The organism is Arenibacter sp. F26102 (genome assembly GCF_023015865.1).
Taxonomy (GTDB): Bacteria; Bacteroidota; Bacteroidia; order Flavobacteriales; family Flavobacteriaceae; genus Arenibacter.
The window spans coordinates 346,029-461,371 of sequence record NZ_JALKBC010000005.1 but is presented as its reverse complement, the minus strand read 5'-3'; the positions used below and the strand labels follow the sequence as shown (position 1 = coordinate 461,371).

Genomic DNA, 115,343 nt, shown 5'->3' with positions numbered 1-115,343 from the left:
AAAAAGGTCAACTTTTAGACGAACTGCAACTTTTTAGATGAACTACCGCCTTTTTAAACCACTTGTTCTGTAAAATTCAAATATGCTTTCCCATTTTGTAATATCCATATATATTTACATATTCGCTATTACAAACCAAAACAATGTATTCAAGACCAATACTGAAAACAATAGGTGTAACTTTTTTAGTTATTTTCATACTCATGGGCTGTAAGGACCAGCAAAAGACAGCACCAAAAAAAGATATCTCCCAGGCCGTTCCCGAACTTAGTTTTAATGAAGCCAACCGTTTGGCGCGTTTACCTTTGGAATGCCTACAGACAGAATATCCCAATAAACTGAACCAGTCCCTTCAGGATTCCACACATTTAGGAGCCCCCCAAGAACTGCACCCGGCATTTTATGGCTGTTTTGACTGGCATTCATCGGTTCACGGGCATTGGTCCTTAGTTTCACTATTAAAACAGTTCCCTAGTTTAAATCAGGCTGCCACAATCCGCAATAAATTGGTTGAAAATATTTCCAAGGAAAATATAGAAGGGGAGATGGCCTATTTTAATATGGAAGGTAATAAATCCTATGAACGTACTTATGGTTGGGCCTGGATCCTTAAATTGGCAGAAGAGCTTCACACTTGGAACGACCCCTTGGCCCGTGATCTAGAGATAAACTTGCAACCATTGACCGATTATATAGTGGCTGCGTACGTGGATTTTTTGCCTAAATTAAATTATCCCATTAGGGTAGGAGAACATTCCAATACCGCATTTGGACTATCCATGGCCTGGGATTATGCCGTTGTAATGGAGGATGATACTTTAAAAAACGCCATTATTGTAAGTGTGGCACGTTTTTATGAAAGTGATAATGGCTGCCCTATAACTTGGGAACCTAGTGGATTTGATTTTTTATCGCCTTGCTTGGAGGAAGCCAATCTGGTCAGAAAAATTTACGGCCCCGAAAAGTTTAAACAATGGCTGGACAAATTTCTTCCGCAATTGAAAAATGTTCAATTTACTCTGGAACCGGGAAGGGTTTCGGACAGAAAGGATGGAAAATTGGTGCATTTAGATGGACTTAATTTTAGTAGGGCCTGGTGTTTGTACGGAATTGCGGAAACACTTCCAGAATACGCCCATTTAAAACAAATTGCCACCGAGCATATAAATTATTCACTTCCCAATATTGTGGACGACAATTATAGTGGCACCCATTGGTTGGGAAGTTTTGCATTATACGCATTAAATAAGGCCAAATAGTATGTTTAGGAAAATGGGGCCAGGTGTTTTGGTAGCTGCAGCCTTTATTGGGCCAGGTACTGTTACGGTGTGCTCCTTTGCCGGGGTACAATTTGGATATTCCCTTCTATGGGCCATGTTACTCTCCATAGTGGCCACCATAGTCTTACAACAAATGGCGGCAAGGCTGGGCATTGTTACCCAAAAAGGTCTGGCACATGTCATAAAAGAGGAAATAGGCGTTGGTTGGATAAAGATTTTAGTGCTAGGTTTGATCTTATCCGCAATAGTTATTGGTAATGCCGCCTATGAAGGAGGCAATATTGGAGGTGCTTCTCTGGGGCTGGTGGCCATATTTGGCCAAGAATATCTTAGTTTCTACCCCTTCACCGTAGGCCTTTTTGCATTTTTACTTTTGTTTTTTGGCAGTTATAATACATTGGAAAAGGTATTTGTAACCTTGGTAGTGGTCATGAGCTTATCCTTTATAGTGACGGCCATAATTACAAAACCCAATATTTTAGCCATATTACAAGGTCTTTTTACACCTAAAGTTCCAGAAGGCAGTATTTTGACCATTATTGCTTTGGTAGGCACTACCGTGGTACCCTATAATTTATTTTTGCATACTTCCCTAGTAGGTGAAAAATGGAAATCCACAGCTAATTTAAAGGAGGCGGAAAGAGATACCATTGTATCCATCGTTTTGGGCGGCATGGTATCTATGGCAGTAATGGTTACCGCAACTGCAATACCTTCCAAAGAAATTACCAATATAATGGATATGGCCCAAGGCTTGGAACCACTTTATGGGAACAGCGCCAGATATTTTATGGGCATTGGATTATTCGCTGCCGGAACAACCTCTGCAATAACAGCACCATTGGCCGCCGCTTATGTCGCCAATAGTTGCTTTGGATGGAATACTACTATGAAGGACATACGATTCAAGTTGGTTTGGATGGTAATCATATTGGTGGGCGTCCTGTTTATGTCCACAGGAATAAAACCCTTGGAAATCATTAAATTTGCACAAGTTGCGAATGGTATGTTATTACCTATTATTGCTGTTTTTTTACTATGGATCGTAAACCGGAAAACGGTGATGATGGAATATCGAAATACCCGAATTCAAAATATATTGGGAATTATTATTATTCTTTTATCCGTAATATTGGGAGTAAAGAGTATACTAACTGTTTTTGAACTATTTTGAGCAGTATGATCAATATCGATATAAATTGCGACCTAGGGGAAGGCGTAGGTAATGAAGCCCTAATAATGCCCCTTATCTCTTCATGTAATATTGCCTGCGGTGGCCATGCCGGTGATAATGATACCATGATGCAGGTTGCCCTTCTGGCCAAAGAACACCATGTCTTGGTTGGCGCACATCCATCCTATCCTGATCGTGAAAATTTTGGAAGAGCTACGATCAATATTTCTGAAAAAGAATTGAAAAAAAGTATCCATGCCCAAATAGGGAATTTAAGTTTAGTCCTAAAATCCTTGGGAGTGAGGTTGAACCATATAAAACCACATGGTGCCTTGTACAACGATATTGCAAAGGACAGGAAATTAGCCGCTGTCTTTTTAAATAGTATTGAGGAGTACAGAAAAGACGTTTATTTATATGTTCCATACCGATCTAAAATAGAGGAGGAAGCTTTGAGATTGGGATTCCGGGTAAAATATGAGGCCTTCGCCGATCGAAATTATAATCCAGACCTCTCCCTTGTTTCCAGAGAGGAATCTGCTGCTTTGATTCAAGATCCCAAAGCGGTTATGAACCATATTCTCCACATGGTGCAAAAGGGTACCGTTTTAACATTGTCCGGAAAGGAAGTAAAAATCAAGGCGGACACCTATTGTATTCACGGAGATTCTCCAGCAACATTACAAATATTAATGTATCTTTCACAACATTTACCAAAGAACCAAATCTTAATAAAGAAGTGAGCAATTTCAAAATATCGGTCAGGCAATTTGGAGTCCATGCCATATTAATAGAATGGCCCAATAAGGTGGATGAGTCCATATTGGATGAGATTCTTCAGTTTATTCAATATTTAAAGAAAAATCAATTAAATGAAAAGGAGTGGGAATTTGTTCCTGCTTATAATTCACTGACTTTGATTTGCAAAGATACCGTCCTGGATTTCGATTATTTTAAACCCAAAATAAAGGAATGGTATGGTTTAATAAAAAAGGTACCACATGCAACCAGGTATCTCTGGAGATTACCGGTAAGTTATGATTTGGAATTTGGCTTGGATCTCCAGGAAATTTCAAGTCTCTTAGGATTGGAAGTAGATCGCATAATTGAACTGCATTCCAGGAGTATTTATACCGTCTATGGAATAGGTTTTTTACCAGGATTTATGTATTTGGGTGGTGTGCCGGAAGCTTTGGAAGTCCCACGAAAATCTACTCCGAGATCAAAGGTACTCAAAGGTTCTGTAGGTCTTGCTGGCAAACAAACTGGGATTTATCCCCAAGATTCACCGGGAGGATGGAATATTATTGGTAAATGTCCCGTACCCATGTTCAACGTGAAGAACGAAAACCCTTGTTTCGTTAGCGTTGGTGATCAAATTCAATTTTATCCGATTTCGATGGCCGAATACCAATTACACAAAATAGAAGCTGAGGTAGGGATATATAACATAGAAAAAATAGTGCTGGATGCTTAACATATTAAAATCGGGCTTTTTCACTACAGTACAGGATACTGGCAGATTTGGATATAGGGATAAAGGCGTTCCCGTGGCAGGGGTAATGGATTCCTTTTCTACATCCAAGGTAAATACTTTGTTGGAAAACGATGAGAAATGCGCGGTTTTGGAAATTACCATGACGGGCCCCAAATTGGAATTTGAACATGATACCTATATTGTTTTGGGCGGTGCGGAAATGACGGTCACCCTGAACGATATTGCCTTGGAGAACTATAAGGTCTATAAAGTTAATAGTGGTGATATTTTGAGCTATGGAAAATTGGAAAAAGGTTTCCGGGCTTATTTGGGGATAAAGGATGGATTCAAAACTGAACTGGTTTTGGGAAGCAGGTCCTTTTTTAAACCAATTACCGAAAAAGATTCCATTAAAAAAATAGCCGATCTTCCATATATCGCTTGCAAACTATTCAATCCGAAAATTTCCCAAATTAAGGTAGATTCCGTATTGGACAAATCCGTTTTGGAAGTATACAAGGGGCCGGAATATAAACTTTTAACGGATAACCAATTGGGTAAATTGTTCTATCGGGAATTTTCCGTGGCCAACGAAAATAACCGTATGGCATATCAGCTCAATGAGACAATAGAAGAAAACAAAGTGTCCATGTTAACCTCGGCCACACTCCCAGGAACGGTACAATTGACCCCTTCGGGAAAATTAATTGTGCTAATGAAAGACGGACAAACTACAGGTGGCTATCCCAGAATTTTGCAGTTATCGGATATGGCCATGTCCATTTTAGCCCAAAAAAGATCCGGAGACCACATTAAATTTAAATTAAAATAGACACTGCATATTTATTTTTTGTGAAATGAATAATAATAACTAATTTTACTGCAATGAAATTAAATGTAAACTTAATCAATGTAGTCATTATTGTCCCATAAGGGGGATGATACGGATTTCTATTGATTAAAAGAGCCTGTATCAGATATATTTGATACAGGCTCTTTTTTATGTTTTCAAGGAATGAAATCGGGAATAGTGTTGTTTTTGAGTAAAAAACCATAGGTTTTTACCTGAATAAAACCTACTGAATATGATATGGTTTATGTGTTTAAATACCTAATTATCAGCAAGTTAAAATTAAATCAATATCATTGAATTTAAATCAAATTTTTATGTTAAAAACTTAAGGGTTTTTAAACTTTTATCTTTGAAAGTCGTAGTATATATAGTTTAGTATTAAAATTGAAAGAATAGAGATTAATGGAATTAAATAAATTTAGCAAAAACGTTACCCAGGACCCTACGCAACCGGCTGCTCAAGCCATGTTATATGCCATTGGTTTGGATGAGGAGGATTTAAAAAAACCTTTGATCGGAATAGGAAGTACAGGTTATGAGGGTAACCCTTGTAATATGCACTTAAATGATTTGGCCCAAGAAGTAAAACTTGGGACAGAAAAAGGGGGCTTGGTTGGGCTTGTGTTTAATACTATCGGGGTAAGTGATGGTATTTCCATGGGGACTTACGGTATGAGATATTCATTACCCTCTAGAGACATAATTGCAGATTCCATGGAAACAGTGGTACAAGCCATGAACTACGATGGTTTGGTTACAGTTGTAGGATGTGATAAGAATATGCCGGGGGCGCTTATGGCCATGATTAGATTAAACAGACCTTCTGTCTTGGTATATGGTGGTACCATCGCCTCCGGGTGTTTTAAAGATAAGAAGTTGGATATCGTTTCTGCCTTTGAAGCCTGGGGTGAAAAGGTTGCCGGGACCATGAACGAGGCGGATTTTAAAGGTGTAATTCAAAATGCCTGCCCAGGAGCTGGGGCATGTGGTGGTATGTACACTGCGAATACCATGGCTTCGGCAATAGAAGCGTTGGGTATGGCTTTGCCTTACAATTCTTCCAACCCTGCCATTGGCAAGGAAAAGAAACAGGATGCGATAAGTGCTGGTTTCGCTTTAAGACGTCTACTGGAAAACGATATTAAGCCTAGCGACATTATAACAAGAAAGTCCTTCGAGAATGCTGTGCGTTTACTAACCCTTTTAGGAGGGTCCACCAACGCAGTCCTTCACTTCTTGGCTATAGCCAAAGCTGCGGATGTTGAATTTACATTGGACGATTTTCAAAGAATTAGTGATACAACTCCTTTTTTAGCAGATTTAAAACCTAGCGGTAAATACTTAATGGAGGACTTACATCGCGTAGGTGGTACTCCAGCTGTTATGAAGTTTATGCTGGAAAACGGAATGTTGCATGGTGATTGTTTAACCATAACAGGAAAGACCGTTGCCGAAAATCTTGCGGACGTTCCAAGTTTAAAGGAAGGACAGGAAATAATTAAGCCTTTGAACGCTCCTATCAAGGCATCCGGACACTTAAGAATATTGTACGGAAATCTTGCGGAAGAAGGAGCCGTTGCGAAGATTACAGGTAAAGAAGGATTACATTTTAGCGGTCCTGCCAAAGTTTTTGATGATGAGTTTTTGGCCAACGCAGGTATCGGAAAAGGATTGGTTACAAAGGGAGATGTAGTGGTTATACGCTATGAAGGCCCCAAAGGTGGTCCAGGGATGCCAGAAATGTTGAAGCCAACTGCTGCCATAATGGGCGCAGGTCTTGGTAAGGACGTTGCCTTGATTACAGATGGTCGTTTTTCAGGCGGTACACACGGTTTTGTTGTGGGACATGTATGCCCAGAAGCTCAGGATGGAGGAACGATTGCCTTGTTAGAAGATGGGGATATAATTACCATAGATGCAGAAAAAAATAGTATTTCGGTGGCCTTGTCCGAGGAAGAGATCGAGGCTCGTAGGGCTAATTGGGTACAACCCCCTTTAAAAGTTAAAAAAGGTAGTTTATATAAATACGCAAGAACCGTTTCCTCGGCCTCACAAGGTTGTGTTACCGATGAAATTTAAGATTAGGGTTAAGAGTCCTAGAAATATAATAAGAGTTTTATACCAAGTATGTTAACCGATTAGGTCTACGATTATGGAAACATTGAATAAGGAAAAAGCAGCGTCAACAAAGCAGAACACTATGAGGATCAGTGGTGCAGAGGCTATCATCCATTGCCTATTGGCCGAGGGTGTAGATTTAATTTATGGTTATCCTGGAGGGGCAATTATGCCACTGTATGATGAATTATATAAATTTCAACATAAACTTACGCATATATTAACTAGACATGAGCAAGGAGCTACACATGCAGCACAAGGGTACGCCAGGGTAACCGGAAAAGTAGGTGTTGCCGTGGCCACTTCAGGGCCAGGAGCCACCAACTTGATTACCGGTATCGCCGATGCCCAAATAGATTCAACTCCAATGGTCTGTATTACAGGTCAGGTAGCGAGACATTTGTTGGGGTCCGACGCTTTTCAGGAAACCGATATTATAGGAATTTCCACTCCGGTAACCAAATGGAACTGTCAAGTGACCAAGGCCTCTGAAATTCCAGAGGTATTGGCAAAGGCTTTCTATATTGCGAAATCCGGTAGACCAGGACCTGTATTGGTGGATATTACCAAAAATGCACAAATTGATGAGTTCGATTTTTCATACGAACATTGCAAAGGGGTTCGTAGTTACAACCCTTACCCAAAACCAAATGCAAAAGCTATTGAGGAGGCAGCCAATTTAATCAATGCCGCCAAAAAGCCTTTTATCGTTTTTGGACAAGGCGTAATTTTAGGGGAAGCCGAGAAACAGCTAAAAACCTTGGTTGAGAAAGCAGGTATTCCTGCTGCCTGGACAGTACTTGGGCTTTCGGCCATGGATACAGATCACCCCTTAAATGTAGGAATGGTTGGAATGCACGGTAATTACGGACCTAATTTATTGACGAACGAATGCGATGTACTTATTGCCATTGGCATGCGTTTTGACGATAGGGTAACCGGAAGTTTGGACACCTATGCCAAACAGGCAAAAATTATTCATTTCGACATAGACCCAGCTGAAATAAACAAAAACGTGAAGGCCGATGTTGCAGTCTTGGGCGATTCCAAGGTAACCTTGGATTTGTTATTGCCTTTGATCAAAACCAACAAGCATGAATCCTGGCACAATGAGTTTAAGGAAAAATATAAGATAGAATTTGACCAGATCATTAAAAATGAAGTTTATCCTACCAAGGATAAACTCACAATGGCAGAAGTTATTGAGGAAATCAATATAGCCAGTGGTCATAAGGCAATTATTGTATCGGATGTTGGTCAGCACCAAATGATAACATGTAGATATGCCAAATTTAAACAGACCAAAAGTAATGTTACCTCCGGTGGATTGGGAACTATGGGGTTTGCTTTACCGGCGGCTATAGGAGCCAAAATGGGGGCCATGGATAGGGAAGTAGTTGCCATTATTGGTGATGGTGGATATCAGATGACGATTCAGGAGTTGGGAACTATTTTTCAAAACAAGACCCCTGTTAAGATCGTGGTACTAAATAATGATCATCTGGGAATGGTACGCCAATGGCAGGAGCTGTTCTTTGAAAGTAGATATGCATCAACGGTAATGGTAAATCCAGACTTTGTGAAAATTGCTGAAGGTTATCACATAGAATCAAAGCGCATTAGCGAGAGAAAGGATTTAAAGTCGACCATTAAGGAAATGTTGGCTTCCAAAGATGCTTACTTTTTGGAAGTTAAAGTAGAAAAGGAAGATAATGTTTTTCCAATGATTCCTTCAGGGGCATCGGTATCGGATATACGTCTAAAATAAAATAAATATTAATTAAAATTGCCCATAACCTTATATTTAGATAAAGGATTGGGATGAGGAGATGGAAAAAAAATGGTTTACAATTTCAGTATACTCCGAGAATAGCGTAGGGTTACTGAACAGAATATCAGGGATATTTTTAAAGCGACATATAAACATAGAGAGTTTAAATGTTTCAAAATCGGAAATAGAACACGTGTCCAAATTCACGATTGTGGTGTACACCACTGAAGATTGGGTACGCAATATTGTGGGACAGGTTGAAAAACAAATAGAGGTCATTAAAGCTTTCTACCATACCGATGAAGAGACCATTTATCAGGAATCGGCATTATTTAAAGTGGCTTCCACTTTATTGTTCGATGAACGAAATATTCAAAATATCATTAAGGAGAGCAACTCCCAAATTGTAACTGTGTCCAGAGATTTCTTTGTTTTGGCCAAAAGTGGCAGAAGAAATGAGATCGATGATATGTACCAACAATTAAAGCCCTATGGAATTATGCAATTCGTTCGCTCTGGGCGGATAGCAGTTACTAAATCGGAAATGAAAATTTCATCATTATTAAAAGAGTTTAATCAATAAATAATCAACCCCGAAGCTAATCGGGAATTAAAATCCAGTTTAAAAAATGGCAAATTACTTTAATACACTATCGTTAAGAGAACAACTTACCCAATTGGGAAAATGTAGGTTTATGGAATCTACTGAATTTTCTGATGGTGTATCCGCTTTAAAAGGGAAAAAAATTGTAATCGTAGGATGTGGAGCCCAAGGTCTTAACCAAGGTCTTAATATGCGCGATTCCGGATTGGATATTTCATATGCCCTTAGGGCCGCAGCTATAAAAGAAAAAAGACAGTCTTTTGTAAACGCCAGTGAAAATGGTTTTAAGGTAGGCACTTATGAGGAACTTATTCCTTCTGCAGATGTAGTTATCAATTTAACTCCGGACAAGCAACATACAAGTGTTGTTTCTGCCGTTATGCCATTAATGAAAAAAGGAGCCACATTGTCTTACTCCCACGGTTTTAACATTGTTGAGGAAGGAATGCAGATCCGTGAGGATTTAACGGTTATTATGGTGGCACCAAAATGCCCAGGTTCTGAAGTACGTGAAGAATACAAAAGAGGTTTCGGAGTACCTACATTAATAGCTGTACATCCAAACAACGACCCGGAGGATAAAGGATTGGCCCAAGCTAAGGCATATGCCGTGGCCACTGGAGGACATAAGGCTGGTGTTTTGGAGTCTTCTTTCGTTGCGGAAGTAAAATCCGACCTAATGGGAGAACAGACCATTCTTTGTGGTTTGTTGCAAACAGGTTCGATTCTTTGTTTTGATAAAATGATTGAAAAAGGAATAGATAAAGGATATGCTTCCAAGCTAATTCAGTACGGATGGGAAACAGTTACAGAAGGTCTAAAATATGGAGGTATTACCCATATGATGGATCGTTTATCCAATCCTGCAAAAATTAAGGCTTTTGAACTTTCAGAAGAATTAAAGGATATTATGCGTCCACTTTTCCACAAGCATATGGACGATATCATGAGCGGTCATTTCTCCAAAACTATGATGGAAGACTGGGCCAATGATGACAAAAACCTATTGACTTGGAGAGCAGCAACAGGAGAAACAGCATTCGAAAAAACTCCTGCTGGATCTGATAAAATTTCGGAACAAGAATTTTATGACCATGGCGTATTAATGGTGGCAATGGTTAGAGCAGGTGTTGAATTGGCTTTTGAAGCCATGACAGAATCTGGAATTATCGCCGAGTCTGCCTACTACGAATCACTTCATGAAACTCCGTTGATAGCAAACACCATTGCTAGGAAAAAATTGTTCGAAATGAACAGGGTAATATCTGATACAGCGGAATACGGCTGTTATTTGTTTGATCACGCTTGTAAGCCATTATTGGCCGATTTCATGAAAAACATAGACACCGATGTAATTGGAAAACATTTTGCCGATCAAAAACATTTAAGTGTTGATAACGCAAAACTAATTGCTGTTAATAAGGCATTAAGAGAACATCCTGTAGAGATAGTAGGTTCAAGATTGCGTGCTTCCATGACCGCGATGAAACCTATAGTATAATTAAGCATTACTAATTTGAAGACCTGCCAAGTTTAATTAACTCGGCAGGTCTTTGTTTATAAATACCTATGAAACCATATTTTCCCAAATTGGAGGACATCAAAAAGGCTGCCGAAACTATTAGGCAAGTGGCGGATATTACACCTTTAATGCAGAGCATTAGATATTCCAAGGCCTATGATGCCAATATTCTACTGAAAAGGGAAGATTTACATAGGGTAAGAAGCTACAAGATTAGAGGTGCCTTTAATAAAATTAACTCCCTTACCAAGGATGAAACCGTAAATGGAGTTGTTTGTGCCAGTGCTGGAAACCACGCCCAAGGTGTTGCATTCGCCTGTAATCATTTAGGAATACACGGTACCATATATATGCCTTCCGTTACCCCAAAACAAAAGGTAGAACAGACAAAATTATTTGGAGGGGACTGGGTAACCGTAGTTCTCGAGGGAGATACCTTTGATGATTCCTCGGATGCAGCCAAAAAATTCTGTGCAGCTCAAAATAAGACCTATGTCCATCCTTTTGATGATCCCAAAATAATTGAAGGACAGGCTACCGTTGCTTTGGAAATATTGGAACAGACCAAAAAACCCATAGATTATGTCTTTGTAGCTGTTGGAGGTGGTGGTTTGGCATCTGGTCTCTGTGCCGTATTCAAAACTTTGTCGCCCCATACAAAAATTATAGGCGTGGAGCCTGAAGGAGCCCCATCCATGAAAAATTCAATAGAAAAGGGCATTAATACCGAATTGGAACATATAGATAAATTTATCGATGGTGCTGCAGTAAAACGAGTTGGCAATCTTACTTTTGATATTTGCAAGGAATGTCTTTTTGATATGGTCACCGTTCCCGAAGGGAAGGTTTGCCAGACCATATTGGATCTTTACAACAGGGATGCCATTGTAGTGGAACCGGCCGGAGCCCTTACCATAACTGTTTTGGATGATTTTAAGGATGCAATCAAAGGCAAGAACGTGGTTTGTATTGTGAGCGGTAGTAATAACGATATTACGCGTACTGCAGAAATAAAGGAACGCGCTTTGCTTTACGGAAAATTAAAGCATTATTTTATCATACGCTTTCCTCAAAGACCGGGTGCGCTAAAGGAATTCGTTGTTGATATTTTGGGTCCAACTGATGATATTACCCATTTTGAATATTCAAAAAAATCGAGTCGGGAGAATGCACCGGCGGTAGTGGGAATTGAATTAAAAAGTCCGGAAGATTTGGCTCCCCTCATAAAGAGGATGAAGGACAACAACTTTTTTGGCGAATACATTAACGATAAGCCGGATTTGTTTCAGTATTTAATTTAGCGAGCAATTTTAAAATGTAAAGTGCCATTCCTAGATTAAGGAACGGCACTTTCAACAAATATTATCCTTTAAATTGATAATCGCATAAATAACTCATGGCTACTGGCCTTGTTCTGATTAAAAACATTCCCTGTAGTTACTTCATAAGCATATCCAAGATTAAAATTATCGCTGACTTTAAATAAAAACAAGCCACTTACACTTTCGCCATATCTATAAGATGTCCCTAGATTGAATTTATATCCGAAATCTAGTATGGATGTAATTTCAACGGATAAAGGAGCGGCCTGAACATATCGGAACATGACCGAATTCTGCAATTTTGAAAATGCCCCCAATCTCAGGTCATAACCACCCGCTAAATACAAATGCATTTTACTTTCCCCTAAGTAAGCAGTGCCATCTTTTTCCTGTAAACGCTCCGGAGTCAACAATCTTGGAATGGAAAATGAAATAAAATAATCTTGATGCATTAAAAGGATACCGGCACCAATATTGGGCATAAACCTACTTTCATAATCCGCAAGTGTAGCATCCTGACCAATTCCGTATGTTACTAATCCAGAAGTATTTGCGCTATAAGAATTCGCACTTGCTTTAAGTCCAAAATAAAGTTTATAAGTGTCACTCAATTGAACGTGATAGGAAAAATCAACGGCTACGGAAGTATGATTTTCTATAAACGTTTTATCATTTAAAATAGATACTCCTAATCCAGCCTTCTTATTTAAAGGTGTGCTAAAAATAGCGCTCTGACCTTCTGGAGCACCCTCAATTCCCGCCCATTGACTGCGAATACCTAAAGTAATGTCTGAACTTTCTGAACTACCTGCAAATGCCGGATTATAAATATTCATGTTATAGCGGTAAAATATTGTATTTGGATCCTGCTGTGCTTGAATTGTAGAATAGGCAAGCATGAACAGGATAAATAGGCCTTTATATGATTTCATTGTATTGTTTTAAAATTATAGTGTTGATTTAATAATTGATGAAGATCCAGCCTTGAAGGGACTTTTGGCCATTTCCAAATTCAATGACATAAAAATAAGATCCCGCCGGAAGTTTACCATTATTATTGTTATAGGCTCCGTTCCAGTTATTTTGATAATTTCTGGTTTCAAACACAGCATTACCGGATCTATTGTAAACCTTAACATTATTATTGGGATAATTGTCTATGCCCGGCACTATCCAGTAGTCATTAACACCATCACCGTTTGGCGTAAAGGCTTGTGCAGGTATCACCTTCGGAGAACTATCTTCTGGGAAGGTATCTTGAAGGTCAGGTATCCCGTCATTGTCATCATCGTTATCCGCATTATTGCCAATGCCATCCCCATCAGTATCTGTATCTTCTGATTCATCATAAGGAAAAGCATCTGCGCTGTCCACCACGCCATCATTGTCATGATCCTCATCTGCATTATTCCCAATTCCATCACCATCCGTGTCAGTATCTTCTGATCCATCCAAAGGAAAAGCATCTTCCGTGTCAAGAACACCATCATTGTCATCATCCGTATCTGCATTGTTACCTATTCCATCGCCATCTGTATCGGTATCCTCTGATTCATCATATGGGAAGGCATCTTCCGTGTCTACAACACCATCATTGTCATTATCCAAATCTTCGGTATCCATAATGCCGTCCTCATCATAATCATCTACATCATCCAGGATAGTAATGCTAATATCCTGAAGAGTTTTTGCTCCATAAGAATCTTGTACCTTAACTTGAATTTGATAAATATTATCATGATTTGTATCGCTAGGATTTTCAAAATTTGGCTTGGTCAGGAACTGGATAATACCTAAATCCGCATTTATAGAGAAAAATGAATTGTCTTCCCCTCCGTTATTTTCGGCAGTGAAGGCATAAGTTATTCCATTCATTTCCATATCCCCCTCCATATCCGATACTTCCATATCAATAACTTCAATAGAGTTTTCGGTACTGGTAATTGAAGCGGGTGTAAGAATTGTTGGAGATGAATTGGATTCAATGGTAACTGGCAAATCAATTGTGCAACCGTTGACATCCTCAACAGTAACGTAGTATACTCCCTTCCCAAGACCTGAAATAGTGCTTGTGGTTCCATTGTTTGACCAATTGAAATTATAAGGAGGCATACCCCCGGAAACCGTTAGCTCAATAATTCCGTCTTTGGCTCCAACATAACTTTCCAAGGTGGTGTTTGCTGTTGCCCGAAGTACCTCCGGTTGATCTATTACAAAATCCTTGGTCACCTTATGGCCTTCATTGTCTGTAACTCTTACGGAATAGTTTCCTACAACTAAACCATTAAAAGAATAATTTTGATTTTGGGTGCTTATGGTTTCTCCAATACTATTTTCATTCAAAAATAATTCAAAGTTATAGCCTTGGTTGCCTTGATTTACGATTATGTTTGCCAAACCGGAATTACCTTCAAAACAGAGTACATCCGTTGTACTAATATCCAACACCATATCATTTACATTAGTAACACTTACTAAAATATTCTGTGTTGCTGTTCCCCCTTTAAAATCGGTAACACTTAGCTGTACCTTATAGCCATTGTCATTTCCTTCGTCCAATGGAGATTCAAAATCCGGGGCTTCCTTAAAACTAAGTTCCCCTGTAGTGGGCTCTAAATTGAAGAAATCATTGTCCACGCCTCCATTGTCATCATTGGACAATGAATAGGACAAACCATTGCCTTCGCTATCCCCATCATTATCCGTTGCATTAACATTGATCACCGCGGTTTCATTTTCTGCCACACTTACTTCATTAGTCGTGGTGATAATAGGCAGTGAATTATCACTGAATTTTTTTGCAAAAATTTTATCATAATTGCTATAATATACACAATACACGGTTCCGTCATTCGCAACTTTTATGGATGGCCACTCTATACTAGATGCCGAAAAACCAGCTAGACCTACAATTTCCCATGTATTATTTTTAAATTGATGAACAGAGATTTTACCATTGTTGCCATAGTCTTTATAAGCAACATAAGGAATATCATCCGGAGATATGGCTAAGGTGGTATACACAGTAGAACCTGAAGTAAATCCGTCAACGCCCACCAATTCCCATGCATTATTAATAAATTTTTTAACTGCGGCCTTGGTGCCATTACCTTGGTCACGGTAAGCTATATAGGGTATGTCATTTGAATCAAATTCCATATTTATACCATAAGCGGCACCAGATGAAGTACCTATATTGCCAACTCGTTCCCAAGATCCGTTTACGTAGCGCCGTACGGCTTCTTTGTATCCGTTATTACCTTCGGTATATGCTAAATAAGGTGTGCCATCTTTACTAAAATCAAGATCCATATCGGAGGTAGGTCCAGTAAAATTAGGGTCACCGACCATTTCCCAACTGGATCCATTATACTTCATGACTTCCAATTTGTAACCACCCGAGTAATAACTGTAAACCACATAGGGAACATTGTTGGGGTCTAACGCAATAGATATGCTCTGCCCATTTGCTGTTGTGAATCCTATGGAGCCCAGCACTTCCCAATTATTATTGATATAGCGTTGTACCGTTCCTCTTCCCTCAACCGAAGAATCCATATAAAATATATAGGGGACATCGTTGGAGTCCAAATCCATAGTTACCGGAGTAGCCGAAGCTGCCGAAATACCTTTATTACCTACAGGAATCCACTCATTATTTTGAAAACCTAGAACTGAAATCTTATAGTCATTATCATAGTCTACAAAAGCTACTAAAGGCATTCCATTGCTGTCTATGGCCAAAGCGTCCTTTTGAAAGTTTCCTTTCGCAATACCTGTATTTTCCCCTGTAGAAGACCATACTCCATCTAAAAATTGATATACGGCACTTATAGAACCCATGCCCATCATTTCATCTCCCGGTTGGGATACAAATATTTTATCGTTTGTGGCAGTAATACTCGGTTGGTTAAATACCCGATCAAATGCCGAACTATCCGAGCCTACGGTTTCCCAGCTGCCGTTATTGAGTTGTTTTACGATCAGATTACTAGCTTGTCCATGATACAACACAACGGGAGTATTGTTTTCTGTAATTGTCATGGCCAGATAACCTGACATGTCTTCTGAAATTACATTTGAACCTACTGGTCCCCATGTTCCGTTACTAAATTTTGAAATAATGGGGACATAGCCGTTTGAGGCATCATTGGTTAAAACATAAGGCACGTTATCATTATCAATAGCAAAGGATAAATAAGAAGTTGCACCAGTAAAAGACTGGTTACCAACATATTCCCACACTCCATTTATATACCTTTGGACAGAACCATATCGCTTATAGTTTGCCAGCTCTTCGGCGTAAGCTACATAGGGAATGGAGTTACTGTCCACTGCTATATTGATCGAGCTTGCGTAAGAATCCGAGATAGGCGATGAACCTAGAATATCCCAAGCACCGTTAACAAATTGATAAACTACAAGCCTTGAAGAATTGGCCGAGTCTGTAACTGCGGCATAAATAGTTCCGTCCGGGGCAATAGCTAGTGAATTGCCATAGGAAGCACTGGCACTAAAACCTGGATCACCTACCAACTCCCAAGTTCCGTTATTAAAACGCATTACCGTTGACCTGTTATCATAACCACCATCGGAAAAAATCACATATGGCTGGTAATTGGTATCCGTAGCCATAAATAAAGAATTAAAATAGGTACTTGAAAAACCAGGTATGCCTACATAGACCCATTCATTGTTGATAAATTGTTTAACACTTACCTTAGAGGAATTATCCTTGTCCTGAAAAGCGCTATAAACACTATTATTGGGACCATTCGCTATGCATAAATACCTTGCTGAATTCGAAGAAGGGGCGTTAAAATCGTTTGCACCCAATGGCTCCCATTGTTGGGCATGATTTAACAATGATAATAGGAGAGCAAGTAGTAAACTAATAAGATGTTTTTTCATTGGAATTGTATGGGATTGGTTGTAGGAATAATATTATAAAATAGAAAGTTAATTCTGTGAGGCTAAATAATGTAGAAATAAGTAGACCATAAAACAATTGTTGTGTAATCTGTGTTTAATGTGGGCCAAACTCTGGAAATAGGTAGTGCTTCAATAAAAACATTTATTTTTTAATGAATAACTATGCTGGGTTCTAAATAGGTATTATTTTTATAACAACTGAAAAATTTACCAAACAACATGAGTGATATAACAATACCGGAAGAATTTCAAATAAGAAATACAATTGACCAACGACACTTCTTGGTGGACGGCCAATTAAAAGAGTGGACAGGGAATACAACGGAGGTATACTCCACCATATCCAGTACGGACAAATATGAACCCACCTTATTGGGAAGTATTCCGGACATGGAGGAAAAAGAAGCCTTGGAAGCTTTGGACGCAGCTTTGGTAGCTTTTGACAAGGGTAAGGGCATATGGCCAACCATGCGTGTTAAGGAGCGTATAGATTGTATGGAGATTTTTGTGAAGAAAATGCAGACTAAAAGGGATGAAATTGTAAAACTTCTGATGTGGGAAATTGGAAAATCGCTCCCAGACTCACAAAAGGAGTTCGACAGAACGGTAGAGTATATTAACGATACCATAGAAGATTACAAGCAGCTTGATCGGGATAACGCCAAATTTGAAAAAAACGATGGTGTTTATGCGCATATTAGAAGGGGACCGCTTGGAGTAGTATTGTGTTTAGGGCCATATAACTATCCCTTAAACGAAACCTTTGCATTGCTTATTCCTGCCATAATCATGGGGAATACCACAATTTTTAAACCTGCAAAACACGGTGTCCTATTGATTACGCCACTTTTGGAGGCCTTTCAAAGCAGTTTCCCTAAAGGTGTAGTGAATATTGTATTTGGTAGGGGTAGGGCAGTGGCCGCACCAATAATGCAAACTGGAAAAGTTGATGTTTTGGCTTTAATTGGCAATAGTAAATCTGCGAATGCCTTACAAAACCAACATCCAAAAAGCAACAGACTTCGTTTAGTACTTGGTTTGGAAGCCAAAAATCCTGCCATTATACTTCCAGATGCGGATTTGGACTTAACTATTAATGAATGTATTGCCGGGACATTGTCCTTTAACGGACAGCGTTGTACCGCTCTTAAAATAATTTATGTCCATGAGGATATTGCCAGTGAATTTAACAAGAGATTTGCAGAGAAGGTAGATGCCCTTAAATTTGGAAATCCTTGGGAAGATGGCGTTAAATTAACTCCGTTGCCGGAACCCGGAAAACCAGCCTATATCCAGGAATTAATAGATGATGCTAGGGAAAAAGGTGCTAAAATATTAAACAAAAAAGGAGGTACACATTCCGATAATTACATTTGGCCTGCAATTCTGTATCCGGTAAACAAAGAGATGAGAGTTTATAAGGAAGAGCAGTTTGGGCCGGTAATCCCAATCGTAACCTTTAAGGATATTGAAGAACCCTTGGATGATATGGCCGAGTCCAATTATGGCCAGCAAGTAAGTTTGTTCGGCAAGGATGTATATGCCCTTGCCCCGTTAATTGACACCTTGGTAAACTTGGTCTGCCGGGTAAACCTTAACAGTTCTTGCCAACGAGGCCCTGATGTTTATCCATTTACAGGGCGTAAAGATTCAGCACAGGCTACCTTAAGTGTATATGATGCCCTTCGCTCATTTTCCATCCGAACCTTTGTAGCCTTTAAAGACAACGAACTTAACAATGAAACCGTGGAGCAATTATTGGAATCAAGATTGTCTAACTTCATCAGTACCGACTATATCTTGTAACGCGAGTGCTTGTTTGCAGGATTCTTTATTTCCAGAAGTTCCATAAAAATTAAAGGCCCCACTTGACACTAGTTAAGTGGGGCCTTTTCTATGCTTTTTAGTACCCTGTTTAAATATTCGAAACCTTAGTGAATTTGGGTTTAGGGGCAAGAATTATTTGTTCCCTGATTACAACTTAGTGAATATATTTTTGCTGAAGTATTGTTGTCAATGTTTTAAACAATTCGGTAGGATTGAAAGGTTTACATATAAGACCATTTATTCCGTATTCTCCCAATTGGTTTTTTATATCCATTCCTGTGGAAGCGGATAAGGCGTAGATGGGCATAACCTTATTAAGGGGGTTGCCGGATTCCCTTATGGCCTTACTTGCTTCAAAACCGTTCATAACAGGCATTTGAAGATCCATCAAAATCATATCGTAGGTATTTTCCATGGCCATATTGATGGCTATTAATCCATTTTCAGCAATATCAAAATCGACCTGCCATTTGGATAGAAACTTCTCAATGACCATAATGTTTACCTTATTATCCTCAGCGACCAGAATTCTGGCCCCTTTCAGATTTTCTTGCTGATGAATGGATTTAGCATCAAAATTATAGATGTCTTCCTGATAATCTGCCATTGCACTCTTGTGCAGTTTCAACTTAAAACTAAAAGTAGATCCTTTGCCCACCTCACTTTCTAATTCCAAGTCGCTATCCATTAATTCCAACAAGCGTTTACATATGGCAAGTCCCAGTCCCGTTCCGCCATATTTTCTAGTGGTATCCGAATTGGCTTGGGCAAACGAAAGAAATATTTTATCCCGTTTATCTTCAGGAATTCCAATTCCCGTATCGGAAATTATAAATTCCAAAACGCAGTAATCCTTAGCTATCTCCACGGCTTCAATATCCACGGTAACCTTACCTTCCTCTGTAAACTTAATGGCATTACTGACCAGGTTGGTCAGTATTTGGGATAATCTGGTACTGTCGCCAATAAATGTTTTGGGGAGCGCTGTGTCCGTTTTGACAAGAAGCCTTAAGTCCTTTTCTTTTGCCGTATTGTGGAATATACTCTGTAAACCATTGAGGACCTGATTTAGACTAAAATCCCTTTCCTCCAATTCCAATAGACCAGAGGCAATTTTATTAAAATCCAAAATATCATTAACCAAACACAAAAGATGTTCCGAGGAATGCTTTAGGGTACTTAAGTTTTCCAACTGTTCTTTTTTCGGATTTTCCAAAAGTAACAAATGGCTAATACCAATAACAGCATTGAGCGGTGTTCTTATCTCGTGGGACATGGTTGTGAGAAACTCATCCTTTGCCTTATTGGCCATAGATTCCTTTTCCTTGGCTTCTATTAAGGCCAATTCCGTTTCCTTTATTTTGCTAATATCAACAATAGCGCCAATATAGCCTTCAATATTTCCATCTTCAGATTTAATAACCTTCAAGGAAAAATCCAACCATTTATGTTCACCACCAATAGTTTGGGATTTGAAAATTTTACTAATAGTTTTAAAATTAGGTTTCTTTAAATCTATTAGATTCGTGTAATCCTTTCCTTGGTCATCCTTCAAAAATTGGTGAAATGGTTTTCCCAAACAATCCCTGACCTTAAGTCCTGTCAATTTTTGCCAGGCAGGATTAAGATATGACCAATTGCCTTTCAGGTCCATTTCGAAAATAACATCCTTTATATTCCCTGCTACTTTTGATAATTGACCACTGATGGATTCTATATTGTTTTTTAACTGCTGATTGGTTTGAAATAATTCTTGGGAACTTTTTTCCAAGACATTCTCTACATGCTCCAAATCACTATCAAACGCCTTATATGCTTCGTCAACTTGATGCAATAGGGGAGCGATAAGATCTAAGGTTCCGTCGTCCAGATCTATCTTTTTGAGCTGTCTATTAAGTAATCTGTGGTAATTGTTGCTCATTCAGAAAACGTTGTTATAGTCATGGTTTGATTATGTAGGGTACATGGCGAAAATTTATCAAATGGAGCAATCTCTCCATAAGAATAAAACCCTGTTGTATATATATCATTATCAAATACATCGTTTACAGCTTCCACTTCTTCCTCCACCAATTGTTTCATGACTAGACGGCGACCTACACAGCTTATTAAAAATGCCAATTGATGTTGATTTTCAGTACTGCCCTTGGTTGTTATTGCAGATTGTTCCGCACCGCCAATAATCCTATCGATATTGGCTTTCATTAATCTCACATAGGAACCTTGGGGGATGTTTCCCGCAAAAGTGAGGCTTCCACTTTTTTCATCGACCGCCAAAATAGTTCTTACAACTGGTATTTGATTATCCTCATCCCTCATGCTCAAAGGAAATAAAAGACCCGAACCGGGCAAATCCTTTGCCATGTCTCCCAAAAATGATTTATAGAGCTCCAATGCCGGTTGACCATCCAATTCATAAAGTACATTATTTTTGGATTTCGTCACTAATCTTTCAATTCCGAAACTGTCCCAACCTCCCTTAGATCCAAACCCAATATTTAATTCAGAACCATATAAACCTAGGGCAACTATCTTTTGGGAAGCAATTTTTGCGCCTGCTATTACAAAGGTATTTTCAAAGTTGGAACAATCGCCTGCCAATCCACCTGTGATGCTTACAGATTTATCAAGATCGGTATGCAAGCCCTTTACCAGTTCGGCACCATTTACGATAAGCCCATCACTCAGAACAAAAATATGCCTCAGATCAGTTCCTTTAAATTTATTGCTTAAAGCCTTGCCAGCAGTAAAACTATTTAGATCATAGGAGACCAGATCAACCTCTTCAATTTGAAGCTTTGTTTTCTCAAACCTAACTGCCGTTAAGGCAATTGTGGAATCCAGCACCTCATTTCCTAAAATCTCCCCTGCAGTGGAACATCCAATCAAAATGGCATTTTCAAATTTTTGCGCCAATTTGCTCACAAATTCTTCTGTACCCACAAATGACGGAGATGCAAAAAGAAAAAATACTTCAGGAATAAAATCGATATCTAAATGATCAAGGTCTTCAAGGTGAAGTATTTTGTGCTGATATATTTTCATGTCATTATAATTTTGTAAGAAAAATACTATATTGTATGTAAGTTAAATTGTTTACTTACCCAAAGTATCAACGTTTAATTTTTACAAATCGTATAGTTTTTAGAATATTGAGGACAATTAGGCCGCAATGTGGCACCTTAATAAATTATATGTCTTAATATCCTTACTATTTTCTTTCACACTTCCATTTCGTATATAGGCCGATCATAAACAAAACTCTCTAATCACTGATACTCCCAATTATTTGGCTTGGTAAATACTAAATATTTCCCAACAGAATTCAATAACCATAATAAAAGCGCGCCATTTAAAGAAAGAGTATTACTTTTGCGGCTTTTTTTACAGGATAGAAATGCATATAAATAGGATAATTCTCCATAGCGAAAGGAAAATGCCTTGTAGTAATATTGTACCTGTAATAATTCATTAAATAATAATATTATGAGTATGGACAAATCAAACAAAAAAGCGCTTATTGCCCTAGGGGTAGGAGGCTTTGGTATAGGTATGACCGAATTTGTAATTATGGGTATTTTACCGGACGTGGCCAGTTCCCTCCAAATAAGTATTCCACAAGCTGGACATTTTATTGCAGCCTATGCCCTGGGCGTTGTAGTTGGAGCACCAACCTTGACGGCCATAAGTGGAAAATGGCCAGCACATAAGGTATTGCTATATCTTATGATATGGTTTACGTTGTTCAATACACTTTCAGCTTTCTCTACAAGCTATACCTCTTTAATTATTTCGAGGTTCCTGTCCGGATTGCCACATGGGGCATTTTTTGGAATCGGAGCCGTAGTAGCAGGAAAGCTGGCAAAAGAAGGGAAAGCGGCCCAGGCCATTGCCACCATGTTTGCCGGACTAACTATAGCCAATGTAATAGGAGTACCTATTGGAACCTATTTAGGACATCATTATAATTGGAACCTTTCCTTTCTATTGGTGGGATTTGTTGGTATTATAGCGATGCTAAGTATATACTTTTGGATTCCAAAAATGGAAAAATCCTCCTCAGAGGGATTTATTAAAGATTTGAAGGTTTTTAAGAGATTGGAAATATGGCTGCTCATTTTACTTACTACCATTGGTACAGGAGGATTCTTTGCTTGGTACAGTTATATTGCCCCATTATTGACCAATGTGTCAGGGCATTCCGAAAGCATGGTAAGCTATGCCATGATATTGGCCGGTTTAGGAATGGTGTTCGGTAATTTTATTGGCGCTAAAATGGCTGAGATATTTAGCCCCTTGAAAGCAGTTATCATCAGCTTATCCCTAATGGTGATGGTGCTTCTGATCAACTTCTTGGTTGCCGCTAATCCAGTAGCCATATTAATCTTAACCTTCATAATCGGAATCGTTTCCTTTATGGTAGGTACACCAATTCAATTAGCGATAATAAGGGCATCCAAAGGATCTGAAATGCTGGGGTCTTCCATGAATCAGAGTGCCTTTAACATGGGCAATGCCTCTGGAGCGTACTTTGCAGGATTACCCATAGCCATGGGATTTGGATTTACCTCCGCAAGCTTGGTAGGAGCCCTAATGGCCGGTACCGGGATAACCATTGCAGTTTTAATCTTGGTGTTTTCTAAAAACAGAGCCGTCAATACCAAACGAAAAATGGCATTCAATTCATAGTTGTAGGCCTAAAATAACATAATATCGTATCTAAAAATCTTCAATAATGACAATCATTATTGGGGATTTTTTTATGCGAGTACCTAATGTCCTTTACATAAATATCCAGTCGCAAGTTGATAATTAAATCTTCCAGACCGGGCATTTCACCCGTTTCTTTTTTTTGAACATCTACCAAAATTATGTCCGACCAGCTTGGATGTCCATATTCGAAATAAATTCTCAGAGACCTGTTAACCTCTTATTGTTTTAGACATTAAATCATAAACAAAAGTATTAACAACTAAATATTTTGATTATGAAAGCAAAACTTATTTTTGGAATGTTGATCCTTGGGCTATTCGTTGTAGGCTGTGACAAGGATAATGTCTTAGAGGTCATAGATAAACCCACCACTATAGACCCAATTGAAGAGACCGAACCTGGGTTTCTATCCCTTAAGACATCTGTAAAAGAGATTGTCCAAATTACTACTGGAAAGCCCCCTCTGGAAGATGTATTGGCAGAAATGAGGATATATATTAGTAATGGATCTGAACAAGTATATAACCGCCCATACAATGAATCCCCTGAAACTATTGAATTGCCTGCCGGTTTTTATAATCTCCTAATAGGTAGTTTCAGTAATTACTCCGCATTGGAAGCCCTATTTAATACTGGAAGATATGGCTATTATAATTCCAGTGTACTTATTAACAGAGGTGCTATTACTACGATAAACGCCAATCTGGCCTTGTTGGATATGGCAACTACCATTACTATTTCGCCCGAGGTAAGCTCTTCCTTTCCTGATATTGAAGTCGATGTCCGGAAATGGACCAATATCTATGGAAATCATGAAAAATCTGAATTGACCTGGACTACAGCTCAGAGCGGTCAAACTGGCTATTTTACGACCTATGATGGAGATTGGGCTAGAGGAACTCTAGGAGACCAAAGTGGGGATTTGGAAATTTCCATAACAGCCACAAATAATTCAGGTTTGCCTGTCACTGCCTCAAAATGGTACATGGGCATTCGCGCGAACGAGCATTACAACATTTCCATAGAGCAGAATGAAATTAAGACCGGATTAAATTTATTAGTCACTTTGGCGGATGAAGTAATCATCGACGACATCATTATTTTTCCAAATTAAGACGTACCATTTCAATAGATACTAGAAGCAATAAAGCCCCTCAAATAAGGGGCTTTATAATTATTATGTAAAATATTCTAGATGTTTTTAGCCAACCAATCTCCAATTTCGCTGGTCTTATAGGCTTTTCCGCCTTCCGCCAAATCTTCTGAAACCACACCTTCCGCCAAGGATTTGTTTACAACATCACGAATGGCTTGAGCTTCTTCCTTCAAATCAAAATCTTCGAACATCATGGCAGCAGAAAGTACGGTAGCCAATGGATTGGCAATATCCTTACCTGCGGCTTGTGGATATGATCCGTGAATTGGTTCATACAATCTTGTTTTGGTTCCCACGGAAGCCGATGGCATTAAGCCCATTGATCCCGATATTACAGAAGCCTCATCCGTTAAAATATCTCCAAAAAGGTTTTCGGTGATTATTACGTCATAGGTACTTGGCCATTGTACCAACCTCATGGCAACTGCATCCACAAATTCATAGGAAACAGTAACTTCAGGATAATCCTTTTCCATAGCTTGCACCGTTTCTCTCCATAACCTGGAAGATTCCAAAACGTTGGCCTTATCTACGCAACAAAGCTTTTTAGATCTGGTCATGGCCATTTCAAAACCTTTTTTGGCCAAACGTTGTATTTCGGCACGGGTATAGGTCATAGTGTCAAAGGCGGTATTCCCATTATCCTTTCGTCCACGTTCCCCAAAATATACTCCGCCCGTTAATTCCCTTAGAATGATTAAATCTGTCCCTTCAATTCGCTCACGCTTCAGGGGAGACTTATCTATTAGTGACGGAAAAGTAAAAGTTGGCCTAACATTGGCGAATAAACCTAATTTTTGACGCATTTTTAACAATCCTTGTTCCGGACGTACTTGGGCGGAAGGGTCATTGTCAAACCTAGGATGTCCTATAGCACCAAATAAAACGGCATCTGCGGCTTCACAAATGGCATGGGTCTCATCAGGGTAAGGTTCACCTACCGCATCAATGGCCGCTGCTCCGGTTAGCGCCGGGGTCCAATTAATCTCGTGATTGTATTTCTTGGCTATTGCATTGGATACTTTTACCGCCTGATCAATTACTTCAGGTCCTATTCCATCTCCTGCTAAAAGGGCAATTTTTAATTTCATTTATTTTTGCTTTTTGCCAAACGCTTTTCGACTGGCATGGTTAAAATTGTTTGTGTTTTTATTAGATAATATTCAACATTTTCTCGGTTGCCTTAATGGCCGAGACGGTTTGATCGGAGTCCAACCCCCTAGAAATAAATTCCTTATCACCGCTTTTCCATGTAATAATAGTTTCACACAGGGCGTCGGAATTACTACCAGGTGGAATACGCACTGCGTAATCTATCAAAATAGGCAACTCCATTTTTTTGGATTTATATACTTTTCTCAATGCATTCATAAAGGCATCATATTGCCCATCACCCTGGGCGTGTTCCTCTATGAGTTCGCCATTAATTTCCAGGGCCAGGGTAGTGGATGGTTTTAATCCCTTGGAATGGGTAAGCACATATGATTTTACAAAAACTTTTTGTTGGTAAGTATCACTATCCAAAACATCGGAAATAATATAAGGCAAGTCTTCCTTGGTAACCTTTTCCTTTTTATCTCCCAATTCAATTATACGGGCAGTGACCTTTCTTAATTCATCATCGTTAAGCGTTAATCCAAGTTCCTGTAAATTCTTTTGAATATTGGCTTTTCCTGATGTTTTACCTAAGGCATATTTACGCTTTCTGCCAAAACGTTCCGGCATTAAATCGTTAAAGTATAGGTTCTTTTTACTGTCCCCATCCGCATGAATTCCAGCAGTTTGAGTAAAAACATTATCTCCCACTATAGGCTTATTCGCCGGTATTCCAAAACCAGTGAATGCCGACACCAACTTACTAACCTTATACAGGGAAGATTCATTTACGGCCACCTCTATTTCGGGCATAAAATCATTTATTACCGCTATGGCACTGGCCATTGGAGCATTACCTGCTCTTTCGCCCATACCGTTAACGGTTAAATGAAGTCCATGACAACCTGCTTTTATAGCTTCCATAACATTGGAAACACTTAGGTCATAATCATTATGACCATGGAAATCAAAATGCATCTTGGGGTAACGTTCTACTATTTCCGATATATAACTATAAGTTTCGTTATATGTCAATATTCCCAGAGTATCCGGCAACAACACTCTTTTAATGGGTTGTGAAGATAAAAAATCCAAAAATTGAAATACGTATTCCTTGGAATTCCGCATACCATTGCTCCAGTCTTCCAGGTACACATTGGTCACAATTCCCTCCTTGGCTGCCGATGCTATGGTATTTTCTATTTCCTTAAAATGTTGTTCGGGAGTTTTTTTAAGTTGATGCATTAAATGGTTCATAGAACCTTTCGTCAAAAGATTCTGGACCTTGGCACCGGATTTTTTCATCCAATCAAGAGAAACACCACCATCTACAAAGGTTAATACCTCAACACGGTCTATGCACCCTTTTACATTGGCCCATTCAGTAATCTGTTGTACAGCGGAAAGTTCTCCCTCCGATACTCGGGCAGAAGCTATTTCAATTCTATCAACGTTCAACTCATCCAACAATAACTTCGCCAAAGTAAGCTTTTCGGATGCTGAAAAGGACACCCCAGAGGTTTGTTCTCCATCCCTCAGGGTGGTGTCCATTATTTCAATTTTTCTTCTTTTCATTTATGCTGAACTAGTAACAGTATCTCTATTGTCCAATAACCTAATAAGTAATGAATTCGCACCGTGGCATATCAGGAAGAAGGGTGCGCTCCATGAAACACTTCGCGAGTTTAACGGTAACCCGATGTTTTACAAAGGGGTATCTTTGGCAAATTCCCTAATGTTTTCTTTTATGTTCAATAGATAATCAATGTCATCAAAGCCATTAAGCATATTATCTTTCTTATAATGGTTAATGTCAAAACTTTCCGACTCACCTGTAGACGACAAGGTAATCGTCTGTTCCGGCAAGTTGACCACTAATTCAGTTTTTGGGTCTGCTTCGATAGAAGCGTATATTTTTTCCAAAAATGGGGCGCTCACCTGCACCGGCAATACTCCTATATTTAAACAGTTGTTTTTAAAGATATCTGCAAAAAAACTGGATACCACACACCTAAATCCATAGTCATAGACTGCCCAAGCAGCGTGTTCCCTGGAAGAACCTGACCCAAAGTTCTTAGCACCCACCAAGATCTGACCACTATAGGTAGGGTCGTTTAAAACGAAATCCTTCTTTGGACTGTTATCTGGGTTATAACGCCAATCCCGGAACAAATTATCCCCAAAACCTTTACGCTCCGTAGCCTTAAGGAATCGAGCTGGAATAATTTGATCGGTATCCACATTTTCTATTGGAAGTGGAACGGCTGTTGATTTAAGTATATTAAATTTATCGTATGCCATGTTATTTAAACTTATGTGCTTAGCGCTTAGCGCAAAACGAAAATTAAACTTTATTTTATATTTCTAGATTCATTCGGACTTTCTTAACCTCGTACAGCTTAAATCTCTTAGGAGCATCTTTAAAAGTCCTATAAACTCTGCTTAACGGATAAGAAAAGTGCAAAAAGTACTTTACGCTTTAAACCAATTCCTGCATCAACTCTCTTGGATCCGTCACCTTTCCTGTAACTGCAGCTGCCGCAGCAACAAGTGGACTTGCCAATAGTGTTCTTGACCCAGGACCTTGTCTTCCTTCAAAGTTACGGTTCGAGGTACTAACTGCATATTTCCCAGCAGGCACCTTATCATCGTTCATGGCCAAACATGCAGAACAGCCAGGTTCGCGCAATTCAAAACCTGCCTCGTGCAAAATGTCCAAAATTCCCTCTTCTTTGATTGCCGATTCCACCTTATGTGACCCGGGCACCAACCAAGCGGTTACATTATCTGCTTTTTTTCTACCTTTTACAATAGATGCAAAGGCTCTGAAGTCTTCAATTCGTCCATTGGTACAACTTCCCAAGAACACAAAATCGATTGGTTTGCCAATCATATTATCACCCTCGTTGTACGCCATATATTGAAGGGACTTCTTGTAGGTTGAAACACCACCTTCTACAGCTTCTGCCATTGGAATGCCATTGGAAATTCCGATACCCATCCCTGGATTGGTCCCATAAGTGATCATAGGTTCTATATCTGCGGCATCAAAAGTTATTTCCTTATCAAAAGTTGCTCCCTCATCCGTTTTAAGTGTTTCCCAGTATTCCATGGCCGTATCCCAAGCTGCACCAACCGGAGTAAATTCGCGTCCTTTAATATACTCAAAAGTCTTTTCATCAGGAGCGATCATACCTCCACGAGCACCCATCTCAATGCTTAGATTACAAACGGTCATCCTACCTTCCATAGTCATATTCCTGAACACATCCCCTGCATATTCCACAAAGTATCCTGTAGCACCAGAGGTGGACAGTTTGGAAATTACATATAAGGCTACATCCTTTGAAGTTACACCTCTACCAAGTTTTCCATTTACATTGATACGCATAGATTTGGCTTTCTGCTGCATAATACACTGTGTAGCCAAAACCATCTCTACCTCGGAAGTACCGATACCAAATGCTATGGCTCCAAATGCTCCATGGGTAGAGGTATGCGAATCACCACATACTATGGTTGCTCCTGGTTGTGTAATTCCGTATTCAGGACCTACAACGTGAACAATACCATTTTTTTCATGCCCAAGTCCCCAATAGGATATGCCATGAGCCTTGGAATTCTCTTCTAATGCTTTCAACTGATTGGCCGAAAGTGGATCCTTAACCGGTAAATGCTGGTTAATTGTAGGTGTATTGTGGTCTGCCGTGGCAAAAGTACGCTCTGGATACATTACTGGAATACCCCTACTTTTTATACCTAGAAATGCTACCGGACTGGTAACCTCATGAACCATGTGACGGTCAATGAACAATACATCCGGCCCATTTTCGATTTTATGAACAACGTGGGAATCCCACACTTTATCAAATAACGTTTTTTTCATTTTATAGGGTTATGATTTATGATCTTAGATTTCTTTTTTTACTAAAAGGCCCATTGCCTACTTTTTCACTAGCACGCAAAATTAAGACTATCTTATAAATCATTGAAATTATTATAGGAATAATTACGATGTTCAACATAAAAGTTGACGATTGTTTGGAATATAACCCTTAATATTCCACTTGTAGGTTATAAGCGGTTATTACGACCGATCAATTATTAAATACAGGCTTTCCTTGCTATTAAAAACTTATTTAAATAGCACAAAAAAAAGGTGGTTGAATTAATTTCAACCACCTTTTTACATTCTAATGTATTCTATTCTAATTAACAGCCTTATCTACCTTTAGACGCGCATCCCTGTTAGCTATTTCCCAAGCCGTTAGGAACACCAACCTTGTTCTATTTTGCAATAGGTCATAATTTATTTTGTCCGGCGTATCACCAGGCTGGTGATAATCGGCATGTGTTCCATTAAAATAAAAAATTATAGGTATATTATTTTTGGCAAAATTGTAGTGATCACTTCTGTAATAGAAACGGTTGGGGTCATTTTCATCATTAAAGGTATAATCCAATTCAATATTCATATATTTCCTGTTCACCGCTTCCGATAACTCATGAAGTTCGGTGCTCAATTTGTCAGAGCCAATTAAATAAATATAATTCCTGTCCCCTTTGCGATTAGGATCTATTCTGCCTATCATATCGATATTTAAATCGGCCACGGTTTCGGACAGTGGAAAAATGGGATCATGATCGGCATAGTATTTAGAACCTAAAAGGCCTTTTTCCTCTCCGGTAACATGTAGAAAGACGACTGATCTTTTGGGACCATGGCCATCATTCGCAGCTTTCTTAAAGGCTTCAGCAATCTCCAAGAGTCCAACTGTTCCAGAACCATCATCATCCGCCCCGTTAAAAATTTCACCTGCACTATTTACTCCTACATGATCAAGATGCGCTGAAATTATAACATATTCATTTGGCTTTTCCGAACCTTTTATTACCGCTACTACATTCTCCGAATCCACCTCTTTGCTATCACTTTCAATATTCAAGACCAATTTAGTGGCAACGATTTTCGATGTATTTTCCGATAGTATATTTGGAAGAATGGCATTGGCTACCGTGGCATCAATAAAAAAGCTGAAAAAATCAGATTCCATTTCGTCTTTAAGCACCATACTGCCACCATCGTTGCCTTGCATAAAATTGAACCTATTTTTGAATCGACCATAGTTGCCTTCGTCAAAATACATAACTCCGATAGCTCCTTTGCTAGATGCCAATTCCATTCTTTTTCCAAGAGATTCGGACATATTGCTCCAAACAGACTTTTCATTGCTACCCGATAGTTTATAGGTGCCATCTGCATTTACAGGTTCGCCTGCTTTCATCAATACAATTTTACCCTTTACATCCAAACCGGCATAATCCGAATAGTTTTCTTCTTCAACACCATAATTCACATATATAATATCATCATAGCTTCCAGTGGCAGCCGAAAAGGTCAGCAATCCATCACCATTCTCATATTTCTTTCCATGAATTGAAACACTTCCTTTTGGCAAATGATTAATTACCAATGGAACATTTTGAAAGTAATTCCCATCGGATTGTGCTGCAGGAATCCCGAGTTGCACGTATTCTGCTTTTAAATACTCTACCGCTTTCTTTTGTCCGGGCTGTCCGGTATCCCTACCTTCAAATTCATCGGAGGCGTAGGTATAAAGATGCTCTTTTAATTCAGCCTCAGTAATGGATTCTGCATAAACCTGTGGATCCACTAGGGTTTTTATCGGTTCCGTCTGTTGGGAAATCGTTTTTTGCGATGAGTTGCAGGCCAACGAAAGCCCTAGCGCAACAAACAATATTTTTTTCATTGAGTAATGTTTAATTATTTCAGGATTTTTCAAAAATAGGGAAATCCTGAAGAAACAATCTTACTATTTTTATAAAATTGAAAACTGTGCTACATGTCTTCCGATCTTCCGATTTAACCAGCATAAATAATTTAACATTACACTATAATGTCTGTCAACTAAGAATTTCTCAAGTTTTAATTCTAACCCATAGTAGATGTTATGTTGGTATTTTTTTTATGGTGGGACACCTTGGAATAGTTAATATCCTCTCAAGTTTGGCTAATATACCTCTATTCCAAGGAGTGTGCTTTTACTAAATTTGTAATTCATAATAACAATTATAGCTATGCTAATAAAATGGGAAGGCGTAATGCCAGCAGTGGCCACCAAATTCACAAAAGATGATAAATTGGATTTAAAAATGTGCGAGCTAAACATACAGGCACAAATGGGGGCGGGAGTCAACGCCATTACTTTGGGTGGTACCCTTGGTGAAGCTAGCACACTGACCGACGACGAAAAGAAAACACTAACTCAGTAGACCGTAGACATCGTTGATGGAAATATTCCGGTAATCATCAATATTGCCGTGCAAACCACCAAAGGTGCCATTGAGGCTGCCTCTAAAGGGAAACAATACGGAGCCAGTGGCTTAATGATGCTTCCTCCGATGCGTTATAAGGCCAATGATTTTGAAACCGTTACCTACTTTAAGGAAGTTGCCAAAAGCACTGATTTGCCCATCATGGTCTATAATAACCCAATAGATTACGGGATAGAAGTAACCTTGGATATGTTCGAAGAATTATTAACGATGGACAACATTCAGGCGGTCAAGGAATCTACCCGCGATATCTCAAATATTACAAGAATTAAAAATCGATTTGGCAATCGTTTAAAGGTTTTGACAGGTGTTGACACCTTAGGATTGGAGAGTATCCTAATGGGAGCAGACGGCTGGGTAGCTGGTTTGGTATGTGCGTTCCCAGCAGAAACAGTGGCCATCCACAACTTGGCTAAAGCCGAGAAAATCAAGGAAGCCCTGGCCATTTACAGATGGTTTTTACCCTTATTGGAATTGGACATAAACCCTCTGTTGATACAAAACATAAAGTTGGCCGAAGTTGCTACCGGGATTGGAACAGAAGAAGTACGGGCTCCCAGACTACCGCTCCAAGGAGAGGAAAGAAAAAGGGTCTTAAAAAATATTAAAGAAGGAATGAGGACAAGACCAACCCTTCCGAATTATAAGGCAGAATTGGTTTAAGCAGAATGTAACTGGAAAAAACCAGCTAAAGTGTTACTTTAGTGGTGAAAAAACGAGCTCATTAGGAGCGCATAATTATAATATCAATTTACAATGATTACAGGGAAAAACTATATTGGAATAGAAACATCGGCCAAGAACAGCAGAACTTATTCTACCTTCAATCCAAAATTAAATAAACCAACGGAATGGATTTTCTATGAAGCCTCTAAGGAAGAGGTAAATGCCGCTGTAGAAAAAGCCTCGGTGGCGTTTGAAACATATCGCACTTTTTCAGACAAAAAAAAGGCAGAATTTCTAAAGGCCATTGCCAGTGAAATTGAATCCTTGGGTGATGAACTGATTTCCGCTTATGTACAGGAATCAGGTTTACCGGAAGGCAGGGCCAAAGGAGAACGCGGTAGAACCATGGGGCAACTTCGCGCCTTTGCTACCTTGTTGGAGGAGGGCTCATGGGTAGAGGCCACCATAGATACCGCCCAGCCGGATAGGGAGCCATTGCCCAAAGTAGACATAAGAAAAATGTTACTTCCCATTGGTCCCATTGTTGTATTTGGCGCCAGCAATTTCCCATTAGCGTTTTCTACCGCCGGAGGAGATACAGCAAGTGCTCTTGCTGCAGGATGTCCCGTAATTGTAAAAAGTCATCCAATGCATGCGGGCACTGGAGAATTGGTAGCCACAGCTATAGCAAAAGCAGCTAAAAAGACAGGTATGCCCGATGGCGTATTCTCCAATCTAAATAGTAGTGATTTAGAGGTAGGGCAGCTATTGACCGTACATCCAAAAGTAAAAGGAATAGGTTTCACAGGTAGTACAAACGGGGGAATGGCACTTTATAGATTGGCTACCCAAAGAAAAGAGCCGATTCCGGTTTTTGCCGAGATGGGCAGTATTAATCCAGTTATAGTACTACCATCTGCCCTGGAACAAAAAGGGTCCGATTGGGCAACCCAATACGCGGGTTCCATTATGTTGGGAGCAGGACAATTTTGCACCAACCCCGGACTTATTCTAGGCATAAAAGGACCGGCCCTGGATAGTTTTGTAGCCACCTTGGGTACAGAAATAGAAAAATTGGATCCTACTTGTATGTTGCACCCCAACATCCATGAAGGTTACGAAAAAGGGAAAAAAGAATTGTCTGCCCAACCAAAGACCATAGAAGTAGCTTCGCATAACGGCAACGTAGCCCCTAATTTTGCACAACAGAAGGTTTTAACCGTATCTGCAGAGGATTTTTTAGCCAACCCTATTTTACATAGAGAGGTTTTTGGACCGTTTTCAATTGTAGTCCAATGCAAGAACAAAGAAGAATTGGTAAAAGTGACCCATGAATTGGAAGGGCAACTGACAGGTACTATTTTAGGAACAGAAACTGAAATAAAGGCTTATACAGCGGTAGTAAATGCTTTGGTGAATAGAGTAGGCCGTATAATATTCAATGGAGTGCCGACTGGAGTGGAAGTTTGTCCGTCCATGATGCACGGAGGCCCATTTCCTTCCACAACGGATAGTAGATTTACCTCGGTTGGAACCTCTGCCATTAAGCGATGGGTAAGGCCCGTCTCTTTCCAAAGTTGGCCTTCGGAATTATTGCCAGAGGCCTTAAAAAATAATAATCCGTTGGGAATCATGCGACTTGTGAACGGAGAACATACCAAACAGAAGATTTAGATTAATGGCCAGAAAGACCTTTTTTTGCGTGGATGCCCATACATGTGGGAATCCCGTTAGGGTGGTTGCCGGTGGAGGACCAATTTTATTGGGCAATAACATGAGCGAAAAGCGACAGCATTTCCTTAAGGAGTTCGATTGGATTCGGAAAGGATTAATGTTTGAGCCTCGTGGTCATGATATGATGAGTGGAAGTATTTTTTACCCACCCTCGGACCCCGAAAACGATTTTGGTATTTTATTTATAGAAACCAGTGGTTGCCTTCCCATGTGCGGGCATGGCACTATAGGGGCTATAACCATTGGTATAGAAGAAGGATTACTCTCACCAAAGGAGCCCGGTAGGATTCGTATGGAAACCCCGGCAGGATTGGTGAACATCCAATACCAGGAGACTGGCAAAAAAGTGGATTGGGTAAAATTGACCAATGTCAAGTCTTATTTGGCTTCCTCGGAACTCACCATTAACTGTTCTGTTTTGGGAGAACTAATATTCGATGTTTCCTATGGGGGCAACTACTATGCAATCTTTGACCCCCAAAAAAATTTCAAGGGAATCCAGGAATATTCTGCGAGTAACTTGATTCAGTACAGTCAAGAAATAAGAGAAAAAATCAATCTAAATTATCCCGACCACTTTATCCATCCAGAGAACACTACCATAAACGGTGTTAGCCATATCCTATGGACAGGCAACACTATATCACCAGAGGCTACGGCGAGGAATGCTGTTTTCTATGGGGACAAGGCTATAGACAGATCACCCTGTGGTACTGGAACTTCTGCACGTATGGCACAATGGCACGCCAAAGGTAAATTAAAGGTGGGGGAAGATTTTATTCACGAAAGTTTTATTGGGTCCCAATTTATTGGTAAAGTGGAGGAGGAGACTACACTGTCTGGATTAAAGGCCATAGTCCCGAGTATTAGGGGATGGGCCCAGATTTACGGATACAATAACATTATTATTGACGATGATGATCCTTATGCACACGGATTTCAAGTAATATAGAATGGAAAAAAACGTATTGATTATAGGCGGGGGTATCGTAGGACTCTGTTCGGCCTACTTTTTACATAAAGAAGGACATCAGGTTACAATTTTGGACAAATCGGATATTACTTCCGGAGCCTCCTTTGTCAACGCCGGGTATATTACCCCCAGTCATATAATTCCCCTGGCCTCACCAGGAATGATTTCCAAAGGTATCAAATGGATGTTCAGTCCAACCAGTCCATTTTATATGAAACCGCGGTGGGATATGGACTTTTTTAGATGGTCATGGTATTTTCATAAATCATCTACCAAGGAAAAAGTAGCCCACGCTATTCCCTTGATCAAGGAAATAAATCTAATGAGTAGGGAGCTTTTCACAGCTATTAAAAATACTGGGGATTTAGGCGATTTCCAATTGGAAAGAAAGGGCTTGTTAATGTTGTATAAAACCGAAGAGGAAGGGGAGCATGAATTGGCGGTCGCTGAAAAGGCTTCCTTTTTAGGCCTGGAAGTTAGCTCCTTGGATAAGAAAGCACTAAACAGACTGCAGCCCAACCTTAACATGGATGTTAAAGGAGCGATTCATTATGAGTGTGATGGACACACCACTCCAACAGAGTTCATGGAAAAAATGCTGAATTATCTGAAGCGAAGTGGTGTGATTATCAAGACTAAGGAAGAGGTTACGGATTTATTGATAGATAATAACCGAATAAGCAAAGTTACCACCGATAAGGCTGAGTATTCTGTTGATGAAATTGTTTTGGCGGCCGGCTCTTGGAGCGAAAAATTATCCAAAAAAATGAACCTGAAACTTCCTGTGCAGGCTGGTAAAGGATATAGTATAAACGTAGCGCGCCCAACCGGGATTACCATTCCTGCCATTTTAATGGAGGCCAAAGTAGCCGTGACACCCATGAAAGAATATACCCGGTTTGCAGGAACCATGGAATTTTCCGGAATCAATGATATTATTAAAAAACAACGCGTTCAGGCTATTGCCAAAGCTGTCACCCAGTTTTATCCAGACATCAAAATTAATGATGGGGAAATTGGCCTTGCCAAAAGCGGTCTACGCCCAGTTTCTCCGGATGGCCTGCCCTACATTGGAAAATGCAGTTCCCTGAAAAATTTAACCATTGCCACCGGACATGCCATGATGGGCTGGAGTCTTGGACCGGTGACCGGACAATTGGTCTCGGAAATAATTTCTGACAAGAAAACATCTATGGACATAAACGGATTTTCCCCAAATAGACAATTCTAGAATTTAACTCCAGATATTTAGGATTCGGCATAACATATCCGACACTATTTTTTATCCCCATTAATTCGCTTATGTCCCATAATGGTACCATTGGTATTTACAACATTTCTAGTCAAATGATATTCGACCATATCCCATCAACCATCGCCGTTTATCCTTTTAGGACTATGTAGTGTAAAACCCCTAGCAGCCAACTTTTTAAAAGATAGTGAGTTGATTAGTGATCGTGACCACCGGACTCGCCCATCAAATTAAATCCGCCCTTAACTATTATCTGGTCATTATCCTTCAATTCTCCCAAATCGGTAATGGCAATGTATCCATTATAGCTATCTCCAGTTTTAACCGTTCTAGATTCAAAAATACGTCCGTCGTTCCCCTCCGAAACCAAGGTTAGAACATACTGACTGTCATCCAAGGTAAGAACACTCTCAACGGGCAAGGCTGTAATATTCTTATTCTCGGTAATAATAGCAGCTTCTACGAACATACCCACAGCAAAATTGTGGTTTTCATCATCATGCAAATGACCGTGCACCTTAATCGTTCTACTATCGGCATCAATAGAGGTGCCTACCAAATAGACCTCAGCTTCGTAAAATTCCTCGGAGGCCTCCGAAATCCTAAAACGTATTTTCTGATCCTTTTTTATTTTCATAATATCCTTTTCAAACACGGATAATTCCAAATGAATATGGTCCGTATTTAAAATCTCCATAATTTCATCCGAAGGGGAAACATACATGCCTTTACTAACATTAACTTGGGTAATGCTGCCATCTATGGGAGCAAAAATGGTTGTTTCCGATACCAGTATCCCCTTTTCAACATTTTCGGGAGAGATATTTAACATATTAAGTTTTTGACGCAAACCATTATTGCTCGCAAGATTACGTTTGTATTCGCTTTCTGCTTTTAGAAAATTCTTTTGAGAGGTTATCTGCTCCGCTACCAAACTTTTTTGTCGCTCATATTCGGATTTAAGAAAATTAAGTTGTTCAAAACTTTCCAGATACTCTTGTTGAATTTGAACAAATTCAGGACTTTCCAAGGTAAGCAAGGGTTGCCCTTTTTTTACTTTATTACCAATCAAAAGCGGAGTTCTTTTTATATACCCTCCAAAAAAGGCACTTACTATTGCCTTGTTTTGAGGCGGAACATCTATGGTTCCCGCAACCTCTACCACCACAGGGAAATTTTGTTGACTAAGTCTCCCCAATTCCATGTTCTCGCCTTCAAATTGGGCTTTGGTAAGGGTTATCGTTTTTGCCTTATCAGCACCTTCCGCAGCATTATCATGGGTATTATTTTTGTTGCTTGAATCCCCACAGGCCATAACATTGAACAAAAGGATTGATATAAGGGAAATATATAGTATACGTGACATAGTTTTTACTTTATAGGTTTATGTAATTAATTGCAATGACCGTTTGATTATAGGCATTTAGATTCTCCAAATAGGTTAGGGTAATATTGTAGCCGTTTTCCATACTTTGGATATATTGAAAAAAGTCTATTTCCCCACTCTGATAACTTAGTGTCGCCGTTTTTATAATTTCGTCGGCAAGACCTTGACCTTCAGTCTCATAATAAGACAATACCTCTTGATACTTTTTCAACAGGCCCGTAAGTGATTCGTATTTGGCCCTTAGTTGTATTTGATAATCCTGTGCTTCGGCCTGGGAAATATCCTTGGCTATCTTGGCCGCCTTTATCTTAGAAGCATTTCCACAAAAAAATAGGGGGATTTTAATACCCAATTGAAAACCTTGAAGGTTTTCGCCCAAAGTGGAATTGGTACCCTGGAAATAATTGAAGTTAAGATCTGGTAATAAATGCTGTTGTTCAAGATTACTTTTAGCATCGAACATTTTTATTCTGTTTTCAAAATATGACATGCCAACATTTTCTTCAATATTAATATCCATTAATCGAAGTTTTTCCATTGGCAAGGTTTTAACCAATAATGTAGAATCTGGTTGCACCGTCTTAATTAGTTGCTGATAGGCCAGGTTGGCATCTTCAATGGCTTTTATGTATAATGTCCGAAGCTCCCTTTGCTTGGCCTGGGCCGTTATTTTCTCCAAATAATTACTTTCACCCAGCTCAAACCTTCGTTGTGCAGAATATGAAAACCGCTCATACAACTCATTCAATTCACTATAGGTCTTTTCCTTTTGCCTGGCATATTGGAGCTCATGATAATTGGATGCCAATTCCTGTTCCAGCATTTGCTTCTTTAGCTCATAGTTGCTGTTTTCTATGAGATAATTGGCCTTATTAACAGCCTTTCCGGCAAAATATACGGTTGGAAAAAGGAAATTCTGCTGAACCCCGAATACCTCCAAAGGTTTGTCGTTAAAAGCTATATTATTTTGATCATAATGATAATAGACCTCTGTCTTGTCAAAATTAAATGCACTCCCTATCAACACCTTGGATTCATCCACTCTTAAGCTCGATGCTTTAAGTCCGGAATTACCCTTTAATGCCATAGTTCGTATTTCGTCAAAATTAAGTCCTTCTTCCTGTGCCTGAACCGAAGTGGCACACACAGTAAACAGAATTACGAAACCTAGTATCTTTGAACTGCTTTTGGATTTTACCCCCTCTGGTCTATCTTTTGAATGAAATATGGAGTAGAGGATAGGCAGTACCACTAAAGTCAATATGGTGGCGGTAATAAGCCCTCCAATAACCACGGTAGCAAGCGGTCTTTGTACCTCTGCCCCAACATTGGTGGAAATAGCCATTGGAAGGAAACCAAGTGCCGCAGCGGATGCAGTAAGTAAAACCGCCCTCAACCTGTCCTTGGAACCTTGGATAATTAACTCATCTGAATCTTCCATTCCCTGGTGTTTTAGTTCTTTAAAATGTTCTATCAATACAATCCCGTTAAGGACAGCAATACCGAAAAGGGCTATAAAGCCAACCCCCGCAGAGATACTAAATGGCATGTCCCGGGCAAACAACAAGAGTATACCACCTACGGCAGCAAGCGGAATTGCAGAATAAATAATAAGGGCCTCCCTAATAGAATGAAATGCAAAATAGAGCATAATTAAAATAAGGATCAATGCCACTGGGACGGCAATTTTTAATCGGTCCTTGGCACTTTGTAAATTTTCGAACTGCCCCCCATAGGTAATGGTGTAACCCGTAGGTAGTCTTATATTTGTTTCAATGAGCTTTTGAACATCATCAACTACTGATTGAAGGTCTCTGTTACGCACATTGATGCCCACTACGATCCTGCGTTTGGTGTCATCCCTCGAGATTTTTGCAGCCCCGGTAGTGTAGGATATTTGGGCCAACTCCCCTAAAGGAATTTTGCCGGAAGTAGGGGTGTCTACATACAAATTTTTTAAATTAGTGATGTCTTGCCTACTATTTTGGTCCAACCTTAAAGTAAGGTCAAATCGCTTTTCCCCTTCAAATACACTCCCTAAGTTGGTTCCTGCAAACCCCATGGAAATAAGGCTGTTAAGGTCGGCTATATTTAGACCATATCTTGCAATTTTTACCCTGTCAAACTTAACGTTCATTTGCGGAAGGCCTGCAATTTTCTCGACCGTTATATCGGCAGCACCATCTACATTCTTGATCAAGTTTCTAATTTCATTTCCTTTTTTATTTAGGATTTCCAAGTCGTCACCGAAAATTTTAATGGCAATATCCGCACGGACCCCGGTAATAAGCTCATTAAAACGCATTTCTATGGGCTGGGTAAATTCTACCTCCATCCCCGGGATTACCGACAAGGCTTCCTTAAATTTATCGGCCAATTCATCCTTGCTTTCTGCCGAAACCCATTCTTTTTTAGATTTTAGGATGATAATAACATCACTTTCTTCCATAGACATAGGGTCCGTGGGCACTTCGGCGGCTCCAATTCTGGTAACAACCTGTTTAACCTCTGGAAAATTATCCAATAAAATCCTTTCAATCCTTGTGGTTATTTCAATAGTTTTACCCAATGATGTACCTGTTTTAAGAACGGGTTGTATAACAAAATCGCCTTCATCCAAAGTAGGAACAAATTCCCCTCCCATAGTAGTAAACAAATAAATGGAGCTCCCTAAAAGCAAGATGGCAATGGCCAAAACTATTTTTTTCTTTTTTAATGCCCATCGAATAATGGGATCATAGGACCTACTAAGAAAATCCATTAGACGAACCGAAATATTTTTTGGGGATAAGGTAGATGGTTTTATAAAAAGCGTCGCTGCCACCGGAACATAAGTAAAACATAATATCATGGCGCCTATCAAAGCAAAACTAAAGGTAAGCGCCATGGGCTTGAACATTTTACCCTCAACACCACTTAGAGATAAAATTGGGATAAATACGATTAGAATAATTAACTGCCCAAAGATGGCCGAGTTCATCATTTTGGAAGCTCCACTGAAGGTGATTTTATCTTTCAGTACTTGTTGTTCTTTCGCCCCCAGCAATTGCAAAGCCCCCCTTTTAGCGGTAATTTGAAAAGCAATATATTCCACTATTATAACGGCTCCATCGATTATAATACCAAAATCTATGGCCCCTAGACTCATTAGGTTCGCGTCTACCCCGAATATATACATTAAGGAGAGGGCAAATAACAAACAAAGTGGAATTACGGAAGCCACCACCAGACCCGAGCGAAGATTTCCAAGCAGTAAAACCACCACAAAAATAACGATCAAACAGCCTAAAATTAAGTTCTCGGCAACAGTAAAGGTGGTTTTGGATATAAGCTCGCTGCGTTCCAAAAACCCATTGATAAAAACACCTTCGGGCAAGGTCTTGGAAATGGCATCAACGCGTTCATGGATGGCCTCTATAACTTTTTTGGAATTGGCATCCTTCAACATCATTACTTGGCCAAGAACTTTTTCTCCTTCACCATTGCCTGTTATGGCCCCAAAACGGGTTGCGCTGCCAAAGCCCACCTTGGCCACATCCTTAATATAAATAGGAAGATTGTTGGTTGTTTTAACCACGATGTTTTCAACATCCTGAAGTGAAGAAATAAGCCCTTCGCCCCGAATAAAGTATGCCTGATTTACCTTTTCGATATAACCACCGCCCGAAACGCTGTTGTTCTTTTCCAAGGCAGTAAAAATTTCGGCCGTGGTAATATTCATGGCATGTAGCTTTTGAGTACTTATGGCCACCTCATATTGCTTTAAATAGCCCCCCCAAGTATTAACCTCCACAACACCCGGAATTCCGGAAAGCTGTCTTTTGACCACCCAGTCTTGAATGGTACGCAGGTCCATAGCAGAGTATTTATCCTTATATCCCGGTTTTGCATCCAAAATATATTGATAAATTTCTCCAAGACCAGTTGTAATGGGCCCCATTTTGGGGGTGCCGAACCCTTCGGGGATTTTTTCGGAAGCGGATATTAATTTTTCGGCAATTAACTGTCTAGGTAAATAGTTCCCCATTTTGTCCTCAAAGACTATGGTAACCACCGAAAGTCCAAATTTTGAGACCGAACGAATCTCAACCACCCCGGGCAAATTGGCCATTTCAAGCTCAACGGGATAGGTTATAAATTGCTCCATATCCTGAGTAGACAAATTTTGCGATGTGGTAATTACCTGAACTTGATTATTGGTAACGTCCGGAACGGCACCGATAGGTATTTGGGTTAAAGAAAATAGTCCAAAACCTATAATAAAAAGTGTGAACAAAAGAACAATTAATTTATTCCTTACACTGAATTGTATAATATTGGATAACATAATTCATAGATAAAAAGATGGCAAGCTATGGCAAAACAGCTTGTTTAATAATGATTTGTATCAGTAATGAATTATGCTGCCTTGGGCGGCTGGAAGATATCGGAATTTTGTATTGGGTAATATGACTCCTGATAAAAGAAGTTTGAGGCGGTATCTGTTACCTGCGTGGATTTAGGCATCCCAAAATCAACCACATTCAGCACGAAGGCTGATGTAAAATGGGAACAGGTTTGATGACTGAAAGGCAATTCTTCATGGTCCTCGTGCTCTTCCCTATGTTCTATATCGTGTTGCTTTTTGAGCTCCCCATAATGTTTGGAAATGAAAACCAATAAATTATCGCCGTACTTCTGCTTGTGGAATTGGGCGTGAGTCAAAAAATCATCCAACTGGGCAACGTCTACCATATCCAAGTTAAAACTTTGGATCAAAAGCAAAAGCGAAAGTGTTATGGAAAAAAATTTGCTCATCTGTATTGTAAAGATAAAAAGAATTCTCCTTTAATCATACCTTACCTCCTTAGGCTTTTCTACTGGTTGAAAAGGGACAACACATAAAGTAAATACTTTGGCCGTTATAGCCATTCTAGAACATACTAAATCAATATAAAAGGAATTTCACCACACTTTTTAATGTTTAGAAATATTAATACCATCCATGTAGATTGCTATTCTATCACCACCAAGGCTTCGATCAATGCCTCCTTTTTATGCCTACTTAGAGGAATAACCTGTCCATTTATTTCAACCGTAGAACCATTGAAATTTTCTATTTTCTCAAGATTTACAGTATAGGATTTATGAATTCTAAGAAATTTATTCTGAGGCAACTGTTTTGCAAACGCCTTCATGGTGGAGAGAATCAATGTTTTTTTCTCATTAGTTATGATTTTCACATAATCACCATAAGCCTCGATCCACATTATCTCATTTAAAAACAATTTGGTCTTCTTAAGGTTGCTATTTACATAAATATACTCCAACTCAACCTCTTCTGCATTTTGAAGATCAAATTTATTGATTGCTTTTTTAATTGAAAGATCAAACCGGTTCTTATCCACAGGTTTCTGTAAATAGTCCGTTACATCGTAGTCGAATGCCTTCATTGCGTAATTTGGGTTGCCGGAAATAAGGATTACCTGTGGTTTGTGCTCCAGGGATTCCAACAAATCGAAACCATTGAACCCAGGCATTTCAATATCCAGAAAAATTAAATCTATGATATTACTCCCAATGTCATTTTTAGCGTCCAAACCATTGTCAAATTCATTTATTAGCTCAAGTTTGGAATGTTCTTTTATAATTTTGGCGACCGCACGTCTTTGTAGCGTGGAGTCATCTATTAAAATACATTTTAACTTAGTGTTTTTCATGGTCAGAAATTAAATTAACCACCATATACCATTAAAGTGGACCCATGCCGAATAAGAAGGGTCAGTCCATATTATCCTGCTCCCCTTAAGAAACAAGACAAACAATAACTTTAATGCCCATGGTTAGTGTTTGGCATTTTATAAGAAACAAATATACAGCATGTTATAATAAAAATAAACCTAAATGATTATAAATTATACATACTGCAAATCTGGATTTAAAAATCAATATCCACTATCCTATTAAGTCTTTTTATTAACCTTAATGATACGTTACATTAGAATTCCAAGGGCATTACCCAATTTATCATAAACCTAAACACCGTGAGGGAAACGACTTTTAGGTTTTAGAGACTGCCAGCGTTTTATTTTAATTCATAGTGTAAAAAAAAATAAAATGAATTACATATTCGACCCAAAATATTGAGGTAAGTTGACTTATTAGATGTGATAATTTTCGATTATCTTTATAATGGAGCATCATAAATTATATAAAAGCACATCATAATTATTTTTAATATCCAGAAATGAAAATAAATCAATTTTGGCTAAATCTTCCTGTCAGAGACCTAGAGAAATCTAAAATGTTTTTTAAGAGTATTGGATTTACACCCAATCCAGTTCATACGGCAGCTACGCATTTAGGTAGTTTTTTAATTGGTGAAAACAAATTTGTGATGATGCTCTTCCCTGAAACCGTGTTTAAAGGTTTTACAGGGAATGAAATATCCAATACCTCAAAAGGAACAGAAGTACTTTTAAATATAGATGCGCAAAGTAGGATGGATGTGGGTATGATGGCTGATCTGGTTCGCAAAGCCGGGGGGAAAATTTATGCGGAACCAAGGGAACCCGAAGGATGGATGTACGTCTGTGGATTTGAAGACTTGGATGGCCACCGCTGGTGTATGCTGCATATGGATATGAAAAATATGCCTATGCCCGAACCATAATGTAGTGAACCGTAGTTTATGCTGAACTATGAAAAATAAAATATTTAGTATAATTATCCACGCCCCATGCGAAAGGGTTTGGGAAATATTATGGAGCAATAGGACCTACCCTAAATGGACATCAATTTTTAGCGAAGGTTCACGGGTAGAAACAGATTGGAAGGAGGGAAGCACTGCACTTTTTCTCAACGCAGAAAACAATGGGATGGTTTCCCGCATTGTCGCCAATAAACCTTATTCCTTTATGTCAATTGAACACTTGGGATATGTTACCAATGGAGTGGAAGACAAAAGTAAAAGTGCACTAGAATGGAAAGGTGCCATGGAAAATTACACCCTCATCCAAATAGAAGAAAAAACAAACTTGATTGTAGAGATGGACATTACCGACGAATATCTGGAGTATTTTTCCAAAACTTGGCCCAAGGCATTGGAAAAAGTAAAAAAGCTGGCAGAAGAACATTGACTAAAAAAATTAATAAAATCTAAAATCATGAAAGTAGATCCTTATTTAAATTTTGATGGAAATGCCGAAGAAGCATTTGTTTTCTATAAATCCGTTTTCGGAGGTGAATTTTCGGCCAATATGAAAATGTCGGAAGCCCCAGGCGGTGAGGAACTTTCCCAAGAAGATAAAAATCGCACCATGCACATTGCGCTTCCAATTGGTAACGACACTCTTTTAATGGCTTCGGATATAATACCTTCAGCCGGACACGTATTACAACCGGGCAGCCAAACTTATATCATGTTGACTGCAGATAGCAGAAAAGAAGCAGATCGTCTATTCAATGGTCTTTCCAAAGAAGGAGATATTGAGATGAAAATGGCCGACATGTTTTGGGGCGATTATTTTGGCAGTTTCATTGATAGGTTTGGAATTCGCTGGATGATCAATTTTCATTTAAATCAGGCAAAGTGAGCCTCTAGGTAATCGATTTTAATTTTAAAGTTATTAATTAAATAAGTTTATTGAATTAATTGATTTTTAAATAATTATGTTTTAAAAATATGCGTAAATAAATTTTTATGACAGGCATAAAACCCAATAGATTAATAAATGACGCAACAACATATATTGCTCATTTCCCTCAAGAGGTTCAAGGGATTTTGGAAGAACTTAGAAGGACAATAAAAAAAGCTGCTCCCGAGGCAGAAGAGGTGATCAGCTATAATATGCCAGCTTACAAATACCGTGGAATGTTAGTGTATTTTGCCGCCTATAAAAACCATATCGGATTCTATGCTACACCCACAGGGCACAAAGAATTTGAAAAAGATTTGGCGCCGTTTAAGCGAGGGAAGGGCTCGGTCCAATTTCCATTGGACAAACCATTGCCACTTCCCTTAATCACTAAAATTGTGAAATTCAAGGTACAGGAGAATTTAAAAAAATCATTGAATAGTCAAGACCAAAGAAAGCAATCTACATAAATTTTGGAACGGAACGATCGAAAGCTTTACCCAAGGGACAATTGTAGTCACTCCATAAAATACTAATATTAATTTTACCGGCTTTCGCTATGGTTGTAATCGCACAACCCTAAAGAGAGAAGATACAATACCACATAACTTCAAAAGACCTGACATACAGCTTTAAAAAGCCTATATTTTTGAATACGATAGGCATATCGCAAAAGATATCGCCCAATTTGGTCAGTTCACCCTACAAAGAGAAAATATAATGCGGACAAGGCCCGCCAATACCTCTACCGGAGCCTTGATACCCCTAGATCAACATATAACAGATTTCAGTATAGGTATAGGGAAGCCAATAGACCGGGACCAAGACCACTCTTACAATAAGTTGTTTGGTGTTTTTTTTTGAGTTATTCCCAATAACAGCAACTCTACCGTTTATTACTTGGAAAATGGCGGAACTACCCTTTTAATAAGCGGCGGTTTTTATGTGTTTGGAAAATTATCCAATAATCATAAGCTCTTAATACAGCAAATGAATTGCGGAAGTATTAATATCTGTTGGGGCAATTACCCAAACCATAAAAAGGATTGCGGGAAGACAAAACCCCAACAGGGCAATGGAGACCGGCCACCCAGGGGGCCATACGACTCCTTTTCCCAGTTTTAAGGCATACTAACCAATACCCTCAATATGACGCCATGCCGTCCGGACATGTTGCTACCTTAATGAGGGCCATAACCGCTATAACTACAAGCTATCCGGAAATAAGATGGATCAAGCCCGTTGACCATTCCTTGATAGGAATTATGGCAATTGAAATGATAAGTAGTAAAATATATTGGATCTCAGATTACCCCTTGGCCATTTTAATAGGCTATGCCATTGGAAAAAATGCGGCGAGAAGACGAATCGTTAAAAAAATAATGCCGAGGCCCTAGGGGAATTACACAAGTCAAGCATTCAAACCGATTTCAACTTCAACATGAATTCCCAATTTACCAAAATTGGAATTACTTTTAATTTTTAAAAAATAACTCCATCAACTAAGCTACACCATAGCAATGTTTAATTTTTCCTTTTGTTATGACCTTATAAAGACTAATTTTGACATATGATGAAAAACTACTTGCCCATAATTCTTTTTTGTATTTCCAATATTCTGGGGTTTACCTCTCCAGCAAAAATGCTTGCCCAAGAAATAAAGGTTTTTACAGTACAGGATTTTGATTTAAATGGTCCGGTTAAATCTTGTTTGGTCGCTACCGATTACGGAAAGGAAGAGTACGACTTCAACGAAGAGGGGTTCTTGACCAAAGCGGTTACCCGCTATAGCGACACAGATTATGACATAACACAGTACAAACTAAGCGGAAGTGAGCTATTGGAAAAACGGGTGGAGAATTATAGGGATGGGATTTTTGTAAAAAACACTTCAATTGCCAATTTTTATGAATTGGATACAACCGAAGGCAAAAAGATTACAGAGAAAATAATTTCATATAATAAAGAATTTCTAGACCAATATGAATATGTTTACGGGGAAGTTGGAAAAATCTCCACTATAAAACGTACCAATGACAGTGGCATAGATGAAACTGCTATAAAATATGAGATTTACAAAGGGGAGTTTACCGAGACTTACTACTTGAACGATATTATTTTCAAATCTATACGGACTTCAAAAGTAAAAGGAAAAGATAATGCTGTTGGAAAATTGATCCTAACCAAGGAATTTCTGGACGGCCAACCTCAGACAGCACTGGAACAAACTTACAATAGCAACAATAAGCTGGTCTTAGAAAAAAAGTTTACCTATAATTTAAGTCAAAAAACGTTCGTTCCAACCGAAAGCTCCACCTACACTTACAACACCCAAGGCATGCTCACCTCATTAAAAAATATACATGGTAAATCCATAAAGGTCCAAGAGTATATTTATCAATATGACAGCCATGAATCGGGCAATTGGATCAAGCAAATCATTACCCCGGACAACACCTACAAAACAAGAAGAATTAAATACTACCAAACAGAAACCTCAAAAGAGGATAAGTCATAATTCCTTGAACAAAAAAAAAGATCTTTTAGCAATTCATAAAGGACATTACAACTCCACCTAAAATTTCCATTCGATTAAACTAAAACTTTAAATAAATCGCATTAACATGCTTTATTTTAAGAAGCTGTACTTGACTTTAACACGTATATTTAAAAAGAAGTCAAGAATTCCATATATCCAGGGACTTACTATTCCTTGGAAACAGAAGGTTTATTCTTGTTCATCCTAATGTTCAAAAACTCCACGAAAAGTGAAAATGCTATAGCAAAATAAAGATAACCTTTAGGAATGGCACCAACTTCATTACCAAAGAATTTAGCGTGACTTAAATGCGCAGCTTCCATAATAAGCATAAACCCAATAAGGATCAAAAAAGAAAGCGCCAATACCTGCATGGAAGGATGCTTGCTAATAAACAACCGTATGGGATTGGCAAAAACCATCATAATGATGATGGAAATCACTACAGCAATGATCATAAGCAACAACGCATCTCCTGGCTTATTCCCTATACCATTGGTCATACCAACCGCAGTAAGAATGGAATCTATGGAAAATATAAAATCGATTAGAATAATCTGAACAATTGCATTCGAAAAGCTTGTAACCCCCTTGGCCTTGACCTGACTTTCATCATGGTCCGGCATTTCAATTTTTTCATGAATTTCCGAGGTACTCTTATACAACAGAAAGAGCCCTCCAAAAAACAATATTAAAGCTTGCCCACTTACACCCAAATAGACCCAAGAGGATTCTACATAGAAAAACGGATTTTTAAGCCCAATTAAGAAAGAAACAGCAAAAAGTAACAGTATCCTTTGTACCATCGCCAAAAGCAGTCCTAAATTGGTTGCCTTAGCCTGCAGTTTTTTAGGTAATTTATTAGCAATAATGGAGATGAAAATAATATTATCTATCCCTAGAACAATCTCCAAGAAAGTTAGCGTAAGCAAGGCTACCCATGCATCCGGAGTCGATAAGATTTCAAACATAGCTACTCAATTTTAATTGCGGTTCCCCTAGATTTTTTAGTACTACCAACAACGTTATATTCAAATGTATAGGAATTATTGGTTGTTGACAAAATCTTCATGTGAATGGATTTCTCCTCAGCCATGCTCTTTGGATGGAGCTTTTTAACGATATACTCGCAATCATTTATCCACCTTACCGACGAGGTATCTACCTTTCCCCGGAAATAATCCAACTCAACAGTATCATTCCTAACAAAGGTCGTGGTAAGATTTTCTCCTGAAATCTCCGTCGTAAAGGAGAATTTTCCATTTTTAAAATCGCTGCAATTTCTTTCTGGCCCATAACAGGAACACACACCAAACAAGAGAACGGCCAAGCCGATGGTCATATTTTTAATCATAACACAAAATAAAGAAATTTGAGACTGAAATCATCTAAAAAATCAATAATTCAAATTCATATTTCAGAATAAGATTTAAAGCTTCCGTCGGAATAAAATATAATAATCTTATCTATGGTTTTAGCCCGGGAGGGAGGGTCGTCCAAAACCTGACTCTTAACAACCTTAGCTATCGGGGTTTCCGCAGGAGGAGCAGCCTTAACTTTTTTGGGAAAAACACCTTCACCATACAACAGCCAATACAGATCAACATCCGGAAATGCCGCGACCACCTTAAGAACGAATTCCAAACTTGGCTTATTTCTGCCGGCCAAAAGATGGGATATACCAGATCGCTGTACACCAATCGTATCCGCAAAAACCGATGCGGATATATCGTGGAACCCCATAATTTGATCTAACCTCTTTATTAGTTCCGAAGTGTTCACTGTTGTAATTATTTAAATACAAAAGTAATCATTCCATATTCATTTTTCTATACCAAAATATAAAAATCAAATATCATTTATTAATTTATAACTTTAACTAAGGTATTTTATATATTTGATATGCAAAGATATATAACTCAACTATAGTCGATTCAAATCTTCCGCCCTTAACATCATCCACAACCTGCACAACCAATAACACTGCTCTCATATGTTGTTTACATTTATAAACAGATTAATTTACATCTGTAAATTATTTTGAACCTACCTTTGCAATGTTTAAACAAAACCAGAGTAGTACGCATGCAATTAAATTATGATGAAATAAAAGAGGAATCCGTAAAAGGAAGATACATTACAAATAATGACATTGATCCATTTATAAATTCAATCTCCAAAGATTATAAGGTCCAAACCGAGGGAACATCAGTGGAGGGTAGGGCCATTAAAAGCATTACTTTAGGCGAAGGGGAACTTAGAATTTTGATGTGGTCCCAAATGCACGGTAACGAATCCACCACGACTAAAGCGGTCATGGATTTAATGAACTTTCTAAAATCCAATTCAAGTCGGGCAAAGTCGATACTTAACACTTGTACCATAAAAATTGTGCCTATTTTAAATCCGGATGGTGCCATGGCCTATACCAGGGTTAATGCCAATGGCGTGGATTTAAATCGGGACGCCCAGGAGCGGACCCAACCGGAGAGCATTGTATTAAGAAGGATATACGAGGATTTTAAACCGGATTACTGTTTCAATTTACACGATCAGCGCACTATTTTCAATGTAGGAAACACTTCCAAACCTGCCACTGTTTCTTTTTTGGCCCCTGCACATGACCCGGAAAGAACTATATCCAAAACTAGGGGAATAAGTATGCAGATAATTGTTGCCATGAACGAGGAATTACAAAAGTATATTCCTGGCCAGGTGGGGAGATATGATGATGGATTTAATAGCAATTGTGTGGGAGATACTTTTCAAATGTTGAATATTCCCACCATATTATTCGAATCAGGTCATTTTCCCGAAGACTATGAACGTGAAAATACAAGGAAGTATATTTTTATCGCCATGCTTAAGGCTATCGAAATAATTTCCAACAAAACGATCCACCAATACAAATTGGATTCCTACTTTGATATTCCGGACAACAACAAATTATATTATGACATCCTGATTCAGAATGTTCAAATTCTTAATACCAAACATAATTCAGGCTATAGTGCAGGTATATTGTTCGTGGAAACACTTGTAGATAATAATATTGAATTCAAGATGAAATTGGAAGAAATTGGAGTTTTACAAGGCAAGTTCGGTCATAAAACATATAATTGCCTTGATCCTAATGACTTAAACGCAATAAAAAATCAACCTGACCTAGCAAATATATTGGACTAAAATGGACTATTTTTTCAAAAAATCTAAAATAGTTACGGTTTTCATAAAAAAATGACATATTAATTACATTTAATTCGATAATTTTCTATTTTTGCATTTAAATTAAACACTAATGGGTAAAGTAAAATTAGACGAAATAGACCATCAAATTCTGGACATGTTAATTGACAATACCAGAACACCATTTACCGATATTGCTAAAAAGCTTTTAATTTCTGCGGGAACAGTCCATGTTCGTGTAAAGAAAATGGAAGAAGCTGGCATTATTAAAGGGTCATCACTTACATTGGACTATGTTAAACTTGGGTATGCCTTTATAGCTTATGTAGGCATATTTTTGGAAAAGACTCATCAGACCAAATTTGTATTGGAAAGATTAAATCAGATTCCTAATGTTACCGTGGCTCATATAACAACAGGGAAATTTAATATCTTCTGTAAAATTCGTGCCAGAGATACCAATCACGCCAAAAACATAATTTTTAAAATTGATGATATTGATGGCATAGACAGGACAGAGACCATGATTTCTTTGGAGGAGAGCATAAATGACAAAAAACGTCTTATGCACACGATCTTCAATGAAATGTAATTGATCATTAAAGACAAAAAATGTTAAAGATCCCAAGCAGTTTTTGTTTGGGATTTTTTGTTTTTTATCTATGAACAATAACTCCCAAGAAAAACATTAGCCTTAATGATCCAAAAAATATAGACATATGAGAAAATCCAGTCTACCACAGGAAGCCTACAATCAGTTTTATGGGACTTATCTTTCCGTATTGGACGATAGCGAATTAAACGATCTTTTGGCATTGGGTAAAACTAATTTCATTCAGTTTCTTGAAAGTATTCCTGATGAAAAATTAAATAGTACATACACCTTGGGTAAATGGACCATTGCTGAGGTAATTGTACATATTATTGATGCCGAGCGTGTATTTCAATACAGGGCTCTACGTTTTTTGCGGGGGGACAACACCCCTTTGCCCGGTTTTGACCAGGACCATTATGTTAAATACTCCAAAGCAAAAACTAGGAGCAAGGAAAGTTTGATTACCGAATTTAAAGCGGTTAGGGAAGCGTCCATTAGCCTGTTCCTTAATTTGGACAATGAAGATCTTACTCGAACCGGCATCGCAAGCAATATAGAATGGACGGTTGCTACACTGGGATTTGTAATCTGCGGCCACCAAAAGCACCATCAACAGATAATTGCCAACAGATATCTACAGCCTTAGTCCAGTTGTGATTCTTCCTCCTCTTGGTTAAATTCCAATTCCGGTTCACCTGAAGGGGAAACAAATTCTACCGACTCTGGTTGACCCTCCAATTCCTTTTCCATATTATCCTCGAAATTGGAAATAAAATTGGCCAGGCTTTTACTTATTTTCACCAAATAAATACAATCCTGGGTTTTTACCTCCACAGCCTCAATAATTTCGCCATGGATATTTTTGAACATAATAATATCTTCATCACCGTAGCCATCAGGATACATCTCTATTAAGCAGGAAGCCACTTCATGACTTAGTTTTTTGTAATCAACAAGTTTCCGTAACATAGTCTGGTTTTTTACCCTAATAAAAATCAGGAGGGTTATTTATATTACCTAAACTATATAAAATTGAGAATCAATCTGTTAAAGAGTTGTAAAAAGGATGTTTTTAGTAGGTGTAACTCTTATTCGGCGTAGTAAGCAAAAGATTGTTCCAGTAATTCCGGGGCTACTTTTATATCAATTGCCGGTTCTCCAATATTTTTCAACAAAACAAAATTGATATTACCATGTGAATTTTTCTTGTCAAATTTCAACAAGCCTAGGATGGCATCAATATCCTTCTGTTCAAAAGATATTTTTTTATACCTCTCCAGAAAGGTAGTCTTGATATCTTCCAGCGCATTTTTACTCAGACCCGTTAATTTAAATGAAAGATATCCCTCCAGAATCATTCCAATGGCAATAGCCTCTCCATGCAAAAGCAGTTCGTGTTCTTCACTTTCCAAAAAATAGGATTCTACCGCATGACCAAGGGTATGCCCATAGTTTAATATTTTTCTAAGATGCTGCTCAGTGGGGTCCTGCTGCACAACTTCATTTTTAATGGACACTGATGTTAGAATATACTCATCCAAATTCTCAAAACTTGTATTGCCTTTTAAAGTTTCCCAATAACTGGCATTACTAATAAGACCGTGTTTAAGCATTTCAGCATAACCACTATTCAATTGCCGTTGGTCCAAGGTATCCAAATAGTTGGTATCCACAACCACTATCTGTGGTTGATTAATAACCCCGACCTGATTCTTTAAAGGCCCCAGGTCAACGCCGGTTTTCCCTCCAACAGAGGCATCAACCATGGACAATAGGGTAGTGGGGACGTTAATAAAATCTATCCCCCTTTTAAAACAGGATGCCACAAAGCCCCCAAGGTCTGTAACCACACCACCGCCAAGGTTGATCATAGCACTTTTTCGGTCCGCATCCAATTCTGACAGAACTTCCCAAACCTGAGTACAGGTTGCTATATTTTTATTAATCTCACCTTCTTCTATTTCAATAATTTCAAAATCGTATTCGCCTTCAATTTTCGACATAAAAATAGGCAGACAACAATTATGGGTATTTTCATCAACCAAAATAAACATTTTGGAATAATTGGCTTTGGACAAATGATTGTTCAAGGCCTCATAAGCCTTTTCATTAAAATGTACTGCGTAAGTAGGTGTCGTAATAGATTTCATTATTGATCAATTTATGGCAAAATAAACACTATTTTATATGATAAGAATATAAAATCTGTACTTATATTTGAATCCTTAATAAATTCATATAAATGAAGGATATTTTTGAGGATACTGCAACGGCATTTGCCCTTAAAACCGACTCAGAATTAGAAAGGGCCTATTTTTTATTCAAATTAATCGCAAACGAACCCCTCGTTAAAATTGGTACTGCAGTGACCAACTTTGCCATAAAAGCCCATTTACCAGTAGAAAAACTTATCCGGGCCAGTGTTTTTGATCATTTCTGCGGAGGAGTCACCGAGGAAGAATGTTTGGTGGTCGCCGACAAAATGTTTGAAAAGGGGGTAAGTACCATTTTGGATTATTCGGTTGAAGGGCAAGAGGTTGAGAATCAATTGGATTCCTGCTATGAAAAGGCCTTGAAAACCCTGGATTTTGTTAAGGAGAATCCTGCAATACCCTTCATTGTATTTAAACCTACCGGATTTGGACGATTTAAACTTTACCAGAAGATTATGGAAGGTAAGGACCTGACCAATGACGAAAAAGCAGAGTGGCAACGCGTGGTGAATAGATATGACAAAGTTTGCAAAAAGGCACACGACTTGGAAGTATCTATTTTAATCGATGCTGAAGAAAGTTGGATGCAAGGTCCTGCGGATGATTTGGCCGAAGAAATGATGAGGAAATACAACCAGAAGAAAGCCATAGTCTTTAATACCTTACAAACGTACAGATGGGACCGACTGGACTATTTAAAAAGGCTCCATAAAGATGCTGTAAAAAACAATTATTGCATTGGACTAAAAGTGGTGCGGGGAGCCTATATGGAAAAAGAAAATGATAGGGCCGAGGAAAAAGGCTATCCATCACCGATATGTCCGTCAAAAAAAGCTACCGACGAAAATTTTGACAAGGTTGTTGCCTACATGATAGATAATTTGGACACCATTTCACTTTTTGCAGGAACACATAACGAATTGAGCAGCTACCGCATAATGGAACAGATGAAAGCTAAGAATATTAGGCACAACGATCCTCGGATTTGGTTTGGACAACTTTATGGCATGAGTGACCATATCTCTTTCAATTTGGCAAAAGAAGCTTATAACGTGGCTAAATACCTGCCATTTGGACCTGTTAAGGATGTAATGCCCTATTTAATACGTAGGGCAGAGGAGAACACTTCAGTTGCAGGACAGACCAGCCGGGAGCTTACCCTCTTAAAAAAAGAAAGAAAGAGAAGAAGGATCTAATAGGAGATACTCTCTATAATGGCCTTCTCCGAACAATTTTTCACTTTTAAGGTGGCTTCCTTATCTTTCACCAATCCTTCAATAAAATAAGTTTTACAGGGACCTGCCTTAGTTTCACTATTGCCAAAGTCAACTTCTCCGTTATGTAAAAAATAGTTAATATCGGTAGTGTCCAATTCTTTATTCATTAAAAGGGAACTTATTCCATCTGCATAGGTAATTTGCTTCGATCTAATATCCTTGAGTGTCCTACAATTGGGAAAATAACAGAATTCCGTTCCGGTTTCCTCAGATTTTTTCTTCAAAAAAATAGTTAAAAAAACCAAGCCGATAGATAATCCAAAAAGAAAAAAGCCCAAACGCTTTAAAAATGCCATAAATTAAAAAATAAGAAAATTAATATCGCTGTAGGAAAGGTCGAACCACTCCCCAACGGATTTATTGGTCAAAATACCGTGGTATAAATAGAGCCCGTTACGGAGGCCCTTATCAAATCGCAAGGCATTTTCAAATCCCCCGTCTTCACCAATTTTCAATAAATAAGGGGTGAAAATATTACTTATGGAAATAGAGGCTGTTTTTGGGTATCTGGAAGGAATATTGGGCACCCCATAATGGAGTACTCCATTTTTAATCTTAATAGGTTTGTCATGGGTAGTGATCTCACTTGATTCAAAACATCCGCCCATATCAATACTAACATCAATAATTACCGCCCCTTTTTTCATCTGCTCCACCATGGTAGTAGATACCACCACTGGGGAACGATCTTTGCCCCTGGTAGCGCCAATGGCCACATCGCAACGTTTTAACGCTTTCAATAAATTTTTGGGCTGAATGGTAGACGTGTAGACGGTTTGTCTTAGATTGGTCTGGATACTCCGTAATTTAGTAATCGAATTGTCAAAAACCTTTACATTGGCACCTAGGCCGATTGCCGATCTTGCTGCAAACTCCCCCACAGTACCAGCGCCTATAATAACTACCTCTACAGGGGGTACCCCACTAATATTTCCAAACATAAGGCCATTACCTTTATTGGTGGCCGCCATTATCTCGGAAGCGATCAATACTGAAGAAATTCCTGCAATTTCACTCAACGACCGCACAGCGGGATATTTTCCATCGTCGTCCCTAATATATTCAAAAGCAATTGCGGTAATTCTCTTTTTAGCCAATTCCTCAAAATACTTCTTGCTTTGGATTTTGATCTGCAGGGCAGATATGATAGTAGATTGTGGATTTATCATTTGAACCTCCTGTAATGTGGGGGGTTCTACCTTCAAAATTATAGGACAGGCAAAAACTTTCTTGGTATCCCTGGTGATTTCAGCTCCGGCTTTGGTATACTCCAAATCTGAATAATTGGCGCCATCACCTGCTCCAGATTCTATTAGAATCCTATGTCCATTGGCCGTTATAGCATTTACAGCATCCGGGGTAAGACAAATTCGTTTTTCCTGATATTGATTTTCCCTTGGAATACCTATAAAAAGCTCTCCTTTTTGTCTTAGGATTTCTAAAGTTTCTTCTTGAGGCAGTAATTGCTGCTTGCTAAACGGTGAGGAATGTTGACTCATAGGCTGTAAATCTGTCTGATGTATTCCGATAGTTATCGAAACTACCCAAAGTCAAAATTACGATATTTTTTCTTTTACCAATTCTTCTTTTTGAAGGCTCTCCTTTTCCTTAACCTCTTTTTCCTTATACGCTTTCAATTCCCGGTCCATAGCCTCCAAATCAATACCAAGAACATGCTTGTCAAACAACTTTAAACGAATTAAGTACACAAAAGGTATGATCACTGTCATTATAGGTAGCAACCAAAATATTTCGACCTCATCTATAAACCGATCTTCGTAAATTAAAGAAACAACCTGAAAGACGTACATGGCTATAGGAATTAACAACACGTGATACCACCAGTGCTTACAGGTAAAAAACCATAATACCAAGAGCACTAAAGGCACAAATTTGGCCATAAACAGCCACATGACGGTAATTATACTTAACTGATAATTACTTTCATAAGTATAAAAATAAAGGTCCAAGGTACTTCCGGAAGGAAAAAACTTGTAAGAATAAAATATTAAGGGGGTCAAGGCAATGAAAACCGCCACAATACTTGCAATGAGAAGACTTCTCGACTTCTTTGTTTTGTTGCTTTGGTCGAGTTTGCGGAACGCTTTGAACATATTGGTCAAGTGGGTAATTGTTTTACTCCTATTATAACAAAAAAAATGGGCTTCTAGTATATAGAAGCCCACTAAAATATGAAAAGTATGCCTTAACCGTTCTTAGGCACTTTTACCTTCAAAATGTCTATACCATTCGCCGGTACCTTAATTTTTAATATATCAATATTTTGCTCATATAACGAATCGTCTTCAGCAGTGCTGTTAGGGCTACAGGAAAAACTTACTAATGAAATACATGTTGCAAAAGCAAAGCCAAGGAAAAATTTTTTAATGTTCATGGTTTTTAGGATTAAAGTTCGATAAAGGGTTAAACGTTTAACAAAAATATACAAAAAAACCACGCAGTATGCATTACACCGATCAAATGTTGCATTTTAACAGAATATCAAAGCGGTTCATAGATTTTTCAATTTTTCCCAGCGCGACCTACCTTAGTGTGGGTAAAAAAAATCTATGTAATTTAGAGGATGTAACGCTAATAAATTTTGTAGAAAGTGTGCACTATAAAATAGTCAGCCGCCTTGTTTTTTCATCCAAAATTTCAATTTTGATATCAGTTCTTGTCTCTGGCAGTAGTCCTTTTATTTTTTCGGGCCATTCCATGAAAATCCAAGTATCGGCACTTAAATAGTCTTCCAACCCAAGGTCCCATGCTTCGGATTCATCTTCCAATCGGTAAAAATCGAAATGATAACCCAGGAGATCCCCGTTTTCTTTATGATACTCGTTTACAATACCAAAAGTAGGACTGCTGGTAGAACCACTGCCTTCCAATTCCTTAACCAAGGCCTTAATTAAGGTAGTTTTACCTGCGCCCATCTCTCCATAAAAGCAGAGTATTTTTGAAGGTACACTGACTATCAACTGCTTTGCAATATCCGGTATTTGTGAAATTGTGTAGGGAATAATCATCTTAAAAATTTAAATTATTCGCAATTTAAATCCTATTCCCGACTTAATAAAATTCGGCATCGATTTATACCAAATCAGATCAACGTGGCTCCAATACTACAAAGGGAATTATCATTTCCTCCATGGAAACCCCCCCATGTTGATAGGTATTGCGGTAATAACTAACATAATGGTTATAGTTATTGGGGTAGGCGAAAAACAAGTCATTTTTAGCAAAAATATAGGAGCTACTTACATTTATATTGGGTAGAAATATTTTTTTTGGATCCTTTGCTTCCAACACATCCTTTTGTTCATAAGTAAGGCTCCTTCCTGTTTTATACCTTAGATTAAGACTCGTTTCTTTATCACCTATAACCTTGGAAGGTTGTTTAACGTTTATGGTACCATGATCTGTTGTAATAATTAATTTTAACCCCAGACCCTGTGCCTGCTGAATTATTTCCAATAAAGGTGAATTTTTAAACCAACTCTGTGCCAAAGAACGGTAGGCCTTATCATTGGCTGCCAATTCCTTGACTACTTCCATTTCTGTTTTGGAATGTGATAACATATCTACAAAGTTGTACACTATAACTGTCAGATCATTATCTTTCTGAGATCTAAAATTTTGTGATAGGTGCTTGCCCTGCTTTAGACTGCTTATCTTGTGGTATTCCCACTTTAAGTCAAGCCTTAATCTCTTCAGCTGTGCCTCCAAAAATTCCGCTTCAAAAAGATTCTTGCCACCCTCCTCCGTGTCATTTTTCCACCATTGGGGGTGTTTTTTCTCCATTTCCAAGGGAGTAAGTCCAGAAAATATGGCATTCCTTGCATATTGGGTAGCCGTAGGTAAAATACTGAAGTATGGGACTTCCTTACGTTTTCTATAGAAGGAATTTAAAGTATCTTCAAAGGATAGCCATTGATCATATCTTAAATTATCTATGACCACCAATAATGTTTTGTTGTCCTTTAATTCAGGTTTGATTAATTGTTCAAAGAGGGTGTGAGACATTACGGGACCATCCTTCTCTTTAAACCAATCGTGGTAATTTTTTTCCACGAATTTCCCAAACTGCTGATTGGCTTCCGTTTTTTGAGACTCTAAGATTTCGAACATTCCGGAATCCTCTATTTCCTCCAAACGCAATTCCCAGTAAATAAGCTTTTTATACAATTCTGCCCATTCCTCATAGCTATTTACCATTGCCAATTCCATGGAAATTTTCCTAAATTCCTGCTGATAATTTGCTGTGGTTTTTTCGGAAACCAGTCGGGAATGGTCCAAATTCTTTTTTAACGATAAAAGAATTTGATTTGGGTTAACCGGCTTTATTAAATAATCCGCTATTTTGGAGCCGATGGCCTCCTCCATAATCAACTCTTCCTCACTTTTGGTTATCATTACCACCGGAAGCGAATTATTGATCACCTTTATTTCGTTCAATGTTTCCAAACCGGAAATACCGGGCATATTTTCATCCAAAAAAACTATATCTACATGCGTTTCCTTTAATTCATCCAATGCCTCCCTACCACTTAGACAGGTAATCACCTTATAATTTTTGCCCTCCAAAAATAGAATGTGCGGTTTTAGTAAATCTATTTCATCATCTACCCAAAGTATTGTTATCTTGTTCATTTAGTCCTTATATTTGCCTGCGTAAAAGAATTCTGGTTTTGATAAAATCAAATAAGCTCAAAATTTTCAATGATCCAATTTACGGATTTATCGGAATACCCAATGCACTAATCTTTAATCTAATTGCGGAACCCTACTTTCAGCGATTACGGAGAATCTCCCAAATGGGGTTGTCCTATCTGGTGTATCCAGGGGCCCACCATACGCGTTTTCAGCATGCGATTGGAAGCATGTACCTAATGCAACAGGCCATTCAAGTATTAAGGTTTAAGTCCATTGAAATTACAAAAGAAGAAGAGGATGGGCTTCTATGTGCCATATTATTACACGACATTGGACACGGTCCATTTTCCCATGCCATGGAACACAGCATAGTTGAAGGTGTAAACCATGAATACATATCGTTATTGTTCATGGAGGCCTTAAATAAAAAATACAAGGGAAAATTATCCACTGCCATTGCCATTTTTAAGGGGCAATATCCAAAGAAATTTTTAAATCAGCTCGTTTCCAGCCAATTGGATATGGACCGGATGGACTATTTAAAAAGGGATAGTTTCTATACCGGGGTCGCAGAGGGAAATATAAATTCCGAGAGACTTCTCACCATGTTGAATGTCCTTAATGGAGAACTGGTGATAGAGGAGAAGGGAATTTACTCGATTGAGAAATTCTTGATGGCAAGACGCTTTATGTATTGGCAGGTTTATTTACATAAAACCGGTTTGGTGGCAGAACAACTATTGATAAAAATCTTACAAAGAGCCAAGGAATTGTTGGCTGCGGGTGAAACTATAGAATTTAACGGAGCCCTTAAGTTTTTTATGGAAAATAAGATGCCAAAGGAAGGTTTTACCCAGGACAAGTTGGATTTATTCGCCCAATTGGACGATGTAGATATTTTAGCTGCCATTAAAAATTGGCAGAATCACTCTGATTTTGTCCTGTCCAGACTTTGTAGGATGATCATTGAACGCAAGTTACTCCACGTTAAGCTCAAGAACAAGCCCATTAATGAGGCTAAGTTGAAGAAGCACTTTTTAAATTTCAAAAATCAACACCAGTTAACAGATGAAGAAACGGCTTATTTTGTGTTTTCAGGGGAGATACAAAACCAAGCCTATAACTCAAAAAGTCAGAATATAAATATTCTAAGAGGAAACGGTAGTATTACGGATGTTGCCAAGGCGTCCGACCAACAATATTTGAAAACACTTTCCAAGACCGTTACCAAATATTATATGTGCTATCCGAAAGTTTCCGTTTAACTATTTTTCTTACTTTTGTCCACATGATATTTACAGCAAGCCAAATCGCGGGTATTTTAGAAGGAGAGGTGGAGGGGAATCCTGAAATAGCTGTTCATAAATTATCGAAGATCGAGGAAGGTGAAAAGGGTGCCCTTACTTTTCTAGCCAACCCAAAATACACCTCATATATTTATACTACAAAAGCGTCCGTTACCATTGTAAACAGGGACTTTGTGCCGGACCATCATTTGGAAACCACCTTGATCAAGGTGGATGATGCCTACAAATCCTTTTCCAAATTATTGGAATATTACAATCAGGTAAAAAATAACAAAGTAGGAATTGAAGAACCAGTTTTCAAATCTGAAACCGCTACCTACGGCAAGGACTTTTATTTGGGCGCCTTCTCCTATTTGGGAAATAATGTTAAGATCGGGGATAATGTTAAAATATATCCCAATGTATATATTGGCGATAATGTTACTATTGCCAACAATGTTGTAATCTTTGCAGGTGCAAAAATTTATTCGGAAACCCTCATTGGCAACAATTGTGTGGTCCATAGCGGAGTTGTTCTTGGGGCAGATGGTTTTGGATTTGCACCCACCGAAAATGGTGAATATATAACCATACCCCAAACGGGTAATGTAATTGTTGAGGACAATGTTGATATTGGGGCGGGTACCACAATTGACAGAGCTACTTTGGGCTCTACTATATTAAGGAAAGGGGTGAAGTTGGACAATCAAATTCAAATAGCCCACAATGTAGAAATTGGGGAACATACCGTAATTGCAGCACAGACTGGGATAGCAGGATCCACCAAAATTGGAAGGTACTGCAAAATAGGAGGTCAAGTAGGTATTGTTGGGCATATAGTAATAGGAGATAGAGTGAAGATACAGGCGCAATCCGGTATTGGAAGAAATGTTAAAGATGATGAGATTTTGCAAGGTTCCCCTGCTTTAAACTATGGGGATTACAATAAATCTTACGTACATTTTAAAAATCTACCTAAGATTATTAATAGATTAGAACACATTGAAAAAAAGGATTGACGGTGAGTAATACAACTACAAAACAACGGACAATTGCAAAAGAAATTACACTCAAGGGTGTTGGTTTGCATACAGGGGAAAATGTAACATTGAAATTTGTTCCCGCCCCTGAAAATTTTGGTTATGCCTTTAAGCGTATAGACTTGGAAGGTGAACCCATAATAGAAGCGGACGCCAATTATGTGGTAAATACCCAACGCGGAACCAATTTGGAAAAACGTGGTGTAAGGATTCAGACTTCTGAACATGTTCTTGCCGCTTTGGTAGGCTTGGAGATAGACAATGTTCTGATAGAGCTGAATGCACCGGAACCTCCAATAATGGATGGATCCTCCAAATTTTTTGTAGAAGCTCTGGAACAGGCTGGTATCGTTGAGCAGAATGCCATGCGCGATGAGTTTATTGTCAAGGATGTTATCTCATACAAAGACGAGGAAACAGGTAGTGAAATTACCATTATCCCTGCTGACAATTACCAAATAACTACCATGGTCGATTTTGGAACCAAGGTGCTGGGTACACAAAATGCCACTTTGGAGAATTTAAGCGATTTTAAATCCGAAATAGCCGACGCCAGAACTTTTAGTTTTTTGCATGAACTGGAAATGTTACTGGAAAATGGCTTAATTAAAGGTGGTGATCTAAATAACGCTATTGTTTATGTAGATAAGGAAATATCCGACTCTACCATGAAAAGGCTGGAGAAGGCCTTTAATAAGAAGAAATTATCTGTAAAACCCAATGGTATATTGGATAACTTAACGCTACATCAGCCCAACGAAGCGGCCAGACATAAGTTATTGGATGTTATTGGAGATCTTGCCCTGACCGGAACTAGGATAAGGGGAAAAGTTATTGCCAATAAACCTGGACACTTTGTTAATACACAATTTGCCAAAAAATTGTCCAAGATCATTAAAATGGAGAAGAGAAATCATGTTCCCCAATATGATCTGAACAAGCCTCCTTTGATGGATATCCATCAAATAATGGATATGCTGCCACACCGACCTCCTTTCTTACTTCTGGATAGAATTTTAGAGCTGTCCGATCAACATGTAGTTGGAATGAAGAATGTGACCATGAACGAACCATTTTTTGTAGGTCACTTTCCAGGAGCTCCCGTAATGCCAGGTGTACTTCAGGTAGAAGCTATGGCACAAACTGGTGGTATATTGGTTCTGAGTACCGTTCCAGATCCAGAGAATTACCTTACACTTTTTATGAAAATAGATAATGTAAAGTTTAAACAGAAAGTGCTTCCTGGTGATACCTTAATATTCCATTGTAGTTTAATATCCCCAATAAGAAGGGGTATATGTCACATGCAGGCCTATGCCTATGCCAATAGCAAATTGGTATGCGAAGCGGAAATGATGGCTCAAATAGTTAAAAAGAAATAAAGGATGAATCAACCACTGGCTTATATTCACCCTGGGGCTAAAATTTCCAAGAATGTTGTAGTAGAACCTTTTACTACAATTCACAATAATGTAATAATTGGCGATGGTACTTGGATAGGTTCCAATGTTACCATTATGGAAGGTGCCCGCATCGGGAAAAACTGTAATATTTTTCCAGGCGCTGTTATTTCCGCGCCTCCCCAAGATTTAAAATATGATGGGGAAGAAACCACAGTTGTAATAGGCAACAATACCACCATTAGGGAATGTGCCACAATACACAAGGGCACATCGGACAGAATGAAAACTGTCATTGGCGACAATTGTTTAATAATGGCCTACTGCCATGTAGCGCATGATTGCCTTGTAGGCAACAATTGTATTTTTTCCAACAATTCCACATTGGCAGGTCATGTGACCATTGGAGACAATGTAATTCTGGCGGGCTTGGTAGCTGTACATCAATTTGTATCCATAGGAAGACATGCATTTGTAACAGGAGGTTCCTTGGTAAGGAAAGATGTCCCACCGTTCGTAAAGGCCGCAAGGGAACCACTTTCCTATGTAGGAATTAATTCTGTAGGTTTAAGGAGAAGGAATTTTGAGTCTGATAAAATCAGGGAAATACAGAACATTTATAGAATACTTTACCAAAAAAATTACAACAATTCCCAAGCCGTTCAAATTATTGAAGCTGAAATGGAGGCAACTCCGGAAAGGGATGAAATTTTACAATTTATAAGAGATTCCCAAAGAGGAATCATGAAAGGTTATTTTAGCACAAATTAAAATTATATGGCATCAACATCAGATATTAGAAAAGGATTGTGCATTAGGTACAACAACGACATTTATAAAATAATAGAATTTCTTCACGTTAAACCGGGAAAAGGTCCAGCTTTTGTAAGGACCAAACTTAAAAGTGTAAGTAGTGGAAAAGTATTGGACAATACATTTTCAGGTGGCTCAAAAATTGAGGATGTACGCGTAGAAACCCGTTCTTATCAATTTTTATATGCCGAAGGAGAAACCTACCACTTTATGAATACGGATGATTACAACCAAATCACTTTACAAGAGAGTTCCTTGGATGCCCCTGATTTATTAAAAGAAGGAGAAGTGGTGACCATACTTTTCAATACAGAAGACAGCATGCCGTTATCCGTAGATATGCCTGCAAGTGTTATTTTGGAAGTCACCTATGCGGAACCGGGAGTTAAGGGCAATACTGCGACCAATGCAACCAAACCTGCAAAGGTGGAAACTGGAGCTACCGTAAATGTCCCTCTTTTCATCAACGAGGGCGATAAAATAAAAATAGATACCGAAAAAGGCGCTTATATGGAGCGTGTTAAAGAATAGTTTAGTTGATACCAGACTTTTCCGCCCTTTGACAATATAGAACCAGACAATTATGAAATTTCCATCTCCTTACACACTTAACCAGATTGCTACCATAATCAATGCCGAATATGTGGGACATGAAGATTTCCCGGTGTTGGGCATGAATGAAATCCACGTTGTGGAAAAAGGTGATATTGTCTTTGTTGATCACCCTAAATATTACGAAAAAGCCCTAAACTGTCCGGCATCGATAGTTTTGATCAATAAAAAGGTTGACTGCCCAGAGGGAAAGGCATTGTTGATTTCGGATGATCCCTTTAGAGACTTCAATGTATTGACGCACTTTTTCAAACCATTTTTACAAGCCCAAAACAGTATTTCCACGCTGGCCAAAATTGGAGAAAACACCGTTATTCAACCCAATTGTTTTATAGGAAACAATGTGGTTATTGGGAACAATTGTTTAATACATTCCAACGTTTCCATATACGATAATTGTATAATTGGAAACAATGTTACCATTCATGCAGGATCTGTGTTGGGATCGGACGCCTTTTATTACAAAAAAAGACAGGAAGGTTTTGACAAACTGATTTCTGGAGGAAGGGTAGTCATACAGGATAACGTGGACATAGGGGCCCTTTGCACTTTGGACAGAGGTGTAACAGGAGATACACTGATTAAAAAAGGTACGAAGTTGGACAATCAGGTGCATGTAGGTCACGATACGGTAATTGGCGAGAAATGCCTTATCGCTTCCCAAACCGGTATAGCTGGTTGTGTTATAATCGAGGATGAGGTCACCTTATGGGGGCAGGTTGGCGTAACAAGTGCTGCTACCATTGGAAAAAAAGCAATGGTTAGTGCCCAGTCAGGAGTTTCAAAATCTCTGGAAGGCGGAAAGAATTATTTTGGTAGTCCGGCAGAGGAAATGAGGGAAAAGTTAAAACAATTAGCTTATGTTAAGCAAATCCCCTCAATTTTAAAAAAATTAGAAAATAAATATGCAGAATAATAGTTTAGAATTCATTTTCAAAACTATATTTTTGCAACAATTCAATAAACCAAATATATAATGAGCGTTTTAGTAAATAAAGATTCCAAAATTATTGTTCAAGGGTTTACGGGCAGCGAAGGCACATTTCATGCTGAACAGATGATCGAATATGGTACCAATGTAGTTGGTGGTGTAACTCCGGGTAAAGGCGGACAGGAGCATTTGGGAAGACCTGTGTTCAACACAGTTGAAGAAGCTGTACAAAAAGTTGGAGCCGATACCACTATCATTTTTGTCCCGCCAGCTTTTGCCGCGGACGCAATAATGGAAGCTGCTAGCGCTGGAATAAAAGTCATAATTACGATAACGGAAGGGATTCCTGTTGCAGATATGGTGAAAGTCTATGACTACATAAAACATATGGACTGCAGATTGGTTGGACCTAACTGTCCGGGAGTAATTACCCCAGGAGAAGCCAAAGTAGGTATTATGCCTGGTTTTGTCTTTAAAAAGGGACATGTAGGAATCGTTTCCAAATCCGGAACTTTAACTTATGAGGCGGCAGATCAAGTAGTTCGACAGGGTCTTGGAATTACAACCGCGATAGGAATAGGAGGAGATCCAATTATTGGAACCACCACTAAAGAAGCTGTGGAATTGTTGATCAATGACCCAGATACCAATTGTGTAGTTATGATCGGGGAAATAGGAGGCCAATTGGAAGCCGATGCCGCACAATGGTACAAGGCTAGTGGAAGCAAGAAGCCCATTGTTGGTTTTATCGCCGGTGAAACTGCCCCAGCTGGTAGAACCATGGGACATGCGGGTGCTATAGTTGGAGGTAGTGATGATACTGCACAGGCCAAAAAACGAATAATGAGGGAATGTGGAATACACGTTGTTGATTCACCAGCTGAAATTGGTTTAAAAGTAAAACAAGTCTTGGGTTAACCCCAATTATATAATACCAAATTCCGTTTATACTGTACTCCCGATCAACTCGGAATTATTCAGGATAAACGGAATTTTTTTTGTTTAAAAGCATAAAACTGTTTAAAATTTTTCACTGCATTTTGAGTAAAAATTTTAAAACGGATAAAACATGAACTATATTTGATTATCAACTAAGAAACTAAAGACAGATGAAGTTACTAGAGGGAAAAAATGCAATAATCACTGGAGCAAGTAGAGGTATTGGATCTGGAATAGCCCAAGTTTTTGCAAAGCACGGTGCAAATGTTGCATTTACATATAGTTCCAGCGAAGCACCAGCCTTAGCCTTGGAAAAAGAGTTGATCGGCTATGGCGTTAAGGCAAAAGCGTATAAGAGCAATGCCGCTAGTTTTGAGGATTCCGATAAATTGGTATCCCAAGTATTGGAAGATTTTGGCGGCGTAATCGATATTTTAATCAATAATGCCGGTATTACCAAGGATAATCTATTGATGAGGATGGGCGAAGATGATTTTGATTCTGTTATCGAAATCAATTTAAAATCGGTCTTTAATATGACCAAGGCCGTTCAGCGTACCATGCTAAAACAAAGAAAAGGCTCTATTATAAACATGAGTAGCGTAGTGGGGGTGAAAGGTAATGCTGGACAGGCAAATTATGCAGCTTCCAAAGCCGGTATGATTGGATTTACTAAATCCATCGCCTTGGAACTAGGCTCAAGAAACATTAGATGTAATGCCATTGCACCAGGATTTATTGAAACCGAAATGACAGATAAGTTGGATGAAAAAGTAGTACAAGGATGGAGAGATGGCATTCCATTAAAAAGAGGCGGTCAGCCAGAAGATGTTGCCAATGCCTGCTTGTTTTTAGCTTCAGACCTTTCAGCATATATCACAGGACAAGTATTAAATGTAGATGGTGGAATGCTTACCTAGGAGTGGTTGATTGGTTGTTTAGGCCTTACTAAAGTCTGGTTTTAAATATTTATATGTGGGGACGCTTAAGTGCAATTCTTCCTTACCATAATATTGAACTCTTCATATAGCCCAAAACTTCTATCAACTTACAAGTTCCAATGATAAAATATGATGCAAATTCAAACAGTACTTTTTATATTGCTTGCAGCCTTTTTGGCATTGGCATTGGTACTGTTTCAATATTACTATAAAACCAAAAGGAAGGGGAAACTACATGTGGTCCTTTCCTTTTTACGTTTTTTGTCCATATTTGGCACCCTGCTACTAATCATAAACCCAAAATTTGCCCATAAGGAATATACCTTGGAAAAAGCAAATTTGGTGTTGTTAACGGACAATTCCACGTCAATAACCCCCGAGGACAAATCCCAAATAATCTCCAACCTCAATTTATTAAAAAACAACACCTCCACCTTATCCGAAAAGTTCAATATTGTAAATTATAACTTTGGAGCTGAACTAACCGATTTCGATAGCCTCAGCCCTTCTGAAAAAAGCACCAACATTTCAAAGGCCTTGTCCAGTCTTAATGAAATATATACAGGTTCCAATACTGCAGTGGTACTGTTTTCCGACGGCAATCAGACAATCGGGGAGGATTATGAATTTTATGGAAAAAGACAAAACCTTCCTGTCTATCCTATTGTTTTAGGAGATACTACCAAGTATGATGATATCCTAATACGTCAGGTAAATACAAATAAATATGCCTTTTTAAAGAATAAATTCCCCTTGGAAGTTTTTATCTCCTATGATGGTCTAAAAGACATAAACACAGAATTGCAGATTCTTATCGATGGCAAATTGACTTATAAGGAAAAGGTTTCCTTATCCGCTAAGTCGAACACTAAAATTATTAATACACAATTAGAGGCTAGCACCGTAGGAATAAAAAATATTAAGGTATTTATAGCTCCTCTACCCAACGAAAAAAACAAGGTTAACAATGAAAAATTACTGGCCTTGGAAGTTCTCGATGAAAAAACAAATGTCGCTATTATTTCCAGTATCCTCCACCCAGATATTGGAGCTCTTAAAAAAGCGATTGAGAGTAATGAACAAAGGTTGGTATCCATCTATAAGCCTAACATCGATTTAAACAAATTGGAAGAAGTGGATGTCTATATTCTCTACCAACCCGATGCTTACTTTGATAAAATCTATAAACAAATCCAATTGCGAAAATCCAATTCATTTACAATATTGGGAACCTATACCGATTTAAATTTTATAAACAACATTCAAAAAAACTACGTTATTGGAACAGGGTATCCAATACAAGAAGTTTTTGCCACCTTAAATAATGCCTTTTCTAAATTTGACATTTCCGACTTCTCCTTCGATGGTTTTCCGCCTCTCTTAACCAATGCAGGATCTGTTGATGTTTTGGGCATTGGCGAAACCATGCTAAAAATGCGGATAAAAGGTGTGGAAATGAATCAACCATTATGGACTATTACGGAACAAGATGTATCTAAACACGCCGTTCTGAATGGAGAAAATCTATGGAAATGGAGACTTCAGACCTACAGAAACGATCAGACCTTTAAGAATTTTGATGCTTTTCTAGGAAAATTGATACTTTATCTTTCAACCTCGAAAGGAAAAAACAGATTTGTATTGGATTATAATCCTATTTTCAATAACAGCAGCGAAACAAGAATAAGGGCTACCTATTTTGATGAGGCCTTTTCCTTTGATACCAATGCATCCATCAATTTAAAAGTAGTGGCAAAACCTGACAATAAATCCTTGGAGGTGCCCATGTTGCTAAAAGAAGGGTATTATGAGGCCGACCTAAGTAATCTAACTTCGGGGGAATATAGCTTTACGGCCACTGTTCCCAAGGAAAACCTAAGTAGGTCCGGCAGCTTTTCTATTTTGGATTTTGACGCGGAAAAACAATTTTCCTCCAGCGACCATCGAAAACTACAACGTCTGGCAAACAACACTAATGGAAAGTTATATTTCCCCGGCCAGTTGCAATCATTGATAAAGGATCTGAAAGCCGACCCTAAGTATGTGCCTACTCAAAAAAGCAAAGAAATTGTCGTACCTTTAATCGATTTTAAATTTCTTTTGGGTGTAATTATTGCGGCGCTGTCGTTGGAATGGTTTATCAGAAAGTATAACGGATTAACTTAATAAATAATAAATATAATAAATGGACAAATTACCAAAAATTGCATTACCAGTCATATTCGCTGTTATAGTACTTGTAATATTAATCTCAAAATCGGCCATTACCATAGGCTCAGGTGAAGCCGGCGTGTTATATAAAACTTTTTCAGGTGGTGTGGTTACGGATGAACCACCTTTAGGAGAGGGATTCCACATTGTAGCACCTTGGAACAAAGTTTTCATATATGAGGTTAGGCAACAGGAAGTTATGGAAAAAATGCAGGTATTATCTTCAAACGGTCTTGAGATAAAGTTGGAAGCTTCAGCCTGGTTTGAGCCTAAAAGAGAATTTATAGGGAAATTACATCAGGAAAAAGGCACGGAATACATACAACGTGTATTATTGCCCACCATCAGGTCTGCTGCGCGTAGTGTAGTAGGAAGATATACCCCTGAACAACTTTATTCCAGCAAAAGGGATGCCATTCAACAGGAGATTTATGAAGAAACCCAGAAAATAGTTGACGGCCAATACATACAGCTCAATGAAATTTTGGTTAGGGACGTAACCCTACCTGCTACCATCAAGGAGGCTATAGAGCGTAAACTTAAGCAGGAACAAGAATCTTTGGAATATGAATTTAGATTGGTTACTGCGCAAAAGGAAGCTCAAAAAGTTATCATAGAGGCTCAAGGTAAGGCAGATGCCAATACTATACTAAGCGCTTCCTTGACGGACAAAATATTACGTGATAAGGGAATCGATGCCACTATTAAATTATCGGAATCACCAAATTCCAAGGTTATTGTAATAGGTAGTGGCGACTCAGGTATGCCCATTATTTTAGGCAATCAATAATAATTTAACAATTTTGAAATAAATTGTACCGTATAAATTTTCCAAGGTTGAAAAATAGTTTTAATTTTGTCGTATCATGAAAAATAACAGGACACATCATCATCATTTCTTCACTTGCAGTCAAGCGAGCTAGGAATGTATTGTTGTATCTAAACTATATTCTAACCCGTTTGAGCAATCAAACGGGTTTTGTATTTAACATCCTGTTAGATTTGTTCAGGCCAAAAACAAAAAATAGAAAATGAAAAAAATTAGAATTGCTATCCAGAAAAGTGGCCGTCTAAATGAAGACTCCCTTCAAATACTAAAAGATTGTGGTATTTCTATCGATAATGGAAAAGACCAACTTAAAGCCTCTTCCAGAAATTTCCCTTTGGAAGTATTCTATCTTCGAAATGGGGATATCCCACAATATTTAAGGGATGGCGTAGTAGATATTGCCATTATTGGGGAAAATGTACTGATAGAAAAAGGGGAGGATATTTCAATTGCAGAGAAATTAGGTTTTTCCAAATGCAAAGTGTCATTGGCTGTTCCTAAATCGGTAAAGTACAATTCGGTGAAAGATTTTGAAGGCAAAAAAATTGCCACATCTTATCCGAATACCGTAAAAAACTATTTAGATAGCAAAGGGGTAAAGGCTGATCTTCATATTATCAGCGGTTCTGTAGAAATTGCCCCGAATATTGGTTTGGCCGATGCAATTTGCGATATTGTTTCTAGTGGAAGTACACTGTTCAAGAACAATTTGAAGGAAGTTGAGGTCATGTTGAACAGTGAGGCCGTACTGGCCGTTTCTCCCCAAATTTCTCAGGAAGGAACCGTTTTGCTGGAAAAATTAAGATTTAGAATTCAATCCGTTTTACGTGCCAGACAATCCAAATATGTTCTTTTGAACGCCCCAAACAATAAACTGGATGAAATTATCGAGCTTCTGCCCGGTATGAGGAGTCCTACAGTACTACCTTTGGCCGAAGAAGGTTGGAGTTCCGTACATACGGTAATCAACAAGGATAAATTCTGGGAAGTTATCCAAGAGCTTAAAGAAGCTGGAGCTGAGGGAATACTTGTTTGCCCAATTGAAAAAATGGTGCTTTAACACTTGTCCTTATGACTACTAACTTTCATATGGCACTCATCCCACAGGAGAATATAAATGATATTTTACCTTTGGTACAAATGCTCAATCACGATAAATTTCCTGTTGAAATTCTAAAAAAAAGATTACAGGACATGCTTACGGACGGATATCAATGTTTGGGCGTCTATGATGGAGAAGTACTAATTGGCATTTGTGGGATTTGGGTTCTAAATAAATTATATGTAGGCAAACATATTGAACCGGACAATGTTTATGTATTACCGGAATATCGGAGTTCTGGAGTTGGAAAATTGATGATGGATTGGGTGTTTAATTATGCCGAGGAAATTGGCTGCGATGCCTCGGAAGTCAACTGCTATATAAAAAATGAAAAAGGAATTCAGTTTTGGAATAACCAAGGTTTTAAGGCCATAGGGTACCACATGCAAAAAGTATTTTAGCAATGAATAAGATATACAATCCACAGAGAGAAGATTGGAAGGCAGTTTTAAAACGGCCGACCCAAACTATTGCCGATATCGAGGATATGGTCAATGCCATTTTTATGGAAATAAGGACAGGGGGCGACTCAGTGGTTAGCAACTATACCAAAAAATATGATGGTGTGGTTTTACCGGACGCATTTGTATCCCGCTTAGAGATAGAAGAGTCTGAAAAAATGATTTCCAGCGATTTAAAGTCGGCCATTCAACAGGCCAAAAACAATATTGAAATCTTTCATAAGGCACAAAAAACGGATAAAGTTTCCGTAGAAACTGCTAATGGGGTCCAATGCTGGCAAGAAAAACGTCCAATACAAAAAGTAGGATTGTACATTCCAGGAGGTACTGCTCCTTTGTTTTCTACAATATTAATGCTGGCCGTACCAGCAAATATTGCTGGCTGCCAAGAAATTATCCTATGTACCCCACCTAACAAGGAAGGGAAAGTTCATCCGGCCATATTATATACGGCCAACCTATGTGGAGTTACCAAAATATTTAAAGTTGGAGGCATTCAGGCAATTGCCGGCATGACCTTTGGAACGGAAACCATTCCTCCCGTCTATAAAATATTTGGGCCAGGAAATCAATTCGTAACCGTTGCCAAACAAATAGCCACAAAATATGGTGTAGCCATTGACATGCCTGCAGGTCCAAGTGAACTTTTGGTGATGGCCGATGATAGCGCCAATGCGGCGTTTGTAGCCTCCGATCTATTGAGCCAGGCAGAACATGGTGTGGACAGTCAGGTTATTTTGGTGTCCACTTCCAAAAATCTTATAGATGCCGTTGAAGAGGAGGTAGCTGAGCAAATTAAGGATTTGCCGAGAAAAGAAATTGCCGAGAAGGCTATAGCCAATAGTAAATTGATTTACGTGGAGAGTCAACAAACGGCAGTAGATCTAATAAATGAATACGGTCCGGAACATTACATTCTGTGCGTTAATAATGAAGAGTTTTTCCTAAGACAAACCTATAATGCAGGTTCTGTTTTTATTGGGAATTACACTCCGGAAAGTGCAGGGGATTACGCATCTGGAACCAATCATACACTACCGACCAATGGATACGCGAAGCAGTATAGTGGCGTAAACCTGGATAGTTTTATGAAAAGTATGACTTTTCAAAAAATATCGGAAAAAGGAATTCAGGAAATTGGCAATACCATAGAGTTGATGGCCGAAGCGGAAGGGCTGCAAGCCCATAAGAATGCAGTGACCCTAAGATTGAACAGTTTAAAATAATAAGATTTAAGTGTTAAACTGGCACAGCGCAATACACGCAGGATAAAATGCCGAAATGCATAAATAGAATGAAAACAAAAATATTCAACATTAACGATATAGTTCGGGAGAACGTGAAAGGATTAAGTCCCTATTCCTCTGCAAGGGATGAATATGTTTCAGATGGTTCCAAAATGGTATTTTTAGATGCCAATGAAAATCCCTTTGAATCTGGTGTAAATAGGTATCCTGATCCACATCAAAGACGGTTAAAGGAAGTCTTGGCAGAAAAAAAGGGAGTTTCCACACAACAACTTCTTTTAGGGAATGGTAGTGATGAGGTGTTGGATTTAATTTTCAGGGCCTTTTGTGAACCCAAAGAGGACAATATTATCTCCTTACCACCAACATATGGGATGTATAAGGTACTTGCAGGGATAAACAATGTAGAGAATAGAGAGGTATTGCTTACAAAGGAATTTGAACCCAATGTACCGGAAATACTGAAAGTAGCTGATGGAAAGAGTAAATTACTATTTCTGTGCTCGCCAAACAATCCCACTGGAAATAGCTTTTCCAGTAGCTCTATTAGGGAATTGTTGGACAATTTTAATGGATTGGTAGTTATAGATGAAGCCTATATCGATTTCTCAAGTGAGGTGAGTTGGATTTCGGAATTGCAGAACTATCCCAATCTAGTAGTAACCCAAACCTTATCCAAAGCCTATGGAATGGCAGGTATAAGATTGGGAACCTGTTATGCTTCTGAGGAAATTATAGGGGTATTAAATAAAATAAAACCACCCTATAACGTAAATGAATTAACGCAGCAAAGAGCTTTGGAGCGAGTTTTGGACGTAAATGCGGTGAATTTGGAGGTAATAGATATTTTAACGGAAAGGGATGCCCTTTTTAATGTGTTGCGCCAAGTAGAATTTGCAGAAAAAATATATCACTCAGACGCAAATTTTATTCTCGCCAAAGTGGATGATGCTACAAAAAGATACAATCAACTCCTTAAAATGGGTATCGTCGTTCGCAACAGGACCACACAGCCACTTTGTAAAAATACACTGAGATTTACTGTCGGAACCAAAGAGGAAAATGAGAAATTAATTAGAGCATTGCAAAATATAACAACCTTATAATATTATGAGTCCGGATAAGAACACTAATACCGCCCAAGGAAATAAAAATGGTAAAAAAGTGCTATTTATAGATAGGGATGGTACCATTATTAAAGAAACCATAGACGAGCAAATAGATGCTTTTGAAAAAATGGTATTCTATCCCAAGGCTTTTACCTTTTTGGGGAAAATAGCCAAGGAATTGGATTATGAATTGGTAATGATCACCAATCAGGACGGCTTGGGTACCGATATTTTTCCTGAGGACACCTTTTGGCCGGTACATAATTTTATATTGAAATCGTTCGAAAATGAAGGAGTTGTTTTTGATAAGGTATTCCTTGATCGAACTTTCCCTCATGAAAATGCCGATACGCGAAAGCCCGGAACAGGTTTGTTAACAGCTTATTTTTCGGAAGATTACGATTTGGAAAATTCCTATGTCATAGGGGACCGGTTGACCGATGTTGAATTGGCCAAAAATTTAGGGGCCAAAGGAATCTTCATTAATGACAATACCAATTTAGGCACAGGGGAAATATCCGTTAAAAGAGAGGAATTGGATAAGTACATAGCCTTGGAGAGCAATGATTGGGAAAAAATATACGAGTTTTTAAAATTGAAAGATCGGGTTTCTGAAATAACCCGCAAAACCAATGAAACCGATATTTTCATTAAACTTAATTTAGACGGTACCGGAAAGAGCGATATCAGCACTGGGTTAGACTTCTTTGACCATATGTTGGATCAATTGGCGCGTCATGGTCAAATGGACCTTGAAATTAAGGTTAAAGGCGATCTAGAGGTAGACGAGCATCATACCATTGAAGATACGGCAATAGCCTTGGGCGAGGTGTTTCATAAAGCTTTGAGCAATAAATTGGGAATCGAAAGATATGGTTTCTGTCTGCCCATGGACGATTGTTTGGCGCAGGTTGCTATTGATTTTGGTGGACGAAACTGGTTGGTTTGGGAGACAGAATTCAAAAGGGAAATGATAGGGAAAATGCCTACGGAAATGTTTTATCATTTCTTTAAATCGTTTACGGATGGAGCCAAAGCCAACCTAAATGTTAAGGCTGAAGGTAATAATGAACACCATAAAATAGAGGCCATTTTCAAGGCTTTTGCCAAGGCAATCAAGGTTGCCGTGAAACGTGACGTAGAGAAAATGGTACTACCAAGTACCAAAGGGGTTTTATAGGAGTTAAAAAATCTGTCCGAAGGACAATGAAAAATGAAAATAGTAATTATTGATTACGGAGCCGGAAATATCCAGAGTATTAAGTTTGCCTTTCAGCGCTTGGGCTATGAGGCTATTTTGAGCAGCGATGCCGATGTGATTATGGCGGCTGACAAGGTTATATTTCCCGGGGTCGGGGAGGCAAGCAGTGCCATGAAGAAATTGCGCGAAAGTAAATTGGACCTAATTATTCCTAAACTTAAACAACCCGTATTGGGAATTTGCTTAGGAATGCAATTAATGTGTCATTCTTCGGAAGAAGGCGCTACAGAAGGCCTTGGTATTTTTGATGTAGATGTGGTTAAGTTCTCCAATAAGGTCAAGGTTCCGCAGATAGGGTGGAATCAAATCACCAATTTAAAATCGGACCTCTTCAATAACATTAAGGAAAAGGAACATATTTATCTAGTACATAGCTTTTATGCCCCAATTTGCGAGGAAACAATTGCCGAAGCTGAATACGGCTTAGGTTACAGTGCCGCTTTAAAAAAAGATAATTTTTATGGAACTCAATTCCACCCGGAAAAAAGTAGCGAAGTCGGAGAAAAGATCCTTAAGAATTTTATTGATAGCGCCACTAGTTAAAACGGAATAAATATGAGAATAATACCCGCAATAGACATAATTGAAGGAAAATGTGTACGACTGTCCAAGGGAGACTACGACACCAAGAAAATTTATAATGAGCACCCCTTAGAGGTTGCCAAAGAGTTTGAAGCCCATGGAATTGAATACCTGCATTTGGTAGATTTGGACGGGGCTAAATCCAAACATATCGTAAATCATAAAGTGTTGGAAAAAATAGCTTCCAATACCAACTTAAAAATAGATTTTGGCGGTGGGCTAAAGACCGATGATGACCTAAGGATTGCCTTTGAAAGTGGAGCCAATCAAATCACTGGCGGGAGTATTGCTGTTAAAGACAGGGATACTTTTATTTCCTGGATCAACAAATACAGTCCTGAGAAAATTATTCTGGGAGCGGATGCCAAAGATGAGATGGTAGCCGTTTCGGGTTGGATGGAAGAATCCAAGGAAGAGTTGATTCCCTTTATCCAAACTTATCAAAAAGAAGGTATTAGAGCAGTAATATGTACTGATATAAGTAAAGATGGCATGTTGGAAGGTCCTTCTTTTGATCTTTACAGCAAAATTTTGGAGGCTTGCGGCCCAAATATTTTACTAATAGCCAGTGGAGGAATTTCAACTTTTGAAGAACTCCCCAAATTGGCCGAATTGGGTTGCGAAGGAACCATAATTGGAAAAGCCATTTATGAAAATAGAATTAGTTTAAAACAATTGGAAAAATTTATTCTCGACATCAAATAAACACAAAACTTGTTGTTGAATTATTGGGCGCCATTTTTAGTTTTTGAATCCGTAAGGTGCCGCCCAAATTTCCAGAAATAAAAGTAGCAAATGTTAACAAAAAGAATAATCCCTTGCTTGGATATTAAAAATGGTAGAACTGTAAAAGGGATAAATTTTGTGGATTTGCGGGACGCAGGAGATCCGGTGGAACTGGCCGAGATCTACGCCAAGTCCGGCGCGGACGAATTGGTCTTTTTAGATATTTCGGCAACGGAGGAGGGAAGAAGAACCTTGGCCGATTTAGTATTGCGAGTTGCAGAAAAAGTAAATATTCCTTTTACCGTAGGCGGTGGTATTTCGTCTGTGAAGGATGTGGATATATTACTGCATAACGGAGCGGATAAAGTATCCATAAATTCATCCGCCGTCAAAAATCCTCAATTGATCAACGATCTGGTAGCCAAATTTGGTTCCCAGTGTATTGTTGTGGCCATAGATGCCAAACAGATCGATGGGGAATGGAAAGTGCATTTGGTAGGAGGGAAGGTACCCACAGAATTAAATCTTTTTACTTGGGCAAAGGAAGTTGAAAAACGTGGGGCTGGAGAAATTCTATTTACCTCCATGAACCATGATGGAACAAAGGACGGATTTGCCAATGAGGCTTTGGCCAAATTGTCAACAGAATTGAACATTCCTATAATTGCATCTGGTGGCGCAGGAACTATGCAACATTTTACGGATACCTTTGTTGAGGGAAAGGCAGATGCAGCTCTAGCAGCAAGCGTTTTTCATTTTAAGGAAATAGAAATTAAAGACTTAAAGGAAGAGTTAAAAAGAAATAATATACCAGTTAGACTATAATCAATTTTGATATCGGTTCAGGTTGATTAATCCAACCTCCTCCTTATTACAAAACTAAAATTACATTATGGAATCCAAAAACATGAACATAAACTTCAACAAAAACAAAGACGGCTTAGTCCCGGCAGTTGTACAGGACGCAATTACCAAAAATGTACTTATGTTGGGATATATGAACCAGGAGGCATACAACAAAACAATAGACAGCAATAAAGTAACCTTCTATAGTCGAACTAAAAGCAGATTATGGACTAAGGGTGAGGAAAGCGGTAATTTTTTGAATTTAGTGGATATTAAATTAGACTGTGACAATGACACTCTATTGGTCATGGTAAATCCGGTAGGACCAACTTGTCACAAAGGAACCGATACTTGTTGGGGCGAAGAAAACAGTACCTCCTTTGGGTTTATTTCAGAACTGGAGAATATTATTCAAAACAGAAAAGATCAGGCCGATGGCAAAATTCCGATTCCCGAAGGTGTTAAACCCAGCTATGTTTCCTCTCTATTTAAGAGCGGTATTAATAAAGTAGCCCAGAAAGTTGGGGAAGAAGCAGTAGAGGTCGTAATTGAGGCCAAGGATAACAATGATCAACTGTTCAAAGATGAAAGTGCAGACCTATTGTTCCATTATCTTATATTGTTACAGGCAAAAGGGTTTAAACTTCAGGATATCGTAAAGGTGCTGGAGTCGCGCCATTAATTTCTAAATATTTTCAATTGCATTGAAAATTGTTTAATTTACAACTTGGTTTTTTTTGGTAAAAAAAATTGACTTATCTTCAAATATTCCAATAGTTAATTAATAATCTTAACAATCGCATAGGCTATGAAATCGAATAGGAGAGATTTTATCAGAAGAACATCCATCGCAGGTATGGGTTTGGCAATGGCACCGGCATGGTCCCATAATACAATGGGAAACAATGTGGGCAACGGACCTGCGGCAAGTCCGGGAGCTATTTATATGGGTGGCTTTTCTGCTCCTAAATTGGAGACGGTAAAATGTGCATTTATAGGTGTAGGTTCCCGAGGATCCGGCCATGCCCATCAGATAGCCGCCATTGAAGGTACAGAAGTCGTAGCTATTAGTGATCTGTACCAAGATTTGGCCGAGAAATCTGCAAAGGTATGTACGGAGAACGGTGCAGGAACCCGTCACAAGAAGATAAAGCTGTACACAAATGGTGAAGATGATTGGAAAAAGATGCTGAAGAAGGAGAAACCGGATGCGGTTTTCGTATGTACCCCATGGGAATTGCACGCCCCAATGGCCATTGAGGCCTTGAAAAGTGGCGCACATGTTTTTGTAGAGGTACCCCTAGCACTTACTTTGGAAGAAATGTGGGAAATAGTGGACACCTCAGAGAAGACCCAGAAGCACTGTATGATGATGGAAAACGTCAACTACGGTAGGGAAGAGCTACTCTACCTAAATATGTGCCGACAGGGTGTTATTGGTGAATTGCTCCACGGGGAAGCAGCCTATATCCACGAATTAAGGGGTCAGATGAACGATGTGGAACGTGGTACCGGTTCATGGCGTACCCCGCATTATGCCCATCGCGATGGAAATCTGTATCCAACCCATGGACTGGGCCCGGTTGCCCAATATATGAACTTGGCAAGGGGAGAGGATAACTTTAAATTTATAAACTCGTTTTCGTCCCCGGGCAAAGGACGTAATCTATACGCCGCCAAGAATTTCCCGCCGGACCACAAATGGAACAAGCTGGACTTTAAAGGGGGCGATATAAATACATCCATAGTTAAGACCAACCTGGGCAGAACCATTATGGTACAATGGGACGAAACCAGCCCTAGGCCATACACCAGACATAACCTGATACAGGGAACAAAAGGAACCTTGACAGGTTTCCCAACAAGGGTGGCCTTGGAAGGTGGGGTCGAAGGAGGACCTGATAACCATCACGAATATGCCGAAGGTGAACAATTACAAAAGATTTTCGAAAAATACGAACATCCATTATACCTGCGCTTAGGAGAATTGGCCACCAAAATGGGTGGACATGGAGGAATGGACTTTATAATGAGGTACCGAATTATTGAGTGTTTAAGAAATGGAGAGCCCTTGGACCAAAATGTCTATGAAGGTTGCTATTGGAGTGCCGTAGGAACTTTGAGTGAAGTTTCCGTGGCCCAAAATGGAGCTCCACAAGCGTTTCCGGATTTTACCAGAGGCAATTGGAAAACTACGGAACCGCTAGGAATTGTCATCTAATGGCATATGATCATATAAACAAATAAAAAGTCATTGTATATAGTGAAACTTGATCTCAAGTTGTGTCTAAAACAATGACTTTTTTAATTTTAGGCAGGAGGCAAATGATTTAAAAAAATCTTAAGGAGCAATTTCTACTCCCGCTACCTCGGTCCGACTGTCCAATTTGGTTATTAGATCCTGAGTGCTGTTGAACACTTTTTTACTGTAATAGCGTCCTCGATCCCAATCAGCAGGATCTGCTGCTTTTTCAGCATCAGCGATAATATCCTGAACATTTTCGGTGAGTCCTTCACATTGACTGCCTTCCAATAACTTAAAAAGTTTATCATAAGACTCCAAGGCCTTGCCTGAATAATACTTCTGATGCTCATAGTTATTTGCCTTTAATGCACTCTTAGCGTGATTTAAGGCATAAGAAGCTGTTGAATAGATTAATTCACAATCGTCCTTGGCAGAAGCAAAGGAAAAAACGGTTAATGAAAAGAATAATAGGAAAACTTTTTTCATAAGAATGGGGATTTCAAGTTTTATCTAAAGAAAACGAACCAGTTCTTACAATATTGCTGGCCGTGATCAATACTATGATTTTTGCACAGCAATCCAACGAACATCCAATCCGTCAGATTAAAATGGGATTACCACCAAACTATAAACAGTTTTTCAATTTTTGATTCTTCGATTTTGACCCACAGCATTGGGGAATTCCCATCTTCCAGTCTATTTGAAATAAAACCTAGTACTTCATTATAAGTTAGCCATGCCACTTCATAAGAGGGTTCTAGAAGCCATTCCGACTTGGTTGGCAGATAATACTTTAATTTTAAGAAATTACTCGATCTAAATTTTCGCAAGGTAATCCACCTACCGGCGATACATTCGGAATTAAATGGAGCCAAATCCATTTTCTCTACTTCATAAGGAATAAACAATTGGCATTTAAAGCAAACCTGATGCCGCAGTTCAGAAATGTCTATATTTAATTCCTTCAATACAGAAATGGCCTCTGGTGTATTTAGCAGGGGAATTTGATGATTAAAGATCTTTTCTTTCTTGGCATAAAAGGAATCGCGTTGGTTGGGGCCTATTAATTGGTGTTGAACAATAGTTGTATCCTGGCGTAATACATAAAACTTGTACGTTAGCTCAACATGAGTATACATCTCATCATCAACATTTTGAACTAAAAAATCTATTTCACCCATACTCACTTTATTCTTCCTAATTGGGATATTGTGAGCTATAAGCTTATAGTCTTGGGAATGTTGGATCAGTTGCTGAAAAATGTGTTCTATTTTATGGCCAAACCTCAAATTGGAGGGAATCACCTTTGTTTCCAGATTTCCAAAATCAATTTTTGGAAACCTAAATTGCTCCAAACCATCCAAATTACCGTTCCAGAGTGGCGGAGTTTGAAAAAATGACCGATAATATGAAAGGTTTTTATGATCCAAACGATACTAATATATGTAAACCGTTAAGTTTTCTTTAAAAAGGAAATGGTCTAGACCAAATTAATTAATTTTATAGTATGGCTGTAAATAAAAGAAAAGGGTTTCGATTTACCAATTATGAAGCCCCCGATCAAACTCCTTTCGAAAAACTTTTTGATATTTTCAAGGAACTAATTACACATACTTCTGGAGATGTGGATGAAGCCTTGGATTGGTTAAGGGAATTGGACAAGGAGTACCAACTTACAGATGAGAATTATACCATAGATGATTTTATAGAAGACCTCAAGGCAAAAGGCTATCTTAGGGAAGAACCTAAAGATGGGGATGGCACCGGCTCTGGGGACCAAAAAGCGGATTTGTCCATCACCGCCAAAATGGAACGAATTATAAGACAAGCGGCCCTGAACCAAATTTTTGGAAAAATCAAACGTAGTGGTGCAGGCAATCATAAAACCGGTTTATCAGGTAGGGGAGATGAACATACCGGTGAATTCAGGGAATATAGATTTGGCGACAGTCTAGAGCGGATTTCCATGACTGAAAGTTTAAAGAATGCCCAAATTAACCATGGTATTGGGAATTTTCATTTAAGCGAAGAGGATTTGGTGGTAGAGGACACCCAATTCAAAGCTCAGATGAGTACCGTACTTATGATCGATATAAGCCATAGTATGATACTTTATGGCGAAGACCGAATTACCCCAGCAAAAAAGGTTGCTATGGCTTTGGCCGAGCTCATTACAACAAGATATCCAAAAGATACTTTGGAAATCTTGGTCTTTGGAAATGACGCATGGCCCATTCCTATTAAAGACTTGCCCTACTTAAAAGTGGGACCCTATCATACCAATACAGTGGCAGGACTACAGTTGGCCATGGATATGCTCCGCAGAAAGCGAAATACCAATAAGCAGATCTTTATGATTACCGATGGAAAACCTAGTTGTATTAGATTGCCAGATGGCACTTATTACAAAAATAGTGTTGGTCTGGATGATTACATTGTTGAAAAATGTTATAACATGGCCAGACTGGCTAGAAAGTTACATATTCCCATAACCACCTTTATGATTGCCAAGGACCCCTATTTAACCCAATTCGTAAGACATTTTACAGAGGCGAATAAAGGGAAGGCATTCTTTACGGGCCTAAAGGGATTGGGCGAAATGATTTTTGAGGACTACGAACAAAACAGAAGAAAAAGATTAAAAGGATAAACAGCTAAATTAAAAATTTAGCAAAAGTTGTTTAGACACCGTGCCCACTGGCCAAATTTGGTCGGTTAACTAAAATAAATATCACAGATGAAATTGAATTACAAGGAAATTACCAATCTAGGGGAACTTAAAAAGGCAGGATACAAAACCAAAAAGATAAAGGATGAATTAAGGGCAAATCTTATAGAAAAAATAAAATCCAATGAAATTACCTTTCCAGGTGTTTGGGGTTATGAGAATTCTGTGGTCCCTGAACTTGAAAGAGCCATTTTGTCCAGGCATAATATAAACCTTTTAGGGTTAAGGGGACAGGCAAAGACTCGGCTGGCCAGGCTTATGGTGAATTTGCTGGATGAATATATTCCCATCATTTCCGGTTCGGAAATAAATGACGACCCTTTAAGTCCCATTTCCAGGTTTGCCATAGAAACCATTAAGGAACACGGAGATTTAACTCCCATCTCGTGGTTACATAGAAGTGACAGGTTCTATGAAAAACTGGCTACTCCAGATGTTACGGTAGCCGATTTAATAGGTGACGTAGACCCCATAAAGGCCGCTAACCTTAAATTGTCCTATGCAGATGACAGGGTTATCCATTTTGGAATGATACCCAGGGCAAATCGTTGTATTTTTGTAATCAATGAATTACCTGATTTACAAGCTAGAATACAGGTTTCCCTTTTTAATATTTTACAGGAAGGTGACATACAAATAAGGGGATTTAAACTTAGATTACCATTGGACCTTCAATTTGTATTTACCGCAAACCCTGAGGACTATACCAATAGGGGCAGTATAGTAACCCCATTAAAAGATAGGATCGGATCTCAAATTTTAACCCACTATCCGGAGGACATAGAAACCGCACGTAAAATTACAGAACAGGAATCAAAATTAGATCAACGTCAAAGCGAGGTTGTTTATGTCCCGGATATGGCAAAAGATCTATTGGAACAAATAAGCAGGGAAGCCAGGGAAAGTGAATATGTAGATTCCAAAAGTGGTATAAGTGCAAGGATGAGCATCACTTCCTATGAAAACCTAATGAGTACGGCCGAACGGAGGGTGCTGAAGAACGGTCAAAAATCGACCATGGTAAGGCTAAGCGACTTTATGGGGGTTATTCCTTCCATAATTGGAAAAATAGAACTGGTTTATGAAGGCGAACAGGAAGGATCTGGAAGTGTTGCAGAAATACTGATAGAAGATGCCGTTAAATCGCTATTTACCAACTATTTTCCCAAGATAGATAAATTGGAACGCAAAGATGCCGAAGGTCCCTATGACGAGTTGGTAAGTTGGTTTTTTGATGGGGAAGGTTTCGATTTATTGGACGAAGCCCCGGACAAAGAATATATGGAAAAGCTGGATAGCATAGCTCCACTGCAACAACTTATTAAAGAATATCAGCCCGAAATTAAAAAGGAAGACTCCTATTTCCTAAAAGAATTACTCTTGTGGGGAATGGTAGCCCACAAAAAATTGAGCAAACAGCGTTATACTGCGGGATATCAAATAAAAGACGTTTACGGTAGTTTTATTAGAGGGCTATAAAATATAATTTTACTCCCATGCATCTATATGATTATTCAAATAATCAAAATCATATTTGCCCACCCTTTGCTTTCTTATAACAAAGGACCAAATGGTAAGCAAAACCAATAATGATTGCAAAGAAATTATTAAAATGCCCATAGGCATAAAGGAACTTGGAATAACATGGTTTTGAAATTCATTTTGGGAAGCGAGTACTAAAACGGTTTCGGAAATTTCATATAAATAGACCAATAAAATACCATACATGATATACTCAATATTCTTCATGATCATATCCGGATATTCATTTTCGGTTATTTTAAACCATAGGACATACATAAAAAGAAAGTGTATTATGGTAACAAAGGGGAAAATATAGTTCTCAATTCTATTAAATATAAAGGTACCGCCGTACATACTGTAGAAACTAAGGCATAGTAGACATGCTATAACCAATACAGACAAAATAATATTCAGTTTTGGTATGGTCGTTTTGATTGGGTTTCCCATAATTAAGTTTTAAGATCCAGGACAATTTTCAACATAATTACAATTAAATTCCTACATGACATGTAAAATATCGTTGAATCGATATAAATTTTAGTTGGAAAAAACGGAGCATGGAGGAAGTGCCAAAAAGTTTCGATGAAATTAATGCTGCCCTGTTTTATGAACAGGCATTTGCACCAAGCAAAATCTGAGATATTAAGGTGGGGGCAATGAGAATGCACCCTAATTAAATGCTCCTTACTATTGCAGATTGGGATAACCATTTCCTCTTGGCTACAAAATTGACGTAAATTACCGGCAACATCCCGAAGATTACCATAAGTATAGGCAATATCATGGCCGTAGTCCCCTTCTCTTAAAAAGTATTGTTGAGAAAAAAAAGATAAAGCTGTTGAAGTTGAAAGGCAGAAACCCCAAATAAAATTCACAAAAAGGGCAATTACGCTAACTACCAAAAATTACATTGGTGGTTTTACCGTAGATTTATCATTCATTTTATATTGGTTTAGGTTATTATTGTTACCAACAAATTACAAAAAAATAAATCCAATTTGGCCACACGTTGATTTTTAGCGTATTAGACCTGATTTGATTTCTTACTAATTAAAACTGGATGCAAACACCTCGTTTTTACTACTTAATTCATGTACAATTTTTGGGTTTCCGGTTTAGTGGCTGGCAAAAGCAACCTAATCAAAAAACTGTTGAGGGTATGCTGGTAAAGACCCTAAAATTTGTTTTGCCCAATGCTAAATTTAAAATTCTGGGAGCTGGTAGGACAGACGCCAAAGTATCTGCTTTAAACACAGCCTTTGAATTATTTTTGGATAAGGAACCGCTAAATGACCTTAAGGAATTTATGCATGACTTTAATATAAACCTGCCACCGGATATTCGAATAACTAGTATAGACCAGGTTACTGAAAACTTCAATATCATTAAGGAAAGTAAGCTGAAGGAATACGTATATCTTTTCTCCTTTGGACAAAAAAACCACCCTTTTTGTGCTCCCTTTTTGGCAAATATTATAGATGAGCTCAATGTGGATTTAATGACGGACTGTGCCCAACTATTTGTAGGGACCCACGATTTTTCATCCTACACGGCCCGACTCCAACCAAATACAAAAGTGCTTAGGACCATAGAATCTTGTGAGATTAAGAGAAACAATATTTTGGAGGCCAATTTTTTTCCAGAAATTAGTTATGCCCTGCATATCACTGGGGCCGGCTTTATGAGATATCAGATTAGGATGATAATGGGTGCTTTGATCCAAGTAGGAAAGGGCGAACTTACGGCTATGGATATTAAAGAGTCCTTAAAAAAGGAAAATACTACTGTCCTGACCTTTGTTGCCCCGGGTTCGGGTTTATTGCTGAAGGACCTAAAATTTAAATAGATCTTACTTAAAAATCAGCAGGGAATTGTCAAAATATTCTTTAAAATAATGACGAGTCCGTATTTCGAGGGCTGGATTTCATAAATTAGTGCTTAGAATAAATTGCAATTAGAATATTAAATTAAGATTCCAACCCATGGCCAAAAAGAAACCAGCACATAAAAGGCAATCCATAAGACATATTAAGACAGGTAAATCTCCCGGGACGGTCACTTATTTGGGGAATAGGGGAGGTGTAAAGAGTATTGTGAACATAATGGAATACAATAAGGATGACATTAAGATATCTACCATTGATGTGTACCAGCCTTCCAACTTGAATAAAATTATAGACCATAAAGTATCACTTTCCACTTCTTGGATCAATATTATTGGCATAAGCGATGAGAAATTCATTGAAAATTTGGGAAATTCACTTTCTCTTAACCCATTAACCACGGAAGACGTTGTTAATACCCATCAACGTCCAAAAGTAGATGAATACGACCATTACATTTTTGGTTCCTTCAAAATGCTTTATGTAAATGAAAATAGTGAATTAGTAACAGAACACTTGGCCATGGTATTAATGGAAAATACGGTTCTCGTATTTCAAGAATTGCAAGAAGACGTTTTTAATAGTGTTCGAGAAAGGGCAAAGCAGAAAACCGGGAGAATTAGAACCAAAAATGCCGATTACCTATTTTTTGCACTCCTGGATGCTGTAATAGACAATTATTTTGTAGTTCTGGAGAATGTGAATCAAAAAATAGACTACCTAGAGGAGGAGATATACGACAACCCCAGCCCTAATACTGCCCATGCCATACAGGACTTAAAGAAGGAAATACTTAGGATTAGACGTTATATTTATCCTGTAAAAGAGCTGATAAGTAAACTAATTGATACAGATCATGTGTTGATTAGCGATGACACCAAAATATTTCTCAGAGATACCATGGATCATTGTACAGAAATTAATGAAAGCCTCAATATATTCCGGGAAATGTCTATGAGCCTAATGGAAATGTATATGAGCAACATGAGCAATAAAATGAACGAGGTGATGAAAGTACTAACTATAATGGCCTCTATCTTTATTCCTCTTACCTTTATTGTTGGCGTATACGGAATGAACTTTGAACATATCCCCGAATTGAAGTATCCCAATGGCTATTTCTATGTTTGGGGTCTTATGATAGTAATCTTTATAGGTATGCTATTTTATTTTAAAAACAAGCGGTGGCTATAGTCCCGAGACAAATTGCCTTTAATCAATCGAACAAATCAGAGGAAAGATAACGGTCACCTCGGTCGCAAACAATGGAAACAATGACCCCTTTGTCCAAACTTTGGGCAAGTTTCACTGCGGCAGCGGTAGCTCCACCACTACTCATACCTGCAAAAATACCTTCTTCCTTCGCCAATCGCTTGGCCATGTCCCTAGCTTCCTGTTCTGAAACTTCCATAACAGTGTCCACTTTCTTAGGATCAAAAATTTTGGGTAGATATTCTACCGGCCATTTACGTATGCCCGGAATTTTGGCTTCATCGGTAGGTTGCACCCCAACGATTTGAATCTTGGCATTCTTTTCCTTCAAATAAGTGGATGTCCCCATTATTGTTCCTGTGGTTCCCATTGAAGATACAAAATGAGTGATTTCCCCATTGGTATCCCTCCAAATTTCCGGGCCGGTACCTTTATAATGTGCCCTCCAATTATCATCATTGGAAAACTGATTGATCATTACAAAACCTTCTTCCTTCACCTTTAGCTCCGCATAATCCCTAGCGCCTTCAATACCCACATCGGCAGGTGTAAGGGTTACTTTGGCACCGTACGCCCTCATAGTCTGTACTCTTTCCTTGGTGGAATTTTCGGGCATTACCAATTCAATATCCAATCCGTAGATTCCGGCAATCATAGCTAAAGCGATTCCGGTATTACCACTAGTAGCTTCTATTAACCTGGAGTTGGTATCAAAATCGCCTCTTTCCAATCCGCCCTTTATCATATTAAATGCAGCTCGATCTTTTACACTTCCACCTGGATTATTACCCTCTAGTTTAAAAAGCAGTTTAACATTGGGGTTTGTATTAATCACTTTTGATATTACCAAGGGAGTGTTCCCTATAATATCCAAAATACTATGAGACATGCGGTAAGGTTTTTATTTTAATAATTGGAGAATGATAAACTGTTGAATTGGCGGGTACAGATTCTGTTATCCAGGCATTTCCTCCAATAACGGAATTTTCTCCAATTACCGTTTCTCCTCCAAGGATAGTGGCATTGGCATAAATGGTGACATTGTTCTCGATCGTTGGGTGCCTTTTGGTTTTTTGCAGTTTTTTGGCTACATACAAAGCTCCCAAGGTTACCCCTTGATAAATTTTTACATGATTTTTTATTACCGCGGTTTCCCCAATGACCACACCGGTAGCATGATCTATAAAAAAGGATTTTCCTATTTGCGCTCCTGGATTAATATCTACCCCAGTCTGCCTATGTGCATATTCCGTCATTAACCTGGGAACCAATGGAAAACCGTCTACATATAGTTCATGTGCCAACCTGTAAATGGCAATGGCATAAAATCCGGGATAGGCCATATAGACTTCTTCAATGGAAAGTGAAGCGGGATCACATTTTACAATAGCCTCAGCATCCAAATTCAATTTTTCCAAAATCTCCGGTAAGCGGACCACAAAATTTTCCCAAACCCTTTTACAAGGTTTGTCCACCTGCCAACATGCCAGATTCACCAAGGCATCAAATTCCTTTTCCAAAAGATCTAGATTTTCGTCCACTGGTGTGTCTATATCGAACAAGGTATAAAACAAACGGTTGGTAAATAATTCTGTTCTTTCCTTTAATTCAAACCTGAGGTTAGGTTGATTTTTATGCTCCTTAATATTTTTTATTATAGATGCCTTATCCATTTGTACTTTTAATTATAAGTTCAAAATTAACCATTATTTCAAAATCACCTTGTCCTAATTTGGTTAACTTTAGAACAAAGATAATGTCTTATGAGTCGTATACAACAGGAGGTAATTACTAAAGATGTTTTTCAATTTTTGGAAAATCTAAAAAAAAACAATTCCAGGGAATGGTTCACGGAGCACAAGAGTGAATTCAAGACTCTCGAAACCAAGGTGAAAAGTTTTTATACCTATTTGATGAACAAGTTGAAAGTCCATGATGATATTGAAAAATTAAAAATGTTCCGGATATACAGGGATGTTCGCTTTTCCAAAGACAAAACCCCCTACAAGTCCCATTTTGCAGGATCCTTTTCCAGAGCTGGCCAAAAGTTGCGCGGTGGGTATTATGTACGTATAAAGCCCGGTGAAACTTTTATAGCGACCGGATTTTGGGAACCAAATAAAGAAGACTTGTTTAGAATACGGAAGGAATTTGAAACAGATGCATCAGAGTTCCGTTCTATTATTAATGAAAAAGGCTTTCAAAAGATATGGGGTGAACTGCAGGGCGATGAATTAAAAACCGGTCCTTCAGGATTCAGTAAAGAGCACCCGAACATTGATCTGATCAAAAAAAAGCAGTTCATTTTTGTACGAAATTTTTCCGACAAGGAGGTATTGGCTCCCGATTTTCTGACCCAGATAGACCTATCTTTCCGAGCTATACGCCCATATTTTGACCTAATGAGCGAGATACTCACCACTAACCTTAATGGAGAATCCTTGCTGGATTAAGAAATTAAGCCGGTTGTAAAGCGGTAATCTCGAAGTACTGAACCTGATCTTTTAGTCGCTCAACAACCATTTGCATCATGCGTTTATTTAAAGAAGAAGAGTTCTGAATGTATAATATATACTCCTCGGTGGTAAACTGGCCTATAATAATTCCCTTCAAGGAATTTCTGAACTTAATGTCCTTTAGAATTGCGTTTTCTATAAAGAACAGACGTTTTTGCATCCCTAATTCATAAAAACTGTTTTTATGTTTAGTGATGTAATTTTGAAAAACCAGGAGCAGTAATTCATTTTGCATTTTAATAACTGGACGCAAGGTTATGTTTTGAAACCTCTCATCACTGCTCATATTTTCCGTTACTTTGGCCGAAGGGATTATAGGACGAATTTCCAAAAGACTATGGGACCTATCGCTCATATCATTGGTGTTTTTATAAAGGTAGGGATTCATGTTTTTTTGAATTAGGTTTTCCAATTTAGTTTTTAACGAGGTTATGAACATTATTTGCGTGAACAATCACGCTATTGGAATTTTCATTATTATATACCTGTTTTATTTTCAATTTGAATAAAAAGTTGGGATGTAATTTAGATATAACTAAATCGACGGACATTTCTTCATTTGGAGGGTACAAGGGCAAATTTCTTTACTAATTTTGCGGTAAAATTACTGTGTTATGAGATTTCATACTAGAAAATGGGTAAAGCCTGAAGATTTAAATGCCAATGGAACCTTGTTTGGAGGTAAGTTACTTGCCTGGATAGATGAGGAAGCCGCTCTATATAGTATTATACAACTGGAAAATAAACGCGTGGTCACCAAATACATGTCCGAAATAAACTTTATGTCTACGGCATTAAAGGGAGACATTGTAGAAATAGGAATAGGCGTGGTGAAATTTGGAAAAACCTCTTTGACCCTCAACTGTGAGGTTCGAAACAAAATGACCAGGGAAACAATAGTTACCGTAGACAATATTATAATGGTAAATCTTGGTGCTGACGGTAAACCCAAGCCCCATGGAAAAACCAAAATAGAATTTGTTAAGGATAGATTAGCCGCGGAAGTTTAGCTCTGGCCCAAGCCTTTGGCAATTTCCTGTACCCGATCTAATACCCGTAGTAAATTGCCGCCCCAAAGTTTGGCTATTTGCTCTTCGGAATACCCCCTTCTTACCAGTTCAAGAGTAACATTGGGGGTTTCGGATGCATCTGACCAACCTTCAATACCCCCACCTCCATCGAAATCGGAACTAATTCCTACATGATCAAGGCCTATTAAATTCACCATATAATCAATGTGATCTACAAAATCCGATACGCTAACCGCCGGGGGTGCATCTCTTTTAGTTGCTAACAATTCCTTGGCCCTTGCTACTACTTTTGGATAATTCTCCGAAAAGGTCTTCTTCTCTTCTTCGTTAACATTGGCAAGATCATCGCCGTCATACCATGCTATGCCCATGGATTCTGCAACTTCTTTATAAAATCCCGGCATAAAGGCAGTTCGGGTTTCATGTTTTTCAGTATTTAAATAGGAGCTAAAGGCTACTGTCTGTACTACCCCGCCATTTTCTTTCATGAGCAATAATTGTTCGTCATCCAAATTCCTACTATGGTTGCACAGGGCCCGTGCAGAAGAGTGGGAGGCAATTATTGGCGCTTTGGAAAGGGCTATCATTTGTTTCATGGACTCTTTGGACACATGGGACACATCGATCATTATACCTAATCTATTCATCTCTGCTACTGCCTTTTTACCTAGATCGCTAAGTCCGTTATGCAACCACACCCCATCGGCCTCACCTGTATTGGAGTCACAAAACTGGCTATGCCCGTTGTGAGAGAGGGAAATATATCGAGCTCCTAAATTGTAATAATTTTCAAATTCCGAAATATCCTCCCCAATAGGATAGGCATTTTCAACGCCTATCATAGCCACTTTCTTGCCAGATTTAATAATCCTATTTACATCATTGGAGGAATAAGCAAGTTCTATTGTTTCTGGCGCAATTTGCTCACATAATCTATGAATGGCATTGAATTTTGCCATAGCATTTTCCTTGGCTTTCGCATACCCTTCTTCGGTTAATTCTCCCTGACCGGTATAGACTATTAACCATGGAACATCCAAGCCTCCACTTGCAAGTTTTGGTAGATTAACTTGATTGTCCAATTTTTGGGTATAGTTTACAGTATCGGTAAAATTGGCCACATTAATATCAACATGGGTGTCTATGGTAATAACGTCCTTATGGATCCGTTCCGCTTTTTCTTCGATCGATTCTGTGAATTTATCCTGCTTTTCCTTACAGCCGATAATCGTTAAAATACATATAAATCCGATAAAATGCTTCATGTCTAGAGGGTTTGATACATACAAATAACGGCATTTGACAACATAAAATGAAGCCTAGATAACATTTAGTTGTAAACGGAACTTTAAAAGGAGAGTTTTAGACTTTCAGAACCCAAATTATTATAAATTGAAAACCAACAACCTATTATCACATCTTACAAATCTTGAAGGTCAGTTAAATCATTTTTCCTTTGAGGAGTTAACATCTGAGGAAGCCTCCCTATTAAAAAAATCCTTTATGTCGTTTAAATTTCGACTAGAGGAAAAAGTTCTGGGACCAAAATCACAAGTTTCTCCCTCAAGAATAAAGAACAAAGATTTTGACTCGGCCATTGGGCATAAGGGGATTAGCAATATTTCAAAAAATAATCTGAATAGGGTAGAAGGTAAGCTAATTGAAAAAGTAGGTGATGAAATTAGAACCCCTATTAACGGAATTATGGAGTCCGTAGATCTGTTAAAAGAGGGCAAACTCACATCTGAGCAAATAGTGCAACTTAATTCCATAAGCAACTCCTCCAATAACCTTTTGGAAATAATTAATGAGTTATTGGAATACACCAAGCTTACTTCAGGAAAAGAGAAGTTTGAAAGTATAGATTTTAATTTTTACAGCATTATTAAGGATACACTGTATCTCTGCAATACCCTGATTATTAACAAGGATGTTATTTTAGAGGTTGATTTGGATACTGAAATACCAGAAATACTCCATGGAGACCCCTCCAAATTATCACAAATTATGCTCACTCTTTTAGGAAATTCAATAAAACTCATAGACGAGGGAAGCATCCTATTAAAAATTAAACTCAGAAAACAGAATAGGAATAATTATTTAGTGGATTTTGAAATAACGGATTCTGGAACCGGCACCATAAAAAATCAAATCGAGTCCAATAAGGAATTCCTAAAAAAACCAGAAACCGGCCTGCATGATTCTGGAATAAGTCTTGCCATTGTTAAGGAAATAATTGAAATCTTGAATGGTTCCATGGTAACGTTGGACACATTAGGCAATGGTCCTGTATATAAATTTTCCATTCCGTACAAAGGGGGTAAGGAAATTAAACCAGGAATAAATCCCGATTTCCAAATTACCAAATTTTCCATAAAGAAGGAAACATTCGAGCTTAGTTTAAGCGGTATTTTGGAAGAATGTATGGGAGAAATAGACCTATTGGAAGAACTAATAGGATTGTTTAAACAAAATATGCTGGATTTTATAGGTAGAGCCAATATCTATATCCCCGAAGGAAATTTTAGTCGCCTAGGGTTTGCCGCCCACACGGTTAAAACGGGACTTTCCATGATGAAAGCGGACAATCTTTATTCACTTGTAGATGAAATTGTCATCTGCTGCAGAACCAATAGGGACCTACCTAAAATTGGAAGGCTATACGACCAGCTACTTTTGGCCTATCCCATAATGGAGAAGGCGATTGATAGGGAATTAATGTTGTTGAAAAACAATAGAAAGTAAAAGCCATTTAAACTAAAAACATCAATAAGTGAACATACCCAAAATACATACCAACCTATTGTGGGATCTAACAGCCTTATTAGTGCTATTGACCGTTTCATATTTGATAATCATATTTCTTTTAAGGAATAGTTTTTTGATAAAATGGAACCATAGCGATGAAAAACAGAAACATATACGTGGAATTATAAGTCAGCTAATACTTAATGAGCAAGGAACGGTTATGATAGAAGCCAGGGCCCTAATGGACCTCAAGCTAGAATTGTGGAAGTTTCTGAGACAGGCAGGCAACAGGCTTATAATGACCAATATCTTTTTGGAACTCAACAATGACCTTGAAGATGAGGCCAAACCAATAATATATAGGCTGTCCGAAGAGTTTGAATTACATATTGAAGTTTTTGAAAAATTTAAAAATATACCTAACAATAATATTTCCAATACCACAAGCCCTGATTTTAATAATATGGAAAAGAGGAAGTTAAATGACCTAAAATCAATTATGGAGGACCCTACTTTTGAGACCCAGTCGAATAGTAATTTTCAAGAAGACGGTTTAGCCACCGACAAAACCATTGGGAAAGAGTTAAATATTGACTTCATTCCGTTGGTAAAACAAAGTGATTCAGAAACCGATAACACATCGCTGGATTTGCGGGAAGGATTATTATCTAACCATGATATGGATTTTTTAATGGAGTTTTTAGATCTGGAAGATTTTGAAATTAACCCTTACGAAGGAATAAGCAAGGAATTTGAAAAAGAAAAAAAGACCTCAACAATAACAGAAAAAGGAGGAGCCTCTTTTTTAAATATAGATTTTTTACCCTTAATACGTGAAGTAGAAGAGAAGAAAGAGATCATAAATCCAATGGTTGACATCGATGAAATAGAAGTGGATTACGAGGTGGTCATAGATCCTTTTATAAAAAAACAAATAAGCGACATGTTAAAATCGCATGTCAAAGAGCAAATACAGGAAGATACTATCCTTATAGATGATGATGTATTGGATTTGGGCAGAATGCAACTACCTGCAGCAAAATTCTATTCGAATAGAGAGTCCAAAAGAGTGAAATTATTACATGCAATAGCCGAATTGGGAGATATTCGTGAGGTTCCATTATTAAGTGAAATGATGGACGCAGAAGAAAATGAATCCATAGGAAACCTAATAAAGGAAATAATTTTTAAATTCCTTTCCGAGTATCCCGAGGATGAGGACCATGAAGAAAGGAATTCAAATAAATTGGACTTTGGCCATTATTATGTTTTCAATCGATTGTTCAATGCACTGGACATAGAATCCCAACTTATCCTATTGGAAGAAATTGTTGAGATTGGGGAACAACATGAGCTTGACTTTTTGGAGACCCTACATAATTATCCGATCAGGATTGTCCGGGATAAAGCCAAGTCCGTTTCTGCCAGCCTTAAAAATAAATTACGGGATATTGAAGATAATCAAAAAGCAAACCCGGTAAACTTAAAAAAGGACGATATTGTTGATTTTGGTAAGGTAGTCTCAGGAATTACCACTTCCTGCACTGACAGGGCCACAAACCCACTGACAAATACATCTGGATTTAAACGGACATCCCGTAACCATAGTAACAAAGTGCATAAGGAATCTACAGAATTTAATGACCTTTTTCAAATAGATTTTGATATGGCGCCAGCAGAGAAATTAATTGATCAAGATAAGCCAACCGGTAGGAAGGATGGGAATATACAGGAATTGGAAGAAATCCACTTTCTAGAACAGCTGAAGGATCTGACCAATAAAATTTTTAAGAGATAAAACATAATAATCTCCCCATTTGACAACTAAAATCCCACTATACACAACAATTTATTGGTACAAAAAAAGATAATAAATATGTTTACAGTATAATTATTGACCCAAACAATAATAATTTAAAACCAAGTCTTACTATGTTATACGATACCTACGGAGAGGAATACCTAGTGTTCCTTCAAGATTTAAATGAAATTTTGAGTTTAAACGAATTAGTAGAGTTGGACTACATGTAGTACAACCCAAAATTCAAAATCTAAAACCCCTATTTAAGATGGCAAAACAAAATCCAGACAACGCAGCTTATTTAAATTTTATTGAAGATTTAAATGAAATTCTAATTGATTTCAACATCAGTAAATTAAGTTACTCTTAAACAAATTGAGTTAGAAACAAAGAGGCCGAATAAAACAATGTTTTATTCGGCCTCTTTGTTTTGTGGTATTTATCCCAAATAGGTTTTAAGCAATTTGCTTCTCGAGTTATGGCGCAGCTTCCTAATAGCCTTTTCCCGTATCTGTCTTACTCTTTCCCTTGTAAGGTCAAAAGTCAGCCCAATCTCGGCTAAAGTCATAGACTGTAGGTCTCCTATGCCATAATACAGTTTTACAACATCTGCCTCCCTTTGTGAAAGCGTATCCAAAGCCCTATTGATCTCGGTATTCAAGGATTCCTGCAATAATAGCATATCAGGTCTTGGAGATTCCCCTGAGCGCATTACATCGTAAAGATTGGAGTCCTCTCCTTCTTTTAAGGGGGCATCCATGGAAACGTGCCTTCCTGAATTTTTTAAGGATTGTTTTACCTCACTAACGGACATTTCCAATTCCTTGGCAATTTCATCTGGTGATGGTGGTCGCTGATGCGCCTGCTCCAAATATGAAAATGTCTTTTTTATTTTATTTATGGAACCGATCTTGTTCAAGGGTAAGCGTACAACACGGGATTGTTCGGCCAGCGCTTGCAAAATAGCTTGTCTAATCCACCAAACCGCATATGATATAAATTTAAATCCTCTTGTTTCGTCAAAACGCTTGGCCGCCTTTACTAAACCCACATTTCCCTCATTTATTAAATCTGGAAGCTTTAAACCTTGATTTTGATATTGTTTGGCAACGGAAACCACAAATCTTAAATTGGCTGTTGTAAGTTTTTCCAAGGCAATTTGATCTCCATCCCTTATTTTCTGTGCTAATTCTACCTCTTCATTTGCAGTGATCAACTCTATTTTACTGATATCTTGCAAATATTTGTCTAGTGATTTTGATTCCCTATTCGTAACCTGCTTGATAATCTTTAGTTGCCTCATATATATTTGTTATTTGGAATTAGAAGTATTAATCTCTCATTATACCTTTTTTTTACGTCTTTTCCAAGTGAAGCGGCATTAGTTATACATAATTTGTGAGAAGTTTAAGATATTCAATATGGAATCCATTTTTTAAAATACTAATTTACTTTCTTGTGGTATTTTTAATTTTTTAAATATGAAATTGCGTTCTTTAAGTAGAACTCGAATTAATTGGGAGAATGAGTAAAAGAGCCTTGGTCAAATATTTGTCAGCTTTAAAAAAGAAGGAGCTGGAGGAGCAATTAATAGATCTGTATCATAGATTTCCAGCCGTAAAGGAATATTACGATTTTGTATTCAACCCCAAGGAAGACAAGATGGTACAGGAAGCAAAAATAAAGATTTCCAATGAGTACTTTCCCCTGAAAAGAAAAAGACCAAAGGCCAGAAGGTCTGTTGCCCAAAAATATATAAAACACTTCATAAAACTTGGGGTAGACCCTCATTTAATTGGAGACCTTATGTTGTACAACCTGGAGGTGGCCCAATCTTTTTCGGTAGAGAAAAATGTCCCTGAAGCCTTTTATAAAAGTATGGGAAATTCTTTTAACGAACTGGTTCAATATATTTCTTTAAACGCATTGCTTAGCGATTATAAGGACAGAATTGTTGCTTGCTATTTATTTGCCACAGAGCGCCAATGGCCCAATAGGGAAGACTTCTCAAGGTCCTTGGACATAATAGACTAACTAGGGTCCTGCCACCATTCTTTTACGTTCAACTCCCCGTAATTGTCGCCCTGTTCATTAGGTGTCATCTCCTTTTTTCTTAAGAAATTTACCCCTCTTAAAGAACCATTGTAGTTACTTCAATTTAACGTTTTTGCTTTTTAAATTTGAAACCAGCGCAAAAAACTCTTAATTTTGTAAGGTTTGATTTTTCTTAATTTTAAAAATGACTATTCCATTTGGACCAACCTAGAGAAAGTATAGAAAAAACCCTTTATGATTATCAAGAGGAGGATCTAAACACCATTTTTAAGTGTTTGGAAGAATCCTCAGACGATATCAACCTATTGTACCAATTGCCCACAGGGGGTGGTAAAACGGTTGTTTTCTCTGAAATTGCCAAGAGATATATTCATAAAACCAATAAAAAGGTAGTAGTTCTTACCCATAGGATCGAATTAAGTAGCCAGACCTCCAGAATGCTAAAAGGGTTTGGTGTTAAAAATAAAATAATTAATAGTGAGGTAAAGGAGTTACATGACCAGGACCAGTATATGTGTTTTGTGGCCATGGTTGAAACCTTGAACAATAGACTTCAGGATGATAAGGTAAAGATCAATGATATAGGACTTGTAATCATTGATGAGGCCCATTACAATTCTTTTAGAAAATTATTCAAATATTTTAAAAAATCCATTATTCTTGGGGTAACGGCAACGCCATTGAGCTCCAACATAAAGCTCCCAATGAAGGACCACTATCAAAAATTGATCGTGGGAGAGTCCATATCGTCCCTTATTGGAAAAAACTTTTTGGCAAAAGCCAATATGTATAACTACGACGTAAGCCTTAAAAGTTTAAAATTGGGGATTAGCGGGGATTATACCGTGAAATCTTCGGACGAGTTATATGGCAACCAAAACATGCTTACAAAATTGGTCAATGCCTATGAAGAGATTGCAAAAGGCACCAAAACACTAATTTTTAATAATGGTATCAATACCTCCTTATACGTTTTTGACACCTTCAAAAAAGCAGGGTACAATATTCGTCATTTGGATAATAAGAACAGTGCTTCCGAACGTAAGGAAATTTTAAAATGGTTTTCAAAAACACCGGATGCCATACTAACTTCGGTAAGTATATTGACCACTGGATTTGACGAACCCACCGTTGAAACCATCATTTTAAACCGTGCCACCAAGTCCTTGACGCTTTATTTCCAAATGATTGGTAGAGGCTCCAGAATCCTGCCCAATAAAAATGAGTTCACAGTGGTGGACCTAGGAAATAATGTAGCCCGGTTTGGTCTTTGGAACGCTCCCATTGATTGGCAGGAAATTTTTCACTTTCCGGATTTCTTTTTGGAAAGTTTAAAAAATGATGAAGAAATTGAACGGGAATTTGTGTACGAGATGCCGGACGACCTAAAGGCCCTTTTTAGTAAGTCCAATAATATAGAATTCGATGTAAAGGCTGAATATAAAAAGGTTTTTGCCCAAGGGCTTAAATCCAAAACTGTTCTGGAAAATAGTATTGAACAGCACGCTACCATATGTGTAGAAAATAGTAATGATGTTTTTGATGCCCGTATTTTAGCAAAAAAATTGAAGGAGGAGATTGCTTACCGGGTACGCCAATATTCCTATTGTATTATGAACAATACCAAAAACTACAAAGAGTGGTTGGAAGAGGACTATGAGCGTAAACTGCGCTCTAAAATCTCTCAAAAATTCGCCAAGCGAATGTAGAAAAGATTACTTCCAAAATGGATAAGAAAATATTGATCATAGGCTATGTCTGGCCAGAACCCAATACAACGGCTGCAGGAGGCAGGATGCTGCAGTTAATACATTTCTTTTTGGAACAGGACTACCAGGTAACCTTTGCGAGTACTGCGGCGGAAAGTGAATTTTCCTTTGACCTAACAGGCATTGGGGTAAGTAAAAAACCCATTTTACTGAATCATTCCAGTTTTGATATCTTCCTTAAGGATTTAAATCCAACTATTGTCCTTTTTGATCGTTTTATGACCGAAGAGCAGTTTGGATGGCGTGTTGTGCAGAATACTCCGAATGCCATTCGCATTTTGGACACCGAAGATTTGCACTCACTGAGATTATACCGACAGCTGTCCCATAAAAAATCACTTCCTTTTTCCAAAGAACATTGGTTAAATCAAGATCAAACAAAAAGGGAAATAGCCAGTATCTATAGATGTGATCTTAGTTTGATTATTTCATTATATGAAATGGACCTACTGACCAAAACCGTAAAAATAGATAAAGGTTTACTATTGCATTTACCAATGATGTATGATGCAATTGATGAAGAACACCGGAACAGTTGGCTCGATTTTGATCAAAAAAAAGACTTTGTTTGTATCGGCAATGGTAAACATGCCCCAAATATTGATGCCATTCAAACCCTTAAAAGGTACATATGGCCTTTGATCCGCCGTGAATTGACCAGTGCCAATATATTTATCTATGGGGCTTACATGCCAGATAGTGTTAAACAGCTTAACAATCCGAAAGAAGGTTTTTGCATTATGGGTCATGCTGATAATGCAAGCGAAGTTATTTCCAAGGCAAGGTTAAATTTAGCGCCTTTAAATTTTGGGGCAGGGATAAAAGGTAAACTGTTAATTGGTATGCTGAGTGGTACGCCCAGTATTACAACGGAAATAGGCGCCGAAGGAATTTGTGGCAACTTAGCATGGAACGGAATAATTGCCAATGACCCTGAAAATTTTGCAAAGGCCGCCACACTCCTATATCAAAATAAGGAAAAGTGGTCCCAAGCCCAGCAGAATGGAATAGCCATCATCAATAATTATTACAACAAGGCCGCTCAGAAGCAAAAATTATTGGATAGGATAGGACTGATCAAAAGGGATATGGCTGGGCATAGATCTCATAATTTTATAGGAGCCATGCTACTGCACCATTCTTTGGCGAGCACCAAATTTATGTCCAAATGGATCGAGGAAAAAAATACCAGACCACAATAGGGAAAACCCGCTAGTCTAAAAATATCAAAGTAAAGAATTTAGCAAAGTGTGTTATCTTTGATAACTGTTAAACCATTTTTGAAATGCAGAATAAAATTGATTGGAAGGTAGTTAAGGAATTTGAAGATATAACCTATAAGAAATCCGGTGGTGTTGCTCGTATAGCTTTTAATAGGCCCAATGTAAGAAATGCCTTTAGGCCCAAGACGACAAGTGAGCTTTATCAGGCATTTTATGACGCACAGGAGGATACCAGCATAGGAGTAGTTTTGCTTTCTGCCGAAGGTCCGTCTACGAAGGACGGCGTATATTCCTTTTGCAGTGGTGGCGACCAAAAAGCTCGGGGACATAAAGGTTATGTTGGGGAAGACGGAATGCACCGCTTAAATATTTTGGAAGTACAGCGCCTCATCAGGTTTATGCCCAAAGTGGTCATTGCAGTGGTTCCGGGATGGGCTGTTGGCGGAGGACATAGTTTACATGTGGTGTGCGATCTAACCTTGGCCAGCAAAGAACATGCAATCTTTAAACAGACAGATGCCGATGTAACCAGTTTTGACGGTGGATATGGCTCGGCCTATCTGGCAAAAATGGTCGGACAGAAAAAGGCGCGGGAAATATTTTTTCTTGGCAGAAATTATTCTGCCCAAGAGGCTCTAGAAATGGGAATGGTAAACGCCGTTATACCACACGAGGAATTGGAAAATACCGCTTACGAGTGGGCCCAGGAAATTCTTGAAAAATCGCCCACTTCCATAAAGATGCTAAAATTTGCCATGAACCTAACAGACGACGGAATGGTGGGGCAGCAGGTATTTGCCGGGGAAGCCACAAGATTGGCCTATATGACGGAAGAAGCCAAAGAAGGAAGAAACGCATTTCTGGAAAAGCGCAAACCAAATTTCGGAAAGAACAATTGGATTCCCTAACAGTCTTGGTCCAACGCAAATATTACCAAAACATTAAAAACTAAAAAGAGCCTTGTCTTTTGGATCAAGGCTCTTTTACGAGAACACTATATGAAAATGAAAAATCTTTATTTCTTTATTACACTACTAAAGTAGGGTAGAAGTGCTTATCGGGAAAACTATTGTTGTGAAGTGATAAAAAGTTGTGGTCTGTTAAGGGAAACTTGATATTTACCAAAATAAAAGATTTTAAATTGAAGTAGTTAACAACTAAGTTATGGCATTTAAAAAAATACAGGAACAGTTAAAAGAAGCATTGGAAGTACAAGGATTAAAAGATCCACTTCCATTTCAAAAGGCAATCCTTTCTAAAATAAAAGGGGGATCCAGTGTTTTTGGTATAGCCCCTGAAGGTGCCGGTAAAACCACCTCCATAATAATCAGTACGCTTCAAAAACTGGAATGCGCTGCATTTGAGGATGCCCCACGAGCGCTAATTTTTGTAAAGGACAAGGAATCGGCTTTGGCCCTTCAAAATGAATTTGAACGCTTTACAAGGAGAATGGACCTACGTATCTACACTGTTTATGAAGAACACAATATAGAAGCGCAGAGAAATGAAATTTTTGAGGGAGTTGATATTGTTATCGCCACCCCAAAAAGATTGAGCAAGATTTTTTACCTCAACGGCATCAATCTAGGTAAGCTTAAATTATTTATTGTGGACGACGCTGAATTCTTACACAAACCCACTCCTTTTTCGGATGTGATAAGAATCCCGGAAAGTTTGGACAGATGTCTGTACGCCATTTTTTCAACAAAATTCGATGCTCGTATGGAACGCATGCAAGAATTGTTTATGGCCAACGCCCAAATTATTGAAGTAGGGGAGTAATCCAATCCTACCAAAAAGGCCATAACTAAAAAGAGCCTTATCCTTTAGGACAAAGCTCTTTCACGAGAACACTATATGAAAATGAAAAAATTATTATTTCGTTATTATTACATTGCTAAAGTAAGGTGCTTGTACGGTTGAACGAAAATAATGTTGGGAAATGGACATAAGATGTGGTGAAAGTGCTATTTTATGATATCTCGCTTCTTTTACGCTTCCAAAATTCAGGTTTTCCACGCTGATAAACCAATAAAAGTAGATCACTACTATTATCTATAAAGCGGAATTAATTTTTATAAGCATTTTCCAATATTGAGCTAATGGCTTTTTTGATCCTGTTCATTCCCTGGGGTTCATTGATGTCAATTTCACAGAAGGTGGTATTGGTAGATTTGGCATGCAATACCATATAATATACGCCGGCGACCAATAATGCGCTAATAGCTCTTATATCAATATCCTTGCCATGAAGTTCCTTATCCGTCAGTTCAAAAACCTTTGAACCAAGACGTTCCCTATCCTCGCAAACATCATACAACACCTTTGTTTTTTTGCTGATTTCCCATAAGATCAGTTTTTGCATTTCGGGATTATGGAAAAAATAATCGAGCTGGTTTTGTAACATATGATCTATCAATTCCTTGGTGTCCTTACCATTACTGGCTACAATCATTTCACTAGTATTTCCAGAAGCTGAAATCCAATAGTCCTTTTCCCTAACGTAGGTTTCCACCAAGTCGTCCACAGATTCAAAGTAAATGGTTATCAGGCGTCTACTTAATCCCGCCGCCTTTGATATATTCGTGGCCGTTAAGCCTGTATACCCTTTGGATTTAAGCACTTTTCCCACTGCAGCTATCAGCTTCTGCTTTGATCGTTCCTTGTCGTTAATTTCCCCTTGGTACCTTTTTTTGGCCATAGCAACTCTTTATCTCAAACTTATGTAAATTTTATAACCTTTATATGATTTGGGACATAATTTGCAATGGATATGGAATATTATCAACATTCATGTTTAATTTTCCCGTTGACGGGAAAATTATTGTACATTTGACTTTCAATCGATTAAAGTTCACCGTTATGAAGATACAATTGGCAAAAAGTAATCCATTTTACAAATCTATTCTATTGTTCTTTTCTGTTTTATGCCTACTTTCTTGCTTGAAGGATGATGGCTTTCCGCAGACCGAGACCACCACGCAAGGAAAAAAATGGAACCTAGAAATAGGAAGCTCTCCTTTAGAAGTATTTGGACAGCTTCAAGAACTGGGGACTGAAAAAAACATTGATCGAGTAAGTATTCTTTACAGATTACCTTATTCAAACCCGGAACAAATACAAAGTGATATTGCTTTATACGATGCTATTACTATAGAAACAACTTCTGGTATTTTAGAAAGGACGGTCTTTCAAATTGACCATAATAAAGTAAGTGCGATCGAAAAAGGTGGAGGCATGTTGGAACCGATTCAAAATTGGCCAGAAGACTTACCTAGTGATGCTTCCATTTATATCAATGACCCTGTTGAGGTTTTAATGGAAAAATTGACAGCCATATACCAATTACCATTGTATCAAAACTATCAACTTGTTCTTCCTGGGAAATCACTAGCAAAACCATACGACCCGGATATGGTCAATTATGATGAATGGTTTTTCACATTTTCCGAAAATATTTCTTCTTCAGTTGATGGAAGAAACTCCGTTAGATTATTTTTTAAAAATGAGAAACTGGTCAAAATTAAAAATGAATATGAGGAGTTTGAATTTGTAAATTAAGTTCGGAGCATATCAATTGTAATTCAAAGCCGTAGAAATATTTGTTTTCTGTTGACTATAATTGATGCAATAATTATATGTACAACCTCTGTAGAGACCATTCTTTGGCCAAGGTTAGGTTTCAGGATGCAAATATGCATCCAACCGGAAAGTTGCCCCCAAAATCGAACAAGTTTGGTGGTGTATATAAATCCGTGGTAAGCAAAAGGACCAGCCTTTTCTACCGAATTAATTCAGCAACAGTGGAAATAGAAATAGTCACACTTTTTAAACAGGACAAAATCCTAAGAAAATCAAATGCGCTTGGAGGAATTGTAGTAAGTCGCTGAAGAGGTATAAAATCACAGTAAAAAAATAAGCCCTAGACCTGTGTTTTTTTTACATAAGCTTTAAAATGAAAAACTTTATAAAGTTTCGCAAACCCATTTTTGTGTGGGATCGGCATTTTATCCACACCTTTATTCATCGCACCTATACGGGTAAAAAAGAGAATCTATAAATCTTAAATCCCGAACTCCATATTTTATTATATTTTTAATATCTTAATATAATTTTAAGAGGTTTACATTATTCGTAATGGAGAGAAATATAGTATTCTAAAGTCCAAAACAAGGCCTATGCTGACCTTTTTATTGGTTTGTAGAAATTCTTATATAGATAAGATTCGGTTTTGGATGTACATAAATTATTCAGAAAAATGACAGATTTCGAGTTATTTGAACCTAAGAATTGGTTAGAACTTCAAGAATATTTATTTAAGGAAAAAGACAACAAGATCGATAGATTTCGTTCTCCGTATGCCTATAGGGGCGTATATAATGCCCAATTTGGTTTAGAGACCAGTCTGCAAAGATTGGGAAGGATACCTTCAAAAGTAGAAGGTACAATGATCAGAAACTTTAAGAAGTACTCGCCCATAAACACCTTGATCGATGATTATAACAACTTTTGGAACTGGATCTCCTTGGGACAACACCATGGGCTGCCTACAAGACTTATCGACTGGACCCACTCACCAAATGTTGCCTTACATTTTTTAACGGAGGACATGAGTACCTATAATGTGGACGGAGCCATCTGGATGGTAAACTATGTAGCTCTTAGAGAACACCTGCCGGACGAGCTCAAAACACCTATATTGAGCAAAGATATATTCTATTTTAGCTCCATGGAACTGAAACAAACAATTGGTAATTCCCTAGAGGAACTATATGATTTTTCAAGTAGGAACACCAATACCATGGTGTTTTTCGAACCACCTTCCCTTGATGATCGCATAATAAACCAATTTGCACTTTTTTCATTTATGTTAGATCCGGATTCCAGTCCTTTGGAATGGCTTAAAAACCATCCCAAATATTTAAAAAAGGTCATTATCCCATCAGGATTAAAGTGGGAAATTAGGGATAAGCTGGATCAGGCAAATATTACTGAAAGAATCATTTATCCTGGCTTAGAGGGAATTTCCAAATGGCTGAAAAGATGGTATAGCGATAAGAACAAGATCAATTAATTTTCTAATTACTTAATACCAAACCTTCTATTTGGTGGGTCTATTAATCTAAAAAGCTGGTGTGAATGAATTGGTAGATAAATTCGGTTTAAATCGTAGGCAACTAACACTATGGTTAGTTTTGCCTGGCATCCTTTTTTCATTGGCTAGCTGCAAGGAAAAAGCTGTGGACGATGGGTATATCTGGAAAAAGCTAGGGGTAACGGCAACTGCCTACAATTCCTTTCCTTCCCAAACCTCCAAAATCCACCCAGGCATTACAGCTTGGGGCGATTCCCTAAGGCCGGGCATGAAAATAATTGCCGTTTCCAAAGACTTGATACCTTTGGGATTGGATTACAATACTCAAGTTAAAATAGAAGGGGATACCAGTATTTATCTGGTAAAGGATAAAATGCATTCCAAATGGAAAAATCGCATCGACATCTACATGGACGAGGACAAGGAAAAGGCCTTAAAGTGGGGAAGAAAAAAAATAACCATCCACTATAGGGTTAAAAGGGACTCCCTAGAAATGAAATGATATTGTATCTTTATTCCTTCAGCTTATATTCGAAAAAAACAATGAAAATCAGTATCCTATTGTGTTTCCTATTTCTTGCCCTTTCCTGTTCGGTAAACCGGGAAATTATAGACAGACCCATTATTTTTGATCAGGAACGAAAAAATCTCACCTTGGAATACTTATCCGACCATTATGGTCTAATTCAAGAAGAACCTTCCATAGAACCTAAAATGATAGTATTGCATTGGACGGTAATTCCTACCTTGGAAAAATCGTATCAGGCATTTGAATTACCTACTTTACCTGATTGGAGACCAGAGATAAGCGCAGCAAGTGGGTTAAATGTATCCTCCCAATTTCTGGTTGATCAAGATGGAACAATTTACAGGTTAATGCCCGAAACTACGATGGCCAGACACGTAATTGGCTTAAATCATTGTGCTATTGGCATTGAAAATGTTGGTGGAACGGGGAATACAAAACTTACAAGGGCACAATTAAGGTCCAATAAATGGTTGGTAAAATATTTGAAATCCAAATACGATATCGATTATCTTATTGGCCACTATGAGTATACTCTTTTTGAGGATAGCAACCTTTGGCTGGAAAAAGACCCAGGCTATAGGACTGTAAAGACCGACCCTGGTGAAAAATTTCTAAAAAGAGTAAAAAGAGCCTCCAAAAAACTTAATTTTAAACCAACACCGGCAGCAAAATAATAATATGGTCCACAATAAATACACCTTGATCCTTTGTTTTCTAATAGTGTTTTCAAGCTTCGGACAGGAGAAAGATTTTACCTCCAGTTTATATGCAAGCTATGGGAAATACAAGGAGCCTTCTTTAGACAAAAGAAGGATAAAATATGTAGATATACAACCCCTCATTAATACCTTTGCCAACAACCCAAAATTTAAGGTAGCTGTTGTAGGAAAATCCATTGAGGGGAGGAACCTTTCCTTAATAAGTATTGGGACAGGGCCTACCGATGTTTTTCTATGGTCGCAAATGCACGGGGACGAACCCACGGCCACCCAGGCCATATTTGATATTTTGAATTTATTAAACAGTCCCGATTTCAAGAGCGAAAAGGAGAACATTCTAAAAAATCTAAAGTTGCATTTTTTACCCATGCTCAATCCGGATGGTGCTCAAATCTATCAGAGGAGAAATACCTTGGGCATAGATATCAATAGGGATGCACTATCATTACAATCGCCCGAAGGAAGGACCTTAAAAAGAGTTAGGGATAGTTTAAATGCGGATTTTGGATTCAATCTACATGACCAAAGCACCTACTACAACGCAGAAAGAACAAACAAACCCGCTACCATTTCCTATTTGGCCCCGGCCTTCAATTATGAAAAAGACATCAATGAAGTTCGCGCCAATGCCATGAAGGTCATTGTCTATATGAATCAAATAATTCAAAAATATGCTCCAGGCCAAGTTGGTCGTTATAACGACGATTTTGAACCAAGGGCCTTTGGAGACAATATTCAGAAGTGGGGTACAAGTGCCATTCTAATTGAATCTGGGGGTTACAAGAATGATCCTGAAAAACAGGAAATTAGAAAACTTAATTATGTCTCCATACTATCGGCAATTTACAGTATTGCAAAAGGTAACTATAAGAGCATACCGCTTGCCGACTATGAAAAAATACCCGAAAATGACCGTAAACTGTTCGATCTAAAACTCAATAACCTAACCTATAATTTGTTGGGCAAAAATTATATGTTGGATGTTGGCATACACCAACTGGAAGTGGATGATGCAATGCACCAAAATTATTACAACAGCAGTAGGGTAGTGGATCAGGGAGATCTTTCCACCTTTTATGGATTTGAAACTTTGGAAGGAAAAGGTCTCTCAATGACCGGCGGAAAGGTTTACCCTAAAACCTTAGCCTCTATAAAGGAGGTTGAACAGTTAAAGGTCTTGGATTTATTGCGTTCCGGTTTCACCTATGTCAGGGTGGAGAATATTCCAAAGGATAAGAATTTTATAAAGCTTCCCATCAACGTCATTGGAAAGAACTACAAGGTTCCTGAATTTAGGATGCAGGTAGGTATCAATCCCAACTTTTTATTGGAGCTGGAGGGCAAACCCCGTTATGCCATTGTCAACGGATTTCTTATCGACCTAAAATCAGGGGAAGGGAATTTTAAAAATGCATTGATTCTTAGATAATTCTAATACCCGAAAGAGATACGCATGCTATCGCCATATTTAAGTATCCAGAAAAGCATGATAAAAAGTATGGTAACGATAGAGATAAATATGATAATGGCCAGACCCTTAAACCAATTGGATAGCTCACTGATAGCGCTATACTGAAAAATGTCGTTGATTACAACCATGATATTTAATTTTTAAATGATACAAAATTTAGTTTTTAGTATGCATTATGAACATAGGTTTGTTGGGGTTGTTATTAATAAAACAACTATCGCGCCAAAAACCCTACTTTCGGCTTGTTTGCACCCTCTCTAGACACTATGTTTTTTTTTAGAAAAATTGGACTAGTGTTCGGCCTTTGTTTGGAAGAGTTTATCTATAGGTTAACTTAACCGCAACCAACTATTAAAACAAGAGTAATTATATAGTTTTGTTTAAATTAGGCTGTTTTAGGTTAATTCTTTGGAAACTGGATTAGTTACAAAGTTTCAATAAGGGTAAAATTTAATATCAATAATAAATATCAATATCCATGTTAAGGAAAAATGGTTTTTTGTTAATTCTTTTTTTATTGTCCGTTCATTTATTAATAGGACAGGAATCACATCAATTTAAAATACATTCCCACAATGACTATTTACAGAATATGCCATTCTGGGATGCCTATGCCCACGGGGCCAATTCCATTGAGGTAGATGTTTTTTTAAAAAATGATACCCTGTTTGCTACCCATGACGAAAAGGATATAATTAATAACCATACTATAGAAAGCCTGTATTTAGATCCAATTGAACAGGTTCTGGAATTACAATTGGGAAAAATACAGGAACTACAATTGCTGATAGACATAAAATCCGAAACCTATACAACCTTGAACAAGATAGTCTCCGTTCTGGAGAAATATCCCACCATCATTAACAACTCCAATATTACGATGGTAATATCCGGGAATAGACCCAAGCCCGAAGAGTACAAAAATTATCCACAGTTTATAATGTTCGACTATCAAAGTTTGGACGATATTCCCAAGGCTGATGCTTGGGAAAAAGTAGCATTGATAAGCCTTCCCTTTCATAAATTTTCCAGATGGAATGGCAAGGGTAGGTTAACCACCGAAGACCTGCAAAAAGTAAAGACAACTATAGACAAAGCACATAGTTTTCAAAAGCCCTTCCGCTTTTGGGCCACTCCTGACTCCAAAACAGCATGGAAAGCCTTCCATGATTTAGGAGTTGATTATATAAATACGGATATGCCGGACAAATCATCCGGGTATTTACAAACTTTAGGGAGCCGGGTATATTACAACACCGCCAAATCTGACGTATATACTCCAACCTACAAGTCCGATCAGACGGAAAAGCGTATCAAAAATGTTATACTGCTCATTGGGGATGGTAATGGTCTTACCCAAATTTCTTCATCGGTTTTGGCCAATGGGGGAAACCTTACCCTAACACAATTAAAAAGTATTGGTTTTATTAAAACACAATCTTCGGACGATTTTACTACAGATTCCGCTGCAGCGGGAACGGCGCTGGCAACTGGAACAAAAACCTATAATAGATCTATTGGTATGGCGCCTAATGGTCAACCCTTGACTAATATAACAGAACTATTGGATCAACATCAATTTATAAGTGGCTGTATAACTACCGATAAAATTGTAGGTGCCACACCAAGTTCTTTCTATGCACACCAAAAGGATAGGGATGATACCGAGGGAATTGCCAACGATCTTTTGAAGAGTAAGCTATCCCTTTTCATTGGGGGAGGGCAATCCAATTTTAAAATGAATCAATTAGATGAGAAGGGATTTTCAATTTTAAGGAATGTTGAAGAAATAGGAGATAGCAAGAAGGATAAAATAGGATTATTTATAGCCGAAAATGACGTTCCCAGCTTTTTGAAAGGTAGAGGAAATATATTGGCAGAAGCCACTAAAAATGGACTTAAATTCTTGAACGCCAAGAACAAGCCATTCTTTTTAATGGTAGAAGCCGCCCAAATAGATTCGTACGGACATAAGAACGAGGTTGCTGGTATAGTGACCGAAGGGATAGATTTTGACGTTGCGATATCCGAGGCCATAAAGTTCGCGGATAAAACTGGGAATACCTTAGTGATTATAACGGCAGATCATGAAACATCAGGATTTACCATGCCACATGGCAACATGGAAAAGAAAATGATCGAGGGCGATTTTACCACCGATGACCATACTGCGACCATGGTACCAATTTTTGCCTACGGACCACATTCACAGGAATTCCAAGGCGTCTATGAAAATAGTGAAGTTTTTCACAAGATATTAAAGCTGCTCAATATTAAGGAATCCCAGAAATAGAATACGCGAACCTAAAATTCATGAAACCCATGGGACAAAAAAACCCCGATGCACGCATCGGGGTTTTTGGCTAAAACAATAATTATAATAATGGTAGTGTTCTATAATGACTCGGCATCCAATAGCGCAAAAAACTTATCCAAATTTGGAATAATCACTATTCTGGTACGTCTGTTTTTGGCCATATTTTCCTTGCTGTCATTCTCTACTAATGGCAAATAGCTACCTCTACCTGAAGCTATTAAATTAGCAGGATCAACATTGTACTTATCTTGTAAAATTCTTACAATGGAAGTTGCTCTCTTAACACTTAAGTCCCAATTATCCTGAAACATTGCAGTACTTATGGTCCTAGAATCGGTATGTCCCTCAACCATTACTTCCATGCTAGGCTCGGAGTTGATCACTTCTGCCAATTTTGCCAAGATATTGTTGGCTTTACTACTTACTCTGTAACTCCCTGAGTTGAACAATAATTTATCTGAAATATTGATCATGACAACTGTTTTGTTGATGTCTACAATAACATCATCATTTTCATCGGAAATGGATTTCTTTAAATTATAAGAAATAGCTAGGTTCATGGAGTCTTCCATAGTTTTTGCCTTGGCCAATTCACTAGGGTCGATTTTTGCTAAAGTGGCTCTCATTTTTTGTTTTGTGTTGTTGCTCATTACAGCAACATCATCAACCGAACTAAATTGAGAATCATTTATTTCTTGTAAAGAATTTATTTTTTCGTTGTATTCTGCGACCCTAGCTTCAATTTTGGAAACTTTGGATTCCAATTCCTCTTTCTCTACTCGAGTTTTTGTCAACATGCTTTTGGTATTGGACAAATCGCCTTCAAGAGCAACATATTTTTTCTTAGATACACAGGAAGCCAAAACTGCCATTCCCAACAAACCAACTAACGTTACTTTTTTCATTTCTTTTTGATTAAAAAATTTACAAATAGTTTACTGTAAGGTTATACGGACATTTAGCAGAAAAAGACGTTATCGTTTAAAGAAATCTTAATAAAAAAAAGGGCATCAAATTAATTTGATGCCCTAACGTTTTGATTAAAAGAAACTTAATGACAGTTATTCACAACCTCCAGTAAATCCTTTTGCGTTAAATTTTGTTTGTACCGCTCCCTGCCTGTTACCTTGCTTAACTTGAATGGCCAAGTTATTCTCACCACTTCCATCACGTTTTGGACTACAGTATTCAAAAAGGTAAAAACTATTTGCCTGTTCTGAAACCCTAAAAGAGATGTCGTTGAAAGTAGTTTCCAATTGTTCTTTATTACCAGCAAATACACTGAAAGTCTTACCTATTTTCCCTAAAACATCGGCATCAATTTCCGCGCCCAATCCTATACTGAAAAAGGCAATGTTCTTATTGGCATTATCCACTTTTTTCAAAGCGGCGGTTTGTGTGTAACGGGAAGCCTGATCAGTCCCATCAGTGAAAATTACAACAGAGGCAGCGCCAATACGATCATTGGTGGTGCTTGCTGCCAATAATTTTTCTGCCTTGTCGGTAGCCTTAATTACAGCTCCGTACAAATCGGTAGAAGGGTCACTACTAATATTGGCATTAATACCTTGAATGGAAGTAACCAAATCCTGTTTTACATGGGTAAGTTCATTTAAGACATGCAATTTATCCTCCCCATCAAACCAATAAATAGCCATTTTAAAGGATTCTGTATCCACCGCAGGCATCACATTGTTTACAAAGCTGGTGGAAGCATTTTTTAATTCTTCCATACTGCTGCTCAAAACACTATTACTTAAGTCGAGCACCAAAATAGTATTGTTGTTGAATATTTGTGAATTTGGAGAGATCCTGGCAAAAGATTCAGAAGTGGATATGGTATTAAAACAGGCATCATTTCTACCTTGCTCATAAATGGTAAACTGACTGGCCGTTAGCCCAGGAACCGGATCGCCATCCTTATCGGAGACCTTAAAAAAGATCGATACTTTGCCTGGAAGGGTGGTAAACTGATCTTGAATGGATAAAACCAATTCCCCATCACCTAAATTTAGACAGTCATCCACTGGCTTTCCAAGACCTAAATCCCCTCCAGTATTTAAACCATATTTAACATCATCATCCGCATTTCCGCATGATACTAATAAGGCAATGCCAAAGCATAGTGCCGCTATTCCGGTATATAATTTCATTTTCATAATTTTTAACGTTCAACAAGCAGAACGCTCAAAACTATTTAAAATTATATTAAAGTTTAAAATGAATGTTAATATTTGTTAAATACTTTATTCACATTTTTTCGGAAGCCCACATTGGTAATCAGCACTTGAAAATACCTGACCTAAATAAACTTATTGAAAGTAAATAAATAATTGACAATACATCTGATTATTAGACAATTATGCCATAATTTGTCAACTGAGCTACTTGGAAAGCTAAAACACTTGAAATAAAAGGGCCGAAAACTTTGCAGCCGCAGGGTGCCGAACCCTAAATTTTTGTATTTTACATAACCCTTCAGTAGATAAAGCTTGGACTTGATATGAATATACATTATTGTGCAGATTATGAAAACATGAGCCAAATGGCCTGTGATACAGTATTGTCCCAGTTGAAGGACAATCCGCAGCAGCTTATTTGCACCGCTACGGGGAATTCACCGACTAGACTTTACGAAAAATTGGTGGAATCGTACAAAATCTCCCCGGAAACTTTCAAGGATATAAAGATTATTAAATTGGATGAATGGGGAGGGACCAATGGGGATTATCCCAATACATCCGAGTATTATCTTCAAAAGAATCTTATAGACCCGCTTCAAATTCCCAAAAGCCATTATATCTCTTTCGACAGCAGCCCTACCGATGCAAAAAAAGAATGTGACCGCATGGAAAATGAAATTCAGGAACACGGTCCAATTGACATCTGTATTCTAGGTTTGGGCAAAAATGGACATATAGGGTTTAACGAACCTTCCAAAATATTATACCCGGATTGCCATATTGCAGATTTGAGCAAATCCTCTCTTAAACATCCCATGGCCAATAAAATGAAGACTGCACCAACATATGGATTAACTTTGGGAATGTCCAACATTTTAAAATCCAAAAAAATTATTCTACTCTTAACCGGACCGAACAAAAAGAAGGCCATAAAAAGGTTGTTGAGCAGAGATATTACCACTACATTACCGGCTTCCTTGTTATGGTTGCATTCCAATGTGGATTGTTATTTGGACAAGAGCTCTATTTAATTTAATTTTATTGACTTAAAATTAGGCGCCTTTACACTAGTGTTTATTGTTCATATCCCTATGCGTTATACCGTGAACTACGTATGAAATACCCCCTTAACAAACTGTTAAATTAATTCATTCTTGCCCTAAATTTGGTACCTTGTAGGGTATTACTTATTTCAACTTAAAAACATCAACTATGCCAAAATATGACATTAAGGTTAATGGAGTTTCCAAAAGTGTAGATGTCGCGGAAGATACCCCTTTGTTATGGGTTTTACGTGATCATTTGGATTTGGTCGGAACTAAATACGGCTGTGGAATTGCCCAATGTGGAGCTTGTACAGTTCATTTAGGTGGTAATGCAGTAAGAAGTTGTTCTTTACCAATAGTCTCAGTGGCTGGACAGGAAATTACCACTATTGAAGGGCTCTCGGAAGATGGCAACCATCCGGTACAAGTGGCCTGGAAGGAAGTAGATGTGCCACAATGCGGATATTGCCAAGCTGGACAAATAATGACCGCTTCTGCTTTTTTGGACAAAAATCCAAATCCCACTTCTGACGAAATAAAGACGGCTATGCACGGCAATATATGCCGATGTGCTTCCTATATTAGAATTCATAGGGCCGTTGAAGTTGCAGCCACCA

Annotated in this window: 103 protein-coding genes and 1 pseudogene (1 of these 104 only partly in view); 68 read left to right on the top strand and 36 right to left on the bottom strand. The window is 38.2% G+C overall.

All coding sequences use genetic code 11. The features are described from left to right. Positions 1–143 precede the first annotated feature (143 nt). The 10 genes from MWU78_RS09850 to ilvA all read left to right on the top strand — a co-directional run bounded on the left by MWU78_RS09850 (position 144) and on the right by ilvA (position 12,100). Complete coding sequence (locus tag MWU78_RS09850) at positions 144–1,259, top strand: DUF2891 domain-containing protein (protein ID WP_246997410.1); 1,116 nt, start codon at positions 144–146, stop codon at positions 1,257–1,259. A gap of 1 nt (position 1,260) precedes the next feature. Continuing rightward, positions 1,261–2,454, top strand: a complete 1,194-nt coding sequence (locus MWU78_RS09845) for an Nramp family divalent metal transporter (protein ID WP_246997408.1) — start codon at positions 1,261–1,263, stop codon at positions 2,452–2,454. 5 nt (positions 2,455–2,459) lie between these two features. Then, complete coding sequence (gene pxpA / locus MWU78_RS09840; RefSeq protein ID WP_246997406.1) at positions 2,460–3,197, top strand: 5-oxoprolinase subunit PxpA; 738 nt, start codon at positions 2,460–2,462, stop codon at positions 3,195–3,197. Further along, positions 3,194–3,931: a 5-oxoprolinase subunit PxpB gene (pxpB, locus tag MWU78_RS09835; RefSeq protein ID WP_246997404.1), complete on the top strand. Its 738-nt coding sequence runs from the start codon at positions 3,194–3,196 to the stop codon at positions 3,929–3,931. The genes pxpA and pxpB overlap by 4 nt, the downstream gene beginning before the upstream one ends. After that, positions 3,924–4,763, top strand: a complete 840-nt coding sequence (locus MWU78_RS09830) for a biotin-dependent carboxyltransferase family protein (protein ID WP_246997402.1) — start codon at positions 3,924–3,926, stop codon at positions 4,761–4,763. The genes pxpB and MWU78_RS09830 overlap by 8 nt, the downstream gene beginning before the upstream one ends. 423 nt (positions 4,764–5,186) lie before the next feature. Beyond that, entirely contained in the window at positions 5,187–6,863 is a 1,677-nt protein-coding gene (gene ilvD, locus MWU78_RS09825; RefSeq protein ID WP_246997400.1) for a dihydroxy-acid dehydratase, read from the top strand. Positions 6,864–6,936: 73 nt separating this feature from the next. Further along, complete coding sequence (gene ilvB / locus MWU78_RS09820; RefSeq protein ID WP_246997397.1) at positions 6,937–8,670, top strand: biosynthetic-type acetolactate synthase large subunit; 1,734 nt, start codon at positions 6,937–6,939, stop codon at positions 8,668–8,670. 61 nt (positions 8,671–8,731) lie between these two features. Next, positions 8,732–9,256 carry an acetolactate synthase small subunit gene (ilvN, locus tag MWU78_RS09815; protein ID WP_246997396.1) on the top strand — a complete coding sequence of 175 codons (525 nt, stop codon included), beginning with the start codon at positions 8,732–8,734 and terminating at the stop codon, positions 9,254–9,256. Between the two features lie 46 nt (positions 9,257–9,302). After that, positions 9,303–10,778: a ketol-acid reductoisomerase gene (ilvC, locus tag MWU78_RS09810; RefSeq protein ID WP_246997394.1), complete on the top strand. Its 1,476-nt coding sequence runs from the start codon at positions 9,303–9,305 to the stop codon at positions 10,776–10,778. Positions 10,779–10,846: 68 nt separating this feature from the next. Continuing rightward, the gene (ilvA, locus tag MWU78_RS09805; protein WP_246997392.1) at positions 10,847–12,100 is read left to right on the top strand and encodes a threonine ammonia-lyase IlvA; all 1,254 of its coding nucleotides are present in this window, start codon (positions 10,847–10,849) and stop codon (positions 12,098–12,100) included. Positions 12,101–12,168: 68 nt separating this feature from the next. Here the strand turns inward: ilvA and MWU78_RS09800 are convergent, their stop codons facing one another. Beyond that, positions 12,169–13,053, bottom strand: coding sequence for a type IX secretion system membrane protein PorP/SprF (locus MWU78_RS09800; RefSeq protein ID WP_246997390.1), 885 nt, complete (start codon positions 13,051–13,053; stop codon positions 12,169–12,171). 28 nt (positions 13,054–13,081) lie between these two features. Next, the gene (locus MWU78_RS09795) at positions 13,082–17,032 is read right to left on the bottom strand and encodes a gliding motility-associated C-terminal domain-containing protein (RefSeq protein WP_246997388.1); all 3,951 of its coding nucleotides are present in this window, start codon (positions 17,030–17,032) and stop codon (positions 13,082–13,084) included. Positions 17,033–17,272: 240 nt separating this feature from the next. Between MWU78_RS09795 and MWU78_RS09790 the strand changes: the two genes are divergently transcribed. Beyond that, a complete protein-coding gene (locus MWU78_RS09790; RefSeq protein ID WP_246997386.1) occupies positions 17,273–18,859 on the top strand; it encodes an NADP-dependent glyceraldehyde-3-phosphate dehydrogenase in 1,587 nt (528 codons plus the stop codon). A gap of 175 nt (positions 18,860–19,034) precedes the next feature. Here the strand turns inward: MWU78_RS09790 and MWU78_RS09785 are convergent, their stop codons facing one another. Beyond that, the gene (locus MWU78_RS09785) at positions 19,035–20,801 is read right to left on the bottom strand and encodes an ATP-binding protein (protein WP_246997384.1); all 1,767 of its coding nucleotides are present in this window, start codon (positions 20,799–20,801) and stop codon (positions 19,035–19,037) included. Continuing rightward, entirely contained in the window at positions 20,798–21,925 is a 1,128-nt protein-coding gene (locus tag MWU78_RS09780) for an FIST N-terminal domain-containing protein (RefSeq protein ID WP_246997381.1), read from the bottom strand. Before MWU78_RS09780 ends, MWU78_RS09785 begins: the two co-directional genes overlap by 4 nt. Positions 21,926–22,372: 447 nt before the next feature. On the opposite strand from MWU78_RS09780, the gene MWU78_RS09775 reads away from it, so the two are divergent. Continuing rightward, entirely contained in the window at positions 22,373–23,569 is a 1,197-nt protein-coding gene (locus tag MWU78_RS09775; protein WP_246997379.1) for an MFS transporter, read from the top strand. Between the two features lie 298 nt (positions 23,570–23,867). Continuing rightward, positions 23,868–24,707 carry a DUF4493 domain-containing protein gene (locus MWU78_RS09770; RefSeq protein ID WP_246997377.1) on the top strand — a complete coding sequence of 280 codons (840 nt, stop codon included), beginning with the start codon at positions 23,868–23,870 and terminating at the stop codon, positions 24,705–24,707. A 77-nt stretch (positions 24,708–24,784) separates the two neighbouring features. Here MWU78_RS09770 and leuB read toward each other — a convergent pair whose 3' ends face one another. The 5 genes from leuB to MWU78_RS09745 form a co-directional block, all read right to left on the bottom strand. Continuing rightward, the gene (gene leuB / locus MWU78_RS09765) at positions 24,785–25,840 is read right to left on the bottom strand and encodes a 3-isopropylmalate dehydrogenase (RefSeq protein WP_246997375.1); all 1,056 of its coding nucleotides are present in this window, start codon (positions 25,838–25,840) and stop codon (positions 24,785–24,787) included. Positions 25,841–25,901: 61 nt separating this feature from the next. Further along, entirely contained in the window at positions 25,902–27,419 is a 1,518-nt protein-coding gene (locus MWU78_RS09760; RefSeq protein ID WP_246997373.1) for an alpha-isopropylmalate synthase regulatory domain-containing protein, read from the bottom strand. Positions 27,420–27,548: 129 nt separating this feature from the next. After that, a complete protein-coding gene (gene leuD / locus MWU78_RS09755; RefSeq protein ID WP_246997371.1) occupies positions 27,549–28,145 on the bottom strand; it encodes a 3-isopropylmalate dehydratase small subunit in 597 nt (198 codons plus the stop codon). A gap of 178 nt (positions 28,146–28,323) precedes the next feature. After that, positions 28,324–29,730 (bottom strand): 3-isopropylmalate dehydratase large subunit, encoded by a 1,407-nt coding sequence (gene leuC, locus MWU78_RS09750; RefSeq protein WP_246997369.1) that lies wholly within the window; start codon positions 29,728–29,730, stop codon positions 28,324–28,326. Positions 29,731–30,052: 322 nt separating this feature from the next. After that, positions 30,053–31,615, bottom strand: coding sequence for a M28 family peptidase (locus tag MWU78_RS09745; RefSeq protein ID WP_246997367.1), 1,563 nt, complete (start codon positions 31,613–31,615; stop codon positions 30,053–30,055). A gap of 328 nt (positions 31,616–31,943) precedes the next feature. Between MWU78_RS09745 and MWU78_RS09740 the strand changes: the two are divergent. The 4 genes and pseudogenes from MWU78_RS09740 to MWU78_RS09725 all read left to right on the top strand — a co-directional run bounded on the left by MWU78_RS09740 (position 31,944) and on the right by MWU78_RS09725 (position 36,805). Next, a pseudogene (locus tag MWU78_RS09740) lies at positions 31,944–32,864 on the top strand (dihydrodipicolinate synthase family protein). Positions 32,865–32,957: 93 nt separating this feature from the next. Next, a complete protein-coding gene (locus tag MWU78_RS09735) occupies positions 32,958–34,541 on the top strand; it encodes an aldehyde dehydrogenase (NADP(+)) (protein WP_246997365.1) in 1,584 nt (527 codons plus the stop codon). Between the two features lie 4 nt (positions 34,542–34,545). Further along, positions 34,546–35,553, top strand: coding sequence for a 4-hydroxyproline epimerase (locus MWU78_RS09730; protein ID WP_246997363.1), 1,008 nt, complete (start codon positions 34,546–34,548; stop codon positions 35,551–35,553). A gap of 1 nt (position 35,554) precedes the next feature. Continuing rightward, positions 35,555–36,805, top strand: a complete 1,251-nt coding sequence (locus MWU78_RS09725; protein WP_246997361.1) for an FAD-dependent oxidoreductase — start codon at positions 35,555–35,557, stop codon at positions 36,803–36,805. 217 nt (positions 36,806–37,022) lie between these two features. On the opposite strand, the gene MWU78_RS09720 is transcribed toward MWU78_RS09725, so the two are convergent. The 4 genes from MWU78_RS09720 to MWU78_RS09705 all read right to left on the bottom strand — a co-directional run bounded on the left by MWU78_RS09720 (position 37,023) and on the right by MWU78_RS09705 (position 43,912). Continuing rightward, entirely contained in the window at positions 37,023–38,192 is a 1,170-nt protein-coding gene (locus MWU78_RS09720; RefSeq protein ID WP_246997359.1) for an efflux RND transporter periplasmic adaptor subunit, read from the bottom strand. A 10-nt stretch (positions 38,193–38,202) separates the two neighbouring features. Further along, a complete protein-coding gene (locus MWU78_RS09715; RefSeq protein ID WP_246997357.1) occupies positions 38,203–42,540 on the bottom strand; it encodes a CusA/CzcA family heavy metal efflux RND transporter in 4,338 nt (1,445 codons plus the stop codon). Positions 42,541–42,611: 71 nt separating this feature from the next. After that, positions 42,612–43,010 carry a hypothetical protein gene (locus tag MWU78_RS09710; RefSeq protein WP_246997355.1) on the bottom strand — a complete coding sequence of 133 codons (399 nt, stop codon included), beginning with the start codon at positions 43,008–43,010 and terminating at the stop codon, positions 42,612–42,614. 197 nt (positions 43,011–43,207) lie between these two features. Further along, the gene (locus tag MWU78_RS09705) at positions 43,208–43,912 is read right to left on the bottom strand and encodes a LytTR family DNA-binding domain-containing protein (RefSeq protein WP_246997353.1); all 705 of its coding nucleotides are present in this window, start codon (positions 43,910–43,912) and stop codon (positions 43,208–43,210) included. A 527-nt stretch (positions 43,913–44,439) separates the two neighbouring features. On the opposite strand from MWU78_RS09705, the gene MWU78_RS09700 reads away from it, so the two are divergent. The 6 genes from MWU78_RS09700 to MWU78_RS09675 all read left to right on the top strand — a co-directional run bounded on the left by MWU78_RS09700 (position 44,440) and on the right by MWU78_RS09675 (position 48,347). After that, positions 44,440–44,865 carry an extradiol dioxygenase gene (locus tag MWU78_RS09700; RefSeq protein ID WP_246997351.1) on the top strand — a complete coding sequence of 142 codons (426 nt, stop codon included), beginning with the start codon at positions 44,440–44,442 and terminating at the stop codon, positions 44,863–44,865. 28 nt (positions 44,866–44,893) lie between these two features. Next, the gene (locus MWU78_RS09695; RefSeq protein ID WP_246997350.1) at positions 44,894–45,331 is read left to right on the top strand and encodes an SRPBCC domain-containing protein; all 438 of its coding nucleotides are present in this window, start codon (positions 44,894–44,896) and stop codon (positions 45,329–45,331) included. Positions 45,332–45,358: 27 nt separating this feature from the next. Further along, the gene (locus MWU78_RS09690; RefSeq protein ID WP_246997348.1) at positions 45,359–45,787 is read left to right on the top strand and encodes a VOC family protein; all 429 of its coding nucleotides are present in this window, start codon (positions 45,359–45,361) and stop codon (positions 45,785–45,787) included. Positions 45,788–45,894: 107 nt separating this feature from the next. After that, a complete protein-coding gene (locus MWU78_RS09685) occupies positions 45,895–46,299 on the top strand; it encodes a DUF1801 domain-containing protein (protein WP_246997346.1) in 405 nt (134 codons plus the stop codon). A 576-nt stretch (positions 46,300–46,875) separates the two neighbouring features. Next, entirely contained in the window at positions 46,876–47,226 is a 351-nt protein-coding gene (locus tag MWU78_RS09680; protein ID WP_246997344.1) for a phosphatase PAP2 family protein, read from the top strand. A gap of 173 nt (positions 47,227–47,399) precedes the next feature. Then, the gene (locus MWU78_RS09675) at positions 47,400–48,347 is read left to right on the top strand and encodes a hypothetical protein (RefSeq protein WP_246997342.1); all 948 of its coding nucleotides are present in this window, start codon (positions 47,400–47,402) and stop codon (positions 48,345–48,347) included. 188 nt (positions 48,348–48,535) lie between these two features. Here the strand turns inward: MWU78_RS09675 and MWU78_RS09670 are convergent, their stop codons facing one another. Genes MWU78_RS09670 through MWU78_RS09660 form a run of 3 tightly spaced genes read right to left on the bottom strand, consistent with a single transcriptional unit; the run spans position 48,536 to position 50,150 of the window. After that, positions 48,536–49,339, bottom strand: coding sequence for a TerC family protein (locus MWU78_RS09670; RefSeq protein ID WP_246997340.1), 804 nt, complete (start codon positions 49,337–49,339; stop codon positions 48,536–48,538). 2 nt (positions 49,340–49,341) lie between these two features. Continuing rightward, complete coding sequence (locus MWU78_RS09665; protein WP_246997338.1) at positions 49,342–49,722, bottom strand: DNA topoisomerase IV; 381 nt, start codon at positions 49,720–49,722, stop codon at positions 49,342–49,344. A 56-nt stretch (positions 49,723–49,778) separates the two neighbouring features. Then, positions 49,779–50,150 (bottom strand): helix-turn-helix transcriptional regulator, encoded by a 372-nt coding sequence (locus MWU78_RS09660; RefSeq protein ID WP_246997336.1) that lies wholly within the window; start codon positions 50,148–50,150, stop codon positions 49,779–49,781. Positions 50,151–50,453: 303 nt separating this feature from the next. Between MWU78_RS09660 and MWU78_RS09655 the strand changes: the two genes are divergently transcribed. The 3 genes from MWU78_RS09655 to MWU78_RS09645 all read left to right on the top strand — a co-directional run bounded on the left by MWU78_RS09655 (position 50,454) and on the right by MWU78_RS09645 (position 52,795). After that, positions 50,454–51,554, top strand: a complete 1,101-nt coding sequence (locus tag MWU78_RS09655) for a M14 metallopeptidase family protein (protein WP_246997334.1) — start codon at positions 50,454–50,456, stop codon at positions 51,552–51,554. A 112-nt stretch (positions 51,555–51,666) separates the two neighbouring features. Continuing rightward, positions 51,667–52,146 (top strand): winged helix-turn-helix transcriptional regulator, encoded by a 480-nt coding sequence (locus tag MWU78_RS09650; protein ID WP_187583751.1) that lies wholly within the window; start codon positions 51,667–51,669, stop codon positions 52,144–52,146. 127 nt (positions 52,147–52,273) lie between these two features. Next, a complete protein-coding gene (locus tag MWU78_RS09645; RefSeq protein WP_246997332.1) occupies positions 52,274–52,795 on the top strand; it encodes a DinB family protein in 522 nt (173 codons plus the stop codon). Here the strand turns inward: MWU78_RS09645 and MWU78_RS09640 are convergent. Together MWU78_RS09640 and aroB are read right to left on the bottom strand one after the other, a co-directional pair. Beyond that, positions 52,792–53,118: a hypothetical protein gene (locus tag MWU78_RS09640; RefSeq protein ID WP_246997330.1), complete on the bottom strand. Its 327-nt coding sequence runs from the start codon at positions 53,116–53,118 to the stop codon at positions 52,792–52,794. The genes MWU78_RS09645 and MWU78_RS09640 overlap by 4 nt on opposite strands. A 119-nt stretch (positions 53,119–53,237) precedes the next feature. Next, positions 53,238–54,299 carry a 3-dehydroquinate synthase gene (aroB, locus tag MWU78_RS09635; protein WP_246997328.1) on the bottom strand — a complete coding sequence of 354 codons (1,062 nt, stop codon included), beginning with the start codon at positions 54,297–54,299 and terminating at the stop codon, positions 53,238–53,240. A 92-nt stretch (positions 54,300–54,391) separates the two neighbouring features. Between aroB and MWU78_RS09630 the strand changes: the two genes are divergently transcribed. Further along, entirely contained in the window at positions 54,392–55,558 is a 1,167-nt protein-coding gene (locus tag MWU78_RS09630; RefSeq protein WP_246997326.1) for a proline dehydrogenase family protein, read from the top strand. On the opposite strand, the gene MWU78_RS09625 is transcribed toward MWU78_RS09630, so the two are convergent. The 6 genes from MWU78_RS09625 to MWU78_RS09600 all read right to left on the bottom strand — a co-directional run bounded on the left by MWU78_RS09625 (position 55,555) and on the right by MWU78_RS09600 (position 60,292). After that, complete coding sequence (locus MWU78_RS09625; protein ID WP_246997323.1) at positions 55,555–55,863, bottom strand: DUF4258 domain-containing protein; 309 nt, start codon at positions 55,861–55,863, stop codon at positions 55,555–55,557. The two genes, MWU78_RS09630 and MWU78_RS09625, sit on opposite strands and share 4 nt — an antisense overlap. A 75-nt stretch (positions 55,864–55,938) precedes the next feature. Continuing rightward, positions 55,939–57,138, bottom strand: a complete 1,200-nt coding sequence (locus MWU78_RS09620; protein ID WP_246997321.1) for an alanine dehydrogenase — start codon at positions 57,136–57,138, stop codon at positions 55,939–55,941. Between the two features lie 57 nt (positions 57,139–57,195). Then, entirely contained in the window at positions 57,196–57,753 is a 558-nt protein-coding gene (locus MWU78_RS09615) for a hypothetical protein (RefSeq protein WP_246997319.1), read from the bottom strand. 92 nt (positions 57,754–57,845) lie between these two features. Continuing rightward, positions 57,846–58,034, bottom strand: coding sequence for a hypothetical protein (locus MWU78_RS09610; protein ID WP_246997317.1), 189 nt, complete (start codon positions 58,032–58,034; stop codon positions 57,846–57,848). Between the two features lie 223 nt (positions 58,035–58,257). Next, positions 58,258–58,668, bottom strand: a complete 411-nt coding sequence (tsaE, locus tag MWU78_RS09605) for a tRNA (adenosine(37)-N6)-threonylcarbamoyltransferase complex ATPase subunit type 1 TsaE (protein WP_246997315.1) — start codon at positions 58,666–58,668, stop codon at positions 58,258–58,260. Positions 58,669–58,747: 79 nt separating this feature from the next. Beyond that, complete coding sequence (locus tag MWU78_RS09600) at positions 58,748–60,292, bottom strand: PglZ domain-containing protein (protein ID WP_246997313.1); 1,545 nt, start codon at positions 60,290–60,292, stop codon at positions 58,748–58,750. 38 nt (positions 60,293–60,330) lie between these two features. On the opposite strand from MWU78_RS09600, the gene MWU78_RS09595 reads away from it, so the two are divergent. From MWU78_RS09595 to MWU78_RS09500, 20 genes are all read left to right on the top strand, one after another. Continuing rightward, a complete protein-coding gene (locus MWU78_RS09595; RefSeq protein WP_246997311.1) occupies positions 60,331–61,560 on the top strand; it encodes an HD domain-containing protein in 1,230 nt (409 codons plus the stop codon). Between the two features lie 23 nt (positions 61,561–61,583). Then, positions 61,584–62,600, top strand: coding sequence for a UDP-3-O-(3-hydroxymyristoyl)glucosamine N-acyltransferase (gene lpxD / locus MWU78_RS09590; RefSeq protein ID WP_246997309.1), 1,017 nt, complete (start codon positions 61,584–61,586; stop codon positions 62,598–62,600). Positions 62,601–62,602: 2 nt separating this feature from the next. Further along, positions 62,603–64,003, top strand: a complete 1,401-nt coding sequence (locus MWU78_RS09585; protein ID WP_246997307.1) for a bifunctional UDP-3-O-[3-hydroxymyristoyl] N-acetylglucosamine deacetylase/3-hydroxyacyl-ACP dehydratase — start codon at positions 62,603–62,605, stop codon at positions 64,001–64,003. A 3-nt stretch (positions 64,004–64,006) separates the two neighbouring features. Further along, entirely contained in the window at positions 64,007–64,792 is a 786-nt protein-coding gene (gene lpxA / locus MWU78_RS09580; RefSeq protein WP_246997305.1) for an acyl-ACP--UDP-N-acetylglucosamine O-acyltransferase, read from the top strand. A gap of 6 nt (positions 64,793–64,798) precedes the next feature. Continuing rightward, positions 64,799–65,365 carry an elongation factor P gene (efp, locus tag MWU78_RS09575; protein WP_246997303.1) on the top strand — a complete coding sequence of 189 codons (567 nt, stop codon included), beginning with the start codon at positions 64,799–64,801 and terminating at the stop codon, positions 65,363–65,365. Between the two features lie 52 nt (positions 65,366–65,417). Further along, positions 65,418–66,362 carry a UDP-3-O-(3-hydroxymyristoyl)glucosamine N-acyltransferase gene (locus MWU78_RS09570; RefSeq protein WP_246997301.1) on the top strand — a complete coding sequence of 315 codons (945 nt, stop codon included), beginning with the start codon at positions 65,418–65,420 and terminating at the stop codon, positions 66,360–66,362. Between the two features lie 60 nt (positions 66,363–66,422). After that, positions 66,423–67,295 (top strand): succinate--CoA ligase subunit alpha, encoded by an 873-nt coding sequence (sucD, locus tag MWU78_RS09565; RefSeq protein ID WP_187583791.1) that lies wholly within the window; start codon positions 66,423–66,425, stop codon positions 67,293–67,295. 191 nt (positions 67,296–67,486) lie between these two features. After that, on the top strand, positions 67,487–68,236 hold the full coding sequence (fabG, locus tag MWU78_RS09560) for a 3-oxoacyl-[acyl-carrier-protein] reductase (protein ID WP_246997299.1): 750 nt from the start codon (positions 67,487–67,489) through the stop codon (positions 68,234–68,236). Positions 68,237–68,386: 150 nt separating this feature from the next. Then, positions 68,387–70,423, top strand: a complete 2,037-nt coding sequence (locus MWU78_RS09555) for a VWA domain-containing protein (protein ID WP_246997297.1) — start codon at positions 68,387–68,389, stop codon at positions 70,421–70,423. Between the two features lie 19 nt (positions 70,424–70,442). Further along, positions 70,443–71,258 (top strand): prohibitin family protein, encoded by an 816-nt coding sequence (locus MWU78_RS09550; protein WP_246997295.1) that lies wholly within the window; start codon positions 70,443–70,445, stop codon positions 71,256–71,258. Positions 71,259–71,499: 241 nt separating this feature from the next. After that, positions 71,500–72,357 carry an ATP phosphoribosyltransferase gene (hisG, locus tag MWU78_RS09545; RefSeq protein ID WP_246997293.1) on the top strand — a complete coding sequence of 286 codons (858 nt, stop codon included), beginning with the start codon at positions 71,500–71,502 and terminating at the stop codon, positions 72,355–72,357. An 11-nt stretch (positions 72,358–72,368) separates the two neighbouring features. Beyond that, positions 72,369–72,800 carry a GNAT family N-acetyltransferase gene (locus tag MWU78_RS09540; protein ID WP_246997291.1) on the top strand — a complete coding sequence of 144 codons (432 nt, stop codon included), beginning with the start codon at positions 72,369–72,371 and terminating at the stop codon, positions 72,798–72,800. Positions 72,801–72,802: 2 nt separating this feature from the next. Then, positions 72,803–74,086 carry a histidinol dehydrogenase gene (gene hisD, locus MWU78_RS09535; protein ID WP_246997289.1) on the top strand — a complete coding sequence of 428 codons (1,284 nt, stop codon included), beginning with the start codon at positions 72,803–72,805 and terminating at the stop codon, positions 74,084–74,086. A gap of 68 nt (positions 74,087–74,154) precedes the next feature. Next, complete coding sequence (hisC, locus tag MWU78_RS09530; RefSeq protein ID WP_246997287.1) at positions 74,155–75,213, top strand: histidinol-phosphate transaminase; 1,059 nt, start codon at positions 74,155–74,157, stop codon at positions 75,211–75,213. 4 nt (positions 75,214–75,217) lie between these two features. Then, complete coding sequence (hisB, locus tag MWU78_RS09525; protein ID WP_246997286.1) at positions 75,218–76,396, top strand: bifunctional histidinol-phosphatase/imidazoleglycerol-phosphate dehydratase HisB; 1,179 nt, start codon at positions 75,218–75,220, stop codon at positions 76,394–76,396. A 33-nt stretch (positions 76,397–76,429) separates the two neighbouring features. Beyond that, the gene (gene hisH / locus MWU78_RS09520; protein WP_246997284.1) at positions 76,430–77,020 is read left to right on the top strand and encodes an imidazole glycerol phosphate synthase subunit HisH; all 591 of its coding nucleotides are present in this window, start codon (positions 76,430–76,432) and stop codon (positions 77,018–77,020) included. 12 nt (positions 77,021–77,032) lie between these two features. Next, complete coding sequence (gene hisA, locus MWU78_RS09515; protein WP_246997281.1) at positions 77,033–77,764, top strand: 1-(5-phosphoribosyl)-5-[(5-phosphoribosylamino)methylideneamino]imidazole-4-carboxamide isomerase; 732 nt, start codon at positions 77,033–77,035, stop codon at positions 77,762–77,764. 90 nt (positions 77,765–77,854) lie between these two features. Further along, complete coding sequence (gene hisF, locus MWU78_RS09510) at positions 77,855–78,610, top strand: imidazole glycerol phosphate synthase subunit HisF (protein ID WP_246997279.1); 756 nt, start codon at positions 77,855–77,857, stop codon at positions 78,608–78,610. 82 nt (positions 78,611–78,692) lie between these two features. Continuing rightward, positions 78,693–79,313: a bifunctional phosphoribosyl-AMP cyclohydrolase/phosphoribosyl-ATP diphosphatase HisIE gene (gene hisIE, locus MWU78_RS09505; protein ID WP_246997446.1), complete on the top strand. Its 621-nt coding sequence runs from the start codon at positions 78,693–78,695 to the stop codon at positions 79,311–79,313. Positions 79,314–79,439: 126 nt separating this feature from the next. Beyond that, positions 79,440–80,852 carry a Gfo/Idh/MocA family oxidoreductase gene (locus tag MWU78_RS09500; protein WP_246997277.1) on the top strand — a complete coding sequence of 471 codons (1,413 nt, stop codon included), beginning with the start codon at positions 79,440–79,442 and terminating at the stop codon, positions 80,850–80,852. 120 nt (positions 80,853–80,972) lie between these two features. On the opposite strand, the gene MWU78_RS09495 is transcribed toward MWU78_RS09500, so the two are convergent. Together MWU78_RS09495 and MWU78_RS09490 are read right to left on the bottom strand one after the other, a co-directional pair. Then, the gene (locus MWU78_RS09495) at positions 80,973–81,362 is read right to left on the bottom strand and encodes a hypothetical protein (RefSeq protein WP_246997275.1); all 390 of its coding nucleotides are present in this window, start codon (positions 81,360–81,362) and stop codon (positions 80,973–80,975) included. Between the two features lie 128 nt (positions 81,363–81,490). After that, positions 81,491–82,306: a DUF1853 family protein gene (locus tag MWU78_RS09490; RefSeq protein WP_246997273.1), complete on the bottom strand. Its 816-nt coding sequence runs from the start codon at positions 82,304–82,306 to the stop codon at positions 81,491–81,493. Between the two features lie 77 nt (positions 82,307–82,383). Between MWU78_RS09490 and MWU78_RS09485 the strand changes: the two genes are divergently transcribed. Together MWU78_RS09485 and MWU78_RS09480 are read left to right on the top strand one after the other, a co-directional pair. Next, on the top strand, positions 82,384–83,526 hold the full coding sequence (locus MWU78_RS09485; protein ID WP_246997271.1) for a VWA domain-containing protein: 1,143 nt from the start codon (positions 82,384–82,386) through the stop codon (positions 83,524–83,526). Between the two features lie 87 nt (positions 83,527–83,613). Beyond that, the gene (locus tag MWU78_RS09480; protein WP_246997269.1) at positions 83,614–85,083 is read left to right on the top strand and encodes a magnesium chelatase; all 1,470 of its coding nucleotides are present in this window, start codon (positions 83,614–83,616) and stop codon (positions 85,081–85,083) included. 9 nt (positions 85,084–85,092) lie between these two features. Here MWU78_RS09480 and MWU78_RS09475 read toward each other — a convergent pair whose 3' ends face one another. Further along, complete coding sequence (locus MWU78_RS09475) at positions 85,093–85,575, bottom strand: hypothetical protein (protein ID WP_246997268.1); 483 nt, start codon at positions 85,573–85,575, stop codon at positions 85,093–85,095. Between the two features lie 613 nt (positions 85,576–86,188). On the opposite strand from MWU78_RS09475, the gene truA reads away from it, so the two are divergent. Beyond that, positions 86,189–86,974 carry a tRNA pseudouridine(38-40) synthase TruA gene (truA, locus tag MWU78_RS09470; RefSeq protein ID WP_246997265.1) on the top strand — a complete coding sequence of 262 codons (786 nt, stop codon included), beginning with the start codon at positions 86,189–86,191 and terminating at the stop codon, positions 86,972–86,974. Positions 86,975–87,110: 136 nt separating this feature from the next. Further along, positions 87,111–88,205 (top strand): magnesium/cobalt transporter CorA, encoded by a 1,095-nt coding sequence (corA, locus tag MWU78_RS09465; RefSeq protein WP_246997263.1) that lies wholly within the window; start codon positions 87,111–87,113, stop codon positions 88,203–88,205. A gap of 22 nt (positions 88,206–88,227) precedes the next feature. Here corA and cysM read toward each other — a convergent pair whose 3' ends face one another. Then, entirely contained in the window at positions 88,228–89,112 is an 885-nt protein-coding gene (cysM, locus tag MWU78_RS09460) for a cysteine synthase CysM (protein WP_246997261.1), read from the bottom strand. Continuing rightward, positions 89,102–89,896 carry a serine O-acetyltransferase EpsC gene (gene epsC, locus MWU78_RS09455; protein WP_246997259.1) on the bottom strand — a complete coding sequence of 265 codons (795 nt, stop codon included), beginning with the start codon at positions 89,894–89,896 and terminating at the stop codon, positions 89,102–89,104. Before epsC ends, cysM begins: the two co-directional genes overlap by 11 nt. A gap of 99 nt (positions 89,897–89,995) precedes the next feature. On the opposite strand from epsC, the gene MWU78_RS09450 reads away from it, so the two are divergent. Next, positions 89,996–90,676 carry a DUF2461 domain-containing protein gene (locus tag MWU78_RS09450; RefSeq protein ID WP_246997444.1) on the top strand — a complete coding sequence of 227 codons (681 nt, stop codon included), beginning with the start codon at positions 89,996–89,998 and terminating at the stop codon, positions 90,674–90,676. A gap of 4 nt (positions 90,677–90,680) precedes the next feature. On the opposite strand, the gene MWU78_RS09445 is transcribed toward MWU78_RS09450, so the two are convergent. Beyond that, positions 90,681–91,094 carry a glyoxalase gene (locus MWU78_RS09445; protein WP_246997441.1) on the bottom strand — a complete coding sequence of 138 codons (414 nt, stop codon included), beginning with the start codon at positions 91,092–91,094 and terminating at the stop codon, positions 90,681–90,683. Positions 91,095–91,353: 259 nt separating this feature from the next. Between MWU78_RS09445 and MWU78_RS09440 the strand changes: the two genes are divergently transcribed. Further along, positions 91,354–91,749: a hotdog domain-containing protein gene (locus MWU78_RS09440; protein ID WP_103475062.1), complete on the top strand. Its 396-nt coding sequence runs from the start codon at positions 91,354–91,356 to the stop codon at positions 91,747–91,749. On the opposite strand, the gene MWU78_RS09435 is transcribed toward MWU78_RS09440, so the two are convergent. Then, positions 91,746–93,035, bottom strand: coding sequence for a dipeptidase (locus tag MWU78_RS09435; RefSeq protein WP_246997257.1), 1,290 nt, complete (start codon positions 93,033–93,035; stop codon positions 91,746–91,748). The two genes, MWU78_RS09440 and MWU78_RS09435, sit on opposite strands and share 4 nt — an antisense overlap. A gap of 127 nt (positions 93,036–93,162) precedes the next feature. On the opposite strand from MWU78_RS09435, the gene MWU78_RS09430 reads away from it, so the two are divergent. Next, the gene (locus MWU78_RS09430; RefSeq protein ID WP_246997255.1) at positions 93,163–94,515 is read left to right on the top strand and encodes a histidine kinase dimerization/phospho-acceptor domain-containing protein; all 1,353 of its coding nucleotides are present in this window, start codon (positions 93,163–93,165) and stop codon (positions 94,513–94,515) included. A 28-nt stretch (positions 94,516–94,543) separates the two neighbouring features. Then, a complete protein-coding gene (locus MWU78_RS09425; protein WP_246997253.1) occupies positions 94,544–96,316 on the top strand; it encodes a hypothetical protein in 1,773 nt (590 codons plus the stop codon). 442 nt (positions 96,317–96,758) lie between these two features. On the opposite strand, the gene MWU78_RS09420 is transcribed toward MWU78_RS09425, so the two are convergent. After that, on the bottom strand, positions 96,759–97,622 hold the full coding sequence (locus MWU78_RS09420) for an RNA polymerase sigma factor RpoD/SigA (RefSeq protein WP_246997251.1): 864 nt from the start codon (positions 97,620–97,622) through the stop codon (positions 96,759–96,761). Between the two features lie 221 nt (positions 97,623–97,843). Here MWU78_RS09420 and MWU78_RS09415 point away from each other — a divergent pair, with 221 nt between their 5' ends. From MWU78_RS09415 to MWU78_RS09395, 5 genes are all read left to right on the top strand, one after another. Then, positions 97,844–98,353, top strand: coding sequence for a DUF6155 family protein (locus MWU78_RS09415; protein WP_246997249.1), 510 nt, complete (start codon positions 97,844–97,846; stop codon positions 98,351–98,353). 218 nt (positions 98,354–98,571) lie between these two features. After that, positions 98,572–100,083, top strand: a complete 1,512-nt coding sequence (locus tag MWU78_RS09410) for a DEAD/DEAH box helicase (RefSeq protein ID WP_246997247.1) — start codon at positions 98,572–98,574, stop codon at positions 100,081–100,083. A gap of 17 nt (positions 100,084–100,100) precedes the next feature. Next, on the top strand, positions 100,101–101,345 hold the full coding sequence (locus MWU78_RS09405) for a glycosyltransferase (protein WP_246997246.1): 1,245 nt from the start codon (positions 100,101–100,103) through the stop codon (positions 101,343–101,345). Positions 101,346–101,428: 83 nt separating this feature from the next. Next, positions 101,429–102,274 carry a 1,4-dihydroxy-2-naphthoyl-CoA synthase gene (locus MWU78_RS09400; RefSeq protein WP_246997243.1) on the top strand — a complete coding sequence of 282 codons (846 nt, stop codon included), beginning with the start codon at positions 101,429–101,431 and terminating at the stop codon, positions 102,272–102,274. 256 nt (positions 102,275–102,530) lie between these two features. Further along, positions 102,531–103,148: a DEAD/DEAH box helicase gene (locus tag MWU78_RS09395; RefSeq protein ID WP_246997241.1), complete on the top strand. Its 618-nt coding sequence runs from the start codon at positions 102,531–102,533 to the stop codon at positions 103,146–103,148. A 286-nt stretch (positions 103,149–103,434) separates the two neighbouring features. On the opposite strand, the gene MWU78_RS09390 is transcribed toward MWU78_RS09395, so the two are convergent. Continuing rightward, on the bottom strand, positions 103,435–104,067 hold the full coding sequence (locus tag MWU78_RS09390; RefSeq protein WP_246997239.1) for a TetR/AcrR family transcriptional regulator: 633 nt from the start codon (positions 104,065–104,067) through the stop codon (positions 103,435–103,437). 161 nt (positions 104,068–104,228) lie between these two features. Here MWU78_RS09390 and MWU78_RS09385 point away from each other — a divergent pair, with 161 nt between their 5' ends. The 5 genes from MWU78_RS09385 (at position 104,229) to MWU78_RS09365 (ending at position 109,138) form a co-directional block, all read left to right on the top strand. After that, a complete protein-coding gene (locus MWU78_RS09385) occupies positions 104,229–104,927 on the top strand; it encodes a hypothetical protein (protein ID WP_246997237.1) in 699 nt (232 codons plus the stop codon). A 697-nt stretch (positions 104,928–105,624) separates the two neighbouring features. Next, positions 105,625–106,440 carry an FRG domain-containing protein gene (locus MWU78_RS09380; RefSeq protein WP_246997235.1) on the top strand — a complete coding sequence of 272 codons (816 nt, stop codon included), beginning with the start codon at positions 105,625–105,627 and terminating at the stop codon, positions 106,438–106,440. 61 nt (positions 106,441–106,501) lie between these two features. Beyond that, positions 106,502–106,963 carry a 3D domain-containing protein gene (locus MWU78_RS09375; protein ID WP_246997233.1) on the top strand — a complete coding sequence of 154 codons (462 nt, stop codon included), beginning with the start codon at positions 106,502–106,504 and terminating at the stop codon, positions 106,961–106,963. 41 nt (positions 106,964–107,004) lie between these two features. Beyond that, on the top strand, positions 107,005–107,664 hold the full coding sequence (locus MWU78_RS09370) for a peptidoglycan recognition family protein (RefSeq protein WP_246997231.1): 660 nt from the start codon (positions 107,005–107,007) through the stop codon (positions 107,662–107,664). Positions 107,665–107,668: 4 nt separating this feature from the next. Next, positions 107,669–109,138, top strand: a complete 1,470-nt coding sequence (locus MWU78_RS09365; RefSeq protein WP_246997229.1) for a M14 metallopeptidase family protein — start codon at positions 107,669–107,671, stop codon at positions 109,136–109,138. A gap of 2 nt (positions 109,139–109,140) precedes the next feature. On the opposite strand, the gene MWU78_RS09360 is transcribed toward MWU78_RS09365, so the two are convergent. Further along, positions 109,141–109,308 (bottom strand): hypothetical protein, encoded by a 168-nt coding sequence (locus MWU78_RS09360; RefSeq protein ID WP_246997227.1) that lies wholly within the window; start codon positions 109,306–109,308, stop codon positions 109,141–109,143. A gap of 350 nt (positions 109,309–109,658) precedes the next feature. Between MWU78_RS09360 and MWU78_RS09355 the strand changes: the two genes are divergently transcribed. Then, positions 109,659–111,473, top strand: a complete 1,815-nt coding sequence (locus tag MWU78_RS09355; protein WP_246997225.1) for an alkaline phosphatase — start codon at positions 109,659–109,661, stop codon at positions 111,471–111,473. A gap of 101 nt (positions 111,474–111,574) precedes the next feature. On the opposite strand, the gene MWU78_RS09350 is transcribed toward MWU78_RS09355, so the two are convergent. Both MWU78_RS09350 and MWU78_RS09345 read right to left on the bottom strand, forming a co-directional pair. Further along, positions 111,575–112,402 carry an OmpA family protein gene (locus MWU78_RS09350; RefSeq protein WP_246997223.1) on the bottom strand — a complete coding sequence of 276 codons (828 nt, stop codon included), beginning with the start codon at positions 112,400–112,402 and terminating at the stop codon, positions 111,575–111,577. A gap of 156 nt (positions 112,403–112,558) precedes the next feature. Further along, entirely contained in the window at positions 112,559–113,650 is a 1,092-nt protein-coding gene (locus tag MWU78_RS09345; protein WP_246997221.1) for a VWA domain-containing protein, read from the bottom strand. A 350-nt stretch (positions 113,651–114,000) separates the two neighbouring features. Between MWU78_RS09345 and MWU78_RS09340 the strand changes: the two genes are divergently transcribed. Further along, positions 114,001–114,711, top strand: coding sequence for a galactosamine-6-phosphate isomerase (locus MWU78_RS09340; RefSeq protein ID WP_246997219.1), 711 nt, complete (start codon positions 114,001–114,003; stop codon positions 114,709–114,711). 181 nt (positions 114,712–114,892) lie between these two features. Next, positions 114,893–115,343, top strand: partial view of a (2Fe-2S)-binding protein gene (locus MWU78_RS09335; RefSeq protein WP_246997217.1) — the 5' portion only. It continues 11 nt past the right edge of the window; only the first 451 of its 462 coding nucleotides appear in the window; it begins with the start codon at positions 114,893–114,895; its stop codon lies beyond the right edge, outside the window.

Coding starts and splice junctions, on each gene's coding strand:
- MWU78_RS09850 (WP_246997410.1), top strand. CDS start 144: ATGTATTCAAGACCAATACTGAAAACAATAGGTGTAACTTTTTTAGTT.
- MWU78_RS09845 (WP_246997408.1), top strand. CDS start 1,261: ATGTTTAGGAAAATGGGGCCAGGTGTTTTGGTAGCTGCAGCCTTTATT.
- pxpA (WP_246997406.1), top strand. CDS start 2,460: ATGATCAATATCGATATAAATTGCGACCTAGGGGAAGGCGTAGGTAAT.
- MWU78_RS09830 (WP_246997402.1), top strand. CDS start 3,924: ATGCTTAACATATTAAAATCGGGCTTTTTCACTACAGTACAGGATACT.
- ilvD (WP_246997400.1), top strand. CDS start 5,187: ATGGAATTAAATAAATTTAGCAAAAACGTTACCCAGGACCCTACGCAA.
- ilvB (WP_246997397.1), top strand. CDS start 6,937: ATGGAAACATTGAATAAGGAAAAAGCAGCGTCAACAAAGCAGAACACT.
- ilvN (WP_246997396.1), top strand. CDS start 8,732: ATGGAAAAAAAATGGTTTACAATTTCAGTATACTCCGAGAATAGCGTA.
- ilvC (WP_246997394.1), top strand. CDS start 9,303: ATGGCAAATTACTTTAATACACTATCGTTAAGAGAACAACTTACCCAA.
- ilvA (WP_246997392.1), top strand. CDS start 10,847: ATGAAACCATATTTTCCCAAATTGGAGGACATCAAAAAGGCTGCCGAA.
- MWU78_RS09800 (WP_246997390.1), bottom strand. CDS start 13,053: ATGAAATCATATAAAGGCCTATTTATCCTGTTCATGCTTGCCTATTCT.
- MWU78_RS09795 (WP_246997388.1), bottom strand. CDS start 17,032: ATGAAAAAACATCTTATTAGTTTACTACTTGCTCTCCTATTATCATTG.
- MWU78_RS09790 (WP_246997386.1), top strand. CDS start 17,273: ATGAGTGATATAACAATACCGGAAGAATTTCAAATAAGAAATACAATT.
- MWU78_RS09785 (WP_246997384.1), bottom strand. CDS start 20,801: ATGAGCAACAATTACCACAGATTACTTAATAGACAGCTCAAAAAGATA.
- MWU78_RS09780 (WP_246997381.1), bottom strand. CDS start 21,925: ATGAAAATATATCAGCACAAAATACTTCACCTTGAAGACCTTGATCAT.
- MWU78_RS09775 (WP_246997379.1), top strand. CDS start 22,373: ATGGACAAATCAAACAAAAAAGCGCTTATTGCCCTAGGGGTAGGAGGC.
- MWU78_RS09770 (WP_246997377.1), top strand. CDS start 23,868: ATGAAAGCAAAACTTATTTTTGGAATGTTGATCCTTGGGCTATTCGTT.
- leuB (WP_246997375.1), bottom strand. CDS start 25,840: ATGAAATTAAAAATTGCCCTTTTAGCAGGAGATGGAATAGGACCTGAA.
- MWU78_RS09760 (WP_246997373.1), bottom strand. CDS start 27,419: ATGAAAAGAAGAAAAATTGAAATAATGGACACCACCCTGAGGGATGGA.
- leuD (WP_246997371.1), bottom strand. CDS start 28,145: ATGGCATACGATAAATTTAATATACTTAAATCAACAGCCGTTCCACTT.
- leuC (WP_246997369.1), bottom strand. CDS start 29,730: ATGAAAAAAACGTTATTTGATAAAGTGTGGGATTCCCACGTTGTTCAT.
- MWU78_RS09745 (WP_246997367.1), bottom strand. CDS start 31,615: ATGAAAAAAATATTGTTTGTTGCGCTAGGGCTTTCGTTGGCCTGCAAC.
- MWU78_RS09735 (WP_246997365.1), top strand. CDS start 32,958: ATGATTACAGGGAAAAACTATATTGGAATAGAAACATCGGCCAAGAAC.
- MWU78_RS09730 (WP_246997363.1), top strand. CDS start 34,546: ATGGCCAGAAAGACCTTTTTTTGCGTGGATGCCCATACATGTGGGAAT.
- MWU78_RS09725 (WP_246997361.1), top strand. CDS start 35,555: ATGGAAAAAAACGTATTGATTATAGGCGGGGGTATCGTAGGACTCTGT.
- MWU78_RS09720 (WP_246997359.1), bottom strand. CDS start 38,192: ATGTCACGTATACTATATATTTCCCTTATATCAATCCTTTTGTTCAAT.
- MWU78_RS09715 (WP_246997357.1), bottom strand. CDS start 42,540: ATGTTATCCAATATTATACAATTCAGTGTAAGGAATAAATTAATTGTT.
- MWU78_RS09710 (WP_246997355.1), bottom strand. CDS start 43,010: ATGAGCAAATTTTTTTCCATAACACTTTCGCTTTTGCTTTTGATCCAA.
- MWU78_RS09705 (WP_246997353.1), bottom strand. CDS start 43,912: ATGAAAAACACTAAGTTAAAATGTATTTTAATAGATGACTCCACGCTA.
- MWU78_RS09700 (WP_246997351.1), top strand. CDS start 44,440: ATGAAAATAAATCAATTTTGGCTAAATCTTCCTGTCAGAGACCTAGAG.
- MWU78_RS09695 (WP_246997350.1), top strand. CDS start 44,894: ATGAAAAATAAAATATTTAGTATAATTATCCACGCCCCATGCGAAAGG.
- MWU78_RS09690 (WP_246997348.1), top strand. CDS start 45,359: ATGAAAGTAGATCCTTATTTAAATTTTGATGGAAATGCCGAAGAAGCA.
- MWU78_RS09685 (WP_246997346.1), top strand. CDS start 45,895: ATGACAGGCATAAAACCCAATAGATTAATAAATGACGCAACAACATAT.
- MWU78_RS09675 (WP_246997342.1), top strand. CDS start 47,400: ATGATGAAAAACTACTTGCCCATAATTCTTTTTTGTATTTCCAATATT.
- MWU78_RS09670 (WP_246997340.1), bottom strand. CDS start 49,339: ATGTTTGAAATCTTATCGACTCCGGATGCATGGGTAGCCTTGCTTACG.
- MWU78_RS09665 (WP_246997338.1), bottom strand. CDS start 49,722: ATGATTAAAAATATGACCATCGGCTTGGCCGTTCTCTTGTTTGGTGTG.
- MWU78_RS09655 (WP_246997334.1), top strand. CDS start 50,454: ATGCAATTAAATTATGATGAAATAAAAGAGGAATCCGTAAAAGGAAGA.
- MWU78_RS09650 (WP_187583751.1), top strand. CDS start 51,667: ATGGGTAAAGTAAAATTAGACGAAATAGACCATCAAATTCTGGACATG.
- MWU78_RS09645 (WP_246997332.1), top strand. CDS start 52,274: ATGAGAAAATCCAGTCTACCACAGGAAGCCTACAATCAGTTTTATGGG.
- MWU78_RS09640 (WP_246997330.1), bottom strand. CDS start 53,118: ATGTTACGGAAACTTGTTGATTACAAAAAACTAAGTCATGAAGTGGCT.
- aroB (WP_246997328.1), bottom strand. CDS start 54,299: ATGAAATCTATTACGACACCTACTTACGCAGTACATTTTAATGAAAAG.
- MWU78_RS09630 (WP_246997326.1), top strand. CDS start 54,392: ATGAAGGATATTTTTGAGGATACTGCAACGGCATTTGCCCTTAAAACC.
- MWU78_RS09620 (WP_246997321.1), bottom strand. CDS start 57,138: ATGAGTCAACATTCCTCACCGTTTAGCAAGCAGCAATTACTGCCTCAA.
- MWU78_RS09615 (WP_246997319.1), bottom strand. CDS start 57,753: ATGTTCAAAGCGTTCCGCAAACTCGACCAAAGCAACAAAACAAAGAAG.
- MWU78_RS09610 (WP_246997317.1), bottom strand. CDS start 58,034: ATGAACATTAAAAAATTTTTCCTTGGCTTTGCTTTTGCAACATGTATT.
- tsaE (WP_246997315.1), bottom strand. CDS start 58,668: ATGATTATTCCCTACACAATTTCACAAATACCGGATATTGCAAAGCAG.
- MWU78_RS09600 (WP_246997313.1), bottom strand. CDS start 60,292: ATGAACAAGATAACAATACTTTGGGTAGATGATGAAATAGATTTACTA.
- lpxD (WP_246997309.1), top strand. CDS start 61,584: ATGATATTTACAGCAAGCCAAATCGCGGGTATTTTAGAAGGAGAGGTG.
- lpxA (WP_246997305.1), top strand. CDS start 64,007: ATGAATCAACCACTGGCTTATATTCACCCTGGGGCTAAAATTTCCAAG.
- efp (WP_246997303.1), top strand. CDS start 64,799: ATGGCATCAACATCAGATATTAGAAAAGGATTGTGCATTAGGTACAAC.
- MWU78_RS09570 (WP_246997301.1), top strand. CDS start 65,418: ATGAAATTTCCATCTCCTTACACACTTAACCAGATTGCTACCATAATC.
- sucD (WP_187583791.1), top strand. CDS start 66,423: ATGAGCGTTTTAGTAAATAAAGATTCCAAAATTATTGTTCAAGGGTTT.
- fabG (WP_246997299.1), top strand. CDS start 67,487: ATGAAGTTACTAGAGGGAAAAAATGCAATAATCACTGGAGCAAGTAGA.
- MWU78_RS09555 (WP_246997297.1), top strand. CDS start 68,387: ATGATGCAAATTCAAACAGTACTTTTTATATTGCTTGCAGCCTTTTTG.
- MWU78_RS09550 (WP_246997295.1), top strand. CDS start 70,443: ATGGACAAATTACCAAAAATTGCATTACCAGTCATATTCGCTGTTATA.
- hisG (WP_246997293.1), top strand. CDS start 71,500: ATGAAAAAAATTAGAATTGCTATCCAGAAAAGTGGCCGTCTAAATGAA.
- MWU78_RS09540 (WP_246997291.1), top strand. CDS start 72,369: ATGACTACTAACTTTCATATGGCACTCATCCCACAGGAGAATATAAAT.
- hisD (WP_246997289.1), top strand. CDS start 72,803: ATGAATAAGATATACAATCCACAGAGAGAAGATTGGAAGGCAGTTTTA.
- hisC (WP_246997287.1), top strand. CDS start 74,155: ATGAAAACAAAAATATTCAACATTAACGATATAGTTCGGGAGAACGTG.
- hisB (WP_246997286.1), top strand. CDS start 75,218: ATGAGTCCGGATAAGAACACTAATACCGCCCAAGGAAATAAAAATGGT.
- hisH (WP_246997284.1), top strand. CDS start 76,430: ATGAAAATAGTAATTATTGATTACGGAGCCGGAAATATCCAGAGTATT.
- hisA (WP_246997281.1), top strand. CDS start 77,033: ATGAGAATAATACCCGCAATAGACATAATTGAAGGAAAATGTGTACGA.
- hisF (WP_246997279.1), top strand. CDS start 77,855: ATGTTAACAAAAAGAATAATCCCTTGCTTGGATATTAAAAATGGTAGA.
- hisIE (WP_246997446.1), top strand. CDS start 78,693: ATGAACATAAACTTCAACAAAAACAAAGACGGCTTAGTCCCGGCAGTT.
- MWU78_RS09500 (WP_246997277.1), top strand. CDS start 79,440: ATGAAATCGAATAGGAGAGATTTTATCAGAAGAACATCCATCGCAGGT.
- MWU78_RS09495 (WP_246997275.1), bottom strand. CDS start 81,362: ATGAAAAAAGTTTTCCTATTATTCTTTTCATTAACCGTTTTTTCCTTT.
- MWU78_RS09485 (WP_246997271.1), top strand. CDS start 82,384: ATGGCTGTAAATAAAAGAAAAGGGTTTCGATTTACCAATTATGAAGCC.
- MWU78_RS09480 (WP_246997269.1), top strand. CDS start 83,614: ATGAAATTGAATTACAAGGAAATTACCAATCTAGGGGAACTTAAAAAG.
- MWU78_RS09475 (WP_246997268.1), bottom strand. CDS start 85,575: ATGGGAAACCCAATCAAAACGACCATACCAAAACTGAATATTATTTTG.
- truA (WP_246997265.1), top strand. CDS start 86,189: ATGCAAACACCTCGTTTTTACTACTTAATTCATGTACAATTTTTGGGT.
- corA (WP_246997263.1), top strand. CDS start 87,111: ATGGCCAAAAAGAAACCAGCACATAAAAGGCAATCCATAAGACATATT.
- cysM (WP_246997261.1), bottom strand. CDS start 89,112: ATGTCTCATAGTATTTTGGATATTATAGGGAACACTCCCTTGGTAATA.
- epsC (WP_246997259.1), bottom strand. CDS start 89,896: ATGGATAAGGCATCTATAATAAAAAATATTAAGGAGCATAAAAATCAA.
- MWU78_RS09445 (WP_246997441.1), bottom strand. CDS start 91,094: ATGAGCGATAGGTCCCATAGTCTTTTGGAAATTCGTCCTATAATCCCT.
- MWU78_RS09440 (WP_103475062.1), top strand. CDS start 91,354: ATGAGATTTCATACTAGAAAATGGGTAAAGCCTGAAGATTTAAATGCC.
- MWU78_RS09435 (WP_246997257.1), bottom strand. CDS start 93,035: ATGAAGCATTTTATCGGATTTATATGTATTTTAACGATTATCGGCTGT.
- MWU78_RS09420 (WP_246997251.1), bottom strand. CDS start 97,622: ATGAGGCAACTAAAGATTATCAAGCAGGTTACGAATAGGGAATCAAAA.
- MWU78_RS09415 (WP_246997249.1), top strand. CDS start 97,844: ATGAGTAAAAGAGCCTTGGTCAAATATTTGTCAGCTTTAAAAAAGAAG.
- MWU78_RS09405 (WP_246997246.1), top strand. CDS start 100,101: ATGGATAAGAAAATATTGATCATAGGCTATGTCTGGCCAGAACCCAAT.
- MWU78_RS09400 (WP_246997243.1), top strand. CDS start 101,429: ATGCAGAATAAAATTGATTGGAAGGTAGTTAAGGAATTTGAAGATATA.
- MWU78_RS09395 (WP_246997241.1), top strand. CDS start 102,531: ATGGCATTTAAAAAAATACAGGAACAGTTAAAAGAAGCATTGGAAGTA.
- MWU78_RS09390 (WP_246997239.1), bottom strand. CDS start 104,067: ATGGCCAAAAAAAGGTACCAAGGGGAAATTAACGACAAGGAACGATCA.
- MWU78_RS09385 (WP_246997237.1), top strand. CDS start 104,229: ATGAAGATACAATTGGCAAAAAGTAATCCATTTTACAAATCTATTCTA.
- MWU78_RS09380 (WP_246997235.1), top strand. CDS start 105,625: ATGACAGATTTCGAGTTATTTGAACCTAAGAATTGGTTAGAACTTCAA.
- MWU78_RS09370 (WP_246997231.1), top strand. CDS start 107,005: ATGAAAATCAGTATCCTATTGTGTTTCCTATTTCTTGCCCTTTCCTGT.
- MWU78_RS09365 (WP_246997229.1), top strand. CDS start 107,669: ATGGTCCACAATAAATACACCTTGATCCTTTGTTTTCTAATAGTGTTT.
- MWU78_RS09360 (WP_246997227.1), bottom strand. CDS start 109,308: ATGGTTGTAATCAACGACATTTTTCAGTATAGCGCTATCAGTGAGCTA.
- MWU78_RS09355 (WP_246997225.1), top strand. CDS start 109,659: ATGTTAAGGAAAAATGGTTTTTTGTTAATTCTTTTTTTATTGTCCGTT.
- MWU78_RS09350 (WP_246997223.1), bottom strand. CDS start 112,402: ATGAAAAAAGTAACGTTAGTTGGTTTGTTGGGAATGGCAGTTTTGGCT.
- MWU78_RS09345 (WP_246997221.1), bottom strand. CDS start 113,650: ATGAAATTATATACCGGAATAGCGGCACTATGCTTTGGCATTGCCTTA.
- MWU78_RS09340 (WP_246997219.1), top strand. CDS start 114,001: ATGAATATACATTATTGTGCAGATTATGAAAACATGAGCCAAATGGCC.